At 48.2% G+C, this 114,525-nt stretch carries 122 protein-coding genes and 6 tRNA genes (2 of these 128 running past the window's edge); 33 read left to right on the forward strand and 95 right to left on the reverse strand.

Annotated features, from left to right (window positions below; all coding sequences use genetic code 11):
- From flgL to flgB, 11 genes are all read right to left on the reverse strand, one after another.
- Positions 1 to 916, reverse strand: partial view of a flagellar hook-associated protein FlgL gene (gene flgL, locus H8K26_RS07485; protein ID WP_186883617.1) — the 5' portion only. 299 nt of this gene lie to the left of the window's left edge; 916 of the gene's 1,215 nt are visible here — the first part of the coding sequence; the start codon lies at positions 914 to 916; the stop codon falls past the left edge of the window.
- Positions 917 to 923: 7 nt separating this feature from the next.
- Positions 924 to 3,170 carry a flagellar hook-associated protein FlgK gene (gene flgK / locus H8K26_RS07490; RefSeq protein WP_190478470.1) on the reverse strand — a complete coding sequence of 749 codons (2,247 nt, stop codon included), beginning with the start codon at positions 3,168 to 3,170 and terminating at the stop codon, positions 924 to 926.
- Positions 3,171 to 3,288: 118 nt separating this feature from the next.
- Positions 3,289 to 4,212, reverse strand: coding sequence for a flagellar assembly peptidoglycan hydrolase FlgJ (gene flgJ / locus H8K26_RS07495; RefSeq protein ID WP_190478472.1), 924 nt, complete (start codon positions 4,210 to 4,212; stop codon positions 3,289 to 3,291).
- A 9-nt stretch (positions 4,213 to 4,221) separates the two neighbouring features.
- On the reverse strand, positions 4,222 to 5,292 hold the full coding sequence (locus H8K26_RS07500; protein ID WP_234030649.1) for a flagellar basal body P-ring protein FlgI: 1,071 nt from the start codon (positions 5,290 to 5,292) through the stop codon (positions 4,222 to 4,224).
- 78 nt (positions 5,293 to 5,370) lie between these two features.
- The gene (locus H8K26_RS07505) at positions 5,371 to 6,033 is read right to left on the reverse strand and encodes a flagellar basal body L-ring protein FlgH (protein ID WP_190478474.1); all 663 of its coding nucleotides are present in this window, start codon (positions 6,031 to 6,033) and stop codon (positions 5,371 to 5,373) included.
- Positions 6,034 to 6,057: 24 nt separating this feature from the next.
- Positions 6,058 to 6,840 (reverse strand): flagellar basal-body rod protein FlgG, encoded by a 783-nt coding sequence (flgG, locus tag H8K26_RS07510; RefSeq protein ID WP_186883622.1) that lies wholly within the window; start codon positions 6,838 to 6,840, stop codon positions 6,058 to 6,060.
- A 72-nt stretch (positions 6,841 to 6,912) separates the two neighbouring features.
- The gene (gene flgF / locus H8K26_RS07515; protein ID WP_186883623.1) at positions 6,913 to 7,653 is read right to left on the reverse strand and encodes a flagellar basal-body rod protein FlgF; all 741 of its coding nucleotides are present in this window, start codon (positions 7,651 to 7,653) and stop codon (positions 6,913 to 6,915) included.
- 54 nt (positions 7,654 to 7,707) lie between these two features.
- Positions 7,708 to 9,060, reverse strand: a complete 1,353-nt coding sequence (gene flgE, locus H8K26_RS07520) for a flagellar hook protein FlgE (protein WP_186883624.1) — start codon at positions 9,058 to 9,060, stop codon at positions 7,708 to 7,710.
- Positions 9,061 to 9,111: 51 nt separating this feature from the next.
- Complete coding sequence (locus tag H8K26_RS07525; RefSeq protein WP_186898311.1) at positions 9,112 to 9,780, reverse strand: flagellar hook assembly protein FlgD; 669 nt, start codon at positions 9,778 to 9,780, stop codon at positions 9,112 to 9,114.
- Positions 9,781 to 9,801: 21 nt separating this feature from the next.
- Positions 9,802 to 10,206, reverse strand: a complete 405-nt coding sequence (gene flgC, locus H8K26_RS07530) for a flagellar basal body rod protein FlgC (protein ID WP_190478476.1) — start codon at positions 10,204 to 10,206, stop codon at positions 9,802 to 9,804.
- Between the two features lie 5 nt (positions 10,207 to 10,211).
- A complete protein-coding gene (gene flgB, locus H8K26_RS07535; RefSeq protein WP_190478478.1) occupies positions 10,212 to 10,613 on the reverse strand; it encodes a flagellar basal body rod protein FlgB in 402 nt (133 codons plus the stop codon).
- A 195-nt stretch (positions 10,614 to 10,808) separates the two neighbouring features.
- Between flgB and flgA the strand changes: the two genes are divergently transcribed.
- The 3 genes from flgA (at position 10,809) to H8K26_RS07550 (ending at position 12,411) form a co-directional block, all read left to right on the forward strand.
- Complete coding sequence (flgA, locus tag H8K26_RS07540; RefSeq protein WP_190478480.1) at positions 10,809 to 11,516, forward strand: flagellar basal body P-ring formation chaperone FlgA; 708 nt, start codon at positions 10,809 to 10,811, stop codon at positions 11,514 to 11,516.
- 107 nt (positions 11,517 to 11,623) lie between these two features.
- Entirely contained in the window at positions 11,624 to 11,929 is a 306-nt protein-coding gene (flgM, locus tag H8K26_RS07545; protein ID WP_186883629.1) for a flagellar biosynthesis anti-sigma factor FlgM, read from the forward strand.
- A 2-nt stretch (positions 11,930 to 11,931) separates the two neighbouring features.
- Positions 11,932 to 12,411: a flagella synthesis protein FlgN gene (locus H8K26_RS07550; RefSeq protein ID WP_186883630.1), complete on the forward strand. Its 480-nt coding sequence runs from the start codon at positions 11,932 to 11,934 to the stop codon at positions 12,409 to 12,411.
- 61 nt (positions 12,412 to 12,472) lie between these two features.
- Here H8K26_RS07550 and motD read toward each other — a convergent pair whose 3' ends face one another.
- From motD to flhB, 7 genes are read right to left on the reverse strand one after another with little or no spacing between them, the layout of a single operon-like run.
- Positions 12,473 to 13,252 carry a flagellar motor protein MotD gene (gene motD, locus H8K26_RS07555; protein ID WP_186883631.1) on the reverse strand — a complete coding sequence of 260 codons (780 nt, stop codon included), beginning with the start codon at positions 13,250 to 13,252 and terminating at the stop codon, positions 12,473 to 12,475.
- A gap of 2 nt (positions 13,253 to 13,254) precedes the next feature.
- Positions 13,255 to 14,001: a flagellar motor protein gene (locus tag H8K26_RS07560; protein WP_186898306.1), complete on the reverse strand. Its 747-nt coding sequence runs from the start codon at positions 13,999 to 14,001 to the stop codon at positions 13,255 to 13,257.
- Positions 13,983 to 14,714, reverse strand: a complete 732-nt coding sequence (locus H8K26_RS07565; RefSeq protein WP_186883781.1) for an RNA polymerase sigma factor FliA — start codon at positions 14,712 to 14,714, stop codon at positions 13,983 to 13,985. Before H8K26_RS07565 ends, H8K26_RS07560 begins: the two co-directional genes overlap by 19 nt.
- A gap of 7 nt (positions 14,715 to 14,721) precedes the next feature.
- Positions 14,722 to 15,567, reverse strand: coding sequence for a MinD/ParA family ATP-binding protein (locus H8K26_RS07570; RefSeq protein ID WP_190478482.1), 846 nt, complete (start codon positions 15,565 to 15,567; stop codon positions 14,722 to 14,724).
- Complete coding sequence (gene flhF / locus H8K26_RS07575) at positions 15,560 to 16,831, reverse strand: flagellar biosynthesis protein FlhF (RefSeq protein WP_190478484.1); 1,272 nt, start codon at positions 16,829 to 16,831, stop codon at positions 15,560 to 15,562. Before flhF ends, H8K26_RS07570 begins: the two co-directional genes overlap by 8 nt.
- Positions 16,828 to 18,930: a flagellar biosynthesis protein FlhA gene (gene flhA / locus H8K26_RS07580; RefSeq protein ID WP_190478486.1), complete on the reverse strand. Its 2,103-nt coding sequence runs from the start codon at positions 18,928 to 18,930 to the stop codon at positions 16,828 to 16,830. Before flhA ends, flhF begins: the two co-directional genes overlap by 4 nt.
- A complete protein-coding gene (flhB, locus tag H8K26_RS07585) occupies positions 18,927 to 20,078 on the reverse strand; it encodes a flagellar biosynthesis protein FlhB (RefSeq protein WP_190478489.1) in 1,152 nt (383 codons plus the stop codon). Before flhB ends, flhA begins: the two co-directional genes overlap by 4 nt.
- 280 nt (positions 20,079 to 20,358) lie before the next feature.
- On the opposite strand from flhB, the gene H8K26_RS07590 reads away from it, so the two are divergent.
- From H8K26_RS07590 to H8K26_RS07610, 5 genes are read left to right on the forward strand one after another with little or no spacing between them, the layout of a single operon-like run.
- Positions 20,359 to 20,808, forward strand: a complete 450-nt coding sequence (locus tag H8K26_RS07590; protein WP_190478491.1) for a MarR family winged helix-turn-helix transcriptional regulator — start codon at positions 20,359 to 20,361, stop codon at positions 20,806 to 20,808.
- A gap of 15 nt (positions 20,809 to 20,823) precedes the next feature.
- A complete protein-coding gene (locus H8K26_RS07595; RefSeq protein WP_190478493.1) occupies positions 20,824 to 22,857 on the forward strand; it encodes an FUSC family protein in 2,034 nt (677 codons plus the stop codon).
- Positions 22,854 to 23,063: a DUF1656 domain-containing protein gene (locus tag H8K26_RS07600; protein ID WP_190478496.1), complete on the forward strand. Its 210-nt coding sequence runs from the start codon at positions 22,854 to 22,856 to the stop codon at positions 23,061 to 23,063. Before H8K26_RS07595 ends, H8K26_RS07600 begins: the two co-directional genes overlap by 4 nt.
- Positions 23,064 to 23,066: 3 nt before the next feature.
- Positions 23,067 to 23,954, forward strand: a complete 888-nt coding sequence (locus H8K26_RS07605; protein ID WP_190478498.1) for an efflux RND transporter periplasmic adaptor subunit — start codon at positions 23,067 to 23,069, stop codon at positions 23,952 to 23,954.
- Positions 23,955 to 23,967: 13 nt separating this feature from the next.
- Positions 23,968 to 25,413 carry an efflux transporter outer membrane subunit gene (locus tag H8K26_RS07610; protein WP_190478500.1) on the forward strand — a complete coding sequence of 482 codons (1,446 nt, stop codon included), beginning with the start codon at positions 23,968 to 23,970 and terminating at the stop codon, positions 25,411 to 25,413.
- 37 nt (positions 25,414 to 25,450) lie between these two features.
- Here H8K26_RS07610 and H8K26_RS07615 read toward each other — a convergent pair whose 3' ends face one another.
- Positions 25,451 to 26,338 (reverse strand): LysR family transcriptional regulator, encoded by an 888-nt coding sequence (locus H8K26_RS07615; RefSeq protein ID WP_190478502.1) that lies wholly within the window; start codon positions 26,336 to 26,338, stop codon positions 25,451 to 25,453.
- Between the two features lie 176 nt (positions 26,339 to 26,514).
- On the opposite strand from H8K26_RS07615, the gene H8K26_RS07620 reads away from it, so the two are divergent.
- Positions 26,515 to 27,939 carry a coniferyl aldehyde dehydrogenase gene (locus H8K26_RS07620; protein ID WP_190478504.1) on the forward strand — a complete coding sequence of 475 codons (1,425 nt, stop codon included), beginning with the start codon at positions 26,515 to 26,517 and terminating at the stop codon, positions 27,937 to 27,939.
- Between the two features lie 31 nt (positions 27,940 to 27,970).
- Complete coding sequence (locus tag H8K26_RS07625) at positions 27,971 to 28,648, forward strand: type 1 glutamine amidotransferase domain-containing protein (protein WP_190478506.1); 678 nt, start codon at positions 27,971 to 27,973, stop codon at positions 28,646 to 28,648.
- Positions 28,649 to 28,794: 146 nt separating this feature from the next.
- Here the strand turns inward: H8K26_RS07625 and katG are convergent, their stop codons facing one another.
- Positions 28,795 to 31,017: a catalase/peroxidase HPI gene (gene katG, locus H8K26_RS07630; protein WP_190478508.1), complete on the reverse strand. Its 2,223-nt coding sequence runs from the start codon at positions 31,015 to 31,017 to the stop codon at positions 28,795 to 28,797.
- A gap of 614 nt (positions 31,018 to 31,631) precedes the next feature.
- On the opposite strand from katG, the gene H8K26_RS07635 reads away from it, so the two are divergent.
- Both H8K26_RS07635 and H8K26_RS07640 read left to right on the forward strand, forming a co-directional pair.
- Entirely contained in the window at positions 31,632 to 31,775 is a 144-nt protein-coding gene (locus H8K26_RS07635) for a DUF2256 domain-containing protein (protein WP_370587061.1), read from the forward strand.
- Positions 31,776 to 31,963: 188 nt separating this feature from the next.
- On the forward strand, positions 31,964 to 33,526 hold the full coding sequence (locus H8K26_RS07640; RefSeq protein ID WP_190478511.1) for a cryptochrome/photolyase family protein: 1,563 nt from the start codon (positions 31,964 to 31,966) through the stop codon (positions 33,524 to 33,526).
- Between the two features lie 199 nt (positions 33,527 to 33,725).
- Here H8K26_RS07640 and H8K26_RS07645 read toward each other — a convergent pair whose 3' ends face one another.
- Positions 33,726 to 34,364 carry an ABC transporter ATP-binding protein gene (locus tag H8K26_RS07645; RefSeq protein WP_223826885.1) on the reverse strand — a complete coding sequence of 213 codons (639 nt, stop codon included), beginning with the start codon at positions 34,362 to 34,364 and terminating at the stop codon, positions 33,726 to 33,728.
- A 571-nt stretch (positions 34,365 to 34,935) separates the two neighbouring features.
- On the opposite strand from H8K26_RS07645, the gene H8K26_RS07650 reads away from it, so the two are divergent.
- Entirely contained in the window at positions 34,936 to 35,787 is an 852-nt protein-coding gene (locus H8K26_RS07650; protein ID WP_190478512.1) for a TIR domain-containing protein, read from the forward strand.
- A 774-nt stretch (positions 35,788 to 36,561) separates the two neighbouring features.
- Here the strand turns inward: H8K26_RS07650 and H8K26_RS07655 are convergent.
- Positions 36,562 to 37,125, reverse strand: a complete 564-nt coding sequence (locus H8K26_RS07655) for a hypothetical protein (RefSeq protein WP_190478514.1) — start codon at positions 37,123 to 37,125, stop codon at positions 36,562 to 36,564.
- 297 nt (positions 37,126 to 37,422) lie between these two features.
- Between H8K26_RS07655 and H8K26_RS07660 the strand changes: the two genes are divergently transcribed.
- On the forward strand, positions 37,423 to 37,815 hold the full coding sequence (locus H8K26_RS07660; protein WP_190478517.1) for a hypothetical protein: 393 nt from the start codon (positions 37,423 to 37,425) through the stop codon (positions 37,813 to 37,815).
- A 72-nt stretch (positions 37,816 to 37,887) separates the two neighbouring features.
- Here H8K26_RS07660 and H8K26_RS07665 read toward each other — a convergent pair whose 3' ends face one another.
- From H8K26_RS07665 to H8K26_RS07805, 30 genes are all read right to left on the reverse strand, one after another.
- A complete protein-coding gene (locus H8K26_RS07665) occupies positions 37,888 to 38,400 on the reverse strand; it encodes a hypothetical protein (protein ID WP_190478519.1) in 513 nt (170 codons plus the stop codon).
- Complete coding sequence (locus H8K26_RS07670) at positions 38,385 to 38,882, reverse strand: lysozyme (RefSeq protein WP_190478520.1); 498 nt, start codon at positions 38,880 to 38,882, stop codon at positions 38,385 to 38,387. Before H8K26_RS07670 ends, H8K26_RS07665 begins: the two co-directional genes overlap by 16 nt.
- Positions 38,879 to 39,214, reverse strand: a complete 336-nt coding sequence (locus H8K26_RS07675) for a hypothetical protein (RefSeq protein WP_190478522.1) — start codon at positions 39,212 to 39,214, stop codon at positions 38,879 to 38,881. The genes H8K26_RS07670 and H8K26_RS07675 overlap by 4 nt, the downstream gene beginning before the upstream one ends.
- A 46-nt stretch (positions 39,215 to 39,260) precedes the next feature.
- A complete protein-coding gene (locus tag H8K26_RS07680) occupies positions 39,261 to 39,875 on the reverse strand; it encodes a DUF4376 domain-containing protein (protein ID WP_190478524.1) in 615 nt (204 codons plus the stop codon).
- A 2-nt stretch (positions 39,876 to 39,877) separates the two neighbouring features.
- Entirely contained in the window at positions 39,878 to 40,069 is a 192-nt protein-coding gene (locus tag H8K26_RS07685; protein ID WP_190478525.1) for a hypothetical protein, read from the reverse strand.
- Positions 40,070 to 40,209: 140 nt separating this feature from the next.
- Positions 40,210 to 41,649, reverse strand: a complete 1,440-nt coding sequence (locus H8K26_RS07690) for a hypothetical protein (RefSeq protein ID WP_190478527.1) — start codon at positions 41,647 to 41,649, stop codon at positions 40,210 to 40,212.
- A 62-nt stretch (positions 41,650 to 41,711) separates the two neighbouring features.
- Positions 41,712 to 42,038 (reverse strand): hypothetical protein, encoded by a 327-nt coding sequence (locus tag H8K26_RS07695; RefSeq protein WP_190478529.1) that lies wholly within the window; start codon positions 42,036 to 42,038, stop codon positions 41,712 to 41,714.
- Positions 42,035 to 45,880, reverse strand: coding sequence for a TipJ family phage tail tip protein (locus H8K26_RS07700; protein WP_190478531.1), 3,846 nt, complete (start codon positions 45,878 to 45,880; stop codon positions 42,035 to 42,037). Before H8K26_RS07700 ends, H8K26_RS07695 begins: the two co-directional genes overlap by 4 nt.
- A 60-nt stretch (positions 45,881 to 45,940) precedes the next feature.
- Complete coding sequence (locus tag H8K26_RS07705; RefSeq protein WP_223826886.1) at positions 45,941 to 46,540, reverse strand: tail assembly protein; 600 nt, start codon at positions 46,538 to 46,540, stop codon at positions 45,941 to 45,943.
- Positions 46,491 to 47,273: a C40 family peptidase gene (locus H8K26_RS07710; RefSeq protein ID WP_190478533.1), complete on the reverse strand. Its 783-nt coding sequence runs from the start codon at positions 47,271 to 47,273 to the stop codon at positions 46,491 to 46,493. The genes H8K26_RS07705 and H8K26_RS07710 overlap by 50 nt, the downstream gene beginning before the upstream one ends.
- Complete coding sequence (locus tag H8K26_RS07715) at positions 47,270 to 47,968, reverse strand: phage minor tail protein L (RefSeq protein ID WP_190478841.1); 699 nt, start codon at positions 47,966 to 47,968, stop codon at positions 47,270 to 47,272. The genes H8K26_RS07710 and H8K26_RS07715 overlap by 4 nt, the downstream gene beginning before the upstream one ends.
- On the reverse strand, positions 47,949 to 48,302 hold the full coding sequence (locus H8K26_RS07720) for a phage tail protein (RefSeq protein ID WP_190478535.1): 354 nt from the start codon (positions 48,300 to 48,302) through the stop codon (positions 47,949 to 47,951). Before H8K26_RS07720 ends, H8K26_RS07715 begins: the two co-directional genes overlap by 20 nt.
- 1 nt (position 48,303) lies before the next feature.
- The gene (locus tag H8K26_RS07725; RefSeq protein ID WP_190478537.1) at positions 48,304 to 51,204 is read right to left on the reverse strand and encodes a hypothetical protein; all 2,901 of its coding nucleotides are present in this window, start codon (positions 51,202 to 51,204) and stop codon (positions 48,304 to 48,306) included.
- Between the two features lie 63 nt (positions 51,205 to 51,267).
- The gene (locus tag H8K26_RS07730; RefSeq protein ID WP_223826887.1) at positions 51,268 to 51,555 is read right to left on the reverse strand and encodes a phage tail assembly protein T; all 288 of its coding nucleotides are present in this window, start codon (positions 51,553 to 51,555) and stop codon (positions 51,268 to 51,270) included.
- A 74-nt stretch (positions 51,556 to 51,629) separates the two neighbouring features.
- Positions 51,630 to 51,956: a hypothetical protein gene (locus H8K26_RS07735; RefSeq protein ID WP_190478541.1), complete on the reverse strand. Its 327-nt coding sequence runs from the start codon at positions 51,954 to 51,956 to the stop codon at positions 51,630 to 51,632.
- 29 nt (positions 51,957 to 51,985) lie between these two features.
- On the reverse strand, positions 51,986 to 52,651 hold the full coding sequence (locus H8K26_RS07740; protein WP_190478543.1) for a phage tail protein: 666 nt from the start codon (positions 52,649 to 52,651) through the stop codon (positions 51,986 to 51,988).
- A gap of 70 nt (positions 52,652 to 52,721) precedes the next feature.
- Positions 52,722 to 53,081, reverse strand: a complete 360-nt coding sequence (locus H8K26_RS07745; protein WP_190478545.1) for a DUF3168 domain-containing protein — start codon at positions 53,079 to 53,081, stop codon at positions 52,722 to 52,724.
- Positions 53,071 to 53,460, reverse strand: coding sequence for an HK97-gp10 family putative phage morphogenesis protein (locus H8K26_RS07750; protein ID WP_190478547.1), 390 nt, complete (start codon positions 53,458 to 53,460; stop codon positions 53,071 to 53,073). The genes H8K26_RS07745 and H8K26_RS07750 overlap by 11 nt, the downstream gene beginning before the upstream one ends.
- On the reverse strand, positions 53,450 to 53,776 hold the full coding sequence (locus tag H8K26_RS07755) for a phage head closure protein (protein ID WP_190478550.1): 327 nt from the start codon (positions 53,774 to 53,776) through the stop codon (positions 53,450 to 53,452). The genes H8K26_RS07750 and H8K26_RS07755 overlap by 11 nt, the downstream gene beginning before the upstream one ends.
- Positions 53,777 to 54,061 (reverse strand): head-tail connector protein, encoded by a 285-nt coding sequence (locus H8K26_RS07760; protein WP_190478552.1) that lies wholly within the window; start codon positions 54,059 to 54,061, stop codon positions 53,777 to 53,779.
- Positions 54,062 to 54,063: 2 nt separating this feature from the next.
- Positions 54,064 to 54,459, reverse strand: coding sequence for a hypothetical protein (locus H8K26_RS07765; RefSeq protein ID WP_190478553.1), 396 nt, complete (start codon positions 54,457 to 54,459; stop codon positions 54,064 to 54,066).
- Between the two features lie 78 nt (positions 54,460 to 54,537).
- Positions 54,538 to 55,707, reverse strand: coding sequence for a phage major capsid protein (locus H8K26_RS07770; RefSeq protein WP_190478555.1), 1,170 nt, complete (start codon positions 55,705 to 55,707; stop codon positions 54,538 to 54,540).
- An 8-nt stretch (positions 55,708 to 55,715) separates the two neighbouring features.
- Positions 55,716 to 56,390: an HK97 family phage prohead protease gene (locus tag H8K26_RS07775; protein WP_190478557.1), complete on the reverse strand. Its 675-nt coding sequence runs from the start codon at positions 56,388 to 56,390 to the stop codon at positions 55,716 to 55,718.
- Positions 56,387 to 57,679, reverse strand: a complete 1,293-nt coding sequence (locus H8K26_RS07780) for a phage portal protein (protein WP_190478559.1) — start codon at positions 57,677 to 57,679, stop codon at positions 56,387 to 56,389. Before H8K26_RS07780 ends, H8K26_RS07775 begins: the two co-directional genes overlap by 4 nt.
- A complete protein-coding gene (locus H8K26_RS07785) occupies positions 57,676 to 59,364 on the reverse strand; it encodes a terminase large subunit (protein WP_223826888.1) in 1,689 nt (562 codons plus the stop codon). The genes H8K26_RS07780 and H8K26_RS07785 overlap by 4 nt, the downstream gene beginning before the upstream one ends.
- 11 nt (positions 59,365 to 59,375) lie before the next feature.
- On the reverse strand, positions 59,376 to 59,930 hold the full coding sequence (locus H8K26_RS17690) for a hypothetical protein (RefSeq protein WP_223826889.1): 555 nt from the start codon (positions 59,928 to 59,930) through the stop codon (positions 59,376 to 59,378).
- A 62-nt stretch (positions 59,931 to 59,992) separates the two neighbouring features.
- Positions 59,993 to 60,418 carry an HNH endonuclease gene (locus tag H8K26_RS17945; RefSeq protein ID WP_317889258.1) on the reverse strand — a complete coding sequence of 142 codons (426 nt, stop codon included), beginning with the start codon at positions 60,416 to 60,418 and terminating at the stop codon, positions 59,993 to 59,995.
- 129 nt (positions 60,419 to 60,547) lie between these two features.
- Positions 60,548 to 61,105, reverse strand: coding sequence for a hypothetical protein (locus H8K26_RS07795; protein ID WP_190478565.1), 558 nt, complete (start codon positions 61,103 to 61,105; stop codon positions 60,548 to 60,550).
- Positions 61,098 to 61,409 (reverse strand): hypothetical protein, encoded by a 312-nt coding sequence (locus H8K26_RS07800; RefSeq protein ID WP_190478568.1) that lies wholly within the window; start codon positions 61,407 to 61,409, stop codon positions 61,098 to 61,100. Before H8K26_RS07800 ends, H8K26_RS07795 begins: the two co-directional genes overlap by 8 nt.
- A gap of 346 nt (positions 61,410 to 61,755) precedes the next feature.
- Positions 61,756 to 63,924 carry a DUF5906 domain-containing protein gene (locus H8K26_RS07805; RefSeq protein WP_190478570.1) on the reverse strand — a complete coding sequence of 723 codons (2,169 nt, stop codon included), beginning with the start codon at positions 63,922 to 63,924 and terminating at the stop codon, positions 61,756 to 61,758.
- 66 nt (positions 63,925 to 63,990) lie between these two features.
- On the opposite strand from H8K26_RS07805, the gene H8K26_RS07810 reads away from it, so the two are divergent.
- On the forward strand, positions 63,991 to 64,629 hold the full coding sequence (locus H8K26_RS07810; RefSeq protein WP_190478571.1) for a hypothetical protein: 639 nt from the start codon (positions 63,991 to 63,993) through the stop codon (positions 64,627 to 64,629).
- Here the strand turns inward: H8K26_RS07810 and H8K26_RS07815 are convergent.
- Both H8K26_RS07815 and H8K26_RS07820 read right to left on the reverse strand, forming a co-directional pair.
- Positions 64,563 to 65,000: a hypothetical protein gene (locus tag H8K26_RS07815; protein WP_190478573.1), complete on the reverse strand. Its 438-nt coding sequence runs from the start codon at positions 64,998 to 65,000 to the stop codon at positions 64,563 to 64,565. The genes H8K26_RS07810 and H8K26_RS07815 overlap by 67 nt on opposite strands.
- Positions 64,993 to 65,478, reverse strand: coding sequence for a YmfL family putative regulatory protein (locus tag H8K26_RS07820; protein WP_190478576.1), 486 nt, complete (start codon positions 65,476 to 65,478; stop codon positions 64,993 to 64,995). The genes H8K26_RS07815 and H8K26_RS07820 overlap by 8 nt, the downstream gene beginning before the upstream one ends.
- 84 nt (positions 65,479 to 65,562) lie before the next feature.
- Here H8K26_RS07820 and H8K26_RS07825 point away from each other — a divergent pair, with 84 nt between their 5' ends.
- On the forward strand, positions 65,563 to 65,928 hold the full coding sequence (locus H8K26_RS07825; RefSeq protein ID WP_190478578.1) for a hypothetical protein: 366 nt from the start codon (positions 65,563 to 65,565) through the stop codon (positions 65,926 to 65,928).
- A gap of 134 nt (positions 65,929 to 66,062) precedes the next feature.
- On the opposite strand, the gene H8K26_RS07830 is transcribed toward H8K26_RS07825, so the two are convergent.
- Positions 66,063 to 66,218, reverse strand: coding sequence for a hypothetical protein (locus tag H8K26_RS07830; RefSeq protein WP_190478581.1), 156 nt, complete (start codon positions 66,216 to 66,218; stop codon positions 66,063 to 66,065).
- Entirely contained in the window at positions 66,205 to 66,465 is a 261-nt protein-coding gene (locus tag H8K26_RS07835; RefSeq protein ID WP_190478582.1) for a transcriptional regulator, read from the reverse strand. The genes H8K26_RS07830 and H8K26_RS07835 overlap by 14 nt, the downstream gene beginning before the upstream one ends.
- A 96-nt stretch (positions 66,466 to 66,561) precedes the next feature.
- Here H8K26_RS07835 and H8K26_RS07840 point away from each other — a divergent pair, with 96 nt between their 5' ends.
- From H8K26_RS07840 to H8K26_RS07850, 3 genes are all read left to right on the forward strand, one after another.
- Complete coding sequence (locus H8K26_RS07840; RefSeq protein WP_190478584.1) at positions 66,562 to 67,005, forward strand: helix-turn-helix domain-containing protein; 444 nt, start codon at positions 66,562 to 66,564, stop codon at positions 67,003 to 67,005.
- A gap of 81 nt (positions 67,006 to 67,086) precedes the next feature.
- Positions 67,087 to 67,491, forward strand: a complete 405-nt coding sequence (locus H8K26_RS07845) for a helix-turn-helix domain-containing protein (protein ID WP_190478587.1) — start codon at positions 67,087 to 67,089, stop codon at positions 67,489 to 67,491.
- Positions 67,492 to 67,829: 338 nt separating this feature from the next.
- The gene (locus H8K26_RS07850) at positions 67,830 to 68,723 is read left to right on the forward strand and encodes a LysR family transcriptional regulator (RefSeq protein WP_190478589.1); all 894 of its coding nucleotides are present in this window, start codon (positions 67,830 to 67,832) and stop codon (positions 68,721 to 68,723) included.
- A gap of 62 nt (positions 68,724 to 68,785) precedes the next feature.
- On the opposite strand, the gene H8K26_RS07855 is transcribed toward H8K26_RS07850, so the two are convergent.
- Positions 68,786 to 69,280 carry a TM2 domain-containing protein gene (locus tag H8K26_RS07855; RefSeq protein WP_190478591.1) on the reverse strand — a complete coding sequence of 165 codons (495 nt, stop codon included), beginning with the start codon at positions 69,278 to 69,280 and terminating at the stop codon, positions 68,786 to 68,788.
- 402 nt (positions 69,281 to 69,682) lie between these two features.
- Here H8K26_RS07855 and H8K26_RS07860 point away from each other — a divergent pair, with 402 nt between their 5' ends.
- On the forward strand, positions 69,683 to 69,877 hold the full coding sequence (locus H8K26_RS07860; protein WP_190478593.1) for a hypothetical protein: 195 nt from the start codon (positions 69,683 to 69,685) through the stop codon (positions 69,875 to 69,877).
- A 120-nt stretch (positions 69,878 to 69,997) separates the two neighbouring features.
- On the opposite strand, the gene H8K26_RS07865 is transcribed toward H8K26_RS07860, so the two are convergent.
- Positions 69,998 to 70,255, reverse strand: a complete 258-nt coding sequence (locus tag H8K26_RS07865) for a hypothetical protein (protein WP_190478595.1) — start codon at positions 70,253 to 70,255, stop codon at positions 69,998 to 70,000.
- A 41-nt stretch (positions 70,256 to 70,296) separates the two neighbouring features.
- Between H8K26_RS07865 and H8K26_RS07870 the strand changes: the two genes are divergently transcribed.
- From H8K26_RS07870 to H8K26_RS07910, 9 genes are read left to right on the forward strand one after another with little or no spacing between them, the layout of a single operon-like run.
- On the forward strand, positions 70,297 to 70,446 hold the full coding sequence (locus H8K26_RS07870; RefSeq protein WP_190478597.1) for a hypothetical protein: 150 nt from the start codon (positions 70,297 to 70,299) through the stop codon (positions 70,444 to 70,446).
- Positions 70,439 to 70,693, forward strand: coding sequence for a hypothetical protein (locus H8K26_RS07875; RefSeq protein WP_190478599.1), 255 nt, complete (start codon positions 70,439 to 70,441; stop codon positions 70,691 to 70,693). The genes H8K26_RS07870 and H8K26_RS07875 overlap by 8 nt, the downstream gene beginning before the upstream one ends.
- Positions 70,686 to 70,874 carry a hypothetical protein gene (locus tag H8K26_RS07880; protein WP_190478601.1) on the forward strand — a complete coding sequence of 63 codons (189 nt, stop codon included), beginning with the start codon at positions 70,686 to 70,688 and terminating at the stop codon, positions 70,872 to 70,874. The genes H8K26_RS07875 and H8K26_RS07880 overlap by 8 nt, the downstream gene beginning before the upstream one ends.
- Positions 70,867 to 71,058 (forward strand): hypothetical protein, encoded by a 192-nt coding sequence (locus H8K26_RS07885; RefSeq protein WP_190478602.1) that lies wholly within the window; start codon positions 70,867 to 70,869, stop codon positions 71,056 to 71,058. Before H8K26_RS07880 ends, H8K26_RS07885 begins: the two co-directional genes overlap by 8 nt.
- A gap of 10 nt (positions 71,059 to 71,068) precedes the next feature.
- Complete coding sequence (locus H8K26_RS07890) at positions 71,069 to 71,326, forward strand: hypothetical protein (RefSeq protein WP_390366358.1); 258 nt, start codon at positions 71,069 to 71,071, stop codon at positions 71,324 to 71,326.
- A complete protein-coding gene (locus H8K26_RS07895; protein WP_190478604.1) occupies positions 71,326 to 71,634 on the forward strand; it encodes a hypothetical protein in 309 nt (102 codons plus the stop codon). Before H8K26_RS07890 ends, H8K26_RS07895 begins: the two co-directional genes overlap by 1 nt.
- A gap of 2 nt (positions 71,635 to 71,636) precedes the next feature.
- Complete coding sequence (locus H8K26_RS07900; protein ID WP_190478607.1) at positions 71,637 to 73,451, forward strand: ParB/RepB/Spo0J family partition protein; 1,815 nt, start codon at positions 71,637 to 71,639, stop codon at positions 73,449 to 73,451.
- Entirely contained in the window at positions 73,448 to 74,221 is a 774-nt protein-coding gene (locus H8K26_RS07905) for a 3'-5' exonuclease (RefSeq protein ID WP_190478609.1), read from the forward strand. The genes H8K26_RS07900 and H8K26_RS07905 overlap by 4 nt, the downstream gene beginning before the upstream one ends.
- Positions 74,218 to 74,490, forward strand: coding sequence for a hypothetical protein (locus H8K26_RS07910; protein WP_190478611.1), 273 nt, complete (start codon positions 74,218 to 74,220; stop codon positions 74,488 to 74,490). Before H8K26_RS07905 ends, H8K26_RS07910 begins: the two co-directional genes overlap by 4 nt.
- On the opposite strand, the gene H8K26_RS07915 is transcribed toward H8K26_RS07910, so the two are convergent.
- The 24 genes from H8K26_RS07915 to aroC form a co-directional block, all read right to left on the reverse strand.
- The gene (locus tag H8K26_RS07915; RefSeq protein WP_190478613.1) at positions 74,487 to 75,509 is read right to left on the reverse strand and encodes a tyrosine-type recombinase/integrase; all 1,023 of its coding nucleotides are present in this window, start codon (positions 75,507 to 75,509) and stop codon (positions 74,487 to 74,489) included. The two genes, H8K26_RS07910 and H8K26_RS07915, sit on opposite strands and share 4 nt — an antisense overlap.
- 200 nt (positions 75,510 to 75,709) lie before the next feature.
- Positions 75,710 to 75,802: transfer RNA gene (locus H8K26_RS07920), tRNA-Leu, on the reverse strand.
- Positions 75,803 to 75,872: 70 nt separating this feature from the next.
- Positions 75,873 to 75,946: transfer RNA gene (locus H8K26_RS07925), tRNA-Cys, on the reverse strand.
- Positions 75,947 to 76,029: 83 nt separating this feature from the next.
- Positions 76,030 to 76,105: transfer RNA gene (locus tag H8K26_RS07930), tRNA-Gly, on the reverse strand.
- 35 nt (positions 76,106 to 76,140) lie between these two features.
- Positions 76,141 to 76,216 (reverse strand) — tRNA-Gly (locus tag H8K26_RS07935).
- Between the two features lie 33 nt (positions 76,217 to 76,249).
- Positions 76,250 to 76,325 (reverse strand) — tRNA-Gly (locus tag H8K26_RS07940).
- 50 nt (positions 76,326 to 76,375) lie between these two features.
- Positions 76,376 to 76,963, reverse strand: a complete 588-nt coding sequence (pgsA, locus tag H8K26_RS07945; protein WP_186883657.1) for a CDP-diacylglycerol--glycerol-3-phosphate 3-phosphatidyltransferase — start codon at positions 76,961 to 76,963, stop codon at positions 76,376 to 76,378.
- 38 nt (positions 76,964 to 77,001) lie between these two features.
- Positions 77,002 to 78,876, reverse strand: coding sequence for an excinuclease ABC subunit UvrC (gene uvrC, locus H8K26_RS07950; RefSeq protein ID WP_190478614.1), 1,875 nt, complete (start codon positions 78,874 to 78,876; stop codon positions 77,002 to 77,004).
- Positions 78,876 to 79,283, reverse strand: a complete 408-nt coding sequence (gene acpS / locus H8K26_RS07955; RefSeq protein WP_190478616.1) for a holo-ACP synthase — start codon at positions 79,281 to 79,283, stop codon at positions 78,876 to 78,878. Before acpS ends, uvrC begins: the two co-directional genes overlap by 1 nt.
- 1 nt (position 79,284) lies before the next feature.
- Positions 79,285 to 80,046, reverse strand: a complete 762-nt coding sequence (locus H8K26_RS07960; RefSeq protein ID WP_190478618.1) for a pyridoxine 5'-phosphate synthase — start codon at positions 80,044 to 80,046, stop codon at positions 79,285 to 79,287.
- Positions 80,043 to 80,885, reverse strand: a complete 843-nt coding sequence (recO, locus tag H8K26_RS07965) for a DNA repair protein RecO (protein ID WP_190478620.1) — start codon at positions 80,883 to 80,885, stop codon at positions 80,043 to 80,045. Before recO ends, H8K26_RS07960 begins: the two co-directional genes overlap by 4 nt.
- Positions 80,886 to 80,893: 8 nt before the next feature.
- Complete coding sequence (era, locus tag H8K26_RS07970; RefSeq protein WP_186883662.1) at positions 80,894 to 81,796, reverse strand: GTPase Era; 903 nt, start codon at positions 81,794 to 81,796, stop codon at positions 80,894 to 80,896.
- A 7-nt stretch (positions 81,797 to 81,803) separates the two neighbouring features.
- Positions 81,804 to 82,670 (reverse strand): ribonuclease III, encoded by an 867-nt coding sequence (rnc, locus tag H8K26_RS07975; RefSeq protein WP_190478622.1) that lies wholly within the window; start codon positions 82,668 to 82,670, stop codon positions 81,804 to 81,806.
- An 11-nt stretch (positions 82,671 to 82,681) separates the two neighbouring features.
- Complete coding sequence (locus H8K26_RS07980; protein WP_190478624.1) at positions 82,682 to 83,077, reverse strand: DUF4845 domain-containing protein; 396 nt, start codon at positions 83,075 to 83,077, stop codon at positions 82,682 to 82,684.
- A 30-nt stretch (positions 83,078 to 83,107) separates the two neighbouring features.
- Complete coding sequence (lepB, locus tag H8K26_RS07985; protein ID WP_190478626.1) at positions 83,108 to 84,019, reverse strand: signal peptidase I; 912 nt, start codon at positions 84,017 to 84,019, stop codon at positions 83,108 to 83,110.
- The gene (lepA, locus tag H8K26_RS07990) at positions 84,016 to 85,809 is read right to left on the reverse strand and encodes a translation elongation factor 4 (RefSeq protein ID WP_186883666.1); all 1,794 of its coding nucleotides are present in this window, start codon (positions 85,807 to 85,809) and stop codon (positions 84,016 to 84,018) included. The genes lepB and lepA overlap by 4 nt, the downstream gene beginning before the upstream one ends.
- Positions 85,810 to 85,975: 166 nt before the next feature.
- The gene (gene truA, locus H8K26_RS07995; RefSeq protein WP_186883667.1) at positions 85,976 to 86,791 is read right to left on the reverse strand and encodes a tRNA pseudouridine(38-40) synthase TruA; all 816 of its coding nucleotides are present in this window, start codon (positions 86,789 to 86,791) and stop codon (positions 85,976 to 85,978) included.
- Between the two features lie 71 nt (positions 86,792 to 86,862).
- Entirely contained in the window at positions 86,863 to 89,637 is a 2,775-nt protein-coding gene (locus H8K26_RS08000; RefSeq protein ID WP_317889259.1) for a motility hub landmark protein FimV, read from the reverse strand.
- A 313-nt stretch (positions 89,638 to 89,950) separates the two neighbouring features.
- Positions 89,951 to 91,078, reverse strand: coding sequence for an aspartate-semialdehyde dehydrogenase (gene asd / locus H8K26_RS08005; protein WP_190478631.1), 1,128 nt, complete (start codon positions 91,076 to 91,078; stop codon positions 89,951 to 89,953).
- Positions 91,079 to 91,123: 45 nt separating this feature from the next.
- On the reverse strand, positions 91,124 to 92,197 hold the full coding sequence (gene leuB / locus H8K26_RS08010) for a 3-isopropylmalate dehydrogenase (protein ID WP_186883670.1): 1,074 nt from the start codon (positions 92,195 to 92,197) through the stop codon (positions 91,124 to 91,126).
- A gap of 15 nt (positions 92,198 to 92,212) precedes the next feature.
- Positions 92,213 to 92,860, reverse strand: coding sequence for a 3-isopropylmalate dehydratase small subunit (gene leuD / locus H8K26_RS08015; protein ID WP_190478634.1), 648 nt, complete (start codon positions 92,858 to 92,860; stop codon positions 92,213 to 92,215).
- A gap of 8 nt (positions 92,861 to 92,868) precedes the next feature.
- Entirely contained in the window at positions 92,869 to 93,000 is a 132-nt protein-coding gene (locus H8K26_RS08020; RefSeq protein WP_186883672.1) for an entericidin A/B family lipoprotein, read from the reverse strand.
- Positions 93,001 to 93,021: 21 nt separating this feature from the next.
- Complete coding sequence (leuC, locus tag H8K26_RS08025; protein WP_186883673.1) at positions 93,022 to 94,425, reverse strand: 3-isopropylmalate dehydratase large subunit; 1,404 nt, start codon at positions 94,423 to 94,425, stop codon at positions 93,022 to 93,024.
- A 402-nt stretch (positions 94,426 to 94,827) separates the two neighbouring features.
- The gene (gene aroC / locus H8K26_RS08030; RefSeq protein ID WP_186883674.1) at positions 94,828 to 95,922 is read right to left on the reverse strand and encodes a chorismate synthase; all 1,095 of its coding nucleotides are present in this window, start codon (positions 95,920 to 95,922) and stop codon (positions 94,828 to 94,830) included.
- A gap of 265 nt (positions 95,923 to 96,187) precedes the next feature.
- Here aroC and H8K26_RS08035 point away from each other — a divergent pair, with 265 nt between their 5' ends.
- The 3 genes from H8K26_RS08035 to H8K26_RS08045 all read left to right on the forward strand — a co-directional run bounded on the left by H8K26_RS08035 (position 96,188) and on the right by H8K26_RS08045 (position 100,782).
- A complete protein-coding gene (locus H8K26_RS08035; RefSeq protein WP_223826890.1) occupies positions 96,188 to 98,437 on the forward strand; it encodes a bifunctional diguanylate cyclase/phosphodiesterase in 2,250 nt (749 codons plus the stop codon).
- A 222-nt stretch (positions 98,438 to 98,659) separates the two neighbouring features.
- A complete protein-coding gene (locus H8K26_RS08040; RefSeq protein ID WP_186883675.1) occupies positions 98,660 to 100,018 on the forward strand; it encodes a sensor histidine kinase in 1,359 nt (452 codons plus the stop codon).
- A gap of 8 nt (positions 100,019 to 100,026) precedes the next feature.
- Complete coding sequence (locus tag H8K26_RS08045; protein WP_190478849.1) at positions 100,027 to 100,782, forward strand: LytR/AlgR family response regulator transcription factor; 756 nt, start codon at positions 100,027 to 100,029, stop codon at positions 100,780 to 100,782.
- An 84-nt stretch (positions 100,783 to 100,866) separates the two neighbouring features.
- Here H8K26_RS08045 and H8K26_RS08050 read toward each other — a convergent pair whose 3' ends face one another.
- The 7 genes from H8K26_RS08050 to rpsF form a co-directional block, all read right to left on the reverse strand.
- Positions 100,867 to 101,877, reverse strand: a complete 1,011-nt coding sequence (locus H8K26_RS08050) for an inorganic phosphate transporter (RefSeq protein WP_186898498.1) — start codon at positions 101,875 to 101,877, stop codon at positions 100,867 to 100,869.
- A 112-nt stretch (positions 101,878 to 101,989) separates the two neighbouring features.
- On the reverse strand, positions 101,990 to 102,616 hold the full coding sequence (locus H8K26_RS08055; protein WP_186883677.1) for a DUF47 domain-containing protein: 627 nt from the start codon (positions 102,614 to 102,616) through the stop codon (positions 101,990 to 101,992).
- A 123-nt stretch (positions 102,617 to 102,739) separates the two neighbouring features.
- Positions 102,740 to 104,128, reverse strand: a complete 1,389-nt coding sequence (locus H8K26_RS08060; RefSeq protein WP_370589963.1) for a replicative DNA helicase — start codon at positions 104,126 to 104,128, stop codon at positions 102,740 to 102,742.
- A 165-nt stretch (positions 104,129 to 104,293) separates the two neighbouring features.
- Positions 104,294 to 104,746: a 50S ribosomal protein L9 gene (gene rplI / locus H8K26_RS08065; protein ID WP_186883679.1), complete on the reverse strand. Its 453-nt coding sequence runs from the start codon at positions 104,744 to 104,746 to the stop codon at positions 104,294 to 104,296.
- A 26-nt stretch (positions 104,747 to 104,772) separates the two neighbouring features.
- Positions 104,773 to 105,057: a 30S ribosomal protein S18 gene (gene rpsR / locus H8K26_RS08070; protein WP_110252960.1), complete on the reverse strand. Its 285-nt coding sequence runs from the start codon at positions 105,055 to 105,057 to the stop codon at positions 104,773 to 104,775.
- A gap of 9 nt (positions 105,058 to 105,066) precedes the next feature.
- Positions 105,067 to 105,366 (reverse strand): primosomal replication protein N, encoded by a 300-nt coding sequence (priB, locus tag H8K26_RS08075; RefSeq protein WP_190478637.1) that lies wholly within the window; start codon positions 105,364 to 105,366, stop codon positions 105,067 to 105,069.
- Positions 105,367 to 105,400: 34 nt separating this feature from the next.
- Positions 105,401 to 105,769: a 30S ribosomal protein S6 gene (gene rpsF, locus H8K26_RS08080; protein ID WP_186883681.1), complete on the reverse strand. Its 369-nt coding sequence runs from the start codon at positions 105,767 to 105,769 to the stop codon at positions 105,401 to 105,403.
- 233 nt (positions 105,770 to 106,002) lie between these two features.
- Between rpsF and lexA the strand changes: the two genes are divergently transcribed.
- Positions 106,003 to 106,659, forward strand: a complete 657-nt coding sequence (gene lexA / locus H8K26_RS08085) for a transcriptional repressor LexA (protein ID WP_190478640.1) — start codon at positions 106,003 to 106,005, stop codon at positions 106,657 to 106,659.
- 102 nt (positions 106,660 to 106,761) lie between these two features.
- On the opposite strand, the gene lon is transcribed toward lexA, so the two are convergent.
- The 6 genes from lon to H8K26_RS08115 all read right to left on the reverse strand — a co-directional run.
- A complete protein-coding gene (gene lon, locus H8K26_RS08090) occupies positions 106,762 to 109,167 on the reverse strand; it encodes an endopeptidase La (RefSeq protein WP_190478641.1) in 2,406 nt (801 codons plus the stop codon).
- Between the two features lie 219 nt (positions 109,168 to 109,386).
- Entirely contained in the window at positions 109,387 to 110,652 is a 1,266-nt protein-coding gene (gene clpX / locus H8K26_RS08095) for an ATP-dependent Clp protease ATP-binding subunit ClpX (RefSeq protein ID WP_186898495.1), read from the reverse strand.
- A gap of 182 nt (positions 110,653 to 110,834) precedes the next feature.
- Positions 110,835 to 111,461: an ATP-dependent Clp endopeptidase proteolytic subunit ClpP gene (clpP, locus tag H8K26_RS08100; protein ID WP_304941546.1), complete on the reverse strand. Its 627-nt coding sequence runs from the start codon at positions 111,459 to 111,461 to the stop codon at positions 110,835 to 110,837.
- 19 nt (positions 111,462 to 111,480) lie between these two features.
- Complete coding sequence (tig, locus tag H8K26_RS08105) at positions 111,481 to 112,830, reverse strand: trigger factor (RefSeq protein ID WP_190478643.1); 1,350 nt, start codon at positions 112,828 to 112,830, stop codon at positions 111,481 to 111,483.
- A 28-nt stretch (positions 112,831 to 112,858) separates the two neighbouring features.
- Positions 112,859 to 112,945: transfer RNA gene (locus tag H8K26_RS08110), tRNA-Leu, on the reverse strand.
- Between the two features lie 223 nt (positions 112,946 to 113,168).
- On the reverse strand, positions 113,169 to 114,525 hold the end of the coding sequence (locus H8K26_RS08115) for an efflux RND transporter permease subunit (protein WP_190478645.1). 1,739 nt of this gene lie beyond the right edge of the window; 1,357 of the gene's 3,096 nt are visible here — the last part of the coding sequence; its start codon lies off the right edge, out of view; its stop codon occupies positions 113,169 to 113,171.

Below are 114,525 nucleotides of genomic sequence, written 5' to 3' on the forward strand. Positions count from 1 at the left end.
TTGTCGTCGCAGGAGTATTGAGCGCATTAATAATGTCAGTCAGCGTCTCAAAAATATTCTGATTGCCTGGCTGCACACTGAAATGATCCCCAGGCCCTGGCGCGCCGGGTGTATTGGTCAAAGTAATATCCATGCCATCAACCGTCACCGTTGCCGGGCTGGTGTAAGCGGTACTTGGCACGACTACAGCGCCGGTCGTTTTATTCGTTACGGTAAAATTTAAGCCCGTAGAATCAAATGCAATATCGTAGTTCTGACCCGTCAATGCATTTGCTGTCGGTGCGTTGATAGTGACTGCGGCAACGACCTGTCCATTGTTTGAAGGATTCGGAACAACATTGAACTGCCCTGGCGACGTACGGATATTCTCAAAAATCTGTGTTCCGGGAGTACTCAACGGCAGCTGGCGCGATGTTTCAACCTGCAGATATCGCTGTCCCTGATCACCGTTATATGTTGCTCCGTTGATCGTCTTTGTATAAGGCGCAGTCGTTGTCGAAAAACCGGAAAACAAATAGGCGCCAGTTCCGTCCGTCGCGTTCGCAAGACCTAACAACTGATCAAGATTACTCTGCATTTCAACCGCAATGTAACTGCGATCTTTATCATTCAGCGTTCCGTTGCCAGCACTGACGATAAGGGTTTTAAGGTTGTGCAGCGTTGTTGTGACGTTGCCGAGAGTACTTTCAGCCATACTCAGATTATCTTTGGCATTCGCCCGATTCACCGCATACTGCTCATTGATTGCATCGGCCTGCGTGATCACCAAAGCACGCGCCGAGCCTATAGGATCATCCGCTGGCGTGAGTATCTTGCGCCCGGAAGCAATCTGTTGTTGCGTACGGTTCAGAGAGGATTGCAGATCGCTGATACGGGAACCTCCGCCCTCATAGATCATACTTGTGCTGATACGCATAAATTACCTACCTTCCGATGGCCAGTATTGCGTCGAATAACTGACTGGCAATCTGCATCAATTTGCCGGCAGCCTGATATGCCTGCTGGTATTTAAGTAAATTGGCGGCTTCTTCATCCAGATTCACGCCAGAGATGGATTGTTGATTATCCGTTGCATTCTTCAACAAGGTCGCTTCAGACGCTGTCGTGATACCCAATTCATGTGTTTTATTACCGACCTGACTGACAAATTGTGCGTATGCACCTTGTATCGTCGTAGTACTGCCAACCATGCTGTTTTTTGTCTGTATACCCGCCAACAATAAGGCATTCCGGTTATCGCCGGAACCAGTCACATTGGCTGAGATATTAAACACATCGCTGTTCGAAGGCGTACCAGAAAGAGTGAAACTTGTCCCAGAATAACTATACGTTGCACCGTCAGAATAAGGAACTGCCGTACCCGCAGGATAAGTGGTCGACGTTGCCCCCTTAGTAACGGTCACATTCGCGTTTGCAGGAAAACCAGTCAGGGTATTTCCTGCGGAATTAAAGGTTAATTTGGATGCTGTCACAGGAACAGATGGCGACACAGTAAAAGTATCACCGTTTGCCGGTGCTCCAGAACTGTTCTGAACCGTAAAACTCATACCGGAAAAACTGATCTTCGCGCCTGTCGTGTAAGGTACTGTTGCCGGCGGCGCATAATTTGTTGTGGTCGCGCCCACAGTCACAGACACATTGACTCCGGCTGGAAAGCCAGTGAATGAGCCACCGGAATAAGTCAGCGTGACTGGTGGTGCGACGGAAGAACTTGCGAAAGAACTATCTGTTTTAACCGCACTAATGGTTGCAGTTGCGGAGCTTGATGCGCTCGCGACCGCTGAATCTACTGTGCCAACTGAAATTTTTCCATTACCGATGTTCGTTGTCGGCACTGCCGTTTTGATCGCCGCAGCAACCGCAATTTTAGAAGGGTCAATCACATCAACGGAAAACCCCGCTGCGGCAGCCAGGGTAGGACGAATCAAAAACTCATCTCCGGTCGCAGGCTGAGCCGCAGGTGGCTGCGGAAATTCCATCGTAATGCCGTCAATTTTGATCGGCTGTGATGTCGCAGTCTGGGTCTGACCATCAGAAACGCGAATGACACGGTAATTTCCGGGGCTGGTTACCTGCAAACGATAATCACTGGTGGTCAGTGCGCTGACATCGGAAATATTCGCCGTTACATCGGCATTCGTTGTATTTGATGTACTTGGCGTTGTAATTGGTTGGGGAATATTAAAAAACTTCGCACCAGTCGCGCCGTTCAGATCTTGCCCCAATGCATGCTGCTCATTGAATGCCGAGGCAATACCAATCGCCACACGCCCGATCGCATTCTGCGCAGGATCTAAAGTATTGGCCCTAAAATCAAAGAGCCCGCCCAAAACGCCGCCTGGCAAACCATTTTCGGCAATTTGCACCGACGTACCGTTAGCAGAATACGAGACTTCCGCTCTGGTCGAATCAGTTTTAGAGACACTTAATTCGAGCTGATTAACGACCCCGCCCAGAACAAGCGGTTGCCCATTTCCAATAAACACATTGAATTTATTATCCTGAGGTATCACCGTGACTTTGGTGTACTTCGACATTTCTGTAATTAACTGGTCGCGTTGATCAAGTAAGTCATTTGGTGGTGAACCGGTTGTGCTGACTGACTTTGCAATCGTCTCATTTAAATTGGCGACTTGCGACGCATACGTATTGATTGCGGTAATCGCACCGCCAATCTGACCGTTGACGTTCTGTCTGATCTCATCCAGACGGGTCTGCAAACTATTGAAACGGCCAGCCAATGACTGCGCACTGGATAAAACCGCCTGACGTGCTGCTGCACCGGCGGTCCCGTTCGGACTCGCAGAAAGGTTTTGTATAGATGTGAAAAAACCTTGTAATGCCGGCGTCACTCCTGCCGTCGGATCGGCAATCAGATTATTGATTTGTTGAATTTGCGAGTAATAAGCGTCAGCCTGGTTCTTGGTGGTCTGCGTCGCATTCACTTGCTGGCTGATAAATGCGTCGTATTGTCGCTGTATCTGGCTGATGGAGACGCCCTGCCCAACAAAAGAACCACCCAGCAATTGCGGCGCATTCGCCGATTGCAACACAACCTGGCGGTTATAACCTGCCGTCCCAGCGTTGGCAATATTATGTCCAGTGGTACTAATTCCCACTTGGGCAGCGGCCAATGCGGTTTGCCCGATGTTCAGAATATTTGTACCCATAATTTAACCTATTGATTATTTGAGCTTTGTTGAGCTATCACCTTAAGGTTTTCGGAGAAAAACACAAAAACTTTAATGTAGTAAAAATAATAACTAGAAATTAGCAAAGACCGTCACATTACGTCGACAATGTTTGTTTGATTATTTTAGTCAGTTTATTGGCGTATTGCGGGTCAGTCGCATAACCAGCCTTTTGCAGGCCGACAGCAAAACTGGTTGCATCTTTGGCATTTGCAATGACATTTTCATAGCGAGGATTTTTTGTCAAAAGCTTTGCGTAGTCTTTGAATGCATCTGCGTAGGAATCATAGGCTTTAAATTTTTCAACTTTACGATAGGCGACGCCGTTGACATATTCCGTTGTTACCGCATCAACAGTTTTCCCCTTCCATTTACTGGTCGCCTTCATGCCAAAAATATTGTGGCTGGTACTGCCATCGACTGTTTTAATTTCACGGCGCCCCCAACCACTTTCCAGCGCCGCTTGTCCGAGCATGAATTTAGCCGGAATTCCCGTCGCCTTACTTGCCGCCTCAGCGTCGGCACTTAATTTTTCCTGAAATTCACGAACGTGCGCCGGCCCCGAAAAACTCGTCTTTGCCGCTGTGGCAGGTTGTTGCTCAAATTTCAGATTATCCAGATACGAACTGATGCCTCTGGCGTTACCCGCGATGCTCCCACTAATACCGACGCCATTGCCAGCAGTAACATCATCCGTTTGCAACGCCTGGCTCACCGCATTATTAGTCAATTGCCTTACCAGCGCATCTGCAAGACCAATACCGCGGTTTGCCATCGATTGTGACAATTGCTGATCAAGCATCGATGTGTAGGTACGGGTTTGTTCATTGTCGAAGGCACCATCCTGGCCACCAGCCTGACGCATGGATTTCAGCATCATATTCATGAACAATGCCTCAAACTGCTTGGCTGCTGCCTTGATAGATTCGGGGGAATTATCTTTCGCCGATTGCTTGAGCCCATCCAGACTCTTGCTATCAAAAGCTAATTTATTATCCGAAAGATCAGCACGACCGATCATGAGGCATCCTTAAATAATTTCAAGCTCTGCACGCAAAGCGCCAGAGGCTTTAATCGCCTGCAAAATCGCCAGCAGATCCTGTGGTGTTGCACCGATTGCATTCAAGGCTTTCACGACATCGGCTAACGATGTGCCTGCCTTCAGCATCATTAATTGCCCAGCATCTTTTGTGATACTGATGCCAGAGTTTGCAGTCGCTGCGGTTTGACCACCCGCCAGAGCATTTGGCTGACTGATCGCGTTATCCGTATTAATGACAACGGAAAGATTGCCGTGCGCGACAGCACAGGAATCCAGCGTAACGGCCTGATTCATCACGATAGAGCCTGTCCGCGCATTCAAGATCACTTTTGCCACAGTCTGCGCCGGAGTCACATCCAGACTTTCCAAAGCACCTAAAAATGAGACCCTCTGATCTGCACTGACTGGTGCTTTCACCTGAATCGCACGGCCATCCAGTGCGGCCGCAGTTTCAGGGCCAAAACGCCGGTTAATCGCGTCAACGACTCTGCTTGCGGTAGAAAAATCTGATGTATTCAATTCCAGTTGTATCGTATTTCCCTGACCGACAGAACTGGGAACCGCCCGTTCCACCGTCGCTCCCGAAGAAATACGTCCTACACTCAGATGATTGACTTGTGCTTTACTACCATTCGCAGAAGCGCCGACGCCACCGACCAATACGTTGCCTTGCGCCATCGCATAAATCTGGTTATCCGCACCTTTGAGTGGCGTCATCAACAAAGTACCACCACGAAGGCTCTTCGCATTCCCCATAGACGATACCGTCACATCCAAGGCTTGCCCCGGTTGTGCGAACGGTGGAAGCGATGTCGTTACCATGACGGCTGCGACATTTTTCAACTGCAAACTCGTACCGACAGGCAAAGTAACCCCCATCTGCTGCAACATACTGACGATACTTTGCACCGTAAACGGCGTTTGTGTAGTCTGATCACCGCTTCCATCAAGGCCGACAACTAAGCCGTAACCCAGCAGCTGATTCTGACGAACGCCCTGAATACCGGCAAGGTCTTTCAACCTTTCGGCCCGGCATTCTGCCGTCAGCGTCATGCCCATCGTCAGAGTAATGAGCAGAGTGCAAAGCGACGACCGCAACTGCGTATATTTTTTCATATTCAACCTCTTTTCAGTTTCTTACATAGGAAGAAAACTGAGGAAGAAACGCGTCAGCATGGAGTTCGCCTCAGCCTTATCGATTCTCGTCGTTGAGCGGTATTCAAATCTGGCATCGGCCACCTGCGTGGACGGTACAACATTGCCCGCTGCTATGGTCTGAGGATTGATCACGCCGGAAAACCGGACGAACTCAGCGCCCTTATCAAAGGCAAGTTGCTTTTCACCACTAACCAGCAAATTACCGTTAGGCAGAACATCAATGACAGTTACAGCAATCGTCCCGGTAAAACTGTTACTCGCCGTTTCCGCACCTTTTTCATCAAATTTTGAAGAACCGTTGGTACTCAGCCCCAACTGTGCAGTGGTTGAGGACTTCACTCCAAATACTGTCGGTGCAGCCAGCGATAAACCAGAAGATTTACTGGAAGAACTCGCGCTGCCTTTTGCTGCGGAAGTTCTTTCACTGATAGAGATTGTCAATACATCGCCTACCATTCTGGGCTTTGCATCTTCATATAAAGGGCGATAACTTGCCGACTGAAAAATCGCACCATTAATTTCTTTGTGAGGTTTCGCAGACTGCGCCGGCAACGATGTTGGCTGATGCACGATGGCCGGCGGAGTCACAGCACAACCTGCCAGCAACAAGACGACACTACCGGAAAAAAATAAAGCCTTCATGATGTCCTCAACTGGTTACCAAAATCAGAGTTGCGTTAACTTTTGCAGCATCTGATCAGAGGTCGTAATCGCCTTACTGTTAATTTCGTATGCACGCTGCGTCTGTATCATGTTGACCAATTCTTCAGCAACATTGACGTTCGAGGTTTCGACAAAATTTTGCATCAGTAACCCTGCTCCGTTTGTGCCTGGTGTATTAGTTCCCGGATTGCCTGACGCTGCCGTCTCTGAGTACAAGTTTTCGCCCAGAGCCAATAAACCTGTCGGGTTAATAAACGTCGCGAGCTGAATGGAACCAACCTGCACTGGTGCGCTGGAGCCTGGCTGCGTGACAGAAACAGTGCCATCGCGTCCCACAGTAATCGACTGTGCATTGGCAGGAATCGTGATTGCAGGCTGAATCACAAAGCCACTTGATGTGACTAATTGCCCCTGACTATCCATCTGAAAAGAACCATCGCGGGTGTATGCCGTAGAGCCATCAGGCATCAACACCTGAAAAAAACCCTGGCCTTGAATCGCCACATCTTTCGCATTGCCAGTTTGTTGCAGATTGCCTTGTGTGAAAATTTTCTCGGTTGCGACGGTACGTACACCAGTGCCTAACTGCAGCCCAGAAGGCAGTTGCGTTTGCTGCGAACTTTGCGCACCAGGCTGACGTATAGTCTGATACAACAAGTCTTCGAAAACTGCACGTGAACGCTTAAATCCGGTAGTGCTGACGTTCGCCAGATTATTGGTAATCACATCCATTTGTGTTTGCTGTGAATCCAGGCCAGTCTTGGCGATCCAGAGTGAACGTATCATTTATTTCTCCTGCACGCACTGCGGCGTAATGAACAGCTTAATTTGCTACCGGTTATTCTGCGCCTAAAACGACTAACCCAAACTGAGGATCTGACTGGCTTTTGTTGCGTTATTCTCCGCATTCTGCAAAAGACGCATTTGCATTTCAAATTGGCGACCAAGGTTAATCATGGTCACCATCGATTCCACCACACTGACATTGCTGTTTTCCAGCATGCCGCCAGCAACGCCAACGGCAGCATCTGCATCGGCAACGGTGCCGTCTTTCGTTTTAAATAATCCATCATCACCGCGTACCAGATTTTCTTCTGGCGGATTTACCAGTTTTAAGCGACCGATCACTTGCACCGCATTTGGATTGGAACCGACCGGCACAGTTGATACGGTACCGTCCTTTGCAATTGCAATCGACACGTCCGGCGGAATCGTAATCGGACCGCCGTCGCCAATCAGATTTAAACCATTCTGCGTTTGCAAAACCCCGTTTTCACTTAATTTCAGGCTGCCACTGCGGGTGTAGCCCTCAGAGCCGTCAGGCTTTTCTACCGCCAGCCAACCCTTACCCTGAACCGCAACGTCGAGTTCACGCCCGGTCAATTGCAAACTACCCGCAGAGAAATCCGTACCTACCGTCGCGTCAACAACAAACGCGCGGGTTGGCAGCTCCGCCCCCTGCACCGGCACTGCCCTGAAGGAATCTAATTGAGCACGAAACCCTGTAGTCGTTGCATTGGCCAGGTTATGCGCGTTCGTTGCCTGCTGCTCAAGAATATGCTTGGCACCCGTCATCGCTGTATAAATCAACCTATCCATGACCACCTCCCGATAAGCACGTACTCAATTCAATATCCATTTTTATTCAGATGATTAACGCAGATTCACGATTGTTTGCAAAATCTGATCCTGTGTTTTAATGGTTTGTGAATTTGCCTGATAAACACGTTGCGCCGTGATCATATTGACCAGTTCGCCGGTAAGATCAGTATTCGAGTCTTCCGTTGCCGACGCCGTTAACGCACCGAGACCACCTGAATTTGGAGGACCGACCAAAGGCTGACCAGATTCAGAAGTCTCTGCCCACTGGTTATCGCCCAGCGATTGCAAACCGTTAGAATTGGTAAATGATGCCAAAACAACCTGTCCCAATACTTTCGTCTGACCGTTGGTATAACTACCGACAATCGTGCCGTCTTTCGCTGTATTGAACTTGGATAATTTGCCAGATGTAAAGCCATCCTGCTTCATGCTGCTGACGCTGAAATCCGAGCCGAACTGCGTTGAATTCGTGTAATCAAATTTGATGTTTGCTGTCGTATTGATCGGTGTCACAGCACCTGAAGCGACAGGCACAATCATCTGTAACGCACGCGGATCAGTTGCGGCATACGCAGGGATCGCACCAGTCAACTTACCCATATTGTCAAATGCCAGCTTACCAATCGGTGTTGGCGTCGTCGCTGCTGGCGTCAAAGCACCCGCCGCATCGAAAGGATTACCATCAACTGTTGCAAAGACATTCCATTCTATGGTGCCTGCTGTTGCGGGCGGCGTAGCAACCGGATCAACGCGCACATAGTAAGTTTGTAAAACGTGAGAATTACCCAGACTATCAAACACCGTTACCGATGTCGATTTATTGTAGGACGTAGGATCAGTCGGAGAAAAAGCAATCGGCGTGATGACAGGTGGAATCGTCACTGGCTTTTGCGTCCCTGGCACGTATTCACGCGAATCCAGATTCATCACGCCACTGACCTTTGCTGTTTGCGCCGGTGCGATATCCGCAGTATTAATCGTAATTGGCGACGCAGACCCGGTTGAAAGCACACCCGCCGCATTCGCAATATAACCGGTCAGTTGCTGTCCTTGTGCATTGACCAGACCACCGTTTTTATCCAGTTGAAACTGACCATTACGAGTATAGGTGACAGCACCGTTTTTAATCATGCGGAAAAAACCGTTACCGTTAATCGCTGTATCGAGTGGGTTATTGGTCGAGCTGATATTCCCTTGGGTAAATTGCTGAGCTATCGTCGATACCCGCACACCGATACCAACTGCATTCGCAGAAGCGCCACTCAATGAGTTCGCATAAACATCCGCAAACTGCACTTGCGCCTGCTTAAAACCGACTGTATTTGCATTCGAAATATTGTTACCGATCACATCCAGTGATTTCGATGCCGCGTTTAATCCACTAAGACCTTGCTGAAAACCCATGATTTTTCTCCCTAACTTTAAATACTGCGATTACCTGAGTAATCAGCAATCTCAGAAAATTTGCTTCACATCTGCCATTGAAATTTCACCGACACCAGAAACTGTCAGCTTCACACCTTGCGACCCCGAACTCACACTATTCACCATACCGAAACATAATTTAGTCACATCCAACGCCTTTCCGCCTGAGCTCGCGGCAACATCAAACGTATAAGTACCATCGGCGACCGCTGCCCCAGAATCATTTTTTCCATCCCAGGTCAGATCGTTCACACCAGCGGGCAACGCACCGAGACTCAGCTTGCGCACCGTGGCGCCGGCGGCGTCTTTAATCACCACTTCGACCTTATCTGCACCCTGCGGCAAATCCACAGCGTAGATTCCCTTCGCGCTGGAGAGTGGCAAGGAGTTCCCTGCGGTCATCACACCATGACCAATCATGTTTGCCGCCTGCAAATTCTGGCTTGCCTGCATATTGCTGCTGAGTGCCGCGAACGATGCATTCAATTTCTCAATTCCGGACACCGTCGACAATTGCGCCATCTGACTTGTTACCTGGGCATTGTCCATAGGATTCAACGGATCCTGATTCTTCATTTGCGTGACCAACAGGTTCAGAAACGTGCTCTCTGAAGTTTTTGCGGCTGATGTGCTGCTGGTCGTACCATTCATGGTATTGAGCAAGCTCTGATCAACTGTATTGCTTTGTATCGTTGTCATTACATTTCCTTTTTATGAAGGTCACTGACCCAAAGTCAGCGTTTTCAGCAACATTGTTTTCGCCGCATTCATCGTTTCAACGTTGGTCTGATATGAGCGAGATGCCGAAATCATATTCACCATCTCTTCCACCACGTTGACGTTTGGCATTACCACATAGCCCTTGTCATCTGCGAGCGGATGTTTAGGGTCATACTTCATTTTTGCTGGTGTCGCATCCTCAACCACTTCCGTTACTTTCACTCCGGTAGAAGGTGAGCCAGCAACCGGCACCGCACTAAATACAACCTGCTTAGCCTTATATGGCTTGCCATCAGAACTGGTCACGCTGTCAGCGTTGGCCAGATTACTGGACACCACATTCAGACGCTGAGCCTGAGCACTCATGGCGGAACCAGCCACATTAAAAACATTAAAAAGCGACATGATAATTACCCCTGAATTGCTGCAAGCATGTTACGAATTTGCATATTAATAATCGTCAGACTCGCCTCATATCGAAGTGAGTTTTCGGCAAACTGATTGCGCTCAACATCCATATCTACAGTATTGCCATCGATATTGCCTTGTGAAACCGTGCGATACATCGGCTCAGCCCCCGCCACGGTTGATGCGCTGCCCAAATGCTGCACATCCGTTTTATTCAGACTTGCCGTCGCCTGCTTAGAATCGAGATGCAGTGCGTTATTCAAAACCGATGTGAAATCAATATCTCTGGCTTTGTAATTCGGCGTATCCGCATTGGCGATGTTAGAAGCAAGCAATTGCTGCCGCTGACCACGAACAGATAAAGCTGTTTCGTGAAAACGCATGAAATCATCTAATTTAGTCATCCGAAGCCCCTCGCCAGTCCAGAGCCAGCCTTCTGCCAGCCATATAACGGTTTTCCATTATTGGCATCTTATATCCCGCAAAGACAATTCAATTCATTGAGTAAAGGCAAAAAACCTCTTCTATTCAAGCCTTAGCAAACCGATCCTGACATCTACAATGGCAACACGTTAAAAGTTATCTGCATCCGCCCGGCTATGAAACAACTTTTCAGATCAATTATTTTTTTGTTAGTGCTGACGTCGGCCCTTAATCAGGCGCAGGCGCAAACCACGGCTGCTATGCAAGATCACGAAATCATCAGAAAACTGGCAACCGACTTTTTAAATCAGCAGGCAAGAACTCAACCGGGTGAGAGTACGGTTACGATGGGACAAGTAGATAAACGGCTGAATCTGGCAGCGTGCCAGTCTCCTACAGCATTTCTGCCTAACGGAAGTAAAGCCTGGGGCAAGATCACAGTCGGGGTACGTTGCACAGCACCTGTTAGCTGGGTTATTTACTTGCAGGCAAACGTACAAATCAATTCTGAATATTACGTCGCGTCCCGTGCTCTGAGTCAGGGACAGCTCATCACAGCTGACGACATGAGTAAAATTAAAGGCGACATATCAAATTTACCTGCTGGCATTATTACCAATCCTGAACAGGTCATCGGCAAATCCTTGCAAAGCTCCATTTCGTCCGGCACGCCTTTACGCCAGGAATTACTCCGAAGCCCGGCAGTAGTGCAACAAGGGCAATCTGTCAGAGTTGTCAGCAATGGCCCGGGGTTTCAGGTTGCCACAGATGCGCGAGCACTGAATAATGCAGCGGAAGGCCAGGTAGCTAAGGCTAAAACAAGTTCCGGGCAAACCGTCAGTGGCATTGCCAAAGCTGGTGGCGTCATTGAAATAACATATTAACAAGCACTACAATTGGAATATATTTGTACGTAAAATTAAAGTTTAAAAATACCTGGCCGATAACCGGATTGTAGAAGTAGACCATTCCCACTTTCGAGGGTATCGCCGTGAAAATTGATGACACACTAAATAAAGCTGCAAGCTTACCAAGCCAGCAGCCCGTACGGACTGAAAAAGCACCAGAGAGAGCAGTTTCCACTCCGGCGCCTTCTATTAACGTACAGATTTCCCCTCTGTCTACGCAATTGCAAGCTTTACAAAGTACACAAGCAAGTAATGGCGTATTCGAGGCAAAAAAGGTTGAAGAAATCAAATTAGCCATTTCTGAGGGACGCTTTCAAGTGAACTCCGAAAAAGTTGCTGATGGACTTCTGGAAACCGTGAAAGATTTACTTAACTCCAGAAAACGCTAAACATGACCAATACAAGCGCAAATAGTGACTCTATTCTGCATTGCTTAAAAGAAGAAAAAGAAGCAATGGCGGCACTGGCTGACTTACTCAAAGAAGAGCAAGCTGCGCTTGTAGATGGTGATGTCTCTCTGTTGACTCAGACTTCTGCACAAAAAAGTGAATTGGTTCGAAAACTGTCTGAGGCAGAAAAACTGCGCAACTCTTATCTGAAACAGCAGGGTTTCGGTGACGATGCAGAGAGTACATTAAAGTTTGTACGCCAGACACCGGAGGCACAATTGCTTTGGGATGGTTTACTGGAATTATCAGCACAAGCTAAAGAAGACAATAAAACCAATGGCCTGATGATCACGCGCAGACTGTCGCAAAATCAGGCTGCACTCAGCACGTTTCAACAAGGGACAACGACAGGCTCCTTATATGGACCAAATGGGCAGTCGTCGATCAGAACAACTCCCGCCAAAGGACTTATTGTCCGCTGATCGTTCGCAAGTACATAAAAAAAGCCCCGATTGTTCGGGGCTTTTTTTATTGCGATCTTTGTCAGGGAGTAATTGGCGCTTGAGTCGCAACAGGAATATCCACTACCGGCTCTGGCAATACCGATAGGATAGTGACACTCACCCGGCGATTACGCGATCTTCCTTCAGGCGTATCATTTGAATCCACCGGTAATTTTGCTCCTTGCCCAACGGCAGTCACCCTGAAATCATCAACACCATTTTCCGTTAAAAGACGCGCTACCGTACTTGCCCGAACCGCTGATAACTCCCAATTCGAGGGAAAAACCGGATTTTTGATTGGTACATTATCCGTGTGTCCTTCGACCTGAATTGCATGATTGTCTAATTTTAATACAGAAGCAATCGCGGTCAGTGCCTGTACGGAGTCTGCGTTTAACTTAGCTTCGCCAGGTGGAAACAACAAACTTGCATTGATTTCTATCGTCACGCCCCTGGCAGTTTGCGTCACTCTGACTTTACCTTCCTTGACCAAGGGCTCCAGGGCAGCAAGTACATCTTTTGCTAACCCTGTCATTACCTCCCGCTCTTTACGTATGTTTTCAGTTGATTTCCGCTTCACTATTGGCAGCGGATCTAACTTCACCACCTGTGGAGTTACTCCGGCAGCAACAGGAGAGGTAGGGTCGTTACTAAATGCGCCAGTCAGGGAGCTGGACAACACGCGATACTTTCCCTCATTCAGCGAAGAGATCGCATACATAACAACAAAAAAAGCAAACAACAAGGTAATGAAATCAGCGTAAGAGACCATCCATCGTTCGTGGTTTTCTGGCTCTTCGTGATATTTTTTTCTTGCCATGTTTAAACCTGACTACTGTGGTTATCAACCCGCTCTTCCACGATACGAGGACTATCTCCAACAGCAATGCTATAAAAAATATCGGACAACATCTCGCGTCGGGTAATTTCTCTGCCAATAATTTCTTTTAACTTATTGCTGACGGGCAGAAAAAATAAATTAGCCAGACCAACACCATAAATCGTCGCCACGAATGCCACGGCAATACCGCCACCGAGCTTCGCAGGGTCAGTCAGATTTTCCATAACGTGAATCAGCCCCAGTACCGCTCCTAAGATTCCGATGGTCGGAGAATAGCCACCAGCTGCCTCCCAGATTTTGGCGGCCTGACGTTGCTCAATTTCATACAATGAAATATCAACATCCAGAATGTCTTTCAGTCGCGCAGGGTCGACGCCGTCAATGACTAGCCGCAATCCCTTACTGATAAAGGCGTCATCAGAAGCATCCATGTAACGCTCAAGACTCAAAAATCCCTCGCGCCGGGCAACCGCACTCCAGATCAATGCATCCTGAATATTTTTACGGCTATTGTCTTGCGGCTCAGAAATGACCCATTTCAACATCCGCAAACCGCGTCGGAAAGTACTCATACGACTCTGCAGGAGCACCGCCCCCAGCGTACCAATCGCAACAATCACAAATGCCGCTGGTTGCACTAATGAAGAAAGACGCCCGCCCTCCATTAACTGACCGGAACTGATGCCGACAACGACCAGAATAAATCCTACTAAGCTAGCCCAGTCCACGCTTTCTCCCTTAAATGCGCACGCATACGTGCAACCGCCTGGCTATGCAACTGAGAAACGCGGGACTCTGAAACGCCCATGACCGCGCCGATTTCTTTCAGATTTAACTCCTGTTCGTAATACAGACCCATTAACAATTTTTCGCGTTCAGGCAAACTGTCGATTGCACCGATCACGGCATCACGAAAATCGTCATTCAACAGATCCTGCAAAGGATCACCGGAACTATCGGAAGAATAATGATCGAGGAAGTGCTCTTTTGTTTCTGCGTCATGGAAATCTTCGTAATACACCAACTGATGTCCGCCGCTATCCCCCAAAAGTCCCTGATACTCTCCAAGGGATAACTTAAGCGACTTGGCCACTTCTGTTTCTGTCGGCGGCCGCCCCAGTTTTTGCTGCATCTGGTTCATCGCATTTTCGATTTTCCGCATATTTTGCCGAACCCCACGCGGCAACCAGTCCGTGTTGCGCAGCTCATCAAGCATCGCGCCACGAATCCGCTGGACGGCGTAGGTTTCGAATTGTGCACCATGCGTGTCTTCGTAACGACTGATCGCATCAAGCAGACCAATCATTCCAGCTTGCACCAGATCATCCACTTCAACACTGGGAGGCAAGCGCGCCTTTAATTGGTAAGCCAGTCGCTTAACCAAAGGCGCATGCTCCCTGAGGAGAAAATTTTTATCTGATTTTCCGCTGGCCGTGTACATATTCAAATTAGATTCCGAGAGCGATGCCCTGTTGTCCGGATACACTGTCCAGACACAATGCAGATCGCGCACTGACAGCAAGCCGCTCTGCCAGTTGAAAAAAAGCCATGGAAGAGCGCGCTTTTGGAAAAGCGTCAATCACTGACCGCCCCTGATGAGCAGCTCTTCTGACGAATTCATCATCCGGCACATAACCAATGAAATTTAAGGGTACCGCAAGATATCGTTGAGACGCCTGAGCCATATTCGTATAAATCAACATTGCTTCTTTCTCAGATACACCGGACACCAAAATACTAAAAGAGCGTCGTCCCAGACGAGCACTCATACGCTTAATCAGTCCATACGCAGATTTGATTGCTGACGGATCTGAAGAAACCTGAATCACTACTTCACTATCATCCAGAGATGCCAGTGGAAACGCATCGCACGCGTCAAGATCACAATCAACCACGACCATATCGGCACGATGTACTGCCAGATCAAATGCTCTCGACAATCGTCTCGAATTCTCGGCAGACAAGCTGGATGACACAGTCCTCTGACGCGATAACATCGATACTGACAAGCCAGACGCAACCATTTTTACTGCCTCATGCATTGTACGCTGTTGTTGCGCTACATCCAACAAGGTGCGCTCTCTGCTAGCACTGAACCACGCGCCTACACTATCAGAAGACGAACGTGCATCAACCATCAAAATTTGCTGCCCCTGCCGCGCTACCGATACGCCCAGATTCACCAGTATTTCGCTTTTTTCATTGTCTTTCAACGCTGATAAAAAAGTAAATACACGCGGCTTTGGTCCAGCCAGCATGCGACGCAGTCCTTCTGCCTGATCAACATTAGCCAAGAGACACCTCCCGCGCAGCCGCTTGTCCACCAGTTGCAGCAGTTCCGACACCAGCCATCAGCAAAGGCAGCTCTTCATCCAGATAACGGAACGGCGCCGTTTCACGTTTCAACTTAAAGGCGCGATCAATCAGGTACTGCTTGTTTGCCACATGCAAGTCTTCCGGTACCCGTTGCCCATTCGCAATGTAATACAGACTTAACTTTTGGCGAATCACGATATCCAGCGCACCGCCTATCGTCGCCGCCTCATCGAGTTTAGTCAGAATACATCCTGCGAGGCCTGTCCCCTGATAAGCACGCACGACTTCACTCAGCGTTTCACCGGTTGATGTCGCATTCAGACACAGCAGGCGTTTCACATCAGTGCCAGAACCAGACAACATCGCGACCTGATCCGTCACCATTTTGTCGCGCTGACTGACTCCGACAGTATCAATTAAAACGGTATGTTTATTCTTGAGCTCGGACAAAGCAATCCGTAAATCACTCTCATCTTTGACTGCGTGAACCATCACACCAAGAATTTTCCCATAGATTCGTAACTGTTCATAGCCGCCGATACGATAGCCATCGGTTGTGATCAACGCCAGTTTCGACGGACCGTGACGCATCACGCAGCGTGCTGCCAGTTTTGCAGTGGTGGTCGTTTTTCCAACGCCTGTCGGCCCGACCAGAGCGTACACACCACCCTTTTCTAAAATTTCATTTTCATTATCGATGGTCGTCAGATTGCGGGCCAGAATAGACTTTATCCATTCAATACCTTGTTCACCTGTTTCATTTTCTGGTAATTTTGCAACCATGAATCGCGACAAGCTGGCGCTCAGGCCAGTTGCCAGCATCTCTTTCAGCACCAGCGCCTTCTGTGGTTCGCGTTTTTGCGTATTAGCCCATGACAACTCCGCCAGTTGCGATTCCAGCATATTGCGCATGGAACGAATTTCGTTCATCACATCACTTAACTCACCCGTAACGGAAGCCGGAGCTGCAGCATATTCCTGCGGCTCTGCGGCCATGCCACGCGGTGTGAATATCCGTGTTTCATGTTGAAACGATGGCGCCGCTCTGGTGTGGTCGGGGGTGATCTGGCGCTCATCTTTAGTCGGTGCGATCGATTGCATCGCTTCATCGGCCATCGCCATAATCTCGACCTTACCGTCAACATTCCGGTTGGACAAAATCACCGCATCCGCACCCAATGCTTCCCTTAATAAGCGAAGCGCCTCACGCGAGGTGTTAGCAGTAAATTTTCTGACGTTCATGATTGCCCTCCAACAAGGCTGGTAACTCTAATGGTTTTTGTTTCAGGTAATTCGGCATGCGACAACACTTTAAGTTGCGGCAATGTACGGCGTAAGAATTTAGACAGCAAAGCACGCAGTGGTGCAGGCACCAGCAGGACTGGCGTCATGCCCATTTCTTCTTGGTGTTTGGCCGCAGTTTCGGTTTGTGTTGTCAGCGCCTCAGCCAAGCCAGGCTCGAGAGCAGCGCCATCGCCACCACCGGCATGGATCGCCTGCATCAGCAAACGTTCAAGACGACTATCCAGAGTCATGACGGTCAGCTCATTTGTTGCCGGGAAAATTTGCTGAACAATCGCACGACCAAGCGCAATACGTACTTGTGCGGTCAGCTCATTGGCATCCTGGGTATGCATCGCCTGCTCAGACAAGGTCTCGATAATGGTACGCATATCGCGGATATGTACGCCTTCCAGCAGCAGGTTTTGCAAGACTTTTTGCAGTACCGACAAAGGAATCAGTTTAGGCACCAGATCCTCAACCATTTTCGGCATTTCTTTTGCAAGATGATCCAGCAACTGCTGCACTTCCTGACGACCTAATAATTCAGCGGCATGGGTCGTGATCAGATGATTCAGATGGGTGGCGATTACGGTACCGGCATCAACCACGGTGTAACCCATCGCCTGTGCTTGTTCGCGCGCGCTGGCATCAATCCAGATCGCAGGCAAACCAAACGCAGGATCAGTCGTTTCTACACCCGGCAAAGGCCCGGAAACCATGCCGGGATTAATCGCCAGATATTGGCCATTCATCGCTTCACCGGCGCCGACTTCAACGCCTTTCAACGCGATGCGGTATGCAGATGGCTTCAGTTCAAGATTGTCGCGGATATGCACCGGCGGCGACAGAAAGCCAACCTCTTGCGCGAATTTTTTACGTATTCCTTTAATACGACGCAGCAACTCACCGCCCTGTGATTTATCAACCAAAGGAATCAAACGATAACCTACCTCAAGCCCCAAAGTATCCACGGGTAAGATATCCTGCCAGGTGGCTTCTTCGACCTCAGATGCCGGCGCATTCTGCGCCTCCGCTTGCGCCGTCGCTTCGGCAGGAGAAATACCCGCTGCCTGTTCCGCTTTCTGACGGGCCAGATACCCAGCACCAGCCAGTAATCCCGCTAACAAGACGAAAGCAATATGCGGCATACCTGGAATAATGCCCATGCCACCGATAATGCCAGCGGTGATAAACATCACCTGTGGTTTGGCAAACAACTGCCCTATCAACTGACCACTGATATCTTGCTCACTGGCGACACGCGAGACAACCACACCAGCAGCAGTAGAAATAATCAACGATGGAATCTGCGCAACCAGACCGTCACCAATGGCCAGCAACGTGTAGTTCTTCAGCGCTGAACCAAAGTCCAGATCGTGCTGCACCATACCCACAATCAGACCACCGACGATATTAATCACCGTCACCATGATCCCGGCTACCGCATCACCGCGCACGTATTTAGACGCACCGTCCATCGCACCGTAGAATTCAGCTTCCTGCGCTACTTCGGTACGGCGGCGGCGCGCTTCCTGCTCGGCAATCAGACCAGCATTCAGATCAGCATCAATCGCCATTTGCTTACCAGGCATCGCATCCAACGCAAAACGTGCGCCCACTTCAGCGATACGACCTGCACCTTTTGTCACCACCGTGAAGTTAATGATCGTCAGAATCACAAACACCACGATACCGACGGTGTAATTTCCACCAATCAGAAAATGACCAAAAGCCTCAATCACCTTACCTGCGGCGTCCGGGCCTGTATGCCCCTCAGTCAACACCACGCGGGTAGACGCGACGTTGAGCGATAAACGCAGCATAGTGCTGACCAGCAGCACTGTTGGGAACACCATGAAGTCCAGCGGTTTCACCGTATACAAACTCGTCAGCAAAACAATGATCGCAATCGCAATATTGAAACTGAAAAAAACGTCGAGAATAAATGCTGGCAATGGCAACACCATCATAGCCAGCATCAGAATAATCAAGATAGGCGCTGCCAGCGCCCTGCCATTGAGCCCGTTCATCCATAAAGGCAATTTCAGGCTGTTCATACTGCTACTCCTACTTGATTATTCGGATCCAACTCTGCGGGAACTTCTAATTCGCGTGGTTCTTCCGGTCTGATGCCACCACGTTCGCGGTAGCTGCGAAGCTGGAATACATATGCAAGGACTTCAGCGACAGCAGCGTACAAGGCTTCCGGAATCTCGTCGCCTAACTCTGTGTGCTTATACAGCGCACGCGCCAGCGGTGGCGCTTCTAACAAAGGAACATTGTGTTCGGCACCAAGTTCACGGATTTTTGCGGCGACTTCATCCGCACCTTTCGCCACTACCTTTGGTGCGCCACCGCCACCCTCGGTATATTTCAGTGCGACGGCGAAGTGTGTCGGGTTGGTCACAATAACGTCAGCAGTCGGAATTTCAGTCATCATCCGGCGACGCGCCATTTCACGTTGTTGCTGGCGAATCTTCGCTTTAATTTGCGGATTACCATTCGACTCTTTCGATTCCTGCACCACTTCCTGATGCGTCATCTTTAATTTGTTCGCGTAATGCCACATCTGATACGGCGCATCTATCGCTGCAATCGCAACTAAAGCAGCAACGATAGACATAAAACAGACGGCCATCATGTGGCCAACGTGTGCGATCCCCGCATGCAGATTTTCCAGAGGCAAACCAAAGATCGCCTCTTTTTGGCCCATGATGACAACCCAGGCAACGCTACCAACCAGGATGGTTTTCACAATCGCCTTCAATAATTCAACACCGGCACGCGCAGAAATCATATTTCCGAGGCCGGAAATCGGATTCATGCGTCCGAAATTCGGCTGCAATGCCTTAGCACTGAACAACCAGCCACCGATCAGCAAGGGCGAACCCAATGCCACCAGCAACAGCACCAATACGACGGGGGAAAATGCCAACAGAACATCCAGTAAATTGACGCCGATTTTTCCAATCAACAAATTAAAGTCGAAGGCTGCTTCGCGCTCCAGCGTCAGACCGGTAACCAGATTTTTATTTAATTGCTGAACCAAGGTGCCGCCCATCGCCCAGAGCGCACCACCTGCCGCCAGCAAAATGGTGCAAGTTGACAGCTCACGCGAACGCGGAACATCCCCTTCCTCACGCGCCTGCTCAAGGCGCTTCTCCGAGGCCGGTTCTGTTTTTTCGAGATCGCTATCTTCGGCCATTGCCGACTCCTGTCATTTCCACAAAGCAAGTAATGCTTCGATTACGTAAATTTACAGATGAGATTATTGAACGCGCCGCCGAACTTGGATGCGAGGAATAAAGGAGTAAATACCCGTTTATTCCCTTTAAAGAACATCAGCCGGACATCTCATTTCAGATACAAGCGATTGAATAGCCCTTTCGTAAGGATCTCTGGTGTAGCTACAGATTGGTTTCAGGTCCCGGCGGATTTTTAAATATCATGCTAATATTTAGCATACTAATTAAATTAATCGCCCAATGACCCGTTACGATAAAACCCTGATGTCGTTGACACATACGCTGATACAGGTTGGTCGCGCTTATAAATCTGCTGCAGACCAAATGACGGCGGACTTTCATCTTTCACATGCAAGCGCCTGGCCTGTACTGATGATTTCGCGGTTGGGTGATGGCGTGCGCCCGGGCAAAGTCGCACAGGCGGTTGGCATCGAGCCTCCGTCGATGGTGCGATTGATCGATCAGTTAATCGACAGCGGTCTTGTTTTAAAACAGGATGACCCTACAGACCGGCGAGCCAAGGCACTCTTTCTGACCGCAGAAGGGAAACAAGTGGCAGAACGTTTAGAAGCGGCGCTTTTACCATTTCGCAGGGAACTGTTCAGCGACATTCCACAGGCTGACGTCGAAGCGTGCCTGCGCGTGCTCAACAAACTCAATGGGCAACTGACCGAGACACCTACAGAATAAGACTGCAGAAATATCGTGAAACTCCCCTCACCTTCTCACCTGCTGTTTTCTGCAAAATGCTTCGTTGCGGCGATGCTAGCTTTGTATATCGCAATGGCATCCGGTTTACCCCGACCGTTCTGGGCGATGATGACTGCGTATATTGTCGCCAATCCGTTTGCCGGAGCCGTGCGTTCCAAAGCGATTTACCGCGTTTTTGGTACGATTCTGGGCTCGCTGTTCACCATTCTGATAGTGCCACAGTTAGCGAACGCGCCTGAGCTGCTATCCGCCGCAATCGCTTTGTGGGTGGGGCTATGTCTGTATATTTCCTTACTTGACCGTACACCCCGCTCCTATGTTTTTATGCTGGCAGGTTATACCGCCGGTCTGATCGGTTTTCCCGCGGTCTCAGATCCGACCTCAATCTTCGATACTGGTCTGGCTCGCGTTGAAGAAATCTGCATTGGTATTTTGTCTGCCAGCGTCGTTCACTCCGTTGTATTTCCGCAAGGGATAGGCCCAGGCATTTTAAACAGATTGGATGCAGCGATCCGTGATGTACGGAGCTGGATGTACGACGTACTGCAACCGACGCCCGGCAGCGTATCCGCATTGGGATCTGCCCGTCTCTCCCTCGCGGCTGAAATTACTGATCTGCGTGTAATGTCAACGCACCTGCCGTTTGACACTTCTAACTTGCGACTGACCTCGGGGCTGGTTCACAGATTAGCCGACAACATCACCAAAATGCTTGCCCTGCTACTGGCAGTAGAAGACCGGCTGAACACGTTGCAACATCTGAGTCCGGCGAGCTTAACACCGCGCTGGCAAAAGCTGTTAAATGACGTCGCTGACTGGTTGCAAGAGGAAAATAACGAGGCTGCTCAACGCTTAACAGCATTCCAAAAAGAACTTGAACTACTGACGCCGAAGTTCAGCGCGGCCTCAAGCTGGAGTGATATTGTGTGTCTGAATCTGATCAGGCGCCTCAGCAAACTGATTAACATCTATGCAGAAGTGCTGGAGTTAAGGAGTCAGATTACACTCGCGACGCAAGGCGGAAGCACTTCCACTCAGGAACATGCCAATACATCCGTTTTGCACCGCGATCATGGCATGGCATTCCGTTCCGCTTTTGCTGCTGTCGTCGCCATTTCTGTCTGCAGCGCATTCTGGATACTCACCGCATGGCCTGCCGGGGCCGCCGCGCCCATGATGGCAGGCGTGTTCTGCTCATTTTTTGCAACGCAGGACGATCCGGTTCCGGCGATTAAGATGTTTATCAAATATACCTTGCTGTCGGTACCTGTTGCGATGCTTTACATCATCAGCATTATTCCGGCGATTCACAGTTTTGAAATGCTGCTGCTTTGCATGGCCCCATTATTTATCGTCGCTGGCAGCTACATTCCCCATCCTGCAACCGGAGGCAAAGCACTCGCCTTCCTTATCGGAGTTGCCGGTGCGTTGTCACTGCAAGACACAGGCACGCTGGAAATCACCAGTTTTCTTAACGGTTTACTTGCACAGCTTTTCGGATTTGTGACAGCCGGCGTTGTCACCAGCCTGATTCGCACGGTCAGCAACGACTGGATGATTTCCCGGATGATGCAAACCGTCCATCGTGAATTTGTAGAAATGAGCCACTTATCAGCACCACCATTACGTGACATCGCGATCCGCACTGTCGACCGCATCGGTTTGCTGATGCCGCGACTATCCAAACGTCACCCCAACCCCGATGAACGCAATCACACCATGCATCATTTACGCGAGCTGCGCGCAGGGATCCATATTACGCAACTACGCGGGATGAATGCGGAATTGAAAATGAACGGTATTCTGTTGTCGCCGCTATTCACCTGTATCGGCAATCACTTTACAAACCCGGACAGTACCACCGCCAACGCACTGAATTATCAGATCGATCAAACGCTGCGCGAGATCTGCGCCAGCGATAGCAAACCTATCTATTTGGCAGCGATTTCAGCGTTAACCAGTATGCGTCGTGATCTGTTTCCCGATGCCCGTACATACAACCCATTTCTAAAGGAAAAGATAGCGTGACAGCAGAAATCAGTATTTTCGGGCTGTACGTTCCCGTCCTTTTACTACTCGCCATCGTCGCTTTTCTGTGCACGATGCTGGCCGGACGTTTCCTGATGCGCACCGGCTTATACCGTTTCCTATGGCATCCGGCTCTTTTTGAACTGGCCTTGTTTTTCATTTTTTTAGGCAGTTTTTCACTTGTTCTGACAAACTCAGGTTATTGATTTATGCAACTGAATAATTTTAAAAAAACTCTCGCAATTTACTCTCGCGTCGCATTGACCTGCATTTTTGTCGTGATCGCCAGCTTTCTGGCCTGGCGTCTTTGGTGGCACTATGAAATGGACCCGTGGACACGGGATGGTCGCATCAAGGCAAACGTGATTCAGGTTGCACCAGATGTTTCTGGTCAAGTCACCAAAGTCCTGGTTCATGACAACCAGCAAGTCAGCATCGGTGATGTGCTGTTCGACGTTGACACCGCACGCTTTGAGCTCGCGTTACGGCAGGCCGAAGCAGCAGAATTATCTCAGCGGATCGCACTTGAGCAGGCGATTAAAGAAGCACGCCGCAACAACGCGTTACGCGAACTGGTTTCCGATGAAAGTAAGGAACAAGGCAGCGCCCATGTCGAACAACTGCGCGCAGCACTGACTCAGGCAACGATCAACCGGGATCTGGCAAAACTGAATCTGAAACGGACTCACGTACTGTCGCCCGTTAATGGCCGCGTTGCCAATCTTGATTTACGAACTGGCTCCTACGTCAGTGCCAGTCACGCCGTTCTGGCGCTGATCGACACCGATTCTTACTATGTCGAAGGCTATTTCGAAGAAACGAAACTGCCCCGCATTGCTGCCGGTGATGCCGTCACGATTATTCCTATGGGCGCCACGACCAAGCTGCCCGGGCACGTCGATAGTATTGCCAGCGGGATTGCCGAACGTGATCGTCTTACCTCACCCAATTTATTAACCAGCATCAATCCGACATTTAACTGGGTCCGGCTCGCACAACGCATTCCAGTCCGCATTACATTCGATAAGCTGCCGCAAGGAACAACACTGGTCGCAGGACAGACAGTGACCGTCGATATCCGCAACAGCCGTACCTGAGCAGATTTTTAAAATGAAATCCATCCTTGCTTACACACAGGGCACCTGCTACGCCGCCATTCTGCTGATGTCCGGCTGCACTGTCTCCGGACCACAGTATTCACTACCATCGCAGTCCGTGGCACAGCGGCCTGCTGCTGCCGCACCTTTTCTGGCGGCCGGCGAAACGGTCTATCGTTCCACACCATTACCTGACAACTGGTGGCAACTTTATGACGAACCGGTGATGAACGCGTTAATCCAAGAGGCGCTGAACGCAAATGCAGATCTGAAAGTTGCTGCTGCAAACCTTGCACGAACCCGTGCAGTAGAAAAAGAAACTGCGGATGCGACAACACCCACTATCGGTCTCAGCGCTGCACCGTCTGCCGGGCGAGCTTCTGCAGCGGCAAGAGGTTTACCAAATGCCCTGCCGGATAGCTGGAGTTACGATAGCACTGTCAGCGTTTCTTACCAGGCCGATTTGTTCGGAAAAATTGCCCGCGCGACTGAAGCCGCCAACGCGGATACTCAGGCGGCGCAGGCTGGGTACGATCTGGTCAGAATCAGCGTTGTCGCCGATACAGCCCGTGCCTATACCGAAGCCTGCTCAGCAATGCGGCAAATTACCATCGGCCAGCAGTCGATCAATTTACAGAAAAAAACGACCGACCTCATCGCAAAACGCATTCAACTCGGACGGGGAACCGAGACCGACCATACGCGTTCGCTTGCGCAACTTGCCCTGTTGCAATCGGCACTGCCGCAATATCAATCACAACAACGTGTGGCTTATTACAAGCTGGCAGTATTAACCGGAAAAACCCCGCAGGAAATGAATCTGAACCAGCCTCAGTGTCACGATGTTCCCAGATTAACGTCTCCGTTACCCGTAGGTGACGGTGCAGCCCTTCTGCGCCGCCGGCCAGATATCCGCCAGGCGGAACGTAATCTGGCTGCAGCCACCGCCCGCATCGGCGTCTCAATCGCGGATCTTTATCCTCACGTTTCCTTTGGTATATCCGCCGGAAGCAGCGGATTGTTAGATCACTTTGGCGCAGGCAATGCCTTTCACTGGAATCTCGGCCCACTGATCTCATGGAGCTTCCCGTCTGCAGGCGCCCGTAGTCGGGTCTCCGCAGCAGAGGCCAGCGCAGAGGGCGCACTGGCTCACTTTGATGCGGTCGTTCTGAATGCACTGAAAGAAGCGGAGAGCGCGCTGATTATCTACGCCAGAGAAAAAGACAGAAATGCCGCACTACAGAGCGCCCGTGACGAAAGTGTCAGGGCGGCACAGCAGATACGCCATTTGTTTGAAAGTGGCCGGACAGATTTTCTGTCTGTACTGGATGCAGATCGCAGCGCCACCTCATCAGAAGCGGCATTAGCGGCATCCGATGCACAACTGACAAACGATCAGATCAGCTTATTCCTGGCACTTGGCGGTGGCAACGCTCAGCCAGTCACCACGCATCAGTAAATGCAACGTCGGCACAACTGTGACGACCTTACAGCAATCAGGTTTTCTTTAAATTCCACAGTAAGGACTGACGTGCATGCGCTACCCTCGGCTGCCTTAACGCTGACGGCGTCCACACCAGATAGTAATCAAGAAAGGTGGAACCGACAGGGGCCGGAATTTCCATCAGTTGACCATTATCCAGATACGGCGCGCACAAATATTCGGGCAGCGCAGTCCAACCGAAATGCTTGCATAAGAGGTTACGAAGCGACCGTAAATCCTGACCTGTCATCGCCGGATTGATCTGCCCATGATCAATTTTATTTTTCCCCAGCCAACGATCTATCATCGACAGCTCAAGGTTATACGCCAGTAAAGGCTCAGCAAGCAATGCCTGCCGGAAATCCGGTGCACTGACAATCCTATCGGCTACCTGAGGCGAAGCGACCGCAAGTACCCGCTCGTTCCGGATCAACTCACAATGCAGACGCTTATCATTTGCAGGGTAAGCGGAAATCCCCAGATCACAATGTCCCTCCGTCAGCATATGAGTAATCAGATCGCTGTCTCCCGTATGCAACCGGACTTTCATTCCCGCTTCAAGCAAGGGTTGCAAATGTGTCGTCACCACCTCGGCCAGAAAGTCGCCGTGCCCGATAATACGCAGCGCGCCGGTAAGCTCAATCGACCTGGCTCTGGCGGAGGATAAGGCCGCTTCTGCATCATCGAGTTTATTGCCCAAATCAGCGGCCAGCTCATCCGCAGCTGCCGTCGGCACGACACCACGCACCTCCCGCTCAAACAATTTACGACCTATCGCCACCTCCAGCCCGGCGATGTGCTGAGACACCGCTGGCTGGGTCAGATTCAGACTGCGCGCCGCATTCGTGACGGAACGCTGCCTGTACACTTCAATAAAAGTCCGGAGACGCTGTAGAGACATGAATAAGGTATAAATTAATTTATGGCACCACTAAGATAGTCTAATTAGCCAGCACTGTCACCACCCAGTAAGATGTTTCCCATGCCGACGAGATGTGCGTAGCACGAATGACGCTCACCTTCATGAGACAAATGCAGCACCCCTGACATCATTTTTTAAAAAGAATATCTGACATCATGCTTAATCCTCAGACTCACCAAGACTTAATGACGATACTCGGCGCGATGAAAAAAGCACATCTCGCGGACGGGCATGTGAACGCAGCGACCCGCAAAAACCGTCTGCAGCGTGCCGCAAAATTAATCACTGACAATCACGAGCAGTTAGTTAAGTCCATGAGCGCCGATTTTGGTAACCGCAGCCATTATCAATCTTTAGCCGCTGACATACTGACGACAACGAATATGCTGCGCCACTCCGCAGAACAACTGGAAGGCTGGATGCAAGCAGAACCGGTCGCGTCCCCTTATCCTGGAATGCAAAGCTGGATTCAATATCAGGCCCTGGGTGTAGTTGGCATCATCAGTCCATGGAACTTTCCGGTAAATCTGGCGTTTGGCCCACTTGCTGGCGTATTCGCCGCAGGCAACAGCGCACTGATTAAGCCTTCTGAACTGACACCGAGAACATCCGAAGTCCTGGCGGAACTCATTGCCCGATATTTCGACCCGATGGAGCTTGGCGTTGTATTAGGAGATGCCTCGGTCGGCGCTGCATTCAGTGCACTGCCATTTGATCATCTGGTCTTCACCGGCAGCACCACCGTCGGGCGTCATGTGATGAAAGCTGCCGCAGAAAATCTGGTGCCTGTCACGCTGGAGTTAGGTGGCAAATCCCCCGTGGTCATCGAGGAAAATGCCGATATCAGCTTAGCTGCCGAACGGGTGATGACAGTAAAAACCTTCAATGCCGGTCAGATTTGCCTTGCACCGGACTATGTCCTGATCAGAGACGATAAAGCCGATGCATTTGTTGCTGCGGCCAAGTCCCTGATTGCAAACAGCTACCCGGAGATACAGACGAATAAAGACTATACATCCATCGTTAACGAGCGACATTTTCAGCGGCTTATCGGTCTGATACAGGACGCCAAAGACAAAGGCGCCCGCATTGTGAGTCTGGCGCCAGAAGGCGAACCAGATTACGACATTATCACTGGGAAAATTGCGCCTCATCTGATTCTGAACGCGAATGACAGCATGGCGGTCATGCAAGAAGAAATTTTCGGACCACTCCTGCCGCTGGTCGCGGCTGACTCAGTCAATGACGCCATCCGCTTTATCAATGCACGTCCGCGTCCGCTGGCCGCCTATTACTTCGGCAACGATACGGAAAAACAAAACCACTTCGCAGAGAAAACAACATCCGGCGCATTGGTGATCAATGATGTGATGTCTCACGCCTCGGTAGAGACATTACCGTTCGGCGGTGTCGGTGCATCGGGTATCGGCGCATATCATGGCATACACGGTTTCCGGCAATTCACACACGCCAAAGCTGTGGTACGGCAGAGCGAAGATGGCGCATCCAACCTGCGTTTAAGAGCCCCCTATGAAGAAAAACTCGGCGCTGCAACAGCGCTACTGAATGGCAATAAATAACACCTCTCTTTTTACAGAACTGGAAAATAAAATGAAAATCTTAATGGTACTGACATCCCACGATCAACTCGGTGACACCGGCAAAAAAACTGGTTTCTGGCTGGAAGAATTTGCAGCACCTTACTATACGTTTGCCGATGCGGGCGCAGACATCGTTCTGGCATCACCTGCCGGCGGACAACCGCCATTAGATCCAAAAAGCGATCTGCCGGAATTTCAGACCGACTTAACCCACCGTTTCAAAAGCGATGCAAAGGCTCAGCTTGCTTTGGCAAATACAGTCGTGCTCTCGTCCATCAATGAAAAAGACTTTGATGCCGTATTCTATCCGGGTGGGCATGGTCCATTATGGGATCTGGCCGAATCACAGACATCTATTGCATTGATCGAAGCATTTGACCGTGCAGGAAAACCGATCAGCTTTGTCTGCCACGCACCCGGCGCATTGCGCCACGTAAAAGCCGCTGATGGAGAAGCATTGATTCGTGGTCGCAGAGTCACCGGTTTTACCAACGGTGAAGAAGATGCCGTTCAACTGACAGATGTCGTTCCCTTTTTAATCGAAGACGAATTTAAAGCGCTTGGCGCCCGCTATGAAAAAGGACCCGACTGGCAAGTATTTGTGATTGCCGACGGTAATCTGATCACTGGTCAGAATCCAGCAAGCTCTGAAGAAGTGGCAAAAACGGTGCTGGCTCAGTTGCGTTAATATCTGGGCAAAATAAACGGCCCCTTATAAGCCCGTATTTATCCAGGTTCAGATAAATAAAAGCGTACCCACTCTTGCCCAGTTAAAAGGCGGAAAGTGGGTACGCTTCTGCTAATGAAGGACTACCGTTAGAGAATCAACCTGGATCACACCAAATCAAAGCGATCTGCATTCATTACTTTGTTCCAGGCAGTAATGAAATCATGCACAAATTTTTCCTGCGCATCGCTGCTGGCATACACTTCCGCCAAGGCACGTAATTGTGAATTAGAACCAAACACCAGATCGACCGTGGTACCCGTCCACTTCAGTTCACCAGTTTGACGATCACGGCCTTCGAGTACACCCACTGTACTGGATGACTGCCACTTGGTGCGCATATCGAGCAAATTAACGAAGAAGTCGTTGCTCAAGGTTTCTGGGCGTTTAGTGAAAATACCGTGCTGCGTTTTTCCGGTATTTGCATTCAAAGCACGTAAGCCGCCGACCAAGACCGTCATTTCTGGAGCGCTTAAATTCAGCAACTGCGCCTTATCGAGCAAGAGCTCGGCTGCGTGTTTTTCTAAACCCGCACGCACATAGTTACGGAAGCCATCTGCCGCTGGTTCTAACACCGCGAATGATTCCACATCGGTTTGCTCTTGCGCTGCATCCATACGACCTGGTGCGAAAGGCACTTGCACCTCTTGCCCTGCTTTTTTTGCAGCCGCTTCTATCGCTGCTGCGCCAGCTAATACGATCAAATCAGCCAAAGAAATTTTCTTGCCGCCAGTTTGCACCGCATTGAATCCTTGTTGGATTGCTTCTAAAGTCGCCAGCACTTTATTCAATTCGGCAGGCTGATTCGCTTCCCAATCGCGCTGTGGAGATAAACGAATCCGCGCACCATTCGCACCACCGCGCTTATCACTGCCACGGAAAGTCGATGCAGATGACCATGCCGTGTTCACCAACTGAGAAATACTTAAGCCAGAGGCCAACACTTTTGCTTTCAATGTAGCGATATCTTGCGCATCCACCAAGGCGTGATTCACAGCAGGAATCGGGTCTTGCCAGATCAGTGTTTCCGTCGGCACAAATGGTCCCAAATAGCGTGCCACCGGCCCCATATCGCGATGCGTTAATTTGAACCAGGCACGGGCAAATGCATCGGCAAATTCAGCTGGATTTTGATGAAAACGACGGGCAATTTTTTCATAAGCAGGGTCAAACCGCAGTGACAAATCCGCCGTAGTCATCATCGGCGGATGCTTCTTCGATGGATCATGTGCGTCTGGAATCAAATGCTCTGCTTTGCAATCTTTCGCCACCCATTGTTTCGCTCCTGCCGGACTCTTCGTCAATTCCCATTCGTAACCGAACAGCATGTCAAAGTAGCCGTTGTCCCAGGTCGTAGGATTAGGCTTCCATGCACCTTCAATGCCGCTCGTCGTCGTATGTACACCTTTGCCTGAGCCGAACTTGTTGATCCAGCCTAAGCCCTGCTCTTCTATGCCTGCCGCTTCTGGTTCTGGCCCGACTAAAGACGGATCACCAGCGCCGTGCGCTTTACCGAATGTATGACCGCCAGCGACCAAGGCCACCGTTTCTTCATCATTCATCGCCATCCGTGCGAAGGTTTCGCGTACATCACGACCAGATGCAACGGGATCAGGATTGCCATCAGGACCTTCTGGGTTCACATAAATCAAACCCATTTGCACGGCCGCTAAAGGATTTTCTAAATCACGCTTACCTGCGCTGGAACCCGCATAACGACTATTTGCTTTATCACTCGTCGCCAGCCATTCGGTTTCTGAACCCCAGTAGATATCTTCTTCTGGTTGATAAATATCTTCACGTCCACCAGCGAAACCAAAGGTCTTAAAGCCCATGGATTCGAGCGCGACATTGCCCGCTAAGATGAACAAATCTGCCCAGGAAATTTTGCGACCGTATTTTTGTTTGATCGGCCACAGCAAACGACGTGCTTTGTCGAGATTGCCATTATCTGGCCAGCTATTTAAAGGCGCAAAGCGTTGATTGCCAGTGCCTGCCCCGCCACGACCATCCGATACGCGATAAGTACCCGCCGCATGCCAGGCCATGCGTATCATCAAACCGCCGTAATGTCCCCAATCGGCAGGCCACCAATCTTGTGAATCGGTCATTAAGGCTTTTAAGTCAGCAACAACGGCATGCAGATCGAGCGACTTGAATTCTTTCGCGTAATCAAAGTCCTCTCCCATAGGATTCGATTTAGGGGAATGCTGGTGCAAAATATTCAGCTTGAGCTGATTCGGCCACCAAGTGGCATTATTCGGTGCGCCTGCGGCAACAGTGTGTTTGGCAGCGCTATGGTTGAAAGGGCACTTTGCTTCGTTTGACATAGATTTCTCCTCGGAATTCAGACTCGGATAAGGCAGGATTAGGTAACAACTCAGCACGAATCAACTGTAAGTGCATCAATACTGCGATCAGTTATTCAATCACCGCATCATTTGTTTAACATCTGCTACGGAATTCATTCTAGAGACCACAAATCGATTAATCAACTTAATTAAATTTATGAATTCGATTTAATTTAACTAATGAAATTGAAAGCCACATAGCGTTCGTTGTACGTCAACCTTTAAATCATTCCTCTTAAACAACGTCAGATATCAGTATTTCTGCGGACAGTGCATCACTCCGTTTTAATCCAGCCACAAAATCTTTTACAGCTTTCAACTTTAATTTATTGCCCTGAACCGTCAAGCTATCCCAAGTCCTGAATGGGCACATCAGTACGCGATGTTTACGACCAAATGCGAAGTCTCTATTTCCACGATACTATTTAGCCCCGTTACAACCCACACATCAATTGCCACGCAAACAAATCGATGAACTACGCATACAGGCTGATCTCAGGGTAAATATATAGACACCGACATAAGTGACTCGTTTTACTTGGCAAGACCAAACGAATTTTTTAATGCAGTTTATTTGGATGACTGAAATGCGTATGCGAAAAAAGTCGGAGTTGCCGACCAAGCTCTGTCTTCAATGCGACAGACCATTTGCATGGCGCAAGAAATGGGAAAAAGTGTGGAACGATGTGAAATACTGTTCCGACCGATGCCGCCAGGATAGCAAGCGAAAGACTTGACGAGACCAATAATTGATGATGATGTCTATAGCGCTCAGGGCAATTGGTTATATATCTCCGGGCGGGTATCGACCTCGCAACGGCAGAAGGTTCAACATACAAAAACAAGTCCATGATTATGATCTCGATGGCACATATCAGCGACTCTGGAACGCTAAATAGAAATAGATGGTAAGCACACAAACCATATGAAACACACTATCGCCAGCACAACCGTGCCTCACCGCACAATCAGACTGATTCTGGGTGACCAGCTCAATCCGCAACATCGCTGGTTCAGCGAAGTCAATGATGCGACAACCTATGTCTTCATGGAAGTGCGGCAAGAAACAGATTATGTTTTGCACCACGCACAAAAAATTCTGGCGATTTTTGCGGCGATGCGCGATCTGGCCCAGCAGTTGCGCGACGCGGGACATCAAGTGCATTACATCGCGATTGACGATACGGATAATCTGCAATCCGTACCAACCAATATTGACGCGTTGATCAGTCAATATCAGGCAACGGTATTTGAGTATCAGGCGCCGGATGAGTGGCGTTTGGATCAGCAGCTATATCAACATGGTCGCCGCGCAAATATTCCGTGGGTCATGGTTGATAGCGACCATTTCTATACAAACCGTAACGAAGTGTCCGACATCTTTACCGGACGCAAACAATGGTTAATGGAATTTTTTTATCGCCAGATGCGCGTGACTCATCACGTATTAATGGAAGACAAGAAAAAGCCCCTTGGCGGTCAATGGAACTATGATCACGACAATCGCAAGCCGTGGCGCGGCAATCCGCCTGAGCCACAAGATACGCGGACTTTGCATGATCACTCTGATTTGTGGCAGACCATTGTTAATGCGGGTGTAAAGAGTTTCGGCAATCCTCAGGCCAGGCAATTGGCATGGCCACTTAACCGTCAGGAAGCGCTACAACAATTGGATGCTTTCATCGATAATGCGCTGCCGCAGTTTGGTGATTTTCAAGACGCGATGAGTGTTAAATCATGGCGCTTATTTCATTCACTCCTGTCGTTCGCCTTAAATGTAAAAATGCTGAATCCTCGTGAAGTGGTTACAAAAGCTGAGGCGGCGTATCACTCAGGGCGTGCATCGCTGGCTGCAGCAGAGGGCTTCATCCGACAAATATTAGGCTGGCGCGAATACGTCCGCGGTGTGTATTGGGCCAACATGCCAGAGTATGCAGAGAAAAATTTCTTCGGACACAGCCGTCAGTTACCGAGCTGGTTCTGGGATGGCAAAACTCGGATGAATTGCCTGTCTGTAGCAATCACGCAATCGCTGGATCACGCACATGGACACCACATCCAGCGCTTGATGGTAATCGGAAATTTTGCGCTGCTTGCCGGCCTGGACCCGGCTGAAGTGCATCGCTGGTATTTAGGTATCTACATCGATGCATTCGAGTGGGTGGAACTGCCAAACACCATAGGCATGAGTCAATTCGCCGATGGCGGATTGTTAGCGACCAAACCCTATGTCTCGAGCGCTGCCTACATCGATCGCATGAGTGATTATTGCAAAGGCTGCTACTACGATAAAAAATTGCGCGTTGGCGAGAGCGCATGCCCGTTCAACGCTCTGTATTGGGATTTTTTTCAGCGTAACGCAAATTCTCTTGCGAAGAATCCACGTATCGGCATGGCCTACCGCCAATTGGAAAAAATGGATACTGCTACGGTTGCAGAATTCCAGAAACAGGCAAAAATTATCTTAGAGAATATCGATACCCTGTGACGAGCCGCGTTGCACCGAGTACAGTAACGTCACCGCATTTGTCTAAAAACGGGGGCGCTTTTAAACCGACAAGCAAAAGCAGCTCAACCGGTGAAAATTGACGTGGGCACTTTCGCCGGCATTAAGGCTGGCATATATCAATCCTGTTACACAACATCTCCGTCTGCCGATTAAGCATGCAACAAGGCTCAAACGTCGGTCATCCCCCCAGATCTATTCTTGCCGCCAGCGGCACATTCGCTGGCGCCTGATAGTCGCCCACCACCATTGCGCGCTGCCCATCCTGCGCCAAGGCTGCCATCCGAGATAGTACAAACAACGCAGAACTTTTATCGAGTGCTGCCAGCGGATCATCCAGCAAAGTCAGTGCGGCGCCGCTCGCGAACGCTGCGGCAATCCACACCTTGCGCCGGGTGCCAGACGATAACATCTGTATCTGCTTAAACAAATGCGGCTCCAGCGCCAGCCCCTCTATCAACTGCAATAACACTGTCTGATCAAAGCCGGCATAGCGACTTGCCTGCCAAGAAAAAAATCCTTCCACGGTGAACTCGTCATACTCTGTAGCGGATGGTTCGATCCAGAAAACCTGTTGCCTGTAAGCCGAGACGTCCACATGCTGCGCCACACCCAGCAGAGTAAGGTTGCCCGCAGCGTACGGCAGCTCAGCCGCCAGCAAACGCAGAAAATCCGTCTTACACTCCCCCTCCTCATCACACACCAGCGTTACACCAGAATAAATCTCAGCCGACCAGTCGCGCAAGACAAGGCGCAGATGCGCGATATGCAATCCGTCAATCTGTAAAACTACCGTGCTTTCTGGAGATATAGCAGACATCAATGATCCTTGTGATTAGAGAAAAGCAAGCCCAGTGGCCGGTTCAGTCAGGCAAACATTATGTCTGCAAACTATGCACGCGACAATCGGGCAACAATGGTATCGGACATTTGAAACAGACAACAAAAAACCCGCAAACTCCAAAGAATTTGCGGGTTTTTAAACTTACTAAGATGTCGATATGGTGCCCGAGGCCGGAATACGATCATATTAATAATCAATCACTTATATAGATACTGCGTGTTTTATGGGAAACCCTTTCTATCTCACCTAAAAAGAAGACCAACACATGTGATTATGACAACACAAGCGGATAAAAGTAATCGGTTCGATTCCTAAATTCCCATAAGGCGACAGCAAGACAGTATTTTAATTACATGCTTAATTTGGGAATATCCGTGCCGTTCAGATACAAGCGAAACGGCATAGAAAACTGCTTATAATAACTACGGTCATTTGCATTTCTTACAATTTATTGTGTAGCAATCAGTGTTAGATTACTATCTTAGACTACCATACTTAATTTAACAGTTCTGAGACGAGTGTCGAAAATAAAATAGAGATAAATTTGATGACAAAATCTAATCAATCAAAAACGACAGAATCTCCGGCGCCAGGTAGTTTGTTGACCTGTGGGATCATTGCCCCAATTTCAGAGATAGATAATTGCTCAGCACAACATTGGGCCGAAGTGAAACAGATCTTTATTGAAGCAGTTGATTCAATTCAAGATCCAAAATTTAGTGAGGCTAAATTAGTTAGCGATGACGATCCAGTTACTGTCATTCACAAATCGATAGTACAAAATTTATACAATTCAGACATTGTTATTTGCGATATGAGTGGTAAAAACCCAAATGTCATGTTTGAACTTGGTATGCGGTTGGCATTTAATAAACCAGCAGTCTTAGTTATTGATGATAAAACCGATTACTCATTTGATACTGGAATCATTTCACACATCACCTATCCACGAGATCTGCACTATCAGTCTATTTTGAAATTCAAAAGCGATCTTGCAAATACAATTGCAAGTACATACAAAGCAACCGTAAACGGAACTGCGAGATCATTTCTGTCAAACTTTGAGGAAATATCTGCGAGCAAATTATCTAAAAAAGATGGATCGCTTGATGACGTCATTATTGATAGACTCGATCAGTTTCAACGTGAATTAGTGATGCTTAAACATTCACAACAAAATTCAATGTTATTGAACCGCATGAACGAGAGAAAGCATGGCAGCGTTACGGGTCGAGTAGTGTCCCTTTCATCTATTAGGAATATCGCTCAGGAAATTGCAAACAATGAGTTTTCACCAAAAGAGGATCGAGCCGCTTTTATATCACTATTGTCCGAAAGAGCAGGTCTAAACAAAAATGATCCAATTCTAAATGACATCATAAATAACCTAGATATTTAAGTAATAGAATCCTCCCCGAATATACAAAGCCATGACTGAGCATATTCAACCACTCCCCGCTCAGTCTCAACTCGCTCAAAACCAAACAGCATCATCCGGTCACCCTCCATCCAAAGGATTTGCGGTTCAAAAAGTGTGTATTTCGTGATCCCGCGCACAAACCGAGCGAGTTTCACGACACGATGCAACCCCTGATCTGATGCGTTGCCAGCAATGGAGTCGGCTAAGGTCTTGCTTTGGAATGAAATGCTTTCACAGAATTTACGTAAAGCAGATATGGCGCGAAGACTGAACGTTCACATGCCGCAAATAGATCGATTATTCGACATTCATCACTCAACAAAATTGGAGTTTGTTGAGCAAGCGGCAAAGGCGCTCGGAAAAAAACTCTCACTTTCTTTCGCATAAAAATAAAGCCCGGTATATCCGGGCTTTATTGTTTATTCACTCACTAAGGGCGATCATCTATCTCATCATGTTCACCACACACCCGGAAGAATATGCAGCTATCTTCATAAGTAAAGCTTGCTTTATACGTGTCGCTTGACGTGATGTGAATAGTATAGACTGGGACTTGCTTTGTTTTTTCAAAAACAGAAGGAACTGTTTTGCTCTTCAAATTATGAAAATGCAGCTTAGCAGGCGCGCTATCAAGATCTATCAAAACCAACTCACCAATTATTCGGCGAGCCTCTTTCGCAATGTCTGGCTTAAGTCTAGAAAATGTTCTCTGAAATGTAGGGTTCCCAAAGTCAATTCGCTTAACTACACGCATTAGCCAGGCATTCCCATAATTTTATCCAACATAGCTTCAGCATCTTTTTTCGACGATGCACTATATAAATGCTGTACTTGGTATAGGTTTGCATCATGCTCAGTGATTTTCCACTGCGCATGGTTAGCCATTGCATAAAGTTCAGACATAACACCAGAGACCTGCTCCAGAGTAGCTTTTAACTCTAATGCTCGCTGAGTATCAGAAAAATTTACTAACATTTTTTCAACATGCTTTTTGATCATTTTTGATGACTGCTTGATAGATTCAAGCTTATCCCAAATACGACCATTTTCATCAATGCACTCATCAATCGGCATTCTATCTATACCGAAAGCGATACCCTCAAGCTCAAAACAAACTGAAGCACTTTCTTTGGCAATACGTGAAAAGTGATTATTTAAGCGACTGAAAAAATGATTAAGCATCCAATCTGCCAATTTTTTGATTGGGAAAACTCCAATCAAAGAAAAATTGATATTCTTGCGAGGAATATGCCCCTCAACAGCATGGATTGAGGCAGCGGCAGAATCAATGGTTGCTAACATAGAATGATGCAACATAGTAATTCCTATCTAGTGTTTAGCTCAAACAGTAGGCTGATGAGTAAAACGCGTTAAGCATTTGCTTAACATTGATTATAGCCGCGAACGTCAATATATATAATTAATTTATAGTGCCCAATATGGCTATTACACGTCTTTTTTGGTTATTCTTCCAACATTAATTATCAATATAGCAATCAAAAGTCGATTCCCGTCGCTTAACCGCAAATTAGCCACACGTATGATGTGGTTAATTTGCTTTTTTATTTTCCGCGTGGCAATATTTTTGTTATTAAAATTTTATATGAGGCTTTTATGCGGAAACAAAATGGCGGATCTGAAGTTATATTACTTTTAGCAATTGGAGCAGCTGTTATTGTCTGGACAATATCAAAGGCCATCAACCTCGATATGCTCCTAACTCTAAAAGAAATAATTGCAATATCAGCAGGTACGGCGGTCTATGTCTTGATGTTGAAATACTTAGACATCTCATTTAAAAGATCTTTTTTATTCTTTGTTGCGTTTGTCATTCTCTTGATAATACCTGCCTTAGACTACTACGCGAACCCCTATGCTGCAGATCCAGCTTGGTCGAAATATATCACTAGTGATACGGCATGGTATGGGTCAATATACTGGCAACTTGGAATTATAGGCGCACTGGTAGCTGCTGGAATTTGGCAGAATTTTTCTGAAAACAGATAACAATCATCGACGGTAATAAAGCCCACTAAATGTGGGCTTTATTACATTAGTGCAGACGTCTGCACATTCAAATCACTTCGTTGCCGCCTGCAGCTTTGCGTAAAACTCCCGCAATCCTAGTGCTTGCTCTCGCCAGGCGAGGCAGGCGGTGGCGTTGAATGCGTTTGTTTCTGCGACCTCAACAAGCGAAATTCCGGAGGGTTCTCGGTCAGTATCGGCGACGGGTCCGGCAGACTCACCGATCCAGGCTGCGTCGTGGATGCGCACGAAGCCAGCGTTGATAGCACAACCAGCATTGTCATCAGAAGTGATGTAAATCGGCACTTGTTTTTCAATTGCTTCTCCCTTTGTGTAGATGGTTTTGATGCGAGGCACGTATTTGATTTGAGTATCGATCACGATTTTTGCTTGCGCCTGTGCGACTTTGACCGACTGCGCTGCCTGCTCTGATACGTAATCAATGTGGGCTTGCCCGGCGCTGCGCTCACCGTGCATCATGCCAAGCAGATAGATCACTGCGCCTGCTGCGACAGCAACCAGCGCCCGCACGTACCACGGCATGAGTCGAGTTATTGAGTCAAACATATCTTCCTTTCATCGTTGCGCCGTTTAACAAGCCCAGGTAACTCAACACCGCCAGCTTTTGCCCACTGTCGATTTATTTCATTGCAAGCACCGATGTAATCGCCCTTATTCAGCTTCGTTACCATTGTTGATGGCCGCCCAGACTTCAGCATGCAAAAGCCGTCTTTTACCCCTGCCCTACCAGGTCCGACATTAAAAACAAACGATACGAAAGCTGCACGCTGGTAATCATTCATCGGCACATGGGTGCATGACTCCATTGCGCTCTTTGCGTCCAGCAAATCTCGAACAGTCAGTTCGTCGCACTCCTGGACAGTTGCTATATCCCCCATCTTTACGCCACCTGTATGCCCGCGACAAATCGTCGGGATGCTAATTGGGTCAAGGTACGCTTTCGTTGACATCCCCTCGTACATTGCGATGATCGGGAACGCTGCAGCAATTCCTGCAGTTGCCAGCCGCTTTTTTAATACGTCATTCATTTTGGATTCATCCCCATTTTTATCGCCACGATAATTCCCCACACAGTGAGAAAAAAACTCAGAATTGCTGTAATCGGTTTTGCCAGCCGCCCTATCCACGTCAGCACTTTAAATGCCGATTTGAAACTATTAAGGATGTCAATAAGCTCTGACGTATTACTCTCTGTGCGTCGTGTTGATTCGGTGTTTGCGTCAAGCTGCTGCTGGATGGTATCCATGCGTAGCCGCAGCTCCTGAATCGTTTGCGGGTGAACTTCATTGCCGAAATCATCTTGCATCGCCTCTCCTTTGGGCACAAAAAAACAGCCCACCGTGAGTAAAGCGGCGGGCATAAAAAAACCCGCCGAAGCGGGCGTTTGGTACTGCTGACAAAAATACTTATCCGGGCAAGGCGATGGCGTTAATCTCCGCAACTGTCGCGGCATTTAACAGAGCTAATTTCATCGCTTCTGACTGATTAAAATTCACAACGCCCTGCGCAGCCATGCTTGCGTACATCGATTTAAATTTCTCAATCGTGTCCATCTGGATATATGCGTTATCTGCGGTTTTCCAGACATTCGGAAAATTAGGAGGAAATGCGCCGGTGATCGCAATTGTCGTCGCAACGCTTTCAATGTCTCCACGCGACAACGCATCGCATGAGATCAAATGGCCAAGATGTGGGAACGTCGATGCGTTCGCAGTTGACCGCCACGTGTTGATTGCATCGTTTTTTGCGCGTTTTAATGCAGTCATGATCTGAGCGCACTCAGCAGCCGGTCGAGGCTCAATACGCCATTTTGTATGCAGTACACCGCCAACCTGCTCGATGCCATCATCAACTGCTATTTCTACTGCGGAAACGGCTGGAGGTGCTGTTTCATGAACAAATTCGATATCAAGAAACGCAGCGTCAGCAGCACTCAGATCATCAGGTATTTGATGATTCGGGAATGCGTCTGCGAGGGCAATACGATCAACAATAGATCCGTTTTTTAGTTTGAATTTCATGTTTATCCTAAGTCAACCACATTGGTCGTCGGAAGAGTAACCACCTGACCATCTGCACTGGTCAGAGTGATATACACTGGATTATTCCCCGGTGCGTATAACCAATCCGGTTTAGCTATGTTGTACGCATTGTTATCTGGTGGCGCGATGTTGACTGTCGAAGCCAATACGCCGCTAACATAGGCTCTGAGCACATAAGGTCGAGTACCGCCAATGACTTGATTTATGTAAAGCGAGATATATGGATTAGCACTCGATACATTAGGACTGCACGAAAACGATGAATATGTCAAAGGCGCAGCAGTAATGCCGCCCATGATCTTTTTAAAATGCCTCATCGAACCACCTTGCCGTATATCGTCGCACCAGCATCCCGTGTCCAAACCAAAATGAAGTCGGTTCCAGCGGATTGCAGCGTTACAGCGTTACTCGCAAACGTGGTCGTGAATGATCCATCTGATTTGACCCAGTTAATCGTTGGAAACGCGATGGTTCTGCCGCCGAAATTGACGCACTCAATCAGCAATTCATCCGTGTTGCCGGATGTATCCCAGCCCGCCAGCGACAGCGTGATGTTCCCTGTGGCCGTGATCTTTTGATGCCCCGCATCGCTGACAGTAATTGCGGCAGTGCCAGAAGCAAAGCTACCCTTGTCCAAAAACGTGACTTTCTTCGCTTTTGTGTTGATCGATGTCACTGCATCGCTGATCTGCCTCTGTAACTTCCCGACGGCGACTAAGACAGTATCTGTCGTAGCAACGGCGGCATTGGCTGCGGTCGATAATCCAGTCAGCACAACAGCACGGACAGCCGCTGCAAGATTCCCCCATGTTTTATTGCCGAGGTAGTAGTCTGTTGTAGCACCAGCGGCCACTGCCGGTTCCTTGCCATTGAATGTTGCCCAGTCCGTTTTATCAAGATATCCGCTGGCCGTGTTTGTCGCCGCAGGCATTGCAATGACGGGATCTATGCCGCCAGTTGATGTCAGCGGTGCAGTTGCTGATACTGAATTCAGCGTGCCTGTTCCAGCCGGGCCAATATCTCCTTTATCACCTTTGTCGCCTTTGTCCCCCTTCTGCAGCACAAGATTCAATACTTGGTTTGGGGTTGCGCCAGAGATAGTCGCAGACGGTGTGGCGCCCGATGTTACCGTACCGACTGATAACACATTGGCTGGGCCAGTCGCGCCGGTGTCGCCTTTTACGCCTTGAATCCCCTGATCACCCTTACTTCCTTGAATTCCAGGAATACCTTTTTCCCCCTGAATACCTTGGATACCTTGAATGCCTTGATCGCCCTTGTCACCCTTAGCGCCCTGAATATCACTTGATTTCCAAACAGATCCAGACCACACATAGATCGCTGTACCGATCAAATAAGCATCGCCAGAAATAATGCCAGAGGCTGGCAGGGCTTCTGGCGATGTCAAAATGCCCTTCAATGCCAACCCTTTACCGACCAGATCGCCATTGTTATACGCATCACGGAAACTGCCAAACGTGCTGAGCAAAGTTGTTGCTGACTGCGCGAGCTGCAAGATATATGACTGCGTTTGAGCGATGGCATAGGCTGCATTTGCAGCTGTAGCGCCCTTATACTGCGTAACAAGTCGCAGCGCCGTTGCAGAGATGACTGATTCAACTTCATACGCGCCGCCATCTGGCCCGAAGAAAATTGCACCGCTCAGGACGTTCGATACAAAATCAACATTCTGCCCAGCGACATCGCGAGAATTGACGGTCACACTGACCGACCCCGCCCGATACCATCCCATAGAAACTCCTTTAGACGAAAAAAAACCGCTGATGACGCGGCTTTTTATGAGTAGTGCTTTGATTAAATTTTCGGATACTTTCGCTTCACTTCATCACAAGCAGCAATGTAGGCGATCATTTTTGAATCATCCCCTTTGCTTTGCCAGTACAGTGCATCTGCAAAATCCTGCATCGGTGGATATTCAAGAAGTCGCTGCTGGACATACGTCACAGGTGGCTCTGCTGAAATAAACTCACCATCGATGAATCGCCAGCGGCCATGCGGTGCCATGCCGATATGAACATTGCTATGACCATCAGTGTTCATGTCGATTGTTTCCTGCTGACAAACGCCTGCTTTAATAACCAAACCAGTTTCGTCAGTAATGAAATAATTAATCATATTCATCGTTTTATCACTTGTATAAATAATGACGCTCCGTTCGTGTTGCGTGAGTCGTTAGACTGCAACACGTACGTGTGGTATCCAGCACCAGGCCTGTCGATAATGCCGCGCGATGCCATCGTCCCCGCACCTGGTATTTCGCCCCACAACTGAGTACCGTCGCGCTGTAACGTGATAGCCGAATAAAATGATTGCGTTAGCGACCCCTGTACAAATACCGGATAGTCACCGTCAAGATAAACACTGACGGAAACCGAGCTTGCCTGTGCAAATGCACCGACAGGTACTGTGACCGCGTTACCTTTTATTTGCAACGTATCGACATTGGCTGTCTTGATGTGAGCAGTGGTGATCCACTCTTCCCCAATGACGGCTTGATTGATAAAGACCTGCCCACCCTGCACAACAAATGGGGTCTGCAACGTGCCGGTGCTTTCATCAATAATCGCGACACGCTGCGCCGAGAGTAATACTTGCGACTCAGTGACCCCGTTCCTGCTATTCACACCAACACCAATGCCCGCGATGATCGTTCGTCCACCTGATACGATCTGCGTCTTGATCGTCTGCATAGCAGATAAATCGCCATTGATATTAGCAACAGCCGTTGAGACGTTTTGCACCGTTGCAGACGTGTCATTTGCCTTTGCAGTTACGGTATCCACTTTCACTGCCAACGAACCAAGTGCATCAGCTCTGGCACTGATTTCAGTCTGAATTGCGGCCGTATTTTGATCAACTTTGACAGTCAGCGTATCAAGTCGTCCAGCTTGAGCACTATCAGCAGTTGCTCTGACATATTGCTCATTCTGTATTGCTGCTGTGTTTTGATCTACTTTAACCGCCAGTGTATCGATGCGACTGGCTTGCGCGCTGTCTGCTGTTACTCTCGCAGTTATTTCAGATTGAATTGAAGCAGTTGCCTCCCCCATCCGCACCTGCAACACTTCGACCTTGCTTGCTTGAGCGAGTTGACTTGTCGCCAGCGTCTCTTGCTTCGTCTGAATCGCAGCAAAATTGTCGTCATACGCTGACTTCATTGTCGTGACCCGTTGCGACAGCGCCTGATTACTATCTGTGACGACTTGCTGAAGATCAGTTATCTGCGCAAGATTTTCAGCATATTTAGCCGATGTCTCGGATCTGGTAACAGAGATCGATTTATCTGCATCAGAAAACGCAATCAAGTGCAGTGCAGCCATTGCCTCACCATCTCTGATTGAATTTTCTTGTCTCGATACCAGCGATTGAAGTGCTGAACCGTCCGGGATATTGACTATCGCCGTTTCAATATCGATGAGGCGCGTATCGATCTCTTTTATGTCGTCAATCGGCTTTAATAAATCTATTGCCAACTGCGTTTTACTGATTTTCCCATTCAGATAATCAAGAATGTTTTTCGCATCTGTGCTGGAGACTCCGCGAATGCCAGCGCCGGTCGGGTAAAAATCACTGATGCTATTTCGCTTATCAATTAATCTCACCCAAAAATAGTATTCGTCGCCTGCAGCAAGCCCAGTCAATGAAAATGACACTTGCGGCGCAGAGATACTTGCCAGTTTTACTGCGTTAGCGATCTGCGTGGATTTTGAATACCATATTTCGGATGCGGATAAATGCAACATCGTCGCATCGTCAACAGTCCACGCCACATCGATCCCGAACACTTTTGATGTCGTCGTCAGACCTAACGATGGCGCAACTGCAGATCCACCACCAGGCGATACCTGCGCATTAAAATCAACCGTCTGCGATTTAGTACCTGTTGCAGACACAGCTGTGACTGTAAAGCTATACGAACCAGCCAGCATGCCTTTAATTTCATAGCTGGATGCTTGCACAGTATCAGTCGTCCACGAACCATCTTCGCGCCGCCAGGTAACGATGTACTTTGGAGCCTGACCGAACCAACTCAGTATTCCATCTGTTGCAGACAAACTAGGGTCAACCCAGTACGTATTTGATGAAAACATCAGATTCGTCGGCGCATTTGGAATCGTTGCTAACACAGTCACCGGCTGACGTTGAATCTTTGTCCCGTTATCGATATAGCCGAACTTGCCGGGTTCATGCCTGATTGCCGATATCTCAAACGAAAGCGAATCTTTCTGCGTGATCGATATAATCCGATAAGTCGGCGCAACCAGAGCCGCACTATCAACAGACCAGATTGCAGGAGCCTGCGGCATCACAGACCATTCGCCCTCGACCGTCACATCATTACCAGAAACAGACGAAACGACCTTTGTTTCAGATATACCTGTCGGTAAGATGACGCTGAGACTGTCACCGGCAGCAATGACCGGCGCTTTATCCAGCGTTACAACACGCCCGGACGCTGCACGAATACGACCACCATTTCGACGCCCGGCTTTATTTGGATTCGCGATCCGGACAACCTGCCCAGGAGCAACGACCAACGCATCAAGCGCAACGCCAAACGTCACCACATCTGTTTCCAGGCGAGACGTTAGCAATGCCCATTTACCAGCTCGCTGCGCCTGCCCTTGCGATGAGCAACCAAACGCAGTGATATTGAGTTGCTGAACGCCGTAGCGAATCAAACCATCGTCATCTTGCACGTACTCAGATTTCTGCTTGTAGAAATTTGCAGGATCATTCCACGACACAACTGCGACTGTATAACGTGTTTTCTTGCTGCTGCCAGTGTTATGAAACTTACCGTCGATAACGTTTGCAGCTGTGAAGATATAAGTCGGGTCTTGCGGCATATCTGCTGATGCCACAATCGTGCCGCCAGCCCAGTATGTGATGCCACGGAACAGAGCCGCCAAGTCCTGAAGCACTTTGTATGCCTCTGCTGCGCTCTGCAAATACAGATTACATGTGAAGCGTGGCTCAGTACCACCGTGACCATCTGGCACCATTTGATCGCAATACTGCGCGATCTGGTACAAACCCCATTTGTCGACGTAAGACGATGGGATTAAATTACCCAAACCATAGCGCCCATTGATCAGAAGATCATAAAATATCCATGCCGGATTATTCGTCCATGCTGGTTTAAACGTCCCGTTCCAGATGCCGGAATACGTTCTGGCCACTGGATCATAGTTTGATGGAACCGATAGAATGCGGCCGTACAGATCATAAGCGCGAGTCGGAATGCTCTGAAACTGCGCCGCATCAATCTGCACACCAACAATCGCTGACATGGGATACCGCATACGCGCATCGATCAACTCGGTGTACGTCAGAATTGACGTTGTATCTGCTGTCGTTGAACTGTTCGCATTCGGCGTTGTTCTGACTACGCGAACAGTCCAGCCAGTCATTGCCTTTGGCAGTTTTATCCGGTGACTGCGCTGGTATTGTGATGTGGTCTTGCCTGAAAATGCGGTGTCAACCACGACTTCATAAGCACTACCATCAGTCGACAACTCGATTTTATAGGCAACGGTGTAGCCATTGATATTACCGTTCGATGTATCAGCTTTGGTCAGCGCATTGATACCAAGACGAATGCTGATCGATGTCAGTTGCGTGTTAGAGAGCGATTTAGTCCATGGCGATGTTGATCGCAATTCGACACCGACACCGATCTCATTTGATACATCCGGAAAGCCGTCAATCGGGTCCTGAACTTGCGTGCCCGGGCGAAAGTCAACCGTCGCCCCTTTAAAGTTGTATGTGCCGTCAGCGTTTTGCAATGGGGTTTCATTAAAATAGACGGACTTCATCCCATCTACCAACCCCTGAATTTCTCCCTCAGATACAAGATCGAGCACTTTCGCATAAGAGATACTATGCAGACTGTCTGGGGTTTCTGAACCGCCGCCACCACCACTACCTGACTTGCCTTTGTAACCGATAATCTCGCGCATTTATAAACCTTTGGACGAAAAAAAGCACCCGAAGGTGCTTTGTGATGACGTTTTTTGTTTTTATTGGTCTTGTGAGTAAATCCCTGCTGAGATCACGGCAGAGCCAACGATCATACGGCCATACAGTATCGGGACCGGGTTGCCCTGCGTTGTCGTGTTCACAGCACCACTAAAATTGTATGAAGCGCCGTTATTTGCGCCGCTCGACTGAGTGGTCTGCTGAGGCGAAATTAGTTGAATGACACCGCCCAAAAACATCGATGCACCAACCGTCGCAACAAAACCGCCCACACCACCAGCACCCAATGCTGCGAATGCAGTACCACCGGTTAAGAACCCTGCACCAATCACCAATGCAGCACCGAGAATAACCTGAAACCAACCACCTGATTTTGCCCCCTGCAGTATCGGTGCAATCCTGATCGCTTCATTGCCTGTTGGCTTTTGCAGGTCTTGTTCACCAATATTTTCTTTTCCGAGAAAGACAGAGTATGCGACACCACGCTGGCTGCTGCTCATCAACTCTTGCTGAAATCCGGGAATCATCGCGCATAATGCCCGAATCGCTTCAGCGGTATTTTTTACTGCGAACTTGTGTACTCGCCCAAACTTAGCCCCCAGCTTGCCGTACAGCCGTATCGTTCTCACTTGATCCATCATTTCCCCTATATCGCAAAACTGCTCTTGTTATCTCTTGCCAATAGCCACCGTACACATCGCGACTAGATAACCGACCGTGCAGATGATGCAAAATAAGCCCGTCACCAAGGTAGATCGCTGCATGGTTCGGGACACTGTTTTTACTGCGAATCTGCATCAGAATCACGTCACCCTGCTCTGGCTCCTGCTCATGCGGGCGAATCTCAAATCCTGCGAGTGGGAACCCTTGTGTGTACAGATCACTCTGCCCGTCATTCCACCATTCATCTGAACGCTTAAAATCCGGCAACGTGATTCCGCGCTCGATCTGATACCAGTCACGAATCAGTGTGTAGCAATCCAGAATTCCATGAAAAAACTGACGCCCGACGAGCGGTGCGCAGTAGCCCGATGGCGCAATCGTATTGAACTCGCCAGCTACCGGATTACCGTCAATCTGATCAACCCTGACGATGTGCCAAGGCAGGCCAGAGGCTTCACATGAAACGAGATCAGCCTCACTGGGTTGTGCTGGCATGTTTGGGTGAGAATGCACAACAGCGATCACTTGGCCTAAGTCTTCCGCATTGGCGTAAGCCTCACAGGAAATGAGGAAATGTTCATCACCAACAGCGGCATTCTCGCAAGGTACGTAACGCTCTTTTCCCTTGACGACAATGACAAGGCCACAGCACTCGCGGGGATAGCAGCTTTCCGCATGAGCGCGTATCGCGCCTAATGTTTTTTTTATCATGTCAGACCCGCCCCAGGGAACCCACCGAAGTTAATAGGATTGCCCGCACCAAACCGGAGTTTGCAGTCAGACAGCTTACCGCCGCAACGATCTTGCGAACTGTCTGTCACCGGGTTTCCGTTCTTATCGAACTTTGCAGCGCCGGTATAACCACAGTACGGGCCACGATAACCCCCAGTACTCAGCCAAGCACAAACATTCGCAACGATCTGACGACGTGGCAATAGCGTCCCCATACAGTCCAATGCACTCGCAAGCTGAAACTCGACAACTTCACTGGTTTCGCTGCTTTTTTGCTCGATATACCAAATCTCCAATGGGAACTCTTGTGTTGGATCTGCAGTGGGATTCCCATTTTTAAAATTAATAGCATCGAGATATTTACCCATCGTCGTATGCCGGGTCAGTTTAGCGCCGACTAGATCATCAAAATAGATGCACATTGATGAAATACTTCCGTCGATATTTCCCACCGATAGCTGCGGCGTCGGCAAGCTACCCGATCCAGTCTGTGCAAAGCCAGTCGCTTGAATTGGCCATGGCGAATACTGCTGTTCTTGCCACGTAATAATGCCGGTTTGCGCGTAGCCATGGAACCGTAAAATACTTCCGCCCATCGCCGTTGCATCAAGCTCAAATAAATCAATTTTTTCAGATAGCTCAAGTAATTGAACATCAATTGTTGGAATGTTCATCGCCAATATAACCCCGCTCAAAAGTTGCAGTGATTGTGTGAATGCCAGCACCATCAGATTTAACCTGATGACTTTTACAGCGGTACGTACCCCGTACCCCTAAAGGTGGCGTGTAATAAAATGCTTGTACCCCACCCTTCTCATTCAGAAAATTAACAATAGGTAGCACCTCAGCTGTTTTACCGATCCAGGACAACTGAACAGATATATCAGTGTTGTTAATACCATCTGGAGCAACTTGAGAATAACCATCACCAAATTGCGCAGAAAGTGTCCGGTATTTAATATCGGTATTCGCGCCACCCGCAGATGGTGGCCAGATAAATGTATCCATGTTATGCCTGCCCGTTTTTCATTTTCCAGATCAAACCGCCTTGTCGCATCGACTGAGCAATACCCTGCTGTACCAGGTTATTCACCATATCTGCCAACTGGGTAGCTGCACCTGTAGGACTGCTGCCAGTTGTCGATGTTTGCGCTGATGCCGGGCGATCTGAATACACATTAATGGTTGTATGAACAGCGATAGGCCCCGCTTCTGATGACTGCTGAGACGTATTGCTATTTTTTGCCAGACCACGGATGACATTACTTTCATCCTTCGGCAATACCATTTCTTCCTCATGTAATTGTGTTAATGGGTTCACACCAGCCGGGATATCAAACCCTCCCCTTGCCGATGGGACACTTAAAGCGGCAGCGGCAGTAGCAGTTCCAGCGAAGCCTTCACCAACAGCGGTCGCAGCAGCAGCGGCAGCGGGTGCAAGGCCGGGGCCGACAACAGGGATCGCTGCTGTCGATGCGAATGCATTCAATGCCGCCATCGCTACCATCGCCTGCGATTGCGCAGTGATCGTCGCCACATACGCACCAGCGGCAACTTTATCCATTAAGAACTTCTGAATCTGCATCTTGATAAAGCCTTGGATAAATGAGTCTGCAATACTGACTGCAACATTTCTCAGACTTTCACCAAGATTTTTTCCCTGCAATATGAAATGCGAAATACTTGAAGTAACGCCATCCGTTGCGGTCGTGATCGCATCGGCAGTCATTTTTGATGTCTTTTGCTGATTGGATAAAATTGACTGATTCGATGCCAGCCAAAACCCAGTTACTTGCGCTGCTGATGTTTTTTCATTTTGCAAAATCAACGCTGTTGCTTCTTGCTTTCGCTTTTGATCATTTTGCAATGCGTTAATCATTGCTTCCTGATGCCGCCGCGATTCCGCTTCCAACATGCGATTGGCCGCCGTTTCGTTGTAATACTGTGCTTCACGAAACGCCTGTATTTTCGATGCGCGACTGGAAAACAGTTTTTCTTCAGCCTCAGCATTGGTCAGTAAACTACGCTGGATCAAGCTGTTTTCATTTTCCAGCTCGATATACGATTGCATGACCTGATTGTTAAGAGCCATTTCATCTGCAGCACGCTTTTTCTTTGCTTCGATGATTTTATTTTTGCCTTCTTCTACTTCTTTTTCGTGCCCCTCAATTTTCTTGTGTGCGTCGATGTATTCGTTAGCAGCTGCAATCTCTGCTTTATATGCTGTCTCAATCGCCAATTTTGCCTCGGCAATTGATCGATTTCGTGCACTGTAATACTCTTCGGCACTTAACTGATCGCTGTTGTAATACTGCTTTAAAAACTGCTCGCGAGATTGCAGCACTGCCTTTTCAGATGAGATGAGTGCTTCCTGCTCTTTCAGCTTTCCTTCTAAGATAGCCTTAGCAACATCCTTACCTATCGCGTGAGTATTTTCATCTTTCGATTCCGGCGCTGGTGTCCAGGCTTTACCTTTCCTTGCCTGCTCGATACCGACTTCATTGCGACCGTCAAAACCCCATGCCATACGCATCGCATCGGCGTTATGGCGAGCCTGAGAGACAATATTGTCACCGGCAACGCCAATTCTGTTTTTCGCATCATCCCAACCGGCGATCAGAGCATCTTTTGCACCAGAGAAATCGCCGGTCACCAACTTAACGCCCGCTACAGCAACGCCAGAAATGATAGACCCGACAGCCGATAAACTGGCGATTACAGACTCTGAAACCATGTACGCGACAGTTTTTAATCCATAAAGCAGTGATGTAATCGTCGCCATCGAATAGCGAAACGCATTTACTGCCTTCGGAAACCCATCGTGAAAAAACTCTGCTAGATCCGTCAGAATCGGCATGACCTGATCAGCCCACGCACGCTTGAAACCTTGCGCAGTCAGATCTGATTCACGATTGAAATCGCGCATCGCATCTTCGTAGCGCTTGACTGCTTCTTGCGTCTCAGCGCCTATGCCGAGGTTGTAATCATTTAAGCGCTGCCTTGCCTCTTCTATTTTTTCAGATGAGACTGATACGGCTGCTGCAACTGCTGCGGCACTACCTAAGCCAATGGCTTGCGCAGCCTGATTTCTATCCCACCCTTGCGTGTAGCTGTTAATGACCTCATTGGCATTCTTGATCGTTTCATTCAGCGGTAATAAATTACCTTTGGCATCTTTGTATTTGACGCCGAGCCGATCTAACTCATCGGTGTTTCCACGGACTGCTGTCTCTGCATCTTTAAAAACGCCCACATAATCGCTTTTATTCACACCCATTGCTGCAATGGCTGCATTTGTCGCTGTCGCCTGCAGCTCAGTCTGATGCAGAGATTCTTGTATCTCTTTAACCTGTTTATTTGCCTCAATGAGCGCATCGATACTTTCGCTCTTATAACTATCGCCGGTAATCAGACCGACAATAAAATCCATTGATCCGGAAATGACTTTATACGCTGCGTATACAGCCCCTAAGCCGACTGCAGTGAACACCGCGCCGACGGCAACCCCGATCACCGCTGCCTTTGCTTTGGAGTATGCGGCAAAACCGTCCCAGGCTTTCTCTGCCGCGACGATGCCAACACCAACGCCGGTTCCGATTCCCTCTGCAATTTTCTCGCCCATCGATTTAAAGTCGGCATCATTTGCAGCATTAGTAAGCTGAGTGATTGCCGCCTCAGATTCTTCAGCGCTTTGCATGATGCTATCGTTTGCAGCTTCCATGCTAGACCCCATGGATAGTGCTGCCTTACGCATATTGTCAGATGCTTGCAATAAATTCTTTTGGAATTCGTTCACAGCCTCAGATGATGCAAACATCGACGATGTTGCTGACTTTGATGCGATATCCATTGAGGTTGTCAAACCACTGACATCTGCACTCACTTTGATCGATAGATTACCAAGTGACATATTTCACCTCAAAAAAAAAGCCACCAGGTAAGGTGGCTTAGAATAATTCTCTACTACGCAATTTTATGGCGGCAATGGTTTTGATCTTTGCGCGGCCAGAGCCTCTGCAGCAAATATTAACTTCCACTCTTCACAGGTTTTTCCGTCAATTTTTGGATCGACTGCAGGTTGTTTCGCTTTATCGAAAAGCATAAAGTCTTTAATCTCATACGGATCAGGCCGAACTTCTTTATTTCGATTAATGTTCGCAAGTATCGATAATGCGTGCGCGTGCATAATGTCTTGCGGACGCAATCCCCACGGCTCCATCAAGTAAAACTCTTGCCATCCCAGATACTCTGGAAGAGGCATTCTATTTATCTGACCAATGGTCTTACCAAGCGCGAGCGCCAGTCTGTATTTAAACTGGCGGTCGTGGTCATCGCTTAGTTTTTTACCGTAGCTTCTTTATAAAAGCCATTCAGTTTAAGCACTTCGGTAATGAGAGAGTCAATCGGTGCATTTGCCGATTTTTTCAATGCCGGAATGTCTTTGGTGTTAAAAATCGCTTTGCCTTTATCATCCACGACAGAAAGAACAAGCATTTCAAATCGAAACTGAGCGTTATCGCCATGCTCTTTCAGAATGGCACGAATCGAATCAGTTTCTTCTGTGTCCAACTGTTTGACAATTACATCACCAAAACCGTCAACCGGAACCAGTTTTGTCTTAGGCAAGATTGCGTTAAATAACGCCTTTTTATCAAATGTCATTTGAATTACTCCCTTCATTCAAGATAGGTTTATTTGTTGTCGATTGTGATTTCGCCGGAGATCTTGATCGTGACGGAAATCTCTGCCTTGCTATCCGTTTTCAGATCCGGGCCTGCGTACTTAGTTACAAAGCCTGAAAATGAAATCACTGTGTCATTTACCTTTCCAGGAATAACAATCTGATACGGCGAAGTAATACCGTCATTCATATCGGCACGCACTAAACCCTGCACTGCGCCATTGATAAAGTTTGCTGATATTTCGCACGTCCCATTGTCTTGTAAGCCAGCGACAAACTCTTTTGCTTTAGACAAGAGATGTGTTGTATCGATAGCCGATACACTGATGCCGCCCAGTTTGATGCTGGATGACTCTTCAAACAACGCGTATGCGACGTTATGAGCCGTATAAGTTCCGACGACCGATGCATCACCGCCAGGTGCAATCAGCGCAGCAAATGTATAGGTCGTTGCATTCGGAACGGTCGCAATAACAAACTGGCCGTTGTATGCAGATGGCGTGGCACCAGAATGGGTAACAATAGAACCGGCTACCAATCCATGCGCGGTTGCAGTGGTGACGGTTACCGTTGAACCTACTGCTGTCATCGTGCTAATGACCTTTGAAATAACAGCGGCCATTGCACCACGTTGTAAATAGCTGCCTTGTGCGCGTATTGCTTGTGACTGAGACATATTTGCTCCTATAAATAAAAAAACCCGCCGAAGCGGGTTGAGAAATGTTTTTAACTACTAATTCATACAGCTAATCGTAAAACCACAGCGAAAAATCCTGCCAGTAACGAAACAGTTTTGTGTCAGGTTCGTATGTTCCCCCTTCGATTAAATGTACGGCTCCGAGTATTGGTGAATCCAAAATTGCATCACGAACTGCTTTTCGCAACTGGCTGGCCTGAATTACATCTGGAGAATACACATCGATCTGAAATCGCGGATTTGCGAGGCCACTATCCCCTTGCAAACTTGAACTGCGCTTACCTACCGGCTCCGACCAGACAATATAGGGAGCCGCATCATTGGGGCCTGCAACATAAGGACGAATAGGTAGTGCAGAAAGCTGTGGAGATGCATTCAGCGCAGTAAAAAGAGCTTCTTCAATCAGCATATTTGTTAATCACTCCTAATATCCCATTTGTCAGATGATCTTTAACCGGCTCTGCAGCGGCAGCTACACCAGGTCGGAAGAACGGCTCAGCTGGCATTTTTGACGTGCCGAACTCTTTGAAAATTGCATAGTGTTCTACGCCATCCTGACCACTATGTTCGACTTGCACCGTTGCACTGACAGTTGATTTTGCATGCGCAGATGTTGTATCGATTGCGCTAATCAGAGCTCCGGTGCTGACAGGAGCGCGACTTTGTATTTCTTTCTCAATAATTTCAGCAGACTCTAATACCAGGTTCGGTAAGGCCGCTTCAAGATCATTAATCAACCCAGCGAACGATGAATTTAATTCGCCTAATCCTTGAATATCACCCATCATTCGCCCCCTTTTTACACATCAATGTCATCCAGCGCCGATCTTTCGATTTTAGTATTGCCTCGATATCGTAAATACTTCCATCATCATTGATGACGCGCATTGCTGGCGATAATCGGACATCACTACGAACTTTGATCGATGATGCAATCGAATTTTTAGTAGCACCGGACGCAATGTACTGGTTGCCAGATAAATCAAGTACAGATGCCCAGCACGTAAATACACGCTGCCACACAAGCAGCGGCTGGCCTACTGAACTACTACCTGAAACCAGTTGCTGCACTTCTACAAAGCTATCCAGCTCTTCTGATCGCATTTACACTCCCATTCCGACCCGGTAAGGTTGGAGCAAATTACAAAATGCCAGAGAATGAATATCCTCTGGCGCATCGTATAGCGCTCGCAGCTCAAGCAAAATCGCGGCATATACTGCGTCGGGAACATCTACATCAACACCAGCCTCATCTTTCCAAGGAATCGGACGGTTAATAAAATTAGATGCTGACTCAATTGACGCCTTGAGTAATCGCTGAATTTTTGCGTCATCTTCACTGTTTGCGCGAAGATCCTGCCGCGCCTCTTCTAGCGTTGGTACTGGCATACTTACTCGCTTTGGATGCCAGATGCAGAATCACTCTGCGAATCATTAGCAGTGTTTGCTCCGTTGCCAAACTCTGGATCTGTCATATCAGCTGATGAACTTTCAGCAGTTTTTGTAACATCTTCCGCAGTAGTTATCGTATTGGCTGCCGCCGTCTGGTCAATCGACTTATTTGCAGCGGTTTTTTTTGAAGGGGAAGTGGCTGACTTCGGCGCAGATTTAGCCGGGCTTTTTTCTTTGCCTTCTGAACTACCGTCATCTTGGTCTTCAAAACGAACTAAGCCATTTTTTCCGAGATCAGATAATGCCGCCTCAGATAATCCGGTAACGATGTCTCCCTCGTTCACATCGACATGATTGTGAATAAAGGAATGAAGTGCAATTGCAACTTTTTTCATGTCTTTCTCCTGAAAAATCCAGACCAGATTTACTGTGCCTGGTCTGGATTTTATTTACATCAATAAAGCAAGAATAAATTACACAGGTGTCACTTTGCCTTTAACGAAGGCTTCAGGACGGTAGACGGCCATCGCCAAACGCTCTTCCGCTAAGATTGTCACCAGGTTGTTGACGAAATCATCTTCATTCTCTGTCGCTACGGTAACTTGCGCTTGCTGACGATCAAATAACTGCGCACCAAGCTGGAAAGCACCAACTAAGAAATTATCAACAGTCATTGCTTGCGTCGTAACTACCGGACGGCCCCACAATGCTGGCTGCGCTAACGATTGTGGATTGGCAAAAACATACGCGCCGGTGCTATCTTTCAGCAACTCAATGCCAGCCCAGTCTATCGGGTTCAATACGATGCCGGTAGACGGGTATTCAGCCAGCTCAGCTTGCAGCAATGCCAGGCGTAAGATATCGATACGCGTCGCATTGGCAATGACCAGCGGTGCAGCGTAGGCTGTTGCCTGAGTGTGGATGCCGTGAAGATTATTACCGACACCAGAACCTTTTAACAATTGAGCCTCTTCTACAAGACCGAGGCCATAACGCAATTTCACGTCAATCAACGATTGCAATTGAGGAAAGTCCGAAAGGATTTCTGTCGATGCTTTAATGAAGTGCGGAATCTTAACAACCGGTGCTTGTTTCAGATCATACGTAATACTTGACTCTGGCTTACGCGCACCTTCTGCCGTGGTTGCTGCAGCATTGGTAAAGCCACTTTCTTGCAGATACTGCACAAGATTGGAACCAGTGCGACCAGGAGAGATCAGGTCGCGAATAGTCAAGCGACGTTGTGCAGACGTCTGCACACCAGGTAAGCGGTCAGGTGCCACGCCATCACCAGCGCTGGCCGCTAAACTAGTGATGGCTTTTACTTGGAATGAAAAACTGCTCTTCGAGTTGCGATTTTCGATGTATTTTTTAAATTCTTCAGAGTCAATCAGCTGTTCACCGATACTCTTTTGCTGATTATTTCCGTCTGGATTCCCATTGCGAACTGCTTTTTGCTCGACTTCTGTCAGGCGAGCTTGTAACTCGCCTTGCTTTACCAGCAGCTCATCAACGGTCGACTTTGTTTCTTTTGTCATGTCGCCCGCTTTTTTGGCTTCTGCCAGTGCTTTTTCACCGTGTTCTTTCACTTGATCACTGATTTTTTTCAGTTCCAGTGCGATTTCTGTGTTTTCGTCTGCCATGATTGATCCTATATAGAAAGTTTAAAATTCTGCAACACTGATAGTGCATCGCTGTTTTTGCCACCGGACTCACTCCGGGAAAGCAGTTCTTTCAAGCCCTTGCTCGCGATAATGGTGGCTTGAGATTTCGAATATCCTGACTCTCTCAGGAAATCCTCGAATTGGGATAACGTAGGTAAATTGCCCTGCGCCAGAATGGATTTAACGCTTTCGATTTGCGCTTCAACGTTAGCTGCGAACGTAACAGGGCTAATTTCCTGTAAATCCAGCTTAATCAACGTTCTAACACCGGTCTTTTCGTTCCAACTGTCTTCCAGCACGTAATAGCCGATGGACAGCCCCTTAACGACACGCCGCTTCATCAAAGCGTGAACCTCCGCAGCACGTGGAATCTGGTTCACGAGTAACCAACCTTCGACTCTCAGACCATGTGAATCTTCCTGCAATATGTCGTAGCCACCAATCGGCTCATATGGCCGGTGGTTCCATAGGGCAGGCAATGGATCGCCTGATGCCTTGATTGCGGCGATACTCTCTTTAAACGCACCGGGAGCGACGATTTCTTTGTAAGAATCGATATTGCCAAAGACCGAGCCATAACCAGTAAAAGTGCCATCTTCATTAACGACATCGGTCTTGAAAGCAAATTGCTTATGCTGAATACCTTTATTCTTGTGTTTCATTCGTTTCCTTTCGGTGATTGGTTTAGCCAGGCATTAAGCGCATCTTTTGCCGCTGCAGAGTCCGTTTTTTGCCCTAAGAGATCGATGGGCATCATGTTTGATTGCACGGTTAACACAGCGGCATTTCCGCCCATTGGCGGGCGATTTTCTAAGATGCGGCAATCGTCGCGAGTAAAGATGCCGTTCTGTGTCATTGCTGAGTAAAACGATGCCCGTGCCGCACTATCAGCGCGTAGCAAGCCTTCCATGGCGAATTCTGAGAAGTAGCGGTTACGCTCTACTGGATTAAGCAGGCTTTTGCGCACACCTTGCTCAATACGAACGCACCATGGGCGCAGAACAAACGTGAGAAAGGCAATCATTTGCTGCTCTATACCAGTACCCCAAGTCGTTGATTTTTCAGCGTGACCAACCATGAACGGTGGAACACGGAACCAGCGACAGATTTCTTCAACGTTGAATTGGCGGCTACTCAGCAATTGAGCATCAGCTGGGTTAAACGTCAGTTGATGGAACCCGGCACCTTTTTCCAGCACCATGACGCCGCCAGTTTTTGATACTTTATCGACGTGCTTACGTATGTCTTCGCGCTGATCTGGCTTTAACACACTATCCATCGTCACAATGCCAGGTGAGCGCATGGCGTCTTTAAATGTTTCAGCGCTGGCGCGATCAGTCGCCATAGCTGAACCAAACACATTAGCGCCGTAAGCGATGGGAGAAATGCCACTGATGCCGTCTACACTGAATGCGGGTAAATGCATCATGTCGGATTCAAGAATCTGTCTGCGCGTTCCATCTGGATTGGTGTACCAAAATTCGATTTCACCAGCACGATTTCGTCGTGGGCGCTGCATTTTTTCCGGCAACAGAAAATCAAGTGCAACAATGCGTGTACCGATGCGACGAATCTCAATATATGCCGCGCCCCAAAGCAACATAGAAGCCAGCACAACTTCCCAGAAGGTGACCGCACTCATATCCGCATTTGGCTGACTATGCAAAATTTCATACAGCGGATGGCTCACTGCCGTTTTACGCGTTCCATCCGGGAGTTTTTCAAAAAACCCGAGTGGCAATGTTGAGATCGTTTCCGCAATCAGCCGGACACATGCCATCGCTGTACTGAGTTGCAACGCCGAATCAACTGTTACGCGCTGGCCTGACCAGTTCGACCCGCTAAGCCAAGCGTCCCAAAACTCTCCATTGGTAAGTGAAATCGGCACTCCGAGCCATTGCAGGACGCTGGCCTTGATGCGTCCTATCGGTTTTTGTTTTGTCTGTGTCATGTGATGATCGGATTATGTAAAAATTCGTCAAGACTACTTTCGCTAACAGCTGCTGCACGTGATAGCGCCATGACGGTCGCGACAATGCCGTCGATACGCCCGTTGTCGTTCGACTTCTTTTTGTCAGGTCGGTAATTGCCATTGGTATCGAAGAGAAGCGCTACGTTCATTGCACACCAGCGCAGCACTGGATTGCCGCTATGCTGAAACTGCTTGCTATAGACCAGCTCTTCAAGTTTTTTACTACCCGGATACATGCCGCCAGTGTTTTGAGGCACTTCGACTAGCGGCACATTCATATCAAGCAGCTCGTTCGCTAGTTGCAAGGCATTCCAACGATCAAAGCCAATTTCCTTGACTTCGTATTGCTGCATCGCTCGTAGAATCTGCAACTTCACTTGGTTGTAGTCGGTTACATTTCCCTCTGTTCCGATCAGCCATCCTTCTTTCTGCCATCGTTTATACGGGGCGGCGTCGTCATGCTCTTGTGTGTCTATTTTTTCTTGAGGACACCAAAACCATACCAATACATACCATTCGCCACCCTCTTGATCGGGTGGGAAAACGAGCGAAAATGCGGTCAAATCGCGAGTTGATGCGAGGTCAAGACCGCCATAACAGAGACGACCGCGTAGCATTTCGGGATCAAACTTCTTACTACCCTTGTCCCAAACATTTACGCTGAACCAGCCATCAGCGCTGTTACACCAGATATTCAAATCCTTGGTCAGAAAATTAACCAGCGCACCGGGTAAAGCAGCTGCTTTTAGCGCCATTCCGCGCATGTATTCCAGCGTCTTTGACTTACCTAGCCCCGGATTGGCTTTAATCCAGTTGGATTCGTCAAACGGGTCATCGCCGTCATCCAGCGTGTAGATATAACCAAAAAATGCATCGTTGATTCGCTTGCCTTCGAGAACAGAGATCAGGTACGACCGTACCTCTGTACAAATACCGTCAAGAATGAAACCAGCAGTGGTGATCGCCGAGAGCAAAGGCTCAAAACGCGCACCCAGCGCTGATTCCATTACGTCCCATACATCGCGAGTCTTTTGCGCATGCAGCTCATCGAACAAAATTGCCGATGGGTTAAGTCCATCAAGGTTTTCTGCATTTGCTGGCAATGGTGCAAAGATCGACGTGTCGCATTCGACTTTTTCCTGATTCAAACCACCAAAGACTTTGAATGATCTGGCAATGCCAGGAGATCGGCGCACCCAGCGCTTGATATTGTCAAATGCTGGTTTAAAAACAGTCATTGCTTGTGATCGCGTTGTCGCTACTGCATAGACCTCAGCGCCAATCTCACCAGCCATTGAAAATAGATATGCCCCTTGTGGCCCTTTCCATGTCGACTTACCATTTTTACGAGCGACTTCTTCATACCCACGTGAGAACCGGCGACCACCATCAGCTCGCCGCCAGCCATAGAGAACCGCCGTCCAAAATCTTTGCCATGGGTCAAGCAAAATTGGCTTTCCTGCCAGCGGTCCTTTGATGTGAACGAAAAAAGTTTCAATGTAGTTGATGACGTGCCAGCCATGATCAGGAACAAATTTCAATCCGCGCTTATGGCCGTGAATCAGATCATCATAGTGACGCTTGACCGCTAAGTAGACTAGACGACCGGTGAGGATATCGCCCCGCAATACCGGCAGACCGTACTCGATATCCCACTGGTGCAACTCGGGCGGCGTTAGTTGAGCGACCTTTTTTGCGGAGAGGACATGGCGTGGTTTACGAGATCGCTGAACAGATCGTCTTGTCCGCCCCTTTCCCCCGTGTCCTTCCTTACTCTGGCCAGTGACGGTATCGTCAGGCATGCTTTCGGTAGCCATTGGCCAAGCTCCATTTTTAATCGTTTCTCATCTTCAGCCCACGGCGTTGGCGTTGCCCAGCCGGTCTTTGAAACTTGCGAACGACCTTTTCTCTCACATTCTTCAGACGCTTTGATCCAATCGACGAACGTTCTGACAATGACTCCAATCGAAATACCAGCAGTTAAATGCTCAATGCCAGCCTCACGTAACGACTGGCAGATGTAGTCATACACTTGCTGCTCGCGATCTTTTAATTCAATGATTGGCGGTGGATCTGGCGACGTAATGTCGGCACCAGATCCACTGACTGAATTACCGCCAACAGCTGGCAATTCAGTCATGAAATTTGGTTTTGTATTCATGGGAATAGATATTTGAGTAAAAGTACAGACGCTGATGTAAACCCCCGGGGGGTAGTTTTCGCTTTCCATAAATTTCTAGGTAAGCTGACGGTTTCCGCTCGCGCATTTTTAGACTTTTGACCCACCCCACCCTACTTACGAGATGGATATCTACTGCGCTGTGCCTCTGCCAAACTCTTTAGCTCATGACATGGATCACATAGTCCTTGCTCATTCGTCTCATCATCACGCCCTCCATCACAAAGCGGAACAATATGATCGCGTTGAGTAGCAGGATTGATTTTTCCATTACGCTTACACTCGGCACAAAGTGGCTCGCGGGCGAATAGCGCTTCACGCATTCTTTGTAAGCGGCGTCCGGTAATTCGTTTTGTTATGTCTGGTCGTTTAACCCACGCTGGCTTGACATGCTCGTCACAGCGACCAGCCCCATCGCTTACCAACTTGCAACAACCAACAACAGAACACTTCTTAGGAGCAGATCTAGGCATATAACTCCAGACGTGCAGACGTATGCACAAAGCACAAAAAGAAATGCCCGCAATGCGGCTAAACATTGCGGGCAAGGGCGACGTACACGCCGGGGCTAGAGACCAAAACAAAAAGCCCCGAAGACGAAAGTCCGCAGGGCTATATTTTTGCTGGACGTGCAAACTCAGCCTTTTGAGCTGAGTATTACGGCACGGTTATCCGGCAAATGAATTTAAATTGTCAACGCGAATTATATCTGGCTTTTTTTGAGATTCAAGTATTTGTTTCATACTGGCCTTTGCACGCCACAAAATCAACGTCAGATTTTGACGCCCACGCAAGCGTAACTGTCGACGGATATATTCATCTTTGTGCCGATCAATGTACCGCATTTGCATCGCTTTCTTTTGTTGCGCATCGCCTAACCGCGCCCATGCAGATTCAATCAATAATGCATCTTCATGCATTAGCTCAGACCATGCCTGTTCCTCAATTTGCTGCATGACTGTTTTCTCTTCGATTAACCCACGCAGCAAAAACTCGCGCCGACGTTCTGCATTACGTATCTCATAAAATCGTTTTGCCCAAAACGTTGATGCAGCAGCAGAACCATCTGCAGGCCGATTCAAACAACGCCCCCAATTCTCTAAGCGCTTTTCAAACTCATAGTCGCGTGTACCGATTTCAGAGCGGCCAGATGTAACTGCCTTATTCTCTACGTACCCATCTGCATTCAACTTACAAACCAATATCTGTGACCAATCCTTACGCATACTTCGCCTCTCTCAAAATTTTACGCAACGCTCTCGCCCGCTCCCTTGCCTCTTCGTGGTCCTGCTCATCCCGCACTTCAATTTCAATCCCTACGCTGTTTGCAAACTCTGTCGCATCAATCATCCACTGCGGATCGCGCCTGCTGCATCGATCTGATTCATCCCAGCAAATCACCGATGTCGACGCGGTATCTGGTGTCCCAAACGTCCGATGATTTTCCATTGCAAAGAAATATCCACTCTCCCCCGCAATCGCTTTTCTCAGCATGTCATTCACAGCATCCTTGCCCAACTGTTCACGCATACGATCTATCCGGCGCGCAGTCACTGGCATCAACGTTCTAAGCGTCGTCATTTCGACCCCCTATCCGTCATTAACAGTGCTTTGCAGATAAAACCGATTACCCTGATACGCTGAAACCCGCATGAATATTGATGTTTAACAGGGTTAACATGGTTAACATGGTTAATACACACACACGAGAGAGAATCTATTTTTTTATGACTGTATGAAGTGAGGCTGTTTTTTACGCGCACATGCGCGAGTGACACTGTTAACCCTGTTAAACCTGTTAAACCCTCATGAACACTGGCTTGCGACGTAACAGCATCAAATAGGGATGGTGAAAACCCTGTAATCAATAGTGTGATCATTTCGATTCATCCTTGATATTTGCCGCCAGCATGAACGTATTGCACTGCTGAGACAGCGTTTCTCCGGTATCGCACTCAACGTGAAACACAGTACGCAACCGTTTCTTCTGTACGCCGAGCGTCACCCATTGCCGATCTCGTTTGATCTGGCTATTAATCAGCTCAGAGAACTTTTTCATCGAAAGCGGTCGGTAATGAAACTTCGAGCAATACACCTCATACGCCTCGTAAAGATGCTCTGCGATACACGAACAATAGGGAAACGCCAAAGCGCCCAGCTTCCATTCGAGATAAAACACCTCCCAATCTGGCCGACCAAACTCAATCATTCGTTCTTTGGATTGCGTCATGATCGGCTTCGTGTGCGGCGTAAAATCACCGAGCGGATACCGTAGTAAGAAGTCATAAAACGCCTCAACAATTTCAGGCACAACTTCCCCATGTTTCTGATTTTTTGTTAGCGCAGCAACCAATTCAGGGGCCGGATGATTCAACGCCTCCGCGACCAAAAATCGCCTATCATCAGGCTCGATAGGAACGGCCTGAAACTCATTCGACAGCATCACTACATTCAAATGATTTTCTTCAAAGCGATCATCTTTAAATTTTTGAGTGATCGGTACGTCGCGCCCCGTGATCAGATGCTTCACAAGGCCGAACGAGCTGTACTTATCTTGTCGAGATAAAATCTCTTCAAACAGCACATACAGCTTTTGAGAGCGCCACGCAGAGTAGGCTGCGTCTAATTGATTTTGTCCGCCAGTCGCGCCATGCTTTCCGTAGATCGGCTTGATCACACCCTCGAAAAACAGACTCTTACCCGTTCCCTGCTTACTGCCAAAGAACAGCAATGCCGTCTGCATTTTTGCGCCCGGATTCTGTAATGGATAAGCCAACCAGCGCAGCACCCACACAAAAACATCAGCCCCGTTAGGCTCTGACGAACACAAACTTTCCAGCAGGCGCAGCACCAGTTCGGCCTTCGCATCATCATGTCGTGGCTTAATCAAAAAGCCCTCAAACATATTGATATGCGTGTCCGGATCAACTCTCTGCGTCGGATCAAAGACCAGCTTATCGTGGTCTTTTTCCTGTCTCAGCGGATGTTGCAGCCAGCGCGTCGCCAACTCACCACGCGCCAGTGCCATCGCATCAAAATTGATGACAAGCTTCTTCTCAGCATCCCAGACGGTCTTCGTCCCATACAACAAGGTATAGCGATCCAGCATCTTCGCCATACCATCGTCCCCCGCCCCCTCTGCTGCTTTTGCTACGCCGCGAATAATCTTAGGCAGATTGCGCGGGCTAATTGAACGCCGCTCAGCATGAGACTCCCACTGCTTCGCAGCCTCTTTACCAACCATCGCGACAAATGCTGCTCTCTTGATCCGCAGCTTATTGACCGAATCCCATATATCCGTTGACCCTTGAATCAACGCACAATGCGAAAGCGCCCATGCCATCGGCACCAAACCAACAATTTCCGCAGCACCTTCAGGAGGGGGCGGGGGAGGAAGCGAATCCACTTGTGGGGCATCAGCAACCCATACAGGGATATCATCACCGTCAGAATCTTGTTTTGGCTGCTGCGCAGCAGGGGAAAATGGCGGCAACACCCCAGCAGAGGGCGCGGGAGGCGCAACTACCATCAGCTCAGCGCTGGCAGCAGCATTGATTTGTGACGCTACCGCGTCAAGGGATTCAAGCACATGCAGGTCATTAAAGTCCGTCCACTTTTCGCCATTTCGGGCGCTAAAAGTTGGATGAATGACTGACGCATTCCCGACCGCAGCAGCAGCCTCATGTGATCGATACAGCCCTGCGTTTTTGAATGACTCTGTTCGTTGCAAGCGGCCTTTGCGCACATCTGATTCAATGTAATCAATTCCCTGCGCGTCCTTACGCCACCAAGCGGTCACGTCGACTTTTTCGCCATCCGCAGCTTCATACGATCTGGTCACGCCATCGATCACCGGCTCCGGCAGAGAGAGATTGAATTGCTCGCGCAAGCGCTCGATGAAACGAGACAACAACAGGTAATCATCGTCTGCGAGAAAGCGAATATGCGCGTTCGGATAAGCGGCACGGATATGCTTAGCAACGGGCATCAAATTACCCGCATCGATGGCGCAAACGACAAATGAGCCGGGTGCTGCAAGCAGCACAGACGCGCATGTCGCATAGCCCTCGCCGATATAGATCAGCTCAGCATCTGCAGGAATATCACCCAGGTGATAAGCAGCGCCGACCTTGTTAATACCGTCGTTAAAACGCTTTTTACCCTTGCTATCGATCTTCTGCAGACCGCGCAGTTCATCACAACAGCCACCTTCAGAACGCAATGGCATCAGCAAATTTCCATCGCTATCTACACGCAGGCCATACGACAACACTTGCTTTTTAACCAAATAGGCATGCGGATGAGCTTCATTATGCGAAAGCGCAGCAACCCACTGCTGACGCGCACGGTTTGCGGCCAGCCGGTGTTTTTCTTCGTCTTTTTCCCGCTCGATACGCGCCTGTTCGTTCTGACGTTGAATCAGCGCCGCCCGATCTGCATCAGACATGCGCTCTGCTTCACCCTTGAATTTAATCGCGCCATTGTCGTCGCCGCGATACGTGCCGAATGCACCGCTGACAATAACTTTGCCCGATGGCAGCTCAATTTTCCGAGCGATATACCAGCTCTTCTTTCCCTTACCAAACCGCTGGATCTTGCCATTCAATATCGGATGACCTTCTGGGAGATTGTTATATCCCTCATCGATCATCTGATTTCTGCAAATGTCTTCTGGAGAAATCATCAGCCGATTACCTCACCGCTTGGCAGCTTGCGCGTATTCCCCATCAGCGACGGGATCTGCAAATGATCGTCCGCTCCTGGACGAATCGGCCGCGTATGCCGCAGCCGGTTCACGTCCAGTGCTGCAGTAGAAACGACAGAGCGCGCAGGCACGATCTGGCCCACATATTTTTGAGAGCGCGGCAGCAGATCGGCAACATGCTTGCCCGCATATTCTTTACCCGCCGATGTTGCCTTCAGAAAGTCATCGCCGACAGTCACATACGCCAGATCAAGCAATGCCTGAATCACGTACTGGCGAAACGCAAACACACTCTGATGCTCAGGCTTCAATAGCTGCACGATTTCAGAATACCGCGCTGTGCCACCCATACGCACTGCGTAGCAAATAGCTATGTGAGCCGGTGAGCCAGCACGGGGAACGGATGGATTAGCCATGTTGCTGCCCCTTACGCTCACGCACTGATGCAGCTGTTTCCTCGCAATACACGCGAAACGTCAATGCACGCAATTCATCCATTATTCTGTGCATACGATCGACAATGGCGTTCAGGTTCTCACGCTCGCGTTTATCGATTTTTCCGTCTTTTATTGCCGCCTGAAACTGCACTGACAATGCACCTAACTCGGCATACAGCTCATGAAATTTCAATGAGATATCCTCATCGTAAATATCACCAAGATCCGGTAGATGCATAAACCTACCGCTCGATGCCGAGGCAACTGATTCAGCAAACAGTTTTGTTCCAGAAAACTCTTGCATCAACAATGCGGTTTCAGCACCCAGCTCTTGTCCTCTTCTCTCGTAAATACGATTTTCAAGCTGATCGCGTGACATACCAAGTGCACCACACATGGCGTCCCAGCCACCGGGAAATGCCCGGATCATAGAAATATATGCCTGTCGAAGATTCACAACTTTTCCCCTTTTCTTGTGATTTTTTTATAAACACAGAGCGTCTGACGTAAAATTTCCCATGTACAAAAAGCGGAGAAATTCATGTCAGCGCAAAAACAATTTGAGCAACTACTGAAAAGCAGCCATTTTTTTAACGATGTCATCGATACCCATCGGCGCGGAACGGCGAACGTCATCAGCGCGGTAGTGCAAGCCATCATCGAAATGGAGCCGTCAGCAAAAGAACCGATCCTGCGAAAACTCAAAGAAGCCGAGTGGCTGACTGGCGGCCACAGCGTAGATACCGAAGCCCGGCGCATTACCAAATTCATCATCGACGACATTCAGGCTCCCCGATTTCACCCAAAACCAACCCAGCAAGCGAAGCAGTTGCCCGCTGCTGAGCAGCCAGCAAAACCGCATCGCGGCGCAAACGGGCAAGGTAGCGATGATGTGCAAAAGGACTAGAACTCAGATCGGAAAGCCGAAGCAAAGGACAACGCCGCCACGGCAAACAAGGACGATGAAGTCGAAGCAAATTAGCCAGAGAGCGGCCAGCTTTCCGAGTGATGCGAGGATTAGATTTCGTCATTACCGCGACCTCATACCCGACTAATGCCAACGGCACGAAACAACGACAACAAATGCTGAACGCCAGGTGTTTTAAACAAACGATTCATTTCAGAGACCCACACCATGTCATCGAAAGCGCCATCGACAAAAATTGGATCAGTAGAGTTGGACTCATGCAGGCTCATGCGAGTCTTCATTTTTTGTGGATCGGATGTATTCCCAATCGATATTCGGATTCAACTGCTCGCACTTAACAGCACGCTCAGTCAGCTTTTCAATTTTTGGACAATGCTCAGCAGGAACTGGAGTGCCAGAATTCTTCCAATGGGAAACAGCCCCCTTTGTGACGCCGAGGTGTGCGCCAAGAATTCGCATCGAACCAACCATCTGGATCGCTTTTGTAATTGCGTCTGTAATTACATCTGTTGTCATAATTGGCCTTACTTAGTGACGATTCCGGCAAGTATAGATTTTATATACTTCAAAGTAAAGCTTTTCTATCCCAATTATGTATAGCAGACCTATACCATGTTGATTATGGAAATGAACATCAATACCGTCATTGCAAAGTGGGTTCGCTCAGCTCGTGAACATGCCGAGCTATCGGGGGAGCAACTCGGGGTCAAACTCGCGCTAGAGCTTGGAACGGAACGCGGAAATACAAAGGCGAATATCTCGCACTGGGAAAAAGAACGACACCAACCAAGCATGCTGCAAATGCTGGCAATCGCGAAGATCACAGGATTAAAGCTGCCGGAAGAATTTGCAGAATACTTAGATACCCCAAACAAAAATGCGCAGGAAATACCAGGTAGCAGATCAGCAGAAATTTATGCCTTGAGCTGGAATAGTGCTGATGAATTAGAAATGCTATCGCAATATCGAATGCTGACCGACGAAGCACGGTCACTCATACGCGATGCCATCAACGATGCTCCTAAAGAGAAAAGCCGAATGCGCGCCATCAGTTGAATTATTCGCGAATGGATAGAATATCTATTCGCAATCGGGCAACTTTTGGAATCGAAAATTTAATGCGCTTATAGTCTGCGCATGAATTTTTCAACGAGACTAGACGAAGCCATGCACAAGGCTGGCTTCAAATCACAAAGCGCACTTGCGCGTGCATCTGGCGTTTCACAGACGACGATTAACCGCATCCTTAAATCTACAGGAAACAGTGGGCCGGAAACCGAGACGATACGTAAACTTGCTGATGCGTGCGGCGTAAGTTTCTCATGGCTTCACGATGGTATTGTTAGCAAAGATCTAGCACGCGGCAAGGATATGACTGACTACTCACTGGTCTACCTAACAAGCACTGAATTGAAAATTATCACTCACTACCGCGAGGCCACCTTGGCCGGACAAAGTCTGTTAGAAACGATGGCAGAAGACCTGCCAAAAAAATCACCTCCTCTTCCTATTGACGACGCACCCGTTAACGACCAGTCTTAACGCTGGGCGCTCCTCGACGCAACGATACTTTTCAGCCTGTCGGATAATCGTATTAAATAGCCCATCTTGGATGTCATCTGGAAGCAAATCAAATGCCTCAATAAATTGCTCTTTTTTTTCTTCAGTCAACACAGCGCTTCCTTTTTTATTAATTGCCGACCATAAAACATATTGTCATAATGTATTCATTAAGTAGAACTATATCTAACTTTTTGTCACACTTTGTTAAGTTTTACTAACGTCTACGTAAGCAATGCTTACGCCTTGCAGTTTTTCCATTTCAATCAGTCACGATCACCGCCAGACTTGCATTCAGGAACCTTTACCCCTGGAATCTCGTGTTGCAACTCGACTCAAAAGAAATAGAAACAATCATCGCCCTATCTCGCGAACTTAGTCTAACCGCCGCCGGTCAGCGGTTAGGTATAAGCAGATCAGCCGTATCGCAACGCTTAGATAAAATTGAGCATAAGATCGGCTACACAATTGCGACACGAAAAGGACATCTCATCTTAACTAATGAAGGAAGAGAGATTGCCGCGCACTGCATAACCATGCAACACGCCTTAACAAGTCTACATGCCAAATTAGAGCAGCTAAGGGAACCCCGGCTCGACATCATGGCTGATGAGGTTTTACTAAAACGTGACCTAACACTTGTTTCCCAACAAATGTTAATAAATAATCCGTCGCTTAAAATCAGGCTACGCCGCGGGACTTTCTCAGAAATTATTCGAAACGTAATGGACGGAACAATCGACGCTGGGCTTATCGCAGGTGATCCGCATGTACCAGGCCTCCGTTTAGTTCCATATCGAATCGAGAGAGTTTGTCTAATGATGTCATGCTCACACCCTCTGACAAACAGAAGAGAGCTACCATTCAGCGATGCAATTCGTTGGCCAATGATTCATTCCGAGACGCTTGAGCACATCATCCCTATCATTGACGACATAGCAAATAAAATGGGAGTTAAACTCTCACAACCATTAATCTGCCCCAGTTTCGACGTGCAGACGTATTACGTCGCAAAAACTGATATCGGCATTGCACCTACGTTAGAAAGCGCAGCACAAGTTTACCAAGCCAATCACTCAATACATATCGCTCATCTGAGCGATGAGTGGGCTAGAAATCAGCTGTACATCTGCGAGAGAGAGATTGGCGGCAATAGTGCCGTAGCTACGGAATTAATTCAATTGATGGTTGCTCGTCACACTCCCATCAGATAGACCTGACTACTCAAATAAAAATAGCCGCAATTGCGGCTATTTTTATGACGTAAATGGAGTAACTACTGAGGGATTAAAGAGCAACGACAGTATTGGCAAACTTTTGCCTCCTTAGGAATTAAAGCACGACAATCGGGACACTTAACATGAGTATCTGGCGTTACTCCTGCTGGAGATAAATCAACCTTTCCTACGTGATCAAGTTTACCACTTGCAAGGCGAGAGGCAAATTCATCATCCGTCATTGAGAAATAGCGAATAGCCTCAATGAATGCTAAGAGAGCCGGGATAAAAGTCCAACAAAAAAACAAATAAGCTATTCCTTGCATGGGTTTATCCAGATAAAACTTATGCATACCAATCCCACCGAGAAACAATGCAAGGACTCCAGCTGTCGTTCGAGACTTCATCCCCGGAGAATTAATAGATATACCGAATGTCGCTGGCGGTACTGGAGACTGCCTACACCCACACTTAGGGCAAATTTCTGCCTTTAACTTAATAATTTCGCCGCAGTCAGCGCAAAATTTTTCATCCAGTTTCTTTTCTCTAATCATGGAAATTCTCTTTAGCAAATATCGGGATACTTATTTAATAGTCATTATATCTTTTTGATTAAATTATCAAAAATTAATATGCAGCAGCAGCCATATAACCACCAACTCATAAGAGGAAGTAAACATTTTCTAAATTTTGTATAGATTTACTTTACTTTTACAGTCTAGTAAATCTATACTTCGCTCATCACTAACCCGATGGAGCGAAAAATGGACATGAAAAAGCTGAAAAGGTTGTTCTTTGCAGTTCACACAGTAACGAAAGAACACACGCAGACAAAACGATCATACGCAGCATGGCTAGTCGCACGTATTTTAGTCATCCTCATGATTGTAAAAGATCACCGCCTTAGCAACATCTTGCGCGGAATGCTTTCTCGTTCTCACTAACTGGGAGCGATTATGCAAACGACAAGCAACACCGCTGCAGCAAAAATCTCACCCGCGACACTGCAAAAACAGATCCTCGCAATGAGAGCGACATTCAGCCTCATGGCACAGGCCATTCACCTGGTCGATGACGATATCGAGCAAACAGGCACAGTCAGCGTACAGACCATTGAATTTCTGCGCTCAGTCAAACAGGTGCTGGCATGAAGACATTTTCAACGCCAACACAAAAAAATAATACGGAGCCCGCTAAAGATGAACTCCGTATTACGCCTGCTGACACCACGCAGGAATTCGTCTTTCTATCTGACGAAATACAGCGATTGCCTATTGCGGCAGATCGGCTCGCGCAACTACAACGACGACATATTCCACCACCGGAAAACCCACATTGTGGATCTGAACCACGCGCACAGGGATTGGCTGGCGAGTTACCGGGTCCAGTAAAAAAGGACGGGTAATCACATCGTTTTCAAAAGGCAATGTATGCGAAGGGTCTTGTTTTCCATCGACATACAAGATTTGCCCTGTTTGCGAAGGATGTATCGCCCATCGCGCTAAAAGTAGAGGTCTCTCATTGCTCATTGCAGCTCCTTATAAAAATTCTATTTTGACATGGAAGTAATATGAAAAAATTTTCGATTACCGTCCGCACACCATCCGGCATGTTTCATTACTCAGCGATTGCCGCCTCATCCATCGATGCCCACGCCGCCGCCATCGATCAATTCGGCGCAGTGTCTGTCACTGTGAAGCCAGAGGTGCAACATGGCTAACCGCACCTGGACGTATGCAGAAATCACGACAACGACCACCAGCCGCATTCTTGCGTTGATGCTTAAGAGTGACGCCCTGAAAGCAAAAGGCAATACCTGTGCAGCGGAAATTTATAGAAACTTCGCAATCGGGCAACTACAGGGTTGGTATTGGATCACTGGCGAGTGGAAAGATAACCGTGACCACGAAGAAATGGCCGCAATTATCGGCGTGAAATTGCATGGTCGTGAGGTGCGACATGGCTAAATTCAACTTCCTCGCACATCGCGGCCAGCCGACCGACATCAAGGTCAAACAGCCTGTAAAACGCGCACCGGCGCGTGATCCGTTCGCTGGCTTATATGGGCCAGACTACATCGCCGCCAACAGCCTGCAAGTACCCGCAGAAAAAGTGCAGACGTCTGCACAAGGTGACGACCATGCATAAGCCCGACGTTACCCGCGCAGATCTTGAGCTTGTGTACGCCAAGCTACGCATCAAAAACCAATCCCTCGACGACATGCTGAAAAATCCGGCGCTGAAAAAAACGCTGGAAAACTCTGCTCGTTTGCAGAAAAAGCGTGACGCGATTTTTGACCCATTGGCTGTACGCAGCCGCAACGAAGACTAAGGAGATTCACGTGCAAACAAATCAGAAAACACCGCTGCATCAAGCCCCAGCAAACGCAATGCTTGACAGCCTGATCGCCACAATGCAGCTCAAAAACGATGCCGCACTCGCCCGCCGTTTAGAAGTTGCGCCGCCAGTTATCAGCAAGCTGCGTCACGGCGCACTGCCCGTCGGTGCATCCATCCTCATTTCAGCCCACGAAGAAAGCGGCATCAGTATCGCTGATCTGAAAGCACTGGCAGGGATATCGAAAAAAGAGGTGGCGTAATGAAACTTACTATTGGAAGCACTGCACTTATCACCTGCGATAACTGGTTTTATGCACCAAATGGAAGACTGTACCGCGGCGTTTTTGGAACGGTTAAATCTATCTCAAATGCAGAGCAAGCACTCGGAATTAAAGTTAACTCACGTAGCGCAGACTGGTTTGTTGAGATAGGAAACATGATCATCGCCGGATGCCAGATCCATTATGCGATTCGCACCGATGAGGCCAACACGCACCGCATTCTTGAATTGAAGGACAACGTTTCGTCAGAGCGTCCATCTGAAATCTACAACGCTGATGAGGAATAATCATGGTCGCTAAGAAAAAATCCGCAGTCGCAGCCGCCGATCCCGTCATCGTTGTCGATGAGCTGGTGATCGATCAAGGCACGTTCGCCGTTATCCCGCTCGATCAAATCCGCATTTCAAAAACGAACCGCAAGCACTTCAATGCGTTGAAGATGACTGAGCTGGCGGCCAGCATCAAAGAAATCGGTGTGGCACAGCCTATTTTGATTCGGCCAGTCACGCCGACCGCAGAAGAGCCGCAGATCTATGAAGTCGTCGCCGGTGAACGTCGTTTCCGTGGGTCGCAAATGGCAGGCAGAACAACGATACCAGCCATGATTCGAATACTGACAGATCTGCAAGCCGCGAAGATTCAGATTTTCGAGAACCTGCACCGCGAAGACCCGCACGAACTCGAAGAGGCACTCGGCTATCAGGCGTTGATGCTCAGTCACGGCTACAGCGCAGATCAGCTGGTCACAGAGCTGAAAAAGTCCCGCAGCTACATCTATTCACGCCTGAAACTCTGTTCTCTGGCCGCGCCATTGCATGATCCATTTTTAGACGGGAAGATCGATGCATCAACCGCCCTGCTGCTGGCCAGAATCCCTGTGCCAGATCTGCAAGTGCAAGCGTACAAAGAAATAGTCAAGCCATCGTTTAAAAACGAACCGCTGACAGTACGCGAAGCACAAACGCATATCCGCAACCGCTACATGCTCGATCTGACAGACGCGATATTCGACATCAAAAGCGCGACACTGACAGATGCACCGGCCTGCGGAAAATGCCCAAAACGCACCGGCAACCAGCCAGAGGTATTCCCCGACATCAACCCCGATCTATGCACAGACCCTGACTGCTTCGCCAACAAAATCGGCGCGTCAGTAGAAAACCAAGTGCGCCAGTATGAGCGTAAAAATATACCGGTTTTCCGTGGCGAGGAATTTGCAGAGTCGCTGCAAGCGGCTCGTAACGGCAACGGTGAATACGTTATCGATGCGACATGGATTACGGCCTTTGCTCGCCATCATAAGACGTCTACATCGAAACAAGCTATCGGCATGGTCTTATCACAAGATCAGCTTGGCGAACCTGTCGCCTATGCCTTGTATAGCAGCAACAAGTTCACTCCGTTTTACGATAAGCATCACGTTCAGGCAGAGCTGGAAAAAGCCGGATATTGCGACAACCTGATGCAGGCGTTTGATAAGACAGCAGCCAGCCATGCCGATGTCTATGCGCCAGAACAACAGGCGACTACACCAGCAGCAGATGTTGTCATCGGCGGCGCAACGCTTTCAGCCAAACCAAACGACGCCTACATCGAGAAATGCCAGCGCGAAGATGCCGCCAAAGCTGAGTCGGTAAAGGAAGAACAATTCCGCGTCGCGCTCTACAAACGCATCCGCCTGACTGGTTTTAACTATCTCAACGTCGAATCTCTGCGCGAGATTGTAAAAAACCTTCTGACTTTCTTTGTTATTCCGGATGATGTCCTTGTCGACCTGTATCCATTCGGCAGTAGCAGTAATGAGGCTATCTGCACATACATCGATCAGTCCGACAAAGATACTGTACTGAACATCATGCTCGATCTACTCCTGGGCGGCGCATTACGCGTTCACTACCACCTGTCCTATACAAGAGAAGACTCTCGCATCTTATCCGGCATCGCCAAAGCCGAAGGCATCGACATCGATCAGTTCCGCGCAGATCTGGAAAAGCCGGTCGACGCCACACCCGTCAAACGCCCTACCCTGAGCCTGAAAAAGAAACCGTCACCGTCTGCGGCATGGCCATTCCCAACACAAAAAGAAAGCGCTGGTGCAGCATGAACACAATAGATAAAAAAAATGACCGCATTATGGTCGATCTTGAAACGCTTGGAAAACGTGCCGGTTGCGCGATTCTATCGATAGGTGCCGTTACATTCTCAGCCGAAACCGGCATTGTTGGCACGCCATTTTATATGGTAGTCAATGCAAGCTCTTGCGCACTGTATGGCCTGCACAGCGACCCTGAAACAGTTGCTTGGTGGGATGCGCAAAGCGATGAGGCAAAACGGGTTCTGCGCTACGCAGAAGATTATGAAACAAGCGCCTCGATCAAATTTGCTCTCGCGCAATTTAATGAATACGTTTCACAGTTCGACAACCCGGAAATATGGGGTAACGGATCTGACTTTGACAATGCCATCCTCATCGCAGCAATGGCGCAATGCGGCATCGAGCCAGCATGGAAATTCTGGAATAACCGCTGCTTCAGAACCCTGAAAAACATGTATCCAGAAATAAAAATGGATAGGCATGGAACACACCACAACGCACTGGACGATGCAACCACGCAGGCCAAACACGCAATCGCAATATTAAAACAAGCCGGATCGGTAGCAGGGTTCAAAGAAGCGATATCGACGTGGAAAGATGCAACACCAGGTAACGGCGAATCAAATATTGAAGCAATGATTCAGCGCATTAACTGGCTAGAAAACAACATCCAGCGCGTGGAAAAACTGTTGTCCGATGATGCATCTGCAATGAGTTTTCAAACGTTAGGTCAGTACCGTGCAGCGCTGATTAAAGCACTGAAAGGCGGTGCAGCATGAGTGAACATGACTTAATTGATCGGCTGGCCGCGGCGCTGGCCGAACGCACCAAACCTGCAATCCCTATTTCTATTGATCTGTGGGACATCTCAACCATTGCGCAGTTTTTGAAACGAAACGAAGCAGTGGTACGGGAGCGCATTGCCTGCAAACCTGATTTTCCACCGGCAATTAGACTGCCCACGGAAAAAGGCAAAAAAGGTCACCCACTTTACAAGGCGAAAGACGTGATTCAGTGGGCCGAGAAATATACGGAAAAACGTGCTTAATCGAGTCTGGCAGCCATATCAGCTGCCGACTCGTTGTAATACACCTGCAGCATCCTCAAATCCTTATGCCCCACCATACGCGCTAAGTCGAGAACATTCAGCTTCTTGGCCAGGCGCGTAATTGCTTCATGACGCGAATCATGAAACGTCAGATCCTCGATGCAGCATGCCGCACAAACTTTACGAAATAACGTGCTCAGGCTATCCGCAGTAAGCATGAATACAGGCGATTCCGGCTCTTCATCACTTTGCACCGGTAGATAACTGATCAACTCCAGCGCCCGCTTTGATAGCGGGACATCACGCTTACTTCCATTTTTTGTCATCGGAAGATGTGCTACGGCGCCGGAGATATGTGACGGGAGTAATCCGCATATCTCACCCTGACGCATGGCTGTCTCAATAGCAAACAGATAACAAACCGCCACGGCCTGCATTTTTTTCGAGATCGGCTCATCATTGAAATTGCAATACAAACAGATGCGCTCAATCTCATCTGCTGTTGGCCGCCTGTCCCGGTGTGCAGACTCCTTTGGCCGCCGGACATCTTTTGTCGGGCTTTCTACAATCCACTTCCATTCTTTCGCAGCAGTCGTCAGGACGTGTGACCATAAATTCAATATCCGATTGACGGTTGACCCGCTCACCGGTTTCACCTCTGGAGTGCCACGCATGCGCATATCGCGCCAGCGACCAATGACATCTGACGACATATCCGACAGCAACATATCCCCCAGCCGCTGACTATCCATCACGAAATCACACAGCGCAGATAGGCGCAACGCCTCCCACCGGTGGCCACGCTTATGCCTGGACACATCAATCTCATACCGGCGGCAGGCATCTTCAAACGTTCTGCCAGCGATAACGCCAGTTGCCACCTGGTTGCGTAGCTCAGTTTCACGCTGAGCCGCCCACGCAGCTGCCTGCGCCTTTGTTGCATGCGTTGCAGAGTCACGCTGCCCCTTAATGCTAATCTGTACCCGCCAGCCATTCGCCGTTTTTGTAAAAGATGCCACAGACAGCCCCCGATGAAAAAAAACATTCGGCGCATGATAATGCCGCGTGGGGAGTTTGTGGGGAAAATGTGGGGAGTTGAGAACAGAAAATTATGTTTTAAAGTGGGTATTTGCGGAATCACAAAAACATAAAAAAACCCCGCAAAGCCTTGCATTACTTAGCTTTGCGGGGTTTTATGTTTGTTTGTGTTCTAGTGAGTTGGTGCCCGAGGCCGGAATCGAACCGGCACGCCCGCTATTAACGAAGCGGCGGATTTTAAGTCCGATGTGTCTACCTATTTCACCACTCGGGCCCATCACTACAACATGCAGCCTAAGCTGCTTGCTCTGAAAAAAAAGCGCTTAACAGCGCTTTCTTAAAACTGGAGGCGGGGGTCGGGATCGAACCGGCGTCTACGGCTTTGCAGGCCGCTGCATAACCACTTTGCTACCCCGCCAAGGGTGCTGTTTCAATCATAAAAACTGAAACGCGGCAAAACAACTTTAAGAAAAAAGGGAAGCTTTGCTTCCCTTCAGAATCTGGAGCGGGAAAAGAGTCTCGAACTCTCGACCTCAACCTTGGCAAGGTTGCGCTCTACCAACTGAGCTATTCCCGCATTTGCACTACAAATACATCAGGTACTAAAAAAACTGGAGCGGGAAAAGAGTCTCGAACTCTCGACCTCAACCTTGGCAAGGTTGCGCTCTACCAACTGAGCTATTCCCGCATTCGTACTACTATTTTTTTCGCTGAAAAAACTTGGAGCGGGAAAAGAGTCTCGAACTCTCGACCTCAACCTTGGCAAGGTTGCGCTCTACCAACTGAGCTATTCCCGCATCAACGAAAGACCAGAATTATATAGTATCCATGAATTCTGTCAAGCGAGCTAACTGAGTTTTTCAGTTGACTCTTTAATCAGAGGCCATGCTTTTCGCAAATAATAAAACATAGACCATACCGTCAATACTGCGGCAATAAGCAACAACCAGGATCCGGTCAAACCGCTGTCAATATAATTAAATAAAACAAAATTCGGGCTCAGAAGCAGAGGTATCGCCATCATTTGTGCCGCCGTTTTAATTTTGCCAATCGAACTGACGGCAACCGACTTTGACGCACCGATCAGCGCCATCCATTCACGCAAGGCAGAGATGGTAATTTCACGACCAATAATAACGAATGCAACAACGGCGTTAACACGGTCAAATTCCACCAACACAAGCAATGCACCGGCAACCATTAACTTGTCAGCGACCGGGTCAAGGAAGGCGCCGAACGAAGATGTCTGATTCCAGCGGCGCGCGAGAAAACCATCAAACCAATCTGTCACCGCTGCGATAATAAAGACAAGGCTGGATGCGACACCTTTTTCAAAAGGACTCAACCATGTATCAGGCAAATAAAATACGCCGACCACCAACGGAATCAGAGCGACACGTAACCAGGTCAACAAAATAGGAAAATTAAATGGCATAAGTTTTTATTCAGATTATTTCCGGTAATTATATTGGGCTAACGCAATCGCTTGTAAATTTCTTCTGCCAACTGCCGGGATATACCTTCAACGCTCGCCAGCTCTTCAACGCTGGCATCACTGACTCCCTTCAAGCCACCAAAGCGCACCAATAATTTTTGTCTGCGCTTTGGCCCCACTCCCTCAATCTCTTCTAATTGCGATGCCTGTCTGGATTTATCGCGCTTTGCCCGCATACCCGTAATAGCAAAGCGATGCGCCTCATCACGAATCTGCGCAATCAGCATCAAAGCGGCGGACTCTTTTCCCAATTCTTTTTGTTCACGCCCATCAACAAATACCAAAGTTTCGAGGCCAACCTTACGCCCCTCGCCTTTGGCAACTCCCACAATCCTGCTGGTATCCAAGCCAAGTTCGACAAAAACCTGGCGCGCCATCTCCACCTGCCCCTTGCCGCCATCAATCAAAACAACATCTGGTAAGGTCCGCACGCTTTCGTCCTGATCACTGACAATTTTTTCATAACGACGGAACAATACCTGCCGCATAGCCGCGTAATCATCGCCTGGCGTAATGTCTTTGATGTTGTAGCGCCTGTATTCTCCACTTTGCATTGCATGGTGATGAAATACTACGCATGAAGCCTGAGTCGCCTCCCCCTGCGTATGGCTGATGTCAAAACACTCGATTCGCAACTGCTCCGGATTGTCGATATCCAGATCAAGAACCGCCGCCAGCGCCAGCGTCCGTGCTTGCTGCGAGCCTTGCTCAAACAGTAGTCTGGTTAATGCCAAAGCGGCACCCTTCACTGCCATTTCAAGCCAGATACGCCGCTGTTCCTGAGGTTGAAAAGATAAATGAATTTTGTGTCCACACTGTTCGGCAAGTGCCAGCATCAGATCTGGCTCATCCAACTCGACATTCATCACAATCGTTGAAGGAATGAACTGATCAACATAATGCTGTGCAAGAAAAGCAGCGACGATTTCCTGCTCAATCGAATCTTCTGCAGTCGATCTGACATCATCCACATGACTGGGGAAATAGGCCCTGTCGCCAAGATGCCGCCCGCCCCGCACCATCGCCAGGTTCACGCAAGCTCGCCCCCCCTCGACAATCACGGCCACAATATCAACATCCGCATTGCCAGTGGTTTCCATGCTTTGCTGATGCAATACCTTAGACAAGGCTGACATTTGATTACGGACGAATGCTGCTTGCTCGAATTTCAGTTCGGAGGAAAAAGCCAGCATTTTTTTCTCCAACGTCTGCATGACTTCTAATTGCCGTCCACGTAAAAAATCGGCAGCATTTTTAACATCCAATAGGTAATCGTCAGGCGTAATAAAGTCAACACAAGGAGCACTGCAACGCTGAATCTGATGCAATAGACAAGGCCTGGTACGATTCGCAAATACACTATCCTCGCAACTGCGCAACAAGAACACTTTCTGCAGGATTTGCATCGATTCCTTGACCGCCCACCCGGATGGAAAGGGACCAAAATACTGGTTTTTTTTATCGATAGCGCCGCGATAGTAGGTCATTCGCGGCGTCTTTTCTGAAGTAATTTTCAGGTAAGGATAAGACTTATCGTCCCGAAATAAAATATTGTAGCGAGGCCGCAAAGCTTTGATCAGGTTATTTTCCAGAATCAGGGCTTCTGCTTCACTGCGTGTCACCGTCGTTTCCAGCCTGACGATTTTTGCCACCATCATAGCGATGCGTGGACTCGACAGGGTCTTTTGAAAATAACTGTTGACGCGCTTCTTCAGATCACGCGCCTTACCGACATACAAAACCTGCCCCTGCTCATCAAAGTAACGATACACCCCGGGCAAATGAGGAAGCTTCGATACCGTTTCTAAAACAGACTGACGAACATCACTCGCCGGAGATTGATTTGTATCCATCAGATATCAGTACCGGATTTTTTTTCCACAATCACAAAGGCCAAAACGTGATCAGCTTCGTCGCTAAGGGAAATATGGGACGTCAGGCAACGTGACGCCATCCATTCATACAAGGTGCCAGTCAGCCTCACAACAGGCTTTCCGTCATCGTCGTTCAGCGTTTGCATGTTATGCAAGGTCATAGGTGCTGTTATACCCGTACCAATCGCCTTTGAAAATGCCTCCTTCGCGGCAAATCTGGTCGCCAGATAGCGCGTACCACGTAGCAAATTTTGCTCTCGTCGCTGAAAAAAAATACGCAACTCATCTTCCCCCAGAATTTTTCTGGCAAACCGCTCGCCACTTCTGACCAGCGCATGTTCAATACGGGCAAGTTGAACGATATCAGTGCCGATGCCATAAATCATCTCAAGCCCTCTGCGTTAACCCTGAGCGGACTAAAATCGCTTTCACCTCTTTCACCGCGACATTCCATCCCACTGACAGAGTCCGGGCAAAAATTGCATCGGCGGTATTAATTTGCGTAACGTCCGATAATGAGGCAAGAGCCACAATATTTTTGTAGTTAAAGTTGCCACTGAGCTGCACCGATAAGCCTTGCCGAATACTTTCAATAGCCATCGCTTGCAACTCACTCAACGCCTGCTGGCGCATCGCATTATTGTCTGCCTGAACATAGTGCTCAGCACTGAGCACTATCGCGTTCGCACCAGATTCAGCACATGCCTGAATCTGTTCTGGTTTTGGCCTGACAAATAGGGATGAGCGATGCCCGTTACGATGCAATTGACTGACAAACGACTGTAATAGCAAAAAATCCTCAACAACATCCACTGGCACGAATCGCTCATCTGATCCGCCATCTGCTGCAACCAGACATACATTCGCAGGACGAATTTCAGACACGATATCCAGTGTTTGCGCAGTCGCCGTTGCGTTGATTTTCAAACGCCCAATAAACTGCTGCGACATGGTTTGCATCAACGCTTGCCGGACGTTTGCATTTTTCGCTGACAAATAAATAGATAATCCATCTGCACCAGCTTCCTCTGCAGTAATCGCAAATGCGAGTGGGTCAAGAGGACTGTCTTCGCAGCCGTCCAGAAAACTGAGCAGTGGATCAAGACTGACTTCAAGCAAGGTAGATTGTTGATGTGAATGAACGTTCATAAATTTTGCAAATCGATCAAAATCTGCCTGGTATTTAGAGATGCGCCATGCAAGTGGTGTCCGAGCAAAAAACGCATCAACATCTTACTTTGAAATTGCGTGACCGTATCAGCATAATCTGCTTGCTCCATATCCAATAAGGTTTTACCACTGACAATGGGAATATGATCTGATGTAGTCGCAATCCGTGTGCCGACCTCAGGATCGACAACGTAATTCAACGCTGCATCCACTTTACTTCTGGAAAACGTGCAAAACGTCAGATCGCCCAACAAACCCGACTCTCGCAACAGCGCCAGTTCAAACTGACGCAAAACGGTCGGTGCAGGCTCATCATGAGCCAATAAATTCAGTGTACTTATATATTGTTCAAACAGTGCAGTATGCGGCTCATCACGCACCAAAAATTTAACCAACAACTCATTGAGGTAAAACCCGCACAGTAACGCTGATCGCTCGAGCGGCAGCATACCACCGACCCAGTCAGCCCCGGTAAGTATCGGGATTTCGGACTTCCCAGTCCATCCCAACTGCAAAGGCTGGAAGGTCTGCAACACGCTGCGCAACTGAGAATGCGGTCGCTTAGCCCCCTTGGCTACAAGAGCAATACGACCATAATCGCGTGTGAATATCTCTACGATCAGGCTGGTTTCTTTATACGGCCAGGAGTGCAATACAAAACCAGGCTGGTGAAGTATTTTTCGCTCGCGTGGCAATACTCCGGCAGCCATCGTCTGGGATTTTTTTTTTGATTGAGCCGGAACCGGATCAATAGCAGTGGCGACCTTATTAAAAGCATCGCCATGCTGAGTTAAAACGACTGTATGAACATCAGTCATGCAACGAACTATTCGTAACCGTAGGCTCTTAAACCTGCTTCGTTATCCGCCCATCCAGATTTTACTTTGACCCAGATTTCGAGATAAACAGGACCGCCGAAAAGCTTCTCCATATCGACACGAGATTGCGTGGATATATCCTTCAGACGCGCACCTTTGTTACCAATTACCATCGATTTATGCCCATCACGATCGACCAATATGGCGACAAAAATCCGGCGTAAATTTCCTTCCTGCTCAAATTTTTCAATCAGCACAGTGCTTGTATACGGCAGCTCATCGCCGACAAAACGGAATAATTTTTCGCGGACAATTTCTGTGGCAAGAAATTTTTCACTGCGGTCAGTAATATCATCTTCCGCAAACATCGGCGGATTCAGTGGCAAATATTTTCTTGTTTCACCTTCCAGATTTTCAAGCTGGAAACGCAAAGTCGCAGAAACCGGAACAATCGCAGCAAATGGAAACAATGCGGCAACCTTCTGTGCAAACGGCATCATGACCGCTTTATCTTTAATGCGATCAGATTTATTAATCACCAGAATGCAAGGCACATTTTTTGGCAATAAATCGATCACTTGCTGATCGGCAGGGCCAAAAGTGCCAGCCTCGACCAAAAATAAAATCACGTCCGCCGCTGTCAGCGTTGTCGTCACGGTTCTGTTCAGTGTGCGGTTTAAAGCATTTGAATGACGTGTCTGAAAACCCGGTGTATCAACGTACACAAACTGCGTATTGTCTTTGGTTTGTATTCCGGTAATACGATGACGGGTAGTCTGAGCCTTACGAGAAGTAATACTGACTTTTGCCCCAATCAACGCATTCATCAAGGTCGATTTACCTACGTTAGGACGACCGACAATAGCAATATACCCACAGCGAAAATCAGGGTTATCAATTAATTCATTCATAGAGTGCTCATGCTGTTTTTGGGTGTTGATTGGAATCTCCGTCTGCCTCAGGCAGGCTCATCGAAGCAGAGTCAGATATATCTTGTTTAGTCTCAGGCAAGTCTGTAAGTAATGGTGTGCTATCAAGTTGCGCCGTCGCTATTCCTGCCAGTTTCAATTGCGCCGCTCTCGGTTTAGATTTCCGCGCGCCAGGTGTTTTTGCTAACGCCAACATTGCCGCCTCAAGGGCAAGTTTAGCAGCGGCCTGCTCACCAGCACGGCGACTACCACCAGTGCCAAAAACCTGAATATCCAGTTTAGGAACCAGACAGGCAATCTCAAACTCTTGATTGTGCGCAGCTCCGTGAGTGGCAACAACATTGTACTGAGGCAAAGCGATTTTTTTACTCTGCAAAAATTCCTGCAGCAAAGTCTTAGCGTCCTTACCCAAGGTTGTCGGATCAATCGCAATCATTACCGGTGCATAGAGGGAGCGAATCACCTCTTTCGCTGCATCAAAACCAGAATCAAGAAAAATTGCTCCGAACAACGCCTCCAAAGCATCCGCAAGAATGGATGGGCGACGAAAACCGCCGGACTTTAGTTCGCCCTCACCCAATCTTAAAAATTGGGATAATTCTATTCTTTGTGCGATTTCATAAAGCGACTGCTGCTTGACCAGATTGGCACGAACACGCGATAAGTCACCCTCATCAATATCCGAGAAACTTTCAAACAACAACGATGCGACAACACAATTCAAAATGGAGTCGCCAAGAAATTCTAATCGCTCATTATGTAAAACGCTGTGACTGCGATGCGTCAAAGCCTGCTGCAATAAAGCCGGATTACAAAACTGGTATCCCAGCCTTTTTTGCAATAGTTGAAGATTCATACGTGTTCTGCTTATTCTGGCTTTTTAGCGGAGACGCCACTTTTTGCCGTTGTACCTTCATATTCCAGCAATAATGTTGCTGGGCCAAACAAAGGGATTTTTTTCTGGTAGGAGAAACTCACTTCAATATTCCCATTATCCCGGGTAATCATTAGATCCTTGCCCGCGATTGAAGTAATGTAGCCAACTTCTGCCTGTTTATCAAAAGCATTCTGGATCTCATTAACAGTCATTCCACCTGTTTTAGCAACACCTATCGCTTTTCTTATCGATGTGTACTCAATTACTGTTGGCACTACTTTCATTGCCAGCATCGCAATCAATACAATCACACCCAGAGATAAAATGAGCCCTATCAAAGAAATACCATGCTGCGACTTTAAAGAAAAACGTTGAGCTGTTTGCATAATTTCTCTTTCTTTACATATCCAGTTATTTTAATTAAAACTACCGATGCGCTTGATATTTCCCAAATTCATCCAGATGAAAAATGCCTTACCAACGATATTCTGATCAGGAACAAATCCCCAGTAGCGACTGTCGAGACTATTGTCGCGATTGTCACCCATCATGAAATAATGTCCTTCAGGAACCACGCAGGAAAATCCTTCACTATCATAAGTACAATTTTCTCTTTTCGGAAAATTGAAAGGATCCCGGACAAAAGCAGGTGCATGCTCATCATTCAGAATCCGGTGTGATACACCCGTCAGATTTTCTGTATATTGTTTTGAATAATTCAAATGCTCTTCATCGAGGAAATCTGACATCGTCTGATAAGAAAGCGTTTTCCCGTTAATCAAAAGTCGTTTATTTTTATAAACAACTTTATCTCCTGGTACGCCAACCACACGTTTAATATAGTCCACCGTCGGATCCACGGGGTATTTAAAGACCATAACATCGCCACGCTGTGGGTTGCCTACTTCAACAACTTTCTTATTAAGGATAGGCAAACGAATACCATATTCAAACTTATTTACCAGGATAAGGTCGCCAACAAATAAGGTTGGCAACATAGAGCTCGATGGAATTTTAAATGGTTCGTAAAGAAACGAGCGGAGAAAAAAAACCAGTGCGATCACAGGAAAGAAACTACCGGAATACTCTATCCATACCGGTTGGCGCAATATGCCCGCTTCTAATTCAGCGCGCTTTCCTTGCTCAATGCGGATACCATCTGCTTCCAGCTTTGCTGTTCTCGCATCAAACTCAGCCAACGCTTTATCTGCAGCAAGACGCCTTTGCTTGGATAGAAAAAACACATCGAGGAACCAGACGATTCCCGTACCCACCGTCAACACAAACAGAATCAGGGCAAAATTCCCTAAAATTGACTGAAAACTCATTTCTCATCCACTTGTAAAATTGCCAAAAACGCTTCTTGAGGAATTTCTACAGAACCGACCTGTTTCATACGTTTTTTACCCGCTTTTTGCTTTTCAAGCAATTTTCGTTTGCGGCTGATATCTCCACCATAGCACTTCGCCAATACATTTTTGCGCAGTGCTTTCACGTTCTCACGGGAAATAATATTAGAACCGATAGCAGCCTGAATCGCTACATCAAACATTTGCCTTGGAATCAGCTCCCGCATTTTAGCGGCCACAGCACGCCCCCGGAAGTGACTGTTTGATCGATGAACGATAATCGCCAAAGCATCCACTTTTTCGCTGTTAATCAACATATCCACCTTAACAACATCGGCGGCACGGTTTTCTTTGAATTCATAATCCATGGACGCGTATCCCCGCGACGTCGACTTCAAACGATCAAAAAAATCTAGGACGATTTCCGCCATCGGCATTTCATACGTCAATTTAACCTGACGACCGTGATAGCTCATATCCAGTTGGACACCACGCTTTTGCGTACACAAGGTGATGACCGCACCGACATATTCCTGCGGCATGTATAAATTAACCGTGACAATCGGCTCCCGAATTTCCTCAATCTTGGATGGGTCTGGCATTTTGGATGGATTATCAACCATCAGAATGGAACCGTCAGCCATGACCACTTCATAGACGACCGTTGGTGCCGTCGTGATCAGATCCATATCAAACTCGCGTTCGAGACGCTCCTGAACGATCTCCATATGCAACAAGCCCAAGAAACCACAACGGAAACCAAAACCGAGCGCCTGTGACACTTCAGGCTCATACATCAAGGCGGCATCATTGAGCTTTAATTTTTCCAGCGAATCGCGTAGCGCATCGTACTGATTTGCCTCGACAGGGAACAGACCGGCAAAAACTTGTGGCTGAACTTCCTTAAAACCAGGTAACGGCTCAGTTGCCGGTTTGTTCGCAATCGTAATTGTATCGCCGACCTTTGCTGCTTTCAGCTCTTTAATCCCCGCTATAACAAAGCCCACCTGCCCCGCCGACAATTGATCCCGCGACAATGATTTCGGCGTAAAAACACCTACGCTTTCCACCAAGTGCTGTGCTTCCGTTGCCATAAACAGAATTTTGTCTTTTGGCCGTAAGGTGCCATTGACGATTCTGACCAGCATGACCACACCAACGTAATTATCAAACCAGGAATCGACGATCAGTGCTTGCAATGGCGCAGCAGGATCACCTTTTGGCGGCGGAACTTTGGAAATCAGAGACTCCAGCACGTCGACAACACCCAGCCCTGTCTTCGCTGAACAATGAACTGCATCAGAAGCATCAATACCAATGACTTCCTCGATTTCAGCGCAAGCGTTATCCGGGTCAGCAGACGGCAGGTCAATTTTATTCAACACAGGAACAACTTCGACCCCCAACTCAATCGCGGTATAGCAGTTTGCAACGGTTTGCGCCTCAACACCTTGGGATGCATCCACCACCAGTAACGCGCCTTCGCAAGCAGACAATGAACGACTGACTTCGTAGCTAAAATCGACGTGCCCTGGCGTATCAATTAAGTTCAGGTTATAGATCTGGCCGTCACGGGACTTATAATGCAACGCTGCAGTCTGAGCCTTAATTGTAATTCCGCGCTCGCGCTCAATATCCATAGAATCAAGGACTTGCGCTTCCATTTCGCGATCTGACAGGCCACCACAAATTTGAATAATCCGATCCGCAAGCGTGGACTTGCCGTGATCGATATGGGCGATAATAGAAAAATTCCGGATATTGTTCATTGAAATTACTAATATTTACTGAGGTGAGGCAAAGGGCTAAAAAAAAGCGCTCCAGTCTGGGCAACAGTCCCCAGGCGAGCGCCTTCAGTTCTGGTTTTGCAAACCGCCATTTTACCGGATTTCAAGATGGGTAACTGAGAATTCACATAAAGCGAACGACTAAATACTATAAAAGAGATAAGAAACCGGGAAGATCTGAACTCGCCATCTGAGGTAACCCCCACTTCTCGTCATAATCAATTTTTGCCAGATATAAACCATCTGGCATAAACGTAGGTGCAGCGATGCTTCGATCTTTGCTTGCAAGAACATCTGCAATCCAGGAAGGCTCACGCTTACCGGTTCCAACAAAAATAAGAGAACCGACAATATTGCGCACCATATGATGTAAAAAAGCACTTGCTTTCAAAGTAAAAACAATCAACTCCCCTTGCTGCCTGATCCTGATGTCATACATTTGCTTGACCGGAGTCTTCGCTTGACAACCAGATGCACGAAAAGCAGAAAAGTCATGCTCTCCGAGCAAATAGACAACCGCCTCGCGCATTCTTGTAACATCGATTGGGCGAAACACCCATCCTGCTCGTCCAGACCACATGGGAGACCGTATTTTACTATTACTTAATACATAGTGATAGGTTCTGGCTCTGGCACTGAATCGGGCGTGAAAATTATCTTGCGACCCATCATCCAAAACCAACTCTTTCGCCCACTGTATCGCTATCGTTTCCGGCAAGAAAGCATTCACGCCATTGACCCAGGAATAAGGTGCGCGAGCAAGGTTCGTATCAAAGTGCACAATCTGCTCCAAGCCATGCACTCCCGCATCCGTTCTCCCGGCACAGACGGTATCAACCGTTACCCCACAAAATTGAAACAACGCCCCTTCTAAGACGTCCTGTATGGTCTCACCAGACGGTTGCGTCTGCCAACCATGCCAACCACTTCCGTCGTACTGCACTCCCAACACAAGACGTTTCACAACAAATCACCATTCAAAATAAAAACGGGCGCAAGCAATCGCTGCGCCCGCAAAAAAAACTCAAAAGAAGATTATGCCATTTGAGCCAACATAGCGTTTGCACGCTCTTTCTGGGATGCAGTGCCACCTTTCAACACTTCATCAAGCAACTCTCTGGCACCATCTTTGTCTCCAATCTCATGATAGGCAACCGCCAAATCAAGCTTAGTAGACATTTCAGCATTTTCCTCAATCTGCTCCTCAACAACAGCTGGAGCCAATTCAACCTCTGCAGATTTATGCGCATCGTCTGATGGCAAATCAAGATCGATTCCCGATAAATCAAATTCAAATGCAGATCCATGGTCTTGCTCAGCAGTCTCAGAGGTCTCAGCGACAACCTCCGCAACTGGGTCCACATGTTCATCAGCGACCTGCGCATCAAGTAAGCCATGCTCAACCGGAGCAGCTTCAATCGCAGGCACATCAAAGTCCAATGAGGCAAAGTCAAGATCAGCAGCCACATCACTAGCAATCTCTTGATCCGCTCCAGACTCAGCTACTGCAGCGACCTCTTCCACAACAGGCTTATTATCGCCAAAATCAAAATCGATACTACCAAAGTCCACGTCAGGCACTTGCTCATCAACAGTTGCTACAGGCGCAACTGGCTGAGCCTCTGGAATCTGAGGTACATCTGCCTCACTTAAACCCAGGTCAAAATCAAGACTAGCTGCATGATCAGCATCAATGTCCGACACAACATCTTTCACGGCTTCTGACGTTGCAGCCTGTCCATGCGATGCCGTGTCTATAATACTGATGGCATCCAACATATCTCTGGATAAGGAATTTGCCAGCAAAGCATCAGGATCAAGATCCTCTAACGGCTGCGTTGTCGCCCCCAAACCACCTTGCACACTGGCTTCTGGAATAGCTTTACCACCCGCATACAAAGGGTTAACTGGTTCCAGCGCAATACCCATCGACGCTGCTTGCGCCCATTCTTCACCTTCTCCACCGGTCATGCCGTACAGCTCACTCGCCAGTCGCTCAAACAACTTAGTGTCTTTTCTGGAGGAATAAATCTCCAGTAATTTAACTCTGACAGCATGGCGATCAGGCTGAGTTCGCAGCGCTTCTTTTAAAATTTCTTCCGCCTGAGAATCGCGTCCGTAAGCAATATAAACATCGGCCTCGGCAACAGGATCAACCTCATTCGCATCCAACTGACTGGCGGATGGAGCAAAATTTGAATTAAAGACACTATTATTTGTATCGACGCTCTGACCTCCCGTCGAACCAAACATGGAGTTTGCCTTCATGCTGGAACCAGTCAGGATACTGTCTTCAAACTGTTGTGCCTTTTTCTTTTTATTGTTAAACCACAAACCAGCACCAGCAAGAAGCGCCAAGGCTACAGCGCCACCTGGAAGCAAGAAATCAGAAATACTTTCAAAGAAGCTCGGTTCTGGCGGATGTGGCGGAGGTGCAACAGGCTTACGTCTGGCAGGCTTGTTCGCCGCAGTAGTCGCGCTCGCGGGAGAAGCATCGACAACGGATGCCGGAGCAGAGGCAACATCAGCGCGCTCAGGTGACGACACCGCATTTGATGCTACTTCCGTTTTCCCTACCGTTGCAACAGTTGCGACAGTTGCACTTGCAGGCGCGGATTTCTGCTCAGCTTTTGCCTTCGCATTTAACTCAAGCTCTTTTGCAGCAAGATCTTTGTTCTTAACATCAAGCAGTCGCTGCAGATCGCTGACATTCTTTTCCAATTCTTTCAAGCGGCCAGCCGCCTCTGCGGCAGCCTTATTTTTTGCCAGCTTATCCTCTTCAGGCAAACCTTTACCATCACTGGTTTTGGTCGCAGTATTAGCTGATTTTGACAGTTTTAACTTATCAGCAGACTCGCTGGTAGCTGAGGGAGTCTCTTTAACCTTTGCCGTGATAGTCCCGCTTGCCGTTTGCTTTGCTGCCTGCCCTTTTTCCGCAGGAGCACGATCAACATGATCCGCAAGTTTATTGCGATACGCATTGAAGTCAGCAGCATGAGCCAAGACGACAGAATGCGCGCCAGACGCATTTCCGGCACTCGCCTGTACGGCATCGCTATCCGGTATCGATAAAATCTGACCAGCTTTCAGGCGATTCATATTCTGACCGACGAACGCTTGTGGATTAGCCTTGTACAGGCTCACCAACATCTGATCCAGAGACACTCCTTCAGAGCGGTAGGCCGAAGCGACCTTCATCAGGGTATCGCCTTTTTTTACAGCATAATCACCCGCCTTGGTTTGTGCTTGGGCAGGCGCCGCTCCCTCTTTTACTTGGACAGATGATTTCGGACTCACCGCAGCGGTCGTCTGCGCCGGAACACGGGTTGCGACCTCAGAAGTCGTTCCAGCTTGTCGCTTATTTGCGACAACCGTTGGATTTGCCAACTGGGGTGACTGACTGTTTCTCAATTCCGCAGGATCAAGTAGGAATGTGTACTCTCGAAGCAACTTCCCGTTGGAGGAATTCATTTCCAGCAACATATCAACAAACGGCTCATTCATCGCTTGCGAAGACGTCACCTTGATCACATAACCCGAACCACGCTGCTCTACTGCAAAACGCAACGACAGAAGTGCCGCATTAAAATCGATATTTGCCTGACGAAACGCTTCAGCGGAAGCCAATTTAGGCACCAGCGAGCCAATTTCATCCTTACTAGGCGAGGTAAGTTCAATTTCTGCGCGGAGTGGTTGCCCCAGAGAAGACAACACTGTCAGACGCCCCATACCTGTCGCATTTGCCTGCGACATTAACAGCAAGCTCGACGTTACCGCAATGCTCAAGACTTTGCGTCCCAGGGAAGTCACAGATGTTCTTTTTTGTTTATGCATTTTGTCAGACATATTGGGAATTTGGCGAACAAAGTCCGCTGGGATAGGCTTAATAAATTGCCGGGCTAAGCGTCATATTGTTTCACGATAACATTACCAACTTAGCGGTGCAAGCTTAACCCGATTTGCAAGCATGGTAAATACAAGAAGAAGAGAATGAGGGCACGATTTGTCAATATCGTTGCTGTCATTTAACAATGCAAGTAACTTAGGGGGGTATTTTGTAATTATTTGTAAGCAAAAAAAGGGGAAGGCATTTGCCCCCCCCTTTTGCAACAGCAGACCAATATCAGTCAATCAGAATACGCAACATCCGGCGCAGAGGCTCTGCAGCTCCCCATAAAAGCTGATCACCAACAGTAAATGCTCCAACATACTCCGGTCCCATCGCGAGCTTACGAATGCGCCCAACAGGAATCGTCATCGTTCCCGTTACAGCAACTGGTGTCAAATCGCGAACACTGGCTTCGCGTGTATTTGGCACCACTTTCACCCATTCGTTATCGGCCGCGATCATCGCTTCGATGTCTGCAACAGGAACGTCTTTTTTCAACTTGAATGTCAGCGCCTGACTATGGCAGCGCATTGCACCAATACGGATGCAGAAGCCATCCACCGGAACAGCCGCAGTGCCGAAACCTTCGCCCTGACCGAGTATCTTATTCGTCTCAGCCATGCCCTTCCATTCTTCCTTGGACATACCATCACCGAGGTCCTTGTCGATCCATGGAATCAGGGAACCGCCCAATGGCACACCGAAATTGGCAGTCTCAGCAGCAGATAGCGAACGTTGTTTTGCAATGACCTTACGATCAATTTCCAGAATTGCGCTCTTAGGATCATCCAGCAGATTTCTTACTTCTGCGTTCAGCGTTCCATATTGCGTCAGCAACTCACGCATATGCTGAGCACCGCCGCCAGATGCAGCCTGGTAAGTCTGAGTGCTCATCCAGTCAACCAGACCCGCTTTATACAAAGCACCAACACCCATCAACATGCAACTAACGGTGCAGTTGCCGCCGATCCAGTTTTTCTGGCCTTTTACCAGCGCATCTTTAATCACTGGTAAATTGACCGGATCCAGCACGATCACGGCATCATCGTTCATACGCAAGCTGGACGCAGCATCAATCCAATGACCATTCCAACCGGCAGCACGCAATTTCGGGAAAACTTCGTTCGTGTAATCACCACCCTGGCAGGTAATAATAATTTCGCATTTTTTCAATGCGTCAATATCATTTGCGTCTTTCAGCGTCTTCTCATTTTTTGCCATCGCAGGCGCCGTACCGCCCGTATTCGATGTTGAAAAGAATACTGGTTCTATATGAGCAAAATCGCCTTCTTCCTGCATACGCTGCATCAGAACCGATCCCACCATCCCACGCCAACCTACCAAACCCACCAGTTTCATCATTTTTCCCTAAAAATTGCAGGACGTCCCTGCCCATCAATAAAAACCTTAACTCGCCAACGCATTCACCACAGCGCGCCCCATCTCCACCGTACCTACCTTGGTTGTACCCGCTTCGTAAATATCCGGTGTGCGCAAGCCCTGAGCCAGTACCTTCTTCACCGCATTTTCGATACGATCAGCCTGCTCTGCTTTATTCAGAGAGTAGCGCAGCATCATCGCTGCAGACAGAATCGTCGCCAGCGGATTTGCCACGCCTTTACCAGCGATATCCGGCGCAGAACCGTGTGAAGGTTCATACAAACCCTTGTTATTCGCGTCCAGCGAAGCCGATGGCAGCATGCCAATGGAACCAGTCAGCATCGCAGCAGCATCAGACAGAATATCGCCGAACATATTACCGGTCACGATCACGTCGAACTTCTTAGGCGCGCGCACTAATTGCATCGCCGCGTTATCAACATACATGTGATCCAGCGCGACATCAGGATATTCTTTATGCACATCGGTTACGATGTCTTTCCAGAACTGAAAAGTCTCAAGCACGTTTGCCTTATCAACACTGGTCAGGCGCTTGTCACGCTTTTGTGCAGTCTGGAAAGCAACGTGAGCAATGCGACGGATTTCCGTTTCAGCATAACGCATGGTATCGAAGCCCTCGCGCTCACCTTTGAATGGGCCATCAGGACAAACACGCACGCCGCGCGGCTGACCGAAATAAATGTCGCCAGTCAACTCACGGATAATCAGAATATCCAGACCCGACACGACTTCCGGCTTCAGCGTCGAAGCGCCAGCCAACTCAGGATACAAAATCGCCGGGCGCAGATTAGCAAATAACTTCAGGTTTTTACGCAAGCCCAGAATCGCTTGCTCGGGACGCAAAGCGCGTTCCAGCGTATCGTATTTCCAATCACCGACAGAACCAAACAATACCGCATCGGCTTCTTGCGCCAGCTTTAAGGTCGCATCCGGCAACGGATGGCCAGATGCTTCATAACCTGCACCACCAACTGGTGCCGTTTCCATTTCGAATTGTTCACCCAGCGCATTCAGCACTTGAACTGCCTGTTCAACGATTTCCGGGCCTATGCCATCACCTGGCAAAATTGCTATCTTCATTTTTTCTGTTCTTTATTAAATCGTATTCGCCAACCACGGCTGCGCGGCGATGTGACGTTCTTCAAACGCACGAATTTTGTCTGCCTGACGCAATGTCAGACCAATATCATCCAAGCCATTGATCAGACAATATTTGCGGAAGGCATCAATTTCAAACGGATAACTGACGCTGCCGTTCGATGTCGTGACAATTTGCTTTTCAAGATCAATCACCAGACGGAAACCCGGAAAAGCTTTAACCTCGTTAAATAAATGATCGACCTGCGTCTCACTCAGAACAATAGGCAGCAGCCCATTTTTGTAGCAGTTATTGAAGAAAATATCGGCAAAACTCGGCGCGATAATTGCGCGAAAACCATATTGTTCCAACGCCCACGGCGCATGCTCCCGTGAAGAGCCGCAGCCAAAATTTTTGCGTGCCAGCAGGATCGAAGCGCCTTGATAGCGCGCCTGATTCAACACGAAATCCGGATTCAGCGGGCGAGCACTATTATCCATACCAGGCTCGCCATGATCCAGATAACGCCACTCATCAAACAGGTTCGGACCAAAGCCCGTACGCTGTATCGACTTCAGAAACTGCTTAGGAATGATGGCATCGGTATCTACATTCGCCCGATCCATAGGCGCTACGACGCCATCCAGTAAAGTAAATTTATCCATATAACGGCTTATTTTTTCCCTGCGCCTTCAACAACCTCACCGGCTTTTTTGACATCTTTACCGATACCCTGCACGGTATTGCAAGCGGACAAAGTCAATACACAAGCCACACAAGACAAAATAAAGAAGATTTTTTTCATGATGATTCCTTTTGCAAATGTTTATGACAAGCGACGTACGTCAACAAAATGACCTTCAATTCCTGCAGCAGCAGCCATCGCCGGAGACACAAGATGAGTGCGCCCACCCTGCCCCTGACGCCCCTCAAAATTACGATTGGATGTAGATGCACAGCGTTCGCCCGGTTCCAGGCGGTCTGCATTCATCGCCAGGCACATAGAGCAACCTGGCTCACGCCATTCAAAACCGGCATCACGGAAAATTTTATCCAGACCTTCGCGCTCCGCCTGCTCTTTGACCAGACCAGAGCCCGGTACAACCAAGGCCAACTTCACGTTTGAGGCGCGGAATTTGCCACGCACTACGGCAGCGGCGGCACGCAAATCCTCAATCCGCGAATTCGTACACGAACCGATAAAAACCTTGTCGATGCGAATGTCAGCAATGGCCGTATTTGGTTTCAATTCCATATAAGCCAGCGCTTTTTCAATCGCATCGCGCTTGACCGCATCTCTTTCCTGATCCGGATCGGGAACGCGGCTATCAATCGCAACCACCATTTCCGGCGAAGTACCCCAGGTTACCTGCGGCTTGATTTCTGCCGCATTCAAGGTCACCACCAGATCAAACTTTGCGCCCGCATCTGAATGTAAGGTTTTCCAGTATTCAACGGCACGATCCCAGTGCGGACCAACCGGTGAGAATGGACGACCTTTCACATAATCAATCGTGGTCTGATCGACCGCCACCATACCGGCGCGCGCACCTGCCTCAATCGCCATATTGCAAACAGTCATCCGACCTTCCATCGATAAGCTGCGTATCGTCGAGCCAGCAAATTCAATTGCGTAACCAGTACCACCAGCGGTGCCTATTTTGCCGATAATCGCCAGCACCACATCTTTTGCAGTCACGCCGGCAGGCAATGCACCATCCACTTGCACTAGCATGGCTTTGGATTTTTTTGCAATCAGGGTTTGTGTTGCGAGTACGTGCTCGACTTCGGAAGTGCCGATACCGTGCGCCAGACAGGCAAATGCGCCGTGCGTCGAGGTGTGAGAATCACCACAAACGACCGTCATACCAGGCAAAGTGGCGCCTTGTTCAGGGCCGATAACGTGGACGATGCCCTGACGCTTATCCGCCATACTGAAATACGTCAGACCATATTGTTTCGCATTTTTATCCAGCGTTTCGACTTGCAAACGGGACGTCGGGTCATCAATGCCATTGATGCGATTCGTGGTCGGCACATTGTGATCGGCGACCACCAGATTTGCTGCATTACGCCAAGGCTGGCGACCGGCGATCTTTAAGCCTTCAAACGCCTGCGGGCTCGTGACTTCGTGTAGCAAATGACGGTCGATATACAGAATGGCTGTGCCGTCGTCTTCGGAGTGAACTACATGAGATTCCCACAATTTGTCGTAAAGCGTTTTGAGCATAATCTGAAGCCTGAAGAAGTCGTGATGAATTTGAACCGCGAAACCGCATTGGGTCTGTTTTTTGCATTTGATTATGCCACAATTGTGCTATGCAAAACCACGCTGAAAGCCAAAAATGGAATTCCAAATCAGTAGAAAAGTCTGAAATTTAAAAAAATTCCCGAATTTTCATCTGCATGAAAAGGAATTTTCACAGAATAACCAATATTTATTCCGTCACGAATAAAACGGCAAGGGAGTAGAAACGAGGGTGACAGCACCCGTAGGAAGCCCAAATATACTCCCCCCAGTATATCCAGAGACCCAGTCTTTACGCGGAGATAAAGGCAAAAAGACCGGATACTCCCCAAAATACTAAATTTGCGGTGACTTTAAGGCAGGCTGTGAGAATGCCTGCTTGATTTAACGTGCAAAAAAGTCCGGACTGACCACATCACCACATTGCGCCCGGTGACGCAGCGCATGATCCATCAGCACCAAGGCCAGCATCGCTTCGGCAATTGGCGTCGCGCGGATACCGACACAGGGGTCATGCCGCCCGAAAGTTTCCACCATCACAGGTTTGCCGTCTTTATCAATCGACTGGCGCGGGGTACGAATTGATGAGGTCGGCTTAATCGCTATCGACACCGTAATATCTTGCCCGGTAGAGATGCCGCCCAGAATTCCGCCAGCATTGTTACCGACAAAACCTTGCGGTGTGATTTCATCGCCATGCACAGAACCACGCTGTGCAACCGATTGAAAACCAGCGCCGATTTCCACCCCTTTCACCGCATTAATCCCCATCATGGCAAACGCAATATCGGCATCGAGCTTGTCGTAAATAGGCTCACCCAGTCCCACCGGCACGTTGGTCGCCACCACATCGATTTTCGCTCCGATGGAGTCGCCATCTTTACGCAGGTCGTCCATGTAGTTTTCCAATTGCGTAATCAATGCGGCGTCGGCAGTCGGCGCGAAAAAAGGATTTTCTGCCGCGTGTTCCCAGGCCTGAAAAGGGATCGCAATCTCGCCTAGCTGGCTCATGCCGCCTTTAAATTCCGTACCGAATTTTTGCTTCAGCCACTTTTTTGCAATCGCCGCGGCACCAACCACCGGCGCCGTCAGACGTGCCGACGAACGGCCACCGCCACGCGGATCACGAATACCATATTTGCTCCAGTAGGTGAAATCGGCATGCCCGGGACGGAAGGTTTCAGTGATATTGCCATAATCTTTGCTGCGCTGATCCTGATTACGAATCAGCAATGCGATCGGTGTTCCGGTTGTTTTCCCCTGATAAACGCCGGACAGTATCTCTACCGTGTCAGGCTCCTGGCGCTGAGTAACGTGGCGGGATGTTCCGGGTTTGCGACGATCCAGTTCAGGCTGAATATCGGCCTCAGACAAATCCATACCAGGCGGGCATCCGTCAATCACACAACCGATCGCAGGACCATGAGATTCACCAAATGTAGTGACAGTAAACAGCGTTCCAAAAGTGTTGCCAGACATAATATTTTGCGAGAGAAGTTAAAAACAGAATTTAAATCATTCTAACAGCTTAATGCGGGCTTGCCGCCCGTGTACGCACCACATCCGCGCTTGCTTTGCACTGAAAAGCAGGCATTTGATGTTTTCCACACCAATAATGCTTTTTTATTGATAAAGAAAAGGCCGGAGGCTTGGCTTAGGTGATTTTTAATGTCATAGTTCGAGCAGAAGACAAAATCACGCAATCTGAGTATAAAGATATGCAACGCATGGAGCCGCATTTCCGATGATTTCACCGACTCACCCTGCCGAAGATAACCTGATTTTCCTTGATGAACACGATCAGGAGCCATCCCCGGCAGAACCTAAAGCGCGCTCCAGCTGGAGGATCATGATCATCGACGATGATCCTGACGTCCATTCAGCAACAACGTTCGCGCTTGGCAGCCTAGAAATACAGCACAGACCGTTGAGTTTTCTCCATGCCTATTCAGCCTCGGAAGCGCGGGCCATACTGGAGACAGAATCCGATATCGCCATCATTTTGCTCGACGTCGTGATGGAGCAGGAAGATGCAGGCTTGCAACTCGTTAATTACATCCGCAAATCACTGAAACTGAGCGATGTCCGTATTATTCTGAGAACCGGGCAACCTGGCTATGCTCCTGAGATCGATGCGATCCGGGATTACGATATCAACGATTACAAAACCAAGTCTGAACTGACCCGCACCAAGCTTTATACAGCAGTGACATCGGCCATCCGCTCGTACGAGCAGATCTGCGACATCAACGCCAGCCGGCACGGACTTGAGAATGTTATCAATGCCAGCACTGAATTAATGGCACTGCATGGATTGTCACATTTTGCCGAGGGTGTACTCACGCAGATCAATCATTTACTGGGCATCAGTGCAGAGGGTTTTATCTGCGCCCGGCAAAACCCGCTCGTTAAAGACGAGCACGCCAATGATCTGCACATCGTCGCCGCCACAAAAGCTTTTTCTGACCTGCTGGAACAACCGATTTCGGCGATCAGGCAAACCAAAGCGATCGACGTCATCACAAAATCGCTCGCGGAAGGACAAAGCATATACGGCAATGATGCGACCGTACTCCGGTTCAATAATCCGGCCAGAAAAGACTTTACGCTGTACCTTGAAAACGGCTTGCGTCTGAATGAAATGGATAAGCGACTCCTGGAAGTATTTTGCAGCAATGTTTCAGTAGGACTGGACAATGTGGTACTAACGTCGCGCCTGCACAATTACGCCTTCTACGATGTGCTGACAGGTCTGTCTAATCGCTTAAAATTGCTCCAGACACTCAATGAAATTATTGCCTCGCCGCTCAAAAATCACAGCACGCTGTCGCTGATCGATATTGATCATTTCGCCGAAACCAACGATGCGCTGGGCCATCATTTCGGAGATCTGCTGCTGTACTCCGTTGCGCAGCGTCTGAGCAATCATTTCGGTTGTGAATGTAAGTTAGCCAGAGTCGGCAGTGACACGTTCGCTCTGGTCGGCGACCAAAAACTGGTTTGCCCTGAAAATATTCTGGCGCTATTTACCAAGCCGTTTGACGTTGATAATCAGGAAGTGCAACTTTCCGCCACAATCGGCTTGATTAAACTTGATGAATACGATGGCGACGGCTCTGAGGCATTAAAAGACACCAACATCGCACTGAAACGTGCAAAGACGCATCAGCGCGGCGGTTACGAATATTTCACCAGAAGTATGGGGGTTGAAATTCGTGAACGCGTACTTTTAATGCATGCTTTGCGCGCCGCATTTGAGCATCAACGCTTATTTGTCGTTTATCAACCGCAGATCGATATACGAAGCGGCAAAATTCTTGGCGCCGAAGCTTTGTTACGCTGGAGAACGGATGATGGGAAGTTTATCCCTCCCGATCAATTTATCCCGATTGCAGAATATTCTGGCCTGATTGTCGATATCGGCGAATGGGTGCTGCGCAGCGCCTGCCATGAACTAGTGTACCTGCGTGGCTTGGGCTATACCGAATTCCAAATGGCAGTCAACGTTTCTCAGGTACAGTTCTCTCACCCTCTGTTCCTGCAAACACTCAACAAAGCGCTTGAAGACACCAAAGCGCCGCCACAATTCGTCGAACTTGAAATCACCGAGTCAATGGCGATGAAAGATCCTGAGTTGCTGATTAAAACGCTGCGTCAGATTAAGCAACTTGGCGTCAGTATTTCAATTGATGATTTCGGTACAGGATTCTCGTCATTAAGCCACTTACAAAAACTCGATATCGATAAACTTAAAATCGACAGAGCCTTTGTCAATGACATTCAGGAAAACGCGAGCGAAGGCAGCATCGCAAAAATGATCGTTCAGCTCGGTCAGAATCTTGGTCTGGCTGTCATTGCTGAGGGCGTGGAAAATCAGATGCAGGCGGATACCTTACTGTCTTACGGCTGCAATCTGGCGCAGGGCTATTTTTACGCAAAGCCGCTGACGCGCGGCGATCTTCACGCATGGCTGGAAAACAGACCATCGCACTGAGCATTCTGGCGCCAAACTCACATAGAAACACCAGGAAAGACGACACACAACACAGTCGTGTCGTCTTTTTTTCATTCTGCCCCCCGTTTCTGACGGACTATCGCATACCGATGGCGTGTTGGCGTCATTTTTGTCAAAGTCTGACCATCAACAAGAAAACGCCTCTGCATTGAAATACATGTGGGGCGCAACGGCACAGAGCAACAGACAGGGAGATCATCCATGAATCCAACAACGACACAAACCATTAAAGACCTGATCAGCGAATTCAGTAACTGGCTGAGTAAGCGTTTCGATCAGACTGCGGCATGGGTAACCAAATTATCCTGGTGGAAGTTTTTACTGTTCGCCGCTATCACCATGCTCGCAGGAGCAATACTGCAAGACATGCTGTTTACGTCGGAAGAAAGTGTTGTCGTCACAAAAAACGTTCCATCAAAAAAAGCAAACAAAAAAGCCCAGGTCATTGACAACGATACCAGCATAGAAATCGACGACACCGGGATCCGCATCCGCAAGGCCAATTCGAATGGCAAAGGTAAGCAAATCGAAATTGATGAGAATGGCATCCGCACAAAAAGTGATATCGATTTAACGTCGGGCGCTAACACATCACCGACGCCCGAGGCTCCGGGCGCTCCTGCCACCGCGGCCACGCCTGCAACACCCGCAGTACCAGCAACACCGGCAACACCTGCTGTAACTGAGAAAACAAGCCCGACGACAGAAGATATACACATAAAACTTCCGCCCGAAGTCGCCAAAGAAATCAGTGAAGATATCAATAATGCAGTGGCAGATGCGGCCGATGAAGAGGTGCGCAGCTACAAAAAAACATCATCGAAATGGTTTGTTAATTTTGTTCTGCTTCTGGTATTCGGGCTTTTCGGCATGAAAATACTGATGGGCGGCAAAGTCAGAGCTGAAGAAAAAGCGGAAGAAGCCGGTCTCGCAGCAGAAAGAGAATCCTTACTGCGTCAGGTCAGCGAAGCCAAGATGCAAATGATGCAGGCACAGGTAGAGCCACATTTTCTGTTCAACACACTGGCGTCTGTCGAGCACTTGATTGAAACCGACCCACCTCGCGCAGCAGCGATGCAACGCAGTCTGATCAGCTATCTGCGTGCTGTCTTGCCGCAGATGCGCGAGAACGCATCCACGACGAATCTGGGACGCGAAGCTGACATGATCAAAGCTTATCTCGATCTGCTGAAAATGCGGATGGAGGAAAGACTCAACGTCGACTTTGTTATGCCGGAAGGCTTACGCAGCGCATCTTTCCCTCCGATGATGCTGCAATCACTGGTAGAAAATGCGATTAAACATGGTCTCGAATGTAAAGCCGAAGGTGGCACAATTAAATTCAGAGTCGAGGTCGCTCACAACAAGTTGCGCGTTTCCGTCACCGATGATGGCCTGGGATTTGGTGCAATGCCAAGCAACGGAACAGGACTTGGCCTGCAAAATATACGTGAACGCCTGAAACTGATTTACAAAGAAAAAGGACAAATGATCATTACACCGAATCAACCCAGCGGCGTTTGCGTTACCATAGAAATTCCTTACGAATTAGCCAATTAATAATCATGATGCCAACCGCAATCCTTGCAGATGATGAACGACTGATGCGCGAGCAGTTAAGGTCACGCCTTGAACAAGTGTGGCCAGAACTGCAAATTCTGGACGAAGCAAAAAATGGAGAAGAAGCAATACAACTGGTTGAAAAACACCAGCCTGATCTGATTTTCCTCGACATACGAATGCCAATCAAAACAGGACTTGAGGCGGCAAAGGAAATCGGCAACAAAGCTCACGTCGTATTCATTACCGCCTACGATCAGTACGCGATTCAGGCCTTTGATCATGGCGCGGTAGACTACGTATTGAAGCCAGCAGATGTGGCGCGGCTCAGTAAAACCGTAGAGCGCCTGAAATCACGCTTAAAGGCTCATGATCAGCCGGCAGACATGAGCAATATGTTGTCGCAACTGGCGAAACAGATGGGCATGTCGAAACCCAACTACCTGCAATGGATACAAGCATCCATCGGACAAGAGTTGCGCTTAATTCCGGTTGAAGAAATACTCTTTTTTCAGTCAGACGAAAAATACACCCGGGTACAAACGGCAAATTATGAAGCCCTGATCCGTAAACCCGTCCGTGATTTATCGGAAGAACTGGATCCGGCTTTATTCTGGCAAATCCACCGTTCAACACTGGTCAATGCAAAAGCAATTTCCGGCGTAGTCAGAGACTTGCGCGGCCGCCACCTGGTACAAGTCAAAGGTTTGACAGAAAAACTGGAAGTCAGCAGAAGCTTCGTCCACTTATTTAAACAGATGTAAAAAATCTACACAGATTCACCATCATCAATAAAAAAGCGCCAGATTGACTGGCGCTTTTTTTATATCGTTGAATACCAACGTCCATTATAAGATTTTCGTTCCTACCCACCACGCAACCGAAGCGACAAAAGCCGACGCCGGGATAGTTAACACCCACGCCCATACGATGTTGCCGGCAACACCCCAGCGCACGGCGGACATTTTTTGCGCAGAACCAACACCGACAATCGCCCCCGTAATTGTATGCGTCGTCGAAACAGGGATACCCAGCGCTGTCGCAATAAATAAGGTAATCGCACCACCAGTCTCTGCGCAAAAACCGCCAACTGGTTTGAGCTTGGTAATTTTCTGCCCCATCGTTTTTACAATACGCCAGCCACCAAATAAGGTGCCAAGACCGATCGCGGTATAACAGGACAAAATGACCCACCATGGCGGCATAACATCATGTGTGCTTGAATATCCACCGGCAATCAGCAACATCCAGATGATGCCCATAGTTTTCTGTGCGTCGTTACCACCATGCCCAAGGCTATACATAGAAGCGGAGATCAATTGCAAACGCCGGAACCATTTATCGACTTTCATCGGCGTTGAACGAACAAACAGCCAAGACACCAGCAACATCATCAGAGAGCCGAGTATGAATCCGAGTAACGGCGAAACAATGATAAAAGCGATCGTTTTAATCAATCCGGCCGACACCAATGCGGTCGTACCTGACTTAGCAACTGCCGCGCCAACCAAACCACCGATCAGCGCATGTGATGAAGAGGACGGAATACCAAAATACCAGGTCACCAGATTCCAGAACACCGCTCCTACCAGTGCGCCAAAAATAACATAATGATCAATTGCCCAGGGCTGTATCGTTCCTTTGCCAATCGTAGCCGCCACCGTCAACGGAAACACAGTCACAGCCAGAACATTGAAGAACGCAGCCATCGCCACCGCCTGATGAGGCTTTAATACTCCGGTAGAAACAACGGTCGCGATCGCATTGGCAGCGTCGTGAAAGCCGTTCATAAAATCAAATAGCAATGCCAGCACAACCAAAGCTGCGACGACATAAATGCTGATTTGTAAAGTCTGCATGAAATTTACTCTGCTTTATACAGCTCCCGATTCTCCGGGAGCCAGGTTATTCATTTGAGAGAGTGAAGTAGACAGACCCAGCTCAGAATACTGGCCGGGTCAATATCTGCTGTTAAGCGTTTTCGACGATGATGCCTTCGATAATATTCGCGACATCTTCACAACGATCGGTAACAGTTTCCAGAATTTCGTAAATTGCTTTCAATTTAATCAGATTGCGAACATCCGGCTCATCGCGGAACAGCTTCGACATCGCAGCACGCATTACGTGATCAGCATCGGATTCCAGACGATCAATCTCTTCACAAATCGTCAGAATCTCGCGTGAATTATTCATGTTATGTAACAAGGCAACGGCCGCTTTAACCTTTTCCGCACAGGCCAGGCACAACTCAGCCAGTCGCTTTGCTTCAGGTGTAATTTCACGGATATCGTAGAGCGAAATGGTCTGCGCAGCGTCTTCCTGCAAATCAAGTATGTCATCCATACGCGTAATCAGCTTATGAATATCATCGCGATCAAGTGGCGTAATAAACGTTTTATGCAGCAACTCTATTGTATTGTGAGTCACTGTATCTGCTTGCTTTTCGATGCTCTCGATCGCATGCACCCTGCTTTCAAGATCATCAAAATTGGTCATCAAGGCAAGCATTTCTTTTGATCCTTTAACACACAGATCTGCATGCTGATTAAATAATTCAAAGAATTTGCCTTCCGTAGGCATCAGGCGTCCAAACATTTTTTTCTCACTGAAATTTGAAACAAATTGGAATATTTTTGTCAGGGCACAAGTTGATTACACCTGACAAACTGAAGAAAGACATTTAGTGAAATGTACTCACTGGGTAAAAATTATTCTGCATTACTCATTATCGCCATACACCGACAACGAACCGACGTAATTATCAAACTTGGTATATTCACCAAGGAAAGTCAGTCGCACGCTGCCAATTGGACCGTTACGCTGCTTACCGATAATAATTTCGGCAGTACCTTTATCAGGAGAGTCAGGGTTGTAAACCTGATCCCGGTAAATAAACATAATCACGTCGGCATCCTGTTCAATCGCTCCCGACTCGCGCAAATCTGACATCACAGGCCGCTTATTCGGGCGCTGCTCCAGCGAACGATTTAACTGAGAAAGTGCAATGACCGGGCAATTTAACTCTTTTGCGAGACCTTTAAGATTTCGTGAAATTTCTGAAATTTCGGTTGCCCTGTTTTCACCCGCAGAATTCGCCGACATCAACTGCAGGTAATCGACGATAATCAAACCAAGCTTGCCACACTGACGGGCCAAACGTCGCGAACGCGCACGCAATTCGATAGAACTCAGCGCCGGAGTTTCATCTATGTATAACTGCGCGTCATTCATTTTTTGAATGGCATGCGTCAACCGAGGCCAATCTTCGTCGCTCAACTTACCCACGCGCAAACGGCTCTGATCCAGTCGCCCAACAGAACCAAGCATACGCATCGCTAACTGTGCGCCGCCCATCTCCATTGAAAACACCGCCACCGGCAGGCCACTGTCAATTGCGACGTTTTCGCCGATATTGAGTGAAAACGCTGTTTTACCCATAGATGGACGACCAGCAACGATAATCAGATCGCCTGGCTGCAAACCAGAAGTCATCTTATCCAGATCAACGAATCCAGTTGGAACACCGGTGATATCGTTCTGGTTATCACGGTTGTATAACTCATCGATACGTTCTACAACCTGCGTCAACAAAGGCTGAATTGCCTGAAAACCCTGCGCTCCACGCGCGCCCTCTTCAGCAATCGCAAAAATTTTGGATTCTGCCTCATCCAGCATTTGCTTGACTTCCTTGCCCTGAGGGTTGAAAGCACTGCCAGCAATTTCATCTGAAACCGTGATCAGTTTGCGCAACACACCACGATCGCGGACAATTTCAGCGTAGCGGCGAATATTTGCAGCCGAAGGCGTGTTTTGCGCCAGCGCATTCAGGTAAGTCAAACCACCTGCATCTTCGGCCTTTCCCATGCCATTCAAGGCCTCGTAAACAGTAATGACGTCTGCTGGCCTTGAAGAATTAATCAGTTTTACAATGCACTGAAAAATAATTCTGTGATCATAACGATAAAAATCTTCCTCGCCGATAAAGTCGGCAATACGATCCCAAGCGGCGTTATCGAGCAAGAGGCCACCAAGGACAGATTGCTCTGCCTCAATGGAATGGGGGGGGACGCGAATCGCATCAAGTTGTGGATCAGTAGCGGCTTTCATGGCGCGCATTATACCTGCTAAATCAAATTACAAATAACGACTAAAGGCGACAAAGTACGGTGTGAACAATAAACATCAATAAACAAAATTGTTTATATAATTTTACGCTTACCATAAAAAAAGCCGGGGAAACCCCGGCTTTTTTTATATCTAGCTGACAGCTAATTATGCGTGTTCACCAACAACTGATACATTCACGTTAACTACAACGTCAGTATGCAGTGCAACGGAAACAGCGTGATCACCTGCCGTTTTCAACGGACCTTGCGGCAAGCGAACTTGTGCTTTTTCAACAGTGAAACCAACTTTAGCCAACGCTTCAGCGATGTCAAAATTAGTTACTGAGCCGAACAAACGACCGTCAACACCAGATTTTTGTGAAATCTGAACTGTAGAACCTTCCAGTTTCTCGCCTTGAGCCTGAGCTACAGCCAATTTTGCTGCTGCTGCTTTTTCCAGCTCAGCACGTTTCGCTTCAAATTCAGCGATTGCTGCTGCAGTCGCACGGCGAGCCATGCGTTGTGGAATCAAAAAGTTACGTGCATAACCATCTTTAACACGAACTACATCACCAAGATTGCCGAGATTAACGACTTTATCCATCAGAATAACTTGCATATTTTTCTCCTAATACCTGTCGTCAATTACGCTGTGTGCAGATCAGTGTAAGGCAACAACGCTAAGTAGCGTGCGCGCTTGATCGCTGTATCAACTTGACGTTGGTACAGTGCTTTTGTACCAGTCAGACGTGCAGGCATAATTTTGCCGTTTTCTTGCACGAAATCTTTCAATGTGTCGATATCTTTGTAATCAACTTTTTCTACATGTGCTGCTGTGAAGCGGCAGAATTTTTTGCGTTTGAACAAAGGGTTTTGTTGTTGACGCTTTTGCTTCAATTTGCTTTTATCAAATTTTTTACCGAATGCCATTTGTGGCTCCTAATCTAGTAAATTTGCCCGTATTCCATTGATATGAAATACCAGACTTTTGCTGTTGCGATTTTTGCGTGCTAAAAAACCCGTGAATGCAATCTGAACATCTAAAGGTAGTTCGGAGAATTTTACTGAAATCTCACCTGCAGCTTGTGCGGAAATTTCAAATTCGACCAATCGCCCTGTTCCGGCTTCCACCTGCTGCGAACTGTGCATCAATATTGCTGATGCTATTGGTATCCCAGCTGGCGTGTAACGTATCGCTGATTTCTCTATGATACGCGCCATTACTGTCAGTTGATTCACTGTTTTTTATACGACCTTTTTCAAATCAAATGAATTAAGCAGCTGGTGCTTCAACGCGCTGTGCTTTAGCCGCGTCTTCTTTTTGAACAGCTTTCATCATTGGAGATGGTGCTGTTTCAGCTTTTTTCATTTTGACTGTCAGGTGACGCAGAACGGCATCATTGAATTTGAATGCTGTTTCCAGCTCAAGCAATGTTTCTGCATCGCACTCAATGTTCATGCAAACATAATGTGCTTTAGCCAATTTTTGAATCATGTAAGCCAATTGACGACGGCCCCAGTCTTCAACGCGGTGAACCTGACCACCACGTGCAACAACGCTAGCTTTGTAACGTTCGATCATTGCAGGAACTTGCTCGCTTTGATCGGGATGTACAATAAATACGATTTCATAATGACGCATATATTCTCCTTGTGGACAATAAAAATAGCCTGCCTCGGCGTCAAGACGAGTGCAGGAAGAGGAAAGCCGACGATCATAACGCACTTTTCCATTTTATTCAATCAATTCAGTACAGAGCCAATCCGATGGCACTAGATTGCACATAGCCACAAAATTTCCTTGCACTTCGCAACGCACTGTATAAAAATACAGACTGTTTTTATATACAGCGTAATGATCTACGTTCACACAAAATGCTTAAGCTGACAGCCCGACAAGAGCAGATCCTGAATTTAATCAAAGATGCCATTCAAAATACAGGCTTCCCGCCGACCCGCGCTGAAATAGCGGCGGAGCTGGGATTTCGCTCGACCAATGCAGCGGAAGAGCACCTGCAGGCACTCGCAAGAAAGGGCGTGATTGAAATAGCACCCGGAACATCGCGCGGCATACGCCTGCTGGAGTCAGAATTATCAAGTCACATCACAGGTCAACAACTGGCGTCATCGCAATCTGCTTTTTCACAGATAAACCTGCCACTGATCGGGCGGGTTGCGGCCGGATCGCCAATACTCGCATCAGAACACATTGAAACCAGCTACCAAGTAGACCCTGCACTATTTTCTGCCAAGCCGGATTTTCTTCTCAAGGTTCGCGGCATGTCTATGCGTGACGCAGGCATACTCGATGGCGACCTGTTAGCAGTAAAGAAGACTGATACTGCAAGAAATGGGCAAATTATTGTTGCCAGGCTTGGCGATGATGTGACTGTCAAGCGGTATAAAAAAACCGGAAATTCTGTTGAATTAATTCCTGAGAATCCTGACTACTCAATTATCAAAGTAAATGAAAACGAAGAAGATTTCTCACTGGAAGGACTGGCTGTCGGACTGATGCGAAATTGGATCTGATGCTAAGAAAATCAAACGAAAATATATTGCTATCAATGACGCTTAGATAAAATCCAAATAAAAAACGCCCGAAAATTCGGGCGTTTTTTTATCCATACAACATTAGTGCTTCACAACAGCAAGATCAGCGGAAGGCTCATTTGATCCAGCAGCAACGGGAATTTCCGCATCAACCAAAGGCTGCGGCTGACGCTCCAAAGCGATTTCCAATACCTTGTCTATCCAACGCACCGGGATAATTTCCAGTTTGTTTTTTACATTGTCCGGGATTTCAGCCAGATCCTTTGCGTTCTCCTCCGGAATTAAAACAGTTTTAATTCCGCCGCGATGCGCTGCCAGCAACTTCTCTTTCAAACCACCAATTGGCAATACCTCGCCGCGCAAAGTGATCTCACCTGTCATCGCAACATCTGCCCGCACAGGAATCCCGGTGAACACAGATACCAAAGCAGTCGTCATTGCAATGCCAGCAGAAGGACCGTCTTTAGGTGTCGCCCCTTCAGGTACGTGAATGTGAATATCACTCTTCTCAAAGACATCAGCCTTAATGCCCAAGCGCTGAGCCCGGCTACGCACAACTGTGCGGGCAGCTTCGATCGACTCCTTCATAACATCACCTAAGGTTCCAGTGCGGATAACGCCACCTTTACCGGGCATAGAAACAGCCTCGATAGTCAAGAGATCGCCACCAACTTCCGTCCATGCCAGACCAACTACCTGACCAATTTGATTATCCTTGACCGCAACGCCAAAATCGTATCGGCGTACACCCAAATATTTATCCAGATTTTTGGAGGTAATCGTCGCTTTTTTCTCACTCTTCTTCAGCAAAAGCATTTTGACGACTTTACGACATATTTTGGAAATTTCGCGCTCCAGCGAACGAACACCAGCCTCCCTTGTGTAATAGCGGATAATATCTCTGATCGCACTTTCTGCGACAGTGATTTCCGTTTCTTTCAGGCCGTTATTTTTAATTTGCTTTTGCAACAAATAGCGCTGAGCAATGCTGGTTTTTTCATCCTCTGTGTAACCAGAAAGACGAATCACTTCCATCCTATCAAGTAAAGCAGGCGGAATATTGTACGAGTTAGACGTCGCGACAAACATCACGTCAGACAAATCAAAATCGACTTCAATGTAGTGATCCGAAAACGTATGATTTTGTTCAGGATCAAGCACCTCCAGCAATGCGGACGAAGGATCGCCACGGAAATCCGCCCCCATTTTATCGACTTCATCCAACAAAAAAAGAGGATTTCGAACACCAACCTTGGCCAGGCTCTGCAAAATTTTGCCAGGCATGGAGCCAATGTAAGTGCGACGATGTCCACGAATCTCTGCCTCGTCACGCACACCACCAAGCGCCATGCGAACGAACTTGCGATTTGTTGCCCGGGCAATCGACTGACCGAGAGACGTTTTACCGACACCCGGAGGGCCGACCAGACACAGAATCGGAGCTTTTAACTTATCCACACGTTGCTGAACAGCAAGATACTCGAGAATGCGCTCTTTAACCTTATCTAAACCGTAATGCTCATCCTCCAGAACCTTCTCAGCATTCGTCAGATCATTATTTACTTTGGATTTTTTCTTCCAAGGCAAACCAACAATAGTATCAATATAATTTCTGACTACTGTTGCCTCTGCAGACATCGGTGACATCATTTTGAGTTTTTTCAACTCATTAAGAGCCTTGTCGCGAGCTTCTTTCGGCATTTTGGCAGCAATGATTTTTTTCTCAAGTTCATCGATATCTGCACCCTCTTCGCCTTCGCCCAGCTCTTTCTGAATCGCTTTCACTTGTTCGTTCAGATAGTACTCACGCTGCGATTTCTCCATCTGACGCTTCACGCGACCACGGATACGTTTTTCCACCTGCAAGATATCGAGCTCACCTTCAAGTTGCCCAAGCAGGTGCTCAAGCCTTTTGGCTACACTGAAAATTTCCAGGATCACTTGCTTTTGCTCCAATTTCAGAGGTAAGTGTGCCGCAATGGTATCAGCAAGACGACCGGCGTCGTCAATACCAGAGAGAGAGGCAAGAATTTCAGGCGGGATTTTTTTGTTCAGTTTTACGTATTGATCAAACTGTTGAACAATTGCACGGCGCATCGCTTCAACTTCGGAATCATCTTCCTCAACTGCTGCAACTGGCGTCACTTCAGCACTGAAGTGTGACTCAGAATCATGAATCTGGTGAATGCGGGCACGCTGCGCCCCTTCAACCAATACTTTTACTGTGCCATCAGGCAACTTCAACATTTGCAAAATATTGGCTATACAACCAATTTCATAAATATCGTCAGCCGAAGGCTCGTCCTTCGCAGCGGCTTTTTGAGCAGCAAGCATAATGCTTTTACCCTGCTCCATCGCAGCCTCCAAAGCCTTAATGGACTTTGGGCGCCCCACAAACAGTGGAATAACCATATGGGGAAATACAACCACGTCACGTAATGGCAGCAGCGGCAGTTGAATTTGCTCGGTAATTGAAGTAGTTGTCATGGCGCACCTTTCATAAATACTAGTTGGTAATGTTGGCGCACAAGGCTAAAACACAAGCCCATTATCAGAAAAAACAATAAAAAAGCTACGCAGAGAGCTCCTCCGGGTAGCTTTACGGCTGAAGCCATGTTTTTTCCTACTTCATTCTACTTCGATTAAAAAAAATGCGGTGAATAACCATAAAAAAAAGGGGATATATCCCCTTTTTTTTGCAAAAACTCAAGCTCCGGACACTTTGGCTTGCTCGTGATAAATAAGCAAAGGCTTAGCACCGTTAGTGATAGTCCCCTCATCAATCACCACTTTTTCAACATTTTGATGGCTAGGCAGATCGTACATAATATCCAACAATGCATGCTCTAGTATCGATCTCAAACCACGCGCACCAGTTTTACGGGCAATCGCTTTTTTTGCAATTGCCTGCAAAGCAGCCGGGCGTATTTCAAGCTCAGTGCCTTCCATTTCCAGCAGTTTTGCATATTGCTTAATCAGCGCATTTTTTGGCTCAACCAGGATCTGAATCAATGCCGCCTCGTCAAGTTCGTTAAGCGTTGCAATAACAGGCAAACGACCAACCAACTCAGGAATCAAACCGAACTTAATCAAATCTTGCGGCTCCGCATCCTGCATCATCTGACTTGCGCTCTTTTCCGTCTGACTTTTAACGCTGGCTGAAAAACCAATACTGCTACGCTCTGATCTGTCTGAAATAATCTTTGCCAAACCATCAAAAGCACCGCCACAAATAAACATGATATTCGTGGTATCAATCTGAATGAAGTCTTGATTTGGATGCTTGCGACCACCTTGTGGAGGCACCGATGCCATCGTTCCCTCGATCAGCTTCAGCAGAGCTTGCTGCACGCCTTCACCAGACACATCACGTGTGATCGAGGGATTGTCAGATTTACGGGAAATCTTATCAATCTCATCGATATAGACGATGCCCTTCTGAGCGCGTTCGACTTCATAATTGCAGTTCTGCAGCAATTTTTGAATGATATTCTCCACGTCCTCACCAACATAACCCGCCTCGGTCAAGGTCGTCGCGTCTGCGATCACAAACGGTACATTCAACATGCGAGCAAGCGTCTGCGCCAGCAACGTTTTACCTGAACCGGTAGGACCAACCAGCAAAATATTACTCTTGGCGAGCTCTACATCATCCTTTTTACCCAGATGCTTCAGACGCTTGTAATGATTGTAGACAGCGACTGCCAGAATACGCTTCGCGTTTGGCTGACCAATCACATACTGGTCCAATAAATCGGTAATTTCCTGGGGAGTTGGCAGCTCAGTTTTCGCGCTCGCTATATTGTCAATTTCAGAAACTTCATCGCGAATAATGTCATTGCACAAGTCTATGCACTCATCGCAAATAAAGACCGAAGGCCCTGCAATCAGCTTCTTAACCTCATGTTGACTCTTTCCGCAGAATGAGCAGTAGAGCAGTTTTTCACCGCTGGAGGATTTTTTATCGGGCATGGTACGAATATGAGAAAAACAAAATAAATATAAATCGGAACGAAGAGCATATTACCTGCAAAAACAGTTTTCGTCATTGCATGCACAAGATCCGGAAGTACCTGAGAAATCGAATAATTTAGAAAATAAATAAAAAACGCCCGAACCTTTATGGGAACGGGCGTTTATCTAATTCAAGCAGCTTAAGCGCGATGAGTCAAAACTTTATCAATTAACCCGTATTCGACAGCCGCATCAGCCGACATAAAATTATCACGATCAGTGTCTTTGGCAATCTGATCTAAGCTGCGGCCTGTGTTTTCCGCCAGAATGCCATTCAGACGTTCGCGCAAGTACAAAATTTCACGCGCCTGAATCTCAATATCTGAAGCCTGCCCCTGTGCACCACCCAAGGGTTGATGAATCATAATGCGGGAATTCGGTAAAGAGAATCGCTTACCTTTAGCACCTGCCGCCAGCAAAAAAGCCCCCATCGATGCAGCCAGACCAGTACACAATGTCGATACATCTGGCTTAATGAACTGCATGGTGTCGTAGATCGCCATCCCGGCAGAAACGGAGCCGCCCGGAGAATTAATGTAGAAAGAAATATCCTTATCTGGATTTTCACTCTCCAAAAACAACAGCTGCGCGACGACCAGATTTGCCGTCTGATCATTCACCGGACCAACCAGAAAAATCACACGCTCTTTCAATAAGCGAGAGTAGATGTCATAGGAACGTTCACCACGCCCACTTTGCTCTACCACCATAGGCACCATGCCCAGCATATTTGTATCCAACGCCGAATTACGGATGATGCCTGTCATGTGATTTTCCTTTTAAAACTTATGCTTGTGCGTTATTGCCCATCAACTCATCGAAAGGCAGTGTTTTTTCAGTCACTTTCGACTTACCGAGAACATAGTTAACGACGTTTTCTTCTAATACAAGGGCTTCAACTTCTGCAAGGCGATTACGATCACTGTAGTAGTACTTCACTACTTGTTGCGGATCCTCGTAGCTTTGCGCGAAATCTTCAACCTGAGCTTTGATCTGCTCTGCAGTTGCCTGCAAGTTATTAGCCTTGACCAATTCAGCCAAAATCAGACCCAGACGGACACGGCGTTCGGCTTGTGCATTGAACATCTCAATCGGGAATGGAACGTCTTTCACGTTCATGCCACGTTGAGCCATATCCTGACGTGTCATTTCAGCCAGACGCTCACTGTCTTGCGCAACCAAAGAAGTCGGAACATCAAATGTCACTGCCTTAACCAAAGCGTCCATCACGCTTTCTTTTGTTTTCGCTTTAACACGGCCCTTAACTTCACGCTCGAGGTTTTCTTTGATGTCAGTGCGCATTTTTACCAGATCGCCATCTTCAACGCCGAGCATCTTAGCAAATTCAGCATCAACTTCAGGCAAATGCGCCCACTCCAGCTTTGTCAAAGTGATGGTAAATTCTGCAGTTTTACCAGCAACATCTTTGCCATGATAATCTTCTGGGAACGCCAGCGGGAACGTTTTAGATTCGCCAACTTTCAAGCCAACAGTGGCTGTCTCAAACTCTGGCAACATGCGGCCTTCACCTAACACGAAAGTGAAACCTTCGGCCTTGCCACCCGCAAATTCTACGCCGTCAATTTTACCAACGAAATCAACAGTGACGCGGTCGCCGTTTTGTGCAGACTGATCTGCACCACCGTCACCATGCACACCCTGCTCGCCTTTAACGTGGAAATGCACGCGTTGCTTGCGCAGGATATCAATCGTTTTATCGATCTCTGCATCAGTCACATCGGATTTAACCTGTTCAACTTCAGCAGCAGACAAATCGCCAACAACCACTTCAGGGTAGACTTCGAAAGTTGCAGTGAAAGCCAGAGTGCCTTCAGCAACGCCTTCACCTGTTTTTGGCTCAATGTTTGGGTAACCAGCAACACGCAGATTGCTTTCACCAACGGCCGCAGCAAAAGACTGACCAACTTTATCGTTCAGCACTTCTGTTTCAACCTGGTAACCGTATTGTGCGGCAACCATCTTCATAGGCACTTTGCCTGGACGGAAGCCAGGTGCTTTTGCTGTGCGTGCGCGCACCTTCAAACGTTTTTCAACTTCTGATTGCACATCAGCGATCGGGAAGGAAATTGTAAGGCGGCGTTCCAATTTATCTAAAGTTTCGACTGCAGTTGCCATGAAAATCGTCCAAATAGTAAAAATTCTGTGGTGCGAGGAGGGGGACTCGAACCCCCACACCATTGCTGGCGTCAGGACCTAAACCTGGTGCGTCTACCAATTTCGCCATCCTCGCGGGATGAGTTATGTTACTTACCGGCACATCCGACGCGTCCGGCACAAAAGCAAAGGGCGACCCGAACATCAAGCGTCGCCCAAAACTATTAAATAGTGGCATTACAACTCCAACCCGTAATTCTACTGGATTTTGTAAGCCCGTGCCTTATTTTTTTAATGCTTCAAAAAAAACATTTTAGGCAACTCTGCGTCGATTACCTGAAACACCCCTCGCCTTTTGCTTACGTCGGCTTTTTAACACGGAACCATGCCGCATACAATGCCGGTAAAAACAGCAAAGTCAGACCGGTTGCGATGATTAAACCACCCATAATTGCGACGGCCATCGGCCCCCAGAATACCGAGCGCGACAAAGGAATCATCGCCAGCACCGCCGCCGCCGCCGTCAGAATGATAGGACGGAACCGACGGACAGCTGATTCAACGATCGCAGTCCAGACATCTGAGCCTTCCTGGATATCCTGCTCAATCTGATCAATCAGAATGACTGAATTACGTATAATCATACCGAACAAAGCAATGACGCCCAGTTGCGCAACAAAACCAAACGGTCTCTGCAGCACAAGCAATGCCAGGGCAGCTCCCGCCAATCCCAGCGGCCCGGTCAGGAAAACCAGAATGACGCGGGAAAAACTATGCAGTTGCAACATGAGCAGCGTAAAAATGATAAACACGACTAACGGTACATTGGCAGCAATCGATTCTTGCGCCTTGCCGCTATCCGCTGCGGCACCAGCTAACTCCACTGCATAACCCGGAGGCAAGGCGGCCTGAATACCCTTCAACTGCGGTGCGATCTGGCTTGATACGGTCGGCCCCTGAATGCCATCAACCACGTCAGACTGTACGGTAACAGCCCACTCCCTCCCCTCGCGCCAGACCACGCCTGGCTCCCAGACCAGTTTGATCGTCGCGATCTGCGACAAAGGAACCGATTTTCCGCTCGCAGTAGGGATATTCGCATTGTTCAATGCGTTCACGGTTGAACGCTCATCAACTGGCTGACGCACCACCATGTCGATCAACTTATTGCCATCGCGGAATTGACCAACGGTTGTGCCGCTCAGAATCGTATTCGCCGCGCGCATAACGTTTTGCGATGTCACACCCAATACCCGCAACTTGTCCTGATCCAGGTCGATACGCACAACTTTCACCGACTCATTCCAGTTGTCGTTCACGCCAATCGCATTCGGATTCGCCATCATGACTTGCTTTACCTGATCAGCAATCTCGCGCACCTTCGCCACTTCCAGCCCAGTCACGCGGAACTGCACAGGATAAGGCACCGGTGGTCCGTTAGGCAGCAATTTCACGCGACCCCGTACCTCAGGAAAATCCTTCTTGAAAATATCGATGATTTTTAAACGCAACGCCTCTCTTGATTTTAAATCTTTGGGCAAAACAACCAGTTGAGCCACGTTTGTCTGCGGAAAAATCTGATCCAGCGGCAGATAGAAACGCGGACTTCCCGTTCCCACATAACTCGTCACACTGGAAACGCCCTCCTGCTGCCGCACAAAATTTTCAAATTTCTTGGTCTGCGCTTCTGTTGCCGCAAATGACGAGCCTTCCGGC

This window comes from Cognatundibacterium aquatile, assembly GCF_014699135.1.
In the GTDB taxonomy this organism is placed as follows: Bacteria; Pseudomonadota; Gammaproteobacteria; order Burkholderiales; family Burkholderiaceae_D; genus Undibacterium; species Undibacterium aquatile.

What these genes read in the sequence shown, in the direction of transcription:
- rpsR (WP_110252960.1), bottom strand. Translation starts at nt 105,057, where the DNA reads ATGGCATTCGGTAAAAAATTTGATAAAAGCAAATTGAAGCAAAAGCGT.
- H8K26_RS07900 (WP_190478607.1), top strand. Translation starts at nt 71,637, where the DNA reads ATGGTCGCTAAGAAAAAATCCGCAGTCGCAGCCGCCGATCCCGTCATC.
- H8K26_RS07780 (WP_190478559.1), bottom strand. Translation starts at nt 57,679, where the DNA reads ATGACACAGACAAAACAAAAACCGATAGGACGCATCAAGGCCAGCGTC.
- rpsF (WP_186883681.1), bottom strand. Translation starts at nt 105,769, where the DNA reads ATGCGTCATTATGAAATCGTATTTATTGTACATCCCGATCAAAGCGAG.
- flgC (WP_190478476.1), bottom strand. Translation starts at nt 10,206, where the DNA reads ATGTCGCTTTTTAATGTTTTTAATGTGGCTGGTTCCGCCATGAGTGCT.
- H8K26_RS07720 (WP_190478535.1), bottom strand. Translation starts at nt 48,302, where the DNA reads ATGGATACATTTATCTGGCCACCATCTGCGGGTGGCGCGAATACCGAT.
- H8K26_RS07840 (WP_190478584.1), top strand. Translation starts at nt 66,562, where the DNA reads ATGTTGATTATGGAAATGAACATCAATACCGTCATTGCAAAGTGGGTT.
- H8K26_RS07815 (WP_190478573.1), bottom strand. Translation starts at nt 65,000, where the DNA reads ATGGCTAATCCATCCGTTCCCCGTGCTGGCTCACCGGCTCACATAGCT.
- H8K26_RS07755 (WP_190478550.1), bottom strand. Translation starts at nt 53,776, where the DNA reads ATGCGATCAGAAGAGCTGGATAGCTTTGTAGAAGTGCAGCAACTGGTT.
- H8K26_RS07880 (WP_190478601.1), top strand. Translation starts at nt 70,686, where the DNA reads ATGGCTAAATTCAACTTCCTCGCACATCGCGGCCAGCCGACCGACATC.
- asd (WP_190478631.1), bottom strand. Translation starts at nt 91,078, where the DNA reads ATGATGAAACTGGTGGGTTTGGTAGGTTGGCGTGGGATGGTGGGATCG.
- H8K26_RS07505 (WP_190478474.1), bottom strand. Translation starts at nt 6,033, where the DNA reads ATGAAGGCTTTATTTTTTTCCGGTAGTGTCGTCTTGTTGCTGGCAGGT.
- H8K26_RS08020 (WP_186883672.1), bottom strand. Translation starts at nt 93,000, where the DNA reads ATGAAAAAAATCTTCTTTATTTTGTCTTGTGTGGCTTGTGTATTGACT.
- uvrC (WP_190478614.1), bottom strand. Translation starts at nt 78,876, where the DNA reads ATGGATACAAATCAATCTCCGGCGAGTGATGTTCGTCAGTCTGTTTTA.
- H8K26_RS08050 (WP_186898498.1), bottom strand. Translation starts at nt 101,877, where the DNA reads ATGCAGACTTTACAAATCAGCATTTATGTCGTCGCAGCTTTGGTTGTG.
- lon (WP_190478641.1), bottom strand. Translation starts at nt 109,167, where the DNA reads ATGACAACTACTTCAATTACCGAGCAAATTCAACTGCCGCTGCTGCCA.
- H8K26_RS07665 (WP_190478519.1), bottom strand. Translation starts at nt 38,400, where the DNA reads ATGTTTGACTCAATAACTCGACTCATGCCGTGGTACGTGCGGGCGCTG.
- H8K26_RS07675 (WP_190478522.1), bottom strand. Translation starts at nt 39,214, where the DNA reads ATGCCCGCCGCTTTACTCACGGTGGGCTGTTTTTTTGTGCCCAAAGGA.
- flgE (WP_186883624.1), bottom strand. Translation starts at nt 9,060, where the DNA reads ATGGGTTTTCAGCAAGGTCTTAGTGGATTAAACGCGGCATCGAAATCA.
- H8K26_RS08045 (WP_190478849.1), top strand. Translation starts at nt 100,027, where the DNA reads ATGCCAACCGCAATCCTTGCAGATGATGAACGACTGATGCGCGAGCAG.
- H8K26_RS07800 (WP_190478568.1), bottom strand. Translation starts at nt 61,409, where the DNA reads ATGCGTGAACAGTTGGGCAAGGATGCTGTGAATGACATGCTGAGAAAA.
- H8K26_RS07715 (WP_190478841.1), bottom strand. Translation starts at nt 47,968, where the DNA reads ATGAACATTCCAACAATTGATGTTCAATTACTTGAGCTATCTGAAAAA.
- flgA (WP_190478480.1), top strand. Translation starts at nt 10,809, where the DNA reads ATGAAACAACTTTTCAGATCAATTATTTTTTTGTTAGTGCTGACGTCG.
- H8K26_RS07695 (WP_190478529.1), bottom strand. Translation starts at nt 42,038, where the DNA reads ATGAATATGATTAATTATTTCATTACTGACGAAACTGGTTTGGTTATT.
- rplI (WP_186883679.1), bottom strand. Translation starts at nt 104,746, where the DNA reads ATGCAAGTTATTCTGATGGATAAAGTCGTTAATCTCGGCAATCTTGGT.
- katG (WP_190478508.1), bottom strand. Translation starts at nt 31,017, where the DNA reads ATGTCAAACGAAGCAAAGTGCCCTTTCAACCATAGCGCTGCCAAACAC.
- H8K26_RS07795 (WP_190478565.1), bottom strand. Translation starts at nt 61,105, where the DNA reads ATGCGTAAGGATTGGTCACAGATATTGGTTTGTAAGTTGAATGCAGAT.
- leuC (WP_186883673.1), bottom strand. Translation starts at nt 94,425, where the DNA reads ATGCTCAAAACGCTTTACGACAAATTGTGGGAATCTCATGTAGTTCAC.
- flgF (WP_186883623.1), bottom strand. Translation starts at nt 7,653, where the DNA reads ATGGATAGGTTGATTTATACAGCGATGACGGGTGCCAAGCATATTCTT.
- flgJ (WP_190478472.1), bottom strand. Translation starts at nt 4,212, where the DNA reads ATGATCGGTCGTGCTGATCTTTCGGATAATAAATTAGCTTTTGATAGC.
- H8K26_RS07905 (WP_190478609.1), top strand. Translation starts at nt 73,448, where the DNA reads ATGAACACAATAGATAAAAAAAATGACCGCATTATGGTCGATCTTGAA.
- H8K26_RS07775 (WP_190478557.1), bottom strand. Translation starts at nt 56,390, where the DNA reads ATGAAACACAAGAATAAAGGTATTCAGCATAAGCAATTTGCTTTCAAG.
- H8K26_RS07500 (WP_234030649.1), bottom strand. Translation starts at nt 5,292, where the DNA reads ATGGGCATGACGCTGACGGCAGAATGCCGGGCCGAAAGGTTGAAAGAC.
- flhB (WP_190478489.1), bottom strand. Translation starts at nt 20,078, where the DNA reads ATGGCCGAAGATAGCGATCTCGAAAAAACAGAACCGGCCTCGGAGAAG.
- H8K26_RS07855 (WP_190478591.1), bottom strand. Translation starts at nt 69,280, where the DNA reads ATGATTAGAGAAAAGAAACTGGATGAAAAATTTTGCGCTGACTGCGGC.
- flgG (WP_186883622.1), bottom strand. Translation starts at nt 6,840, where the DNA reads ATGATACGTTCACTCTGGATCGCCAAGACTGGCCTGGATTCACAGCAA.
- clpX (WP_186898495.1), bottom strand. Translation starts at nt 110,652, where the DNA reads ATGCCCGATAAAAAATCCTCCAGCGGTGAAAAACTGCTCTACTGCTCA.
- H8K26_RS07590 (WP_190478491.1), top strand. Translation starts at nt 20,359, where the DNA reads ATGACCCGTTACGATAAAACCCTGATGTCGTTGACACATACGCTGATA.
- lepA (WP_186883666.1), bottom strand. Translation starts at nt 85,809, where the DNA reads ATGAACAATATCCGGAATTTTTCTATTATCGCCCATATCGATCACGGC.
- flhA (WP_190478486.1), bottom strand. Translation starts at nt 18,930, where the DNA reads ATGAACAGCCTGAAATTGCCTTTATGGATGAACGGGCTCAATGGCAGG.
- H8K26_RS07740 (WP_190478543.1), bottom strand. Translation starts at nt 52,651, where the DNA reads ATGTCTCAGTCACAAGCAATACGCGCACAAGGCAGCTATTTACAACGT.
- H8K26_RS08055 (WP_186883677.1), bottom strand. Translation starts at nt 102,616, where the DNA reads ATGTTTGGACGCCTGATGCCTACGGAAGGCAAATTCTTTGAATTATTT.
- H8K26_RS07860 (WP_190478593.1), top strand. Translation starts at nt 69,683, where the DNA reads ATGCAAACGACAAGCAACACCGCTGCAGCAAAAATCTCACCCGCGACA.
- recO (WP_190478620.1), bottom strand. Translation starts at nt 80,885, where the DNA reads ATGACTGATGTTCATACAGTCGTTTTAACTCAGCATGGCGATGCTTTT.
- rnc (WP_190478622.1), bottom strand. Translation starts at nt 82,670, where the DNA reads ATGAATCTTCAACTATTGCAAAAAAGGCTGGGATACCAGTTTTGTAAT.
- H8K26_RS07650 (WP_190478512.1), top strand. Translation starts at nt 34,936, where the DNA reads ATGACAAAATCTAATCAATCAAAAACGACAGAATCTCCGGCGCCAGGT.
- H8K26_RS08060 (WP_370589963.1), bottom strand. Translation starts at nt 104,128, where the DNA reads ATGAAAGCCGCTACTGATCCACAACTTGATGCGATTCGCGTCCCCCCC.
- H8K26_RS07835 (WP_190478582.1), bottom strand. Translation starts at nt 66,465, where the DNA reads ATGACAACAGATGTAATTACAGACGCAATTACAAAAGCGATCCAGATG.
- H8K26_RS07645 (WP_223826885.1), bottom strand. Translation starts at nt 34,364, where the DNA reads ATGTCTGCTATATCTCCAGAAAGCACGGTAGTTTTACAGATTGACGGA.
- H8K26_RS07750 (WP_190478547.1), bottom strand. Translation starts at nt 53,460, where the DNA reads ATGATGGGTGATATTCAAGGATTAGGCGAATTAAATTCATCGTTCGCT.
- H8K26_RS07700 (WP_190478531.1), bottom strand. Translation starts at nt 45,880, where the DNA reads ATGCGCGAGATTATCGGTTACAAAGGCAAGTCAGGTAGTGGTGGTGGC.
- H8K26_RS07615 (WP_190478502.1), bottom strand. Translation starts at nt 26,338, where the DNA reads ATGTCTCTACAGCGTCTCCGGACTTTTATTGAAGTGTACAGGCAGCGT.
- H8K26_RS07770 (WP_190478555.1), bottom strand. Translation starts at nt 55,707, where the DNA reads ATGGCAGACGAAAACACAGAAATCGCACTGGAACTGAAAAAAATCAGT.
- H8K26_RS17945 (WP_317889258.1), bottom strand. Translation starts at nt 60,418, where the DNA reads ATGTTTAGCCGCATTGCGGGCATTTCTTTTTGTGCTTTGTGCATACGT.
- H8K26_RS07730 (WP_223826887.1), bottom strand. Translation starts at nt 51,555, where the DNA reads ATGCCTCTTCCAGAGTATCTGGGATGGCAAGAGTTTTACTTGATGGAG.
- H8K26_RS07825 (WP_190478578.1), top strand. Translation starts at nt 65,563, where the DNA reads ATGTCAGCGCAAAAACAATTTGAGCAACTACTGAAAAGCAGCCATTTT.
- tig (WP_190478643.1), bottom strand. Translation starts at nt 112,830, where the DNA reads ATGGCAACTGCAGTCGAAACTTTAGATAAATTGGAACGCCGCCTTACA.
- H8K26_RS07605 (WP_190478498.1), top strand. Translation starts at nt 23,067, where the DNA reads ATGCAACTGAATAATTTTAAAAAAACTCTCGCAATTTACTCTCGCGTC.
- lexA (WP_190478640.1), top strand. Translation starts at nt 106,003, where the DNA reads ATGCTTAAGCTGACAGCCCGACAAGAGCAGATCCTGAATTTAATCAAA.
- H8K26_RS07655 (WP_190478514.1), bottom strand. Translation starts at nt 37,125, where the DNA reads ATGTTGCATCATTCTATGTTAGCAACCATTGATTCTGCCGCTGCCTCA.
- H8K26_RS07875 (WP_190478599.1), top strand. Translation starts at nt 70,439, where the DNA reads ATGGCTAACCGCACCTGGACGTATGCAGAAATCACGACAACGACCACC.
- H8K26_RS07895 (WP_190478604.1), top strand. Translation starts at nt 71,326, where the DNA reads ATGAAACTTACTATTGGAAGCACTGCACTTATCACCTGCGATAACTGG.
- H8K26_RS07565 (WP_186883781.1), bottom strand. Translation starts at nt 14,714, where the DNA reads ATGTACACGGCCAGCGGAAAATCAGATAAAAATTTTCTCCTCAGGGAG.
- H8K26_RS07960 (WP_190478618.1), bottom strand. Translation starts at nt 80,046, where the DNA reads ATGAACGTTCATTCACATCAACAATCTACCTTGCTTGAAGTCAGTCTT.
- acpS (WP_190478616.1), bottom strand. Translation starts at nt 79,283, where the DNA reads ATGATTTATGGCATCGGCACTGATATCGTTCAACTTGCCCGTATTGAA.
- H8K26_RS07625 (WP_190478506.1), top strand. Translation starts at nt 27,971, where the DNA reads ATGAAAATCTTAATGGTACTGACATCCCACGATCAACTCGGTGACACC.
- aroC (WP_186883674.1), bottom strand. Translation starts at nt 95,922, where the DNA reads ATGTCTGGCAACACTTTTGGAACGCTGTTTACTGTCACTACATTTGGT.
- H8K26_RS07550 (WP_186883630.1), top strand. Translation starts at nt 11,932, where the DNA reads ATGACCAATACAAGCGCAAATAGTGACTCTATTCTGCATTGCTTAAAA.
- leuB (WP_186883670.1), bottom strand. Translation starts at nt 92,197, where the DNA reads ATGAAGATAGCAATTTTGCCAGGTGATGGCATAGGCCCGGAAATCGTT.
- H8K26_RS07525 (WP_186898311.1), bottom strand. Translation starts at nt 9,780, where the DNA reads ATGACAACGATACAAAGCAATACAGTTGATCAGAGCTTGCTCAATACC.
- H8K26_RS07830 (WP_190478581.1), bottom strand. Translation starts at nt 66,218, where the DNA reads ATGAGCCTGCATGAGTCCAACTCTACTGATCCAATTTTTGTCGATGGC.
- H8K26_RS07725 (WP_190478537.1), bottom strand. Translation starts at nt 51,204, where the DNA reads ATGTCACTTGGTAATCTATCGATCAAAGTGAGTGCAGATGTCAGTGGT.
- leuD (WP_190478634.1), bottom strand. Translation starts at nt 92,860, where the DNA reads ATGGATAAATTTACTTTACTGGATGGCGTCGTAGCGCCTATGGATCGG.
- H8K26_RS17690 (WP_223826889.1), bottom strand. Translation starts at nt 59,930, where the DNA reads ATGGAAAGCGAAAACTACCCCCCGGGGGTTTACATCAGCGTCTGTACT.
- H8K26_RS07710 (WP_190478533.1), bottom strand. Translation starts at nt 47,273, where the DNA reads ATGATAAAAAAAACATTAGGCGCGATACGCGCTCATGCGGAAAGCTGC.
- H8K26_RS07760 (WP_190478552.1), bottom strand. Translation starts at nt 54,061, where the DNA reads ATGCCAGTACCAACGCTAGAAGAGGCGCGGCAGGATCTTCGCGCAAAC.
- lepB (WP_190478626.1), bottom strand. Translation starts at nt 84,019, where the DNA reads ATGAGTTTTCAGTCAATTTTAGGGAATTTTGCCCTGATTCTGTTTGTG.
- flgK (WP_190478470.1), bottom strand. Translation starts at nt 3,170, where the DNA reads ATGGGTACAAATATTCTGAACATCGGGCAAACCGCATTGGCCGCTGCC.
- H8K26_RS07980 (WP_190478624.1), bottom strand. Translation starts at nt 83,077, where the DNA reads ATGCAAACAGCTCAACGTTTTTCTTTAAAGTCGCAGCATGGTATTTCT.
- H8K26_RS07680 (WP_190478524.1), bottom strand. Translation starts at nt 39,875, where the DNA reads ATGAAATTCAAACTAAAAAACGGATCTATTGTTGATCGTATTGCCCTC.
- H8K26_RS07640 (WP_190478511.1), top strand. Translation starts at nt 31,964, where the DNA reads ATGAAACACACTATCGCCAGCACAACCGTGCCTCACCGCACAATCAGA.
- H8K26_RS07865 (WP_190478595.1), bottom strand. Translation starts at nt 70,255, where the DNA reads ATGAGCAATGAGAGACCTCTACTTTTAGCGCGATGGGCGATACATCCT.
- era (WP_186883662.1), bottom strand. Translation starts at nt 81,796, where the DNA reads ATGAATGAATTAATTGATAACCCTGATTTTCGCTGTGGGTATATTGCT.
- clpP (WP_304941546.1), bottom strand. Translation starts at nt 111,461, where the DNA reads ATGACAGGCATCATCCGTAATTCGGCGTTGGATACAAATATGCTGGGC.
- H8K26_RS07660 (WP_190478517.1), top strand. Translation starts at nt 37,423, where the DNA reads ATGCGGAAACAAAATGGCGGATCTGAAGTTATATTACTTTTAGCAATT.
- H8K26_RS07735 (WP_190478541.1), bottom strand. Translation starts at nt 51,956, where the DNA reads ATGACATTTGATAAAAAGGCGTTATTTAACGCAATCTTGCCTAAGACA.
- H8K26_RS07670 (WP_190478520.1), bottom strand. Translation starts at nt 38,882, where the DNA reads ATGAATGACGTATTAAAAAAGCGGCTGGCAACTGCAGGAATTGCTGCA.
- motD (WP_186883631.1), bottom strand. Translation starts at nt 13,252, where the DNA reads ATGGCAAGAAAAAAATATCACGAAGAGCCAGAAAACCACGAACGATGG.
- H8K26_RS07845 (WP_190478587.1), top strand. Translation starts at nt 67,087, where the DNA reads ATGAATTTTTCAACGAGACTAGACGAAGCCATGCACAAGGCTGGCTTC.
- H8K26_RS07690 (WP_190478527.1), bottom strand. Translation starts at nt 41,649, where the DNA reads ATGGGATGGTATCGGGCGGGGTCGGTCAGTGTGACCGTCAATTCTCGC.
- H8K26_RS07885 (WP_190478602.1), top strand. Translation starts at nt 70,867, where the DNA reads ATGCATAAGCCCGACGTTACCCGCGCAGATCTTGAGCTTGTGTACGCC.
- pgsA (WP_186883657.1), bottom strand. Translation starts at nt 76,963, where the DNA reads ATGCCATTTAATTTTCCTATTTTGTTGACCTGGTTACGTGTCGCTCTG.
- H8K26_RS07620 (WP_190478504.1), top strand. Translation starts at nt 26,515, where the DNA reads ATGCTTAATCCTCAGACTCACCAAGACTTAATGACGATACTCGGCGCG.
- H8K26_RS07910 (WP_190478611.1), top strand. Translation starts at nt 74,218, where the DNA reads ATGAGTGAACATGACTTAATTGATCGGCTGGCCGCGGCGCTGGCCGAA.
- H8K26_RS07745 (WP_190478545.1), bottom strand. Translation starts at nt 53,081, where the DNA reads ATGCTGATTGAAGAAGCTCTTTTTACTGCGCTGAATGCATCTCCACAG.
- flhF (WP_190478484.1), bottom strand. Translation starts at nt 16,831, where the DNA reads ATGAACGTCAGAAAATTTACTGCTAACACCTCGCGTGAGGCGCTTCGC.
- flgB (WP_190478478.1), bottom strand. Translation starts at nt 10,613, where the DNA reads ATGACTAAATTAGATGATTTCATGCGTTTTCACGAAACAGCTTTATCT.
- H8K26_RS08035 (WP_223826890.1), top strand. Translation starts at nt 96,188, where the DNA reads ATGATTTCACCGACTCACCCTGCCGAAGATAACCTGATTTTCCTTGAT.
- H8K26_RS07705 (WP_223826886.1), bottom strand. Translation starts at nt 46,540, where the DNA reads ATGATGGATCAAGTGAGAACGATACGGCTGTACGGCAAGCTGGGGGCT.
- H8K26_RS07765 (WP_190478553.1), bottom strand. Translation starts at nt 54,459, where the DNA reads ATGAAAAAAGTTGCAATTGCACTTCATTCCTTTATTCACAATCATGTC.
- H8K26_RS08040 (WP_186883675.1), top strand. Translation starts at nt 98,660, where the DNA reads ATGAATCCAACAACGACACAAACCATTAAAGACCTGATCAGCGAATTC.
- H8K26_RS07610 (WP_190478500.1), top strand. Translation starts at nt 23,968, where the DNA reads ATGAAATCCATCCTTGCTTACACACAGGGCACCTGCTACGCCGCCATT.
- H8K26_RS07870 (WP_190478597.1), top strand. Translation starts at nt 70,297, where the DNA reads ATGAAAAAATTTTCGATTACCGTCCGCACACCATCCGGCATGTTTCAT.
- H8K26_RS07635 (WP_370587061.1), top strand. Translation starts at nt 31,632, where the DNA reads ATGCGAAAAAAGTCGGAGTTGCCGACCAAGCTCTGTCTTCAATGCGAC.